Source organism: Bradyrhizobium sp. USDA 241 (assembly GCF_049739505.1).
GTDB lineage: Bacteria > Pseudomonadota > Alphaproteobacteria > Rhizobiales > Xanthobacteraceae > Bradyrhizobium > Bradyrhizobium liaoningense.
Genome location: NZ_JBMGPZ010000005.1, coordinates 401520 through 513036, shown reverse-complemented (window position 1 = coordinate 513036; position 111517 = coordinate 401520). Strand labels below are relative to the sequence as shown.

Genomic DNA, 111517 nt, shown 5'->3' with positions numbered 1-111517 from the left:
CCCTTGGCATCGCCCACAACGCCCACGTCGGCCACGCGGAGCGGGTCGGCGGCGAAGGCGTACCGTTTGTACCAATTCTCGGTGAAGCCGCCCTGCCCCTTCTTACGCTCGCGGAGGCGGCGTCGCAGGTCGTCGAGGGACTCGCCAACTGCCTGCGTCATGTTCCAATCGGACGCCTGCGCGATCAGGTCCGCGCCCTGCCCAAAGTCGAGCAGCGTCGCGCGGAACGTGTCGTTGAGCGACGTGACATAGAGCAGATCGCCATAGGCGGCATGGCGGCAGAAGTTGTTGATCGGGTCCGACCGCAGCATGTACGTGTCCCAATCGAGACCGCCAGTCTCAAGCAGGCCGCGCATCTGCGTCAGGCGGGCGTCAAACAGTGCCTGGAACGCGGGTTCGCGCTCGATGACAGGCAGCGGCAGGTTCGGGAGCGGCGCGTCCATTAGACGTCGCTCCCGACGACCATGTTGTCAGAAAGGATCACGCGGCCCCGCGCGTCTCGGGCTTCCGAGTAGTCGCCGAGATGGCCGCGCGGGTAATAGATGCCCTCGATATCGAATTGGGCATGGCCCTGATCGGTCATGTCGGAAAGCTCCATCTGAATGATGCGGAAGCGGGGCTCTTCAGCCATCAAGGACTCGGGGCTCTTCCGATTGATCGCCTCCGGCACGGCCGCGTAGAAATCGATCAGCGTGACGGGCGACACGGCATGGTCAACAAGGCGCGGCATCTTCGAGCCGAAATCGCGGGCCATAACGAGCGACTTCAGCGAAGTGCTCAGAATGGTCGCAATCGACTGCCAGACATCGTCGATGCCTTCGAGAGGCTTGCCGGTGTTGAGGTCAATGGTCGCCATAAGGCGCACCGTGCCCCGTCGGCACGGTCGCTTACAGCCTGATCGGGTCGCTCTTATTAGCCGACCTTCGCGAAGGTCTGCTTCGCGGGGCCTGCTTCGGTGACGACCTTGTCCTGCGGCTTGTCGTCAGCGCTATCAACGCCCAGGTACGTCTCAGCCACGGTCACGAAGGCTTCTGCTTCGTGGACCGACTCGGAGCCCGCCGTGGACTTGAAGTCTTCGCCCGCCTCGATCTCGACGTTCTCTTCCATCTCGATCTTCAGGTTCTTCGCCGTCATCGTGATCGTGCCGTCCTTCATGACGATCTTGCAGCCCGATCCTTCGAGCGTAATCGAGCCCTTGTCTTTGATGCCCTTGATCAGCCAATCGCCCGTATTGCGGTCGTAACTGATCTCGCCGAGAATTTGATCTTCCTCGCCGCCTTCGCCGTCCTCGCCGCCGTCTTCGCCTCCTTCGCCGCCGCCTTCATCGCCCTCGCCGCCTTCGCCGTCCTGACCGCCCTTGCTCTTGGGCTTCGCGAAGATTTTGCGCCAGACGCCAGCCTTGTCGGTCGTTTCCTTCTCGTCTTCATTCTCGGGCGTGTACGTGCCCGCCGGATAGACCTGCGCAGTCGCAAGCTCGCCGCCTTCGGCAAGCAGCACGACTTTCTCGTCCTTCTCAAGGAAATGCGTCTCGCGGTCGCCCTTCGCGCGCATGCCGCCCGCCGGGAGCCAATCCGTGATGTTGTGATTGTCTTCGTCGTTCTCGTCACCGATCAGGACGCGATACGCCGGGGGCTGGCGCTTGTAGTCCACTTCCTTGATCTTGCCGAACTTGACGACATCCTGCGCGCGCCGATCGATGTCGGTAGCTTCCGGGTCGGACACGCCGCCGGTGCTCGCGGGATCGCGCAGAAACTTCACCATGACTATCGCCCCGCCAGGAAGTCCGCCATTGAGGCGTCGATGTTGTCAGCCGTGGCGCGCGGACGCCAAGCGGTGCGATAGATGACCTGCCAAACGAGGCCGATAGCGCCAATGGGGCGCTTGACCTGCTCGGTGATCACGTCGATGTCGGACTCGAGCAGCCGCATGCGCGCGGACTCGAAACCGGGGATCACGAAGCCTTCGAAGGCCGCTTCCATCTGTTCGACCATGTCGTCGAGCTTGTCGTCAACGGTCTCGCCGCCGGTCAGCATAGCCTCCGTGACAAGCGTCAACTCTCGTTCGATGTAGGTTGCGTCGCCCTCGACCCCGTAGTCCTTCTCGGGGTTGTACTTCTCCATGCGCGAATAGACGAGAATGGCCGGGCCATCCTCTTTCAACTCTTCCTCGTTCACGGGAGCCATGCGGCTCGCGTACACGCGAAACTGCGCGTCCGTGCGGTACTCGCCATCAACGTTTTCGGCGAGCCGGGCTCGGAATGCTTCGCGGATTCGCTTACGAGGATGCGCCATGTCAGTCGTTCGCCATGAGCAAGAGCAAGGACAGGCCGGTGCCGTCCGGTCGCTTGTCCTCGATCCGATATTCTTGTCCCTTGATCGTCAGCTTCTCGCCCTTGCGACCGCCCTTGTTCAGATCGGACGTGCGGCAGAGAAACGTCGGGCCGGATGAAGTGACGCTCGCGCCCATCTGCATTTGGAATTGCGTCCCGTTCCAACGGTTCGGATTCCAATTGCTTCCTTCGTCGTCGAACTGGCCGGGGATGTCCTTCGGCTCAACGGCTGGGGCGCGGCTTTCATAACGCGCCTCAACCCCGAACTCGCCGGGGTTGAGGAAGATCAGAAGATCGTTGTCGGTCTCGACCGGCATCAGACGCCCGAAGCGCGCAATGCCAGAGCAGCGTCGATCTCTTCGTCGGTGATGTCGAACCCGACGATCTCTTCAATCGGCTTCTGCTTCGGCTTGCCCTGACGATGGCCGGACTTGAAGAAGTCCTTCTTTTCGTCGAGCAGGTCGATTGCGGACGCGATGTCCACGACGCGAGTGCTCGCGCCGTCCGTCTGATGCGAGGCGGGAGGGACTTCATCAGCGGACGGCGCGTCGCCGGGGGCATCACCGGCGGACTCGATGCCAGCAAGCGTGCTGGCGGAATCCAGAGCAATCTCGGCCACGGCCGAAACCGGGTTCTGATCGAGAACGACGCGAGCAGGCCCGAGGGCTTTCGCTTCGTTCTCGGTCATTTCGACCGGCGTGCCGGGCGGAATGTACCGCCCGTCACGCTTGATCGTTACGAGGCCGCGATACAACGGCATCTTACTTCACCTTCGCGCCCAGGGTGCCGTTCACGCGGTAGGGCGCGATCAGCGAGGCGGACTGGCCGAGGATGTACCGCACGGACGGGTCCTCTTCCTCCCAGGACTTCACGAAGAAGTCGCGGGGCTGAATACCGGCCTTGAGGTCCATGATCGCGCCGAAGTGGCGGACGCCTTCGATCTCGCGCGAAGCCATGACGACTTCACCGGCCGGGAGCACGTCCTTCTCGACGCCGTCGGGCGGATCGACGTATTTGTCGGCGTGGACCCACAGACGGTAGTCGCCGAACACCGCAACCAGACGAATGCCGGGGGTGATCAGGATCAGGCCGAGCGAGGCGCGAGCCGATTCCAGAGTCGCAGCGGTCGTGTCGATCTGAAGACGCATCGACTTGGCGACCGCATCGGTGTCGGGACCGGCAATCTTGGCGCGGATCGTCTTCCACACGTCGCTCGCCATGATCACGTCACGGCAGGTCAGCGACGAATGATCGAAGATCATCTGACCCCAATCCTCGATGTCGTCGAGCGGGTTGGTGGCCGCGTTGTCCCACTTGTCGGTGCCGGTCAGAACGATGCTCAGTTGAGCGTCGCGACCGAAGTCAACAAGCTGCTCGGGATAGTCGTCGCCCTTCAGGACGAGCTTGCCGGTACGCAGGACTTCCGCCGACATGACTTCCAGGCGGCGCGTCCACATATCCAACTGCTCGCTCAGAGCGAAGCCGATGGACGCGGCAAGGCGCTGCTCGGGCGACAGGCTGCCGCCGATTTTCTCGTCTGCGCGACGCTTGAACTGACCGTGCGGCTTGAAGACGCGCTTGTCCTTCAGATACGCCGGGGACAGCGACTGCGTCTTGTAGCCCTGCTCGCGGATCACCTTGCCCGCGACGATGGGCGAGACGAGCGGCGAGATCAGGCGACGGCCCTTGACCGAGTCGAACTTGATGTCTTCGGTCTCGGAGGTCTCGGTGGTGGTGAAGAAGGTGTTGAGGAAGAACGCCGGGTTGAGCGGCAGTTCCTCGACAACACGGTTCAGGGCGGTGGTCGAAAAGAGGTCCATAGTTAGGGCTTCCCGTTGCTTTCTTCGAGGTTGTCTCGGTTAGCCCATCGGCTTAACGAGCCAGATCGACTTCGTGCGGAAGACCGCATCCACCGACCCGAGGGTGTGACCGGCGCCGAGGATCAGCTTGTCCTGATCGACTTCGCCAGCGATGTAGACGATGGCCTCCACGTCAGCGGCGGTCGCATCGACATCCGCACTGAGGATCGCGTCGGGCACTTGCGAGCCGTCGTTCGCCGCCAAGATCGACTTGAGGTACTTCTTGTCGGCCGTGACCTGACCGAGCACGGTGCCCTTCAAGAGGACGCCAGCGCCCGACTTGATCGTCACCTTGCGCGCGCGATGATGACCGAGCATGAGCATGCTCGGGACGTATGCGCCTTCGTTCTCAAACTTCGCCACGTTGCGGCTCCTTAGTTGCCGGACGCGAGCTTCATCGCGCCGAGAATTGCGTTTGCAGCGGCCTCGTCACCCTGCGCCTTTTCCTGACCGTTCGACGGAGCGACGCCAGCGTTGGCTTCGGTGTCCGACTTGATGTCAGCGGCGCGCTCGGTGCGCTTGGCCTTTTCAGCGGCTACGATCATGGCCGAGAACTCATGAGCGGAAGAGCCCATTTCGATAGCCTTTGCGGCGTGGTCTTCATAACCCGACAGGGTCAGGCTCATGATGTCGGTGACGCGCTTGCGCTCGGCCGTGCGAGCTTCAGCGGCGAGATCGACGGTCTGCTCGGTCGTGGCCTCGACGGTCGTCGTGGTCACGGTTGCAGTCTCTTCCGGCTTGTCGTTAGCGGCCGTTGCGCCAGTTTGGTCCTTCATTTCATCCTCAACATTGGCTTGGCCGTCAGCGGCCGGATTGAACCCAAAATTTGCCTTCGGGCTTTCGCCGCGAGCCAAGCTCGCGAGAACCTGTTCGAACGTCGCAACGCCATCGGCCATCGCGGCATCGACAGCCGCTTGGCCGATCAGAACATCGCCCTGCCCGAAACGTTCGAGTGCGTGTTCGACGCTCACGCCGCGATACTTCGCGACCGTCTCGACGAACACGGCGGCCATTGCGTCAACGCGCGCTTGCACGCGGTCGCGGCCTTCCTGGGTGTTGATGTCCACGCGCTTGTAGGGCGACTGCGAAGACACGAACTCGATGGTCTTGATGCCGCGCGCCGCGTCCTGCGCAGACGTGTCTCGATAGCCCGCCACGACGCCCATGGAGCCGAGCGCGGCGGTCGGCCCGATAATGAACTCGTCCGACGCGGTGCCCAACCAGAACGCAGCGGAGGCCGCCTGATCGCCTGCATACGTGACGATGGGCTTCTTGCCGCGCACTTCGTTGATCGCCGTGGCAAGCTCCGCAACGCCAGCGGCCTCGCCCCCAGGCGAATGAATGTTGAGCAGGATCGAGCGAATGGACGCATTGTCCATCGCGGCCTGAAGGTCGCGGCGCACGGTCTCGTAAGCAGTCGCGCCGCAGAACGTGGTCATGAGATTGGCGCGCTTGAACAAGGGGCCAGCCACGTCGATCACTGCGACGTTGCCGCGCCGCGTCGCGCGCTCGGACCGCTCAAGCTCTTGGCCGCGATAGGCTTCGAGCATCTGCGGCGTGATCTGACTCTCGCGCGCGGCGATCTCCATGACCTGACGCAGAGCCCCCTCTTCCATGGCCCAATTGGCCGTGAGAGCGGCGTCGAAGATCAGCGGGTTGCGGACGTTGATGGTCATTGCTTCTTCTCGGCCTTCTTAGGCTTGGGCTTGTCGGTGCCGTCGCCCTTCTGTTCGATGTCTTCGTTGACGCGAGACCCCATGCCGGACGGCGCGAGAACTTCGGGTTCGAGCTTCGCCGCCGCGCGAGCGGTGTGCTCGCGTGCGCGCTGCGCCGTGGTCTGCTCGAAGTCGTCGCCACCGCGCTCGATGATGACCTGCTCGATGGTGCGAGCGCCCAGGTTGACGGCTTCGGTCTCGGCCTTCCATTCCTTGAGCGGGTCGAGGATGATCCGCGCGGGGCCGATCCACTGAGCGCCGAGCCACGCCGCGCGCTTGACGGGATCATTGAAGAAGCCGGGCGCGTCGATCAGACCAGCGTTGATCGCATCCGTCAGGAACCACTCGTAAACGGGCGCGCAGAAGTTGCGGACGAGCCAAGTGCGGCGGTCGCGGAAGAACTGCGCGGCCATTTCCAGAGATGCCCTCGACGCGCTGTAGCTCGCCGTGAAGTGCATCATGAGCAGTTCGAACGGGATGGACAGAGCGACGCCGATCTGCCTCACGACCGATTGAAAGAACGGGTCGAAGTTCGCAGTGTTCGCGGGCTGCGCAGTCTGAATCTCTTCGTCGGTGCCGATATCGACGATGGTGCCCGGCCCCATGGTCACGTCGTTCGCGCCCATCCCAGGAAGGCCAGGCGTGGCGCCAGCAAAGCCGTCGTCGCCCGAGGTCTTCAGGAAGACGGTGAAGAACGAAGACACGACGGCCTTCATCAACTCGGCTTCGCTGTAGCGGTCGAGTTGCTTCAGGATTTCGATGACCGGAGCGAGCGCAGGAATGCCACGGTTCAGGCCGGGGCGCATGCGCTCGAAGATATGGAGCACCATCTGCTCGCCCGACTTCTTGCCGAAGGCCGGGATTTCGGTGAAGCCGTTGACCGTATAGGTCTGGCGCTCGCCGGGGTGTTCGTTCAGGACGATGTAAGCGACCGGAGCGCCGTCTTCGTCGATCCTGACGCCGTCACGGATCAGGTACTCGCCTTCCAACTCGCTCGGGGTGGCGACGCGGTCGGCCTCGATCACGTTGAGCGCGAGCGGCACGACGGCGTTGGGGCGCTTCGGCGTCCGGCGCAACACGAAGGTGTCACCGGATTCGAAGACGGCACTGAAAACGAGGCCCTGAAGCTCATAGAAGTTCTGCGTGAGCGTGATGTCGCAGAGCTTCGACTGCGCCCAAAGGTCAAACAGCGTCTCGGACTTGCGCTCCCACAACTCGGCGGCTTCCGGCGACATGCCGAGCAGCTTCGGGTTCAGCTTCGAGCGCACGCGCAGGCCGGAGCCAACAACGTTGCTCTTCGAGGTCTGCCTTGCGCCGGTGGCGATGGGATTGTTGCGGCCGAGATCGCGCGAGCGGCTGCGCAGCGCGGGAAGATCGCCCAAAGTGTCGGAGTCGGCCGAGCCGGGATGGGTCCTCCACGCCTTCAGGGCGGCGCGGTTCGAGCGCGCACCGGCGTATTGGCCCATGTAGTTGAGCGAGAGGCGCGCATGGTAGCGGCGCGTCGCGAAGTTCGGTGCGACGCCCGCCAGGAAGCGGTCCATAAGGGTCGGTGCGACGGGCTTAATCACAGCGGGATCACCCGCTGGGTACGAATGCCGCCGCGCTTGGCCCGAGCGGCCTGCTTTTCGAGGCGTTGAGCGCGCTGATCGAGTTGGCGCAGATCGGCGCGCCAAAGCTCACGATCCTTGATCGTGTAACGCTGACCGTTCTGCTCGACCGTGTTGATCGAGTTTAGGGTCTCTTCAAGCTGCTCTTCGACGGTCTTTGCCATGCCCCGAAGCTACGGGACATGGATCGTTCGAGAGAGATCGTTCCGATCTCCCTTAGCGCGCTCGCTTTGGAGCGTCCTTGAAGATCACGACATCGTCAGGCGGCACTCCACCGGCGAGATAGATGCGCAAAAGCATCTCGATAGTGCCGGAAACGGCCGACTTGCCCTTCTCCATGTTGTAGACGTGGTCGGTGCCGTGGTCTTCGGAGAGCCCCAGGGCGCGCACGAGCTCTTGGGCCGTCAGCGGGGCACCGCCGGGCTTCCACATCTTGCCCAGGGCGGTACGGGCGGCGCGGACATCGTCCTTGGTCATCATGCTCTTCATCTAGCCGCTCAATCCTTAACTTTCAACGCCACGGCTGCGGACGCGACGCCTCCCAGGAACGGCTTGGGGAGCCGCAGGGGTCGGTTCTTCGCGCACGACGGGCATTTGCGGAGCAGCATTCAGCGCGTTCGCCGCTGCCGCTCGCAGAGCCATCAAACGACGCTCCATGTTGATGCCGAGCGAGAGCCGCGCCGCGATATTGTAGACGCGGAGATCGAGCGGTTCGTTGCGCTGATGGACCTTGTGCCATTCCTTCGTCACGAAGCCGCGCCTATCGGTCTTCAGCACCGCTTTTTCGGCGGTCAGGCCCTCGAAGAACTTCTTGTCATAGTTTTCGAGCAGCGGGTAATGGCAGTAGCCGGGACCGGGCTCCTTCAGTTCGAGCCGCTTGTAGTGCATGTCCTTCGCCTGATCGACACCGAGCACGAAGATCGTGACGTTCTTCGCCTTGTTGACGGTGCCCTTCACCGGCCAGATCGGGCGGCCGGGTCCGCCGATGCCCTTAATAGCGTAGACGCGGCGAGCGATGCGCGGCCGAACGAAGTTGTAGACGTGCTGCGTGAAGTGACCGCCAGAGTCGATGCAGGCCGCCTCCACGCGCATCTCGACGCCGGACGGATGCTTGAACGTTCGCATCAAGGCGTTGTCGATGACCTCCCAAAAGCCGGGGGTGTTCGGCGCGCCATAGTGAACCTTGTAGTCGAGCGACCACGATTCATCGTCCTGGCCCCAACCGCACCACTCGACTTCGGCGCGGTCGTCCTGAATATCGACGGAGCCGGTGATGCAGCCGACGCCGCTCGGCAAGATGATCGCGGCGTCATACTCTTCACGGCGCGCAAAGATCGAGTCGGGGTTGGCTCGCTCGCCGCGCTCTTCCCACGTCTCCGCAAGGCGCGTGTTCACCCAGGTCTTCAGACGCTCGGGGTGCTTCTTCACCAACACGAAGTCGCGCGCCATCTCGCCGAGAGCGCGCCACGGCGACGCGATGCGGTTCAAGTGGAAGCCCGCGTGACCCTTCACTTCGGGCCGCGTCGCGATCCACACGCCGCGCTGGATCGCCTTCAGCCGCTCGGCCTCGCTCCATCCGTGGTCGCACAGTTCGCCGGTGTCGGGGTCGCTGTATTCGCAGTGATAGCGTGCCGCCAACGGATCATTATCGGGCCAACGGACCTGCGCCCATCGCAGATGCTGCATGTGCGCGCACTTCGGGCACGGCACGAAGAACCGGCGCTGATCGCTTTCCTCATAGGAGGACTCGATGCGCGACGCGCCCTTGATGGTCGGCGTCGAGACGAGTGCGATCTTGCGATTCCAGAACGTCGTGGTTCGCTCGATTGCGAGCGAGACGGGATCGCCTTCCTTACCGGCGCTCGCCTCATAGCGATCAACTTCGTCGCAGAGCAGAATGCGGATCGGACGCGACGCGAGCGACGCAGGCGAGTTTGCCCCCGCCATAGTGATGTGGCCGCCCGCATACTTCTTGTGAAGGATCGTGTCTTCAGAATCGCGCGCGCTGTTGCCGAGCTTCGCCGAGAGCGGAGGCGTGTCGCGGATCATCGGCGCGAGACGATCCTTCGAGTACGCTTCGGCCATCTGCAACGTCGGTTGCAGGATGAGCATCGGGCAAGGATCGAGATGGACGTGGAAGCCAGCCACGTTGTTGATGACTTCGGTCTTCACCGTCTGCGCCGCGACCATACAGGTGATGATCTCGATCTCGGGATCGGCGAAGGCATCCATGATGCCGCGCGACGGCTCGACGCGCGCAGTAGACCACTTGCCGGGCTCGGAAGATGCTTCCGGCGAGAGCACGCGGTATTCGTCCGCCCATTCGGAGACGGTCAGCTTCGGCGGCGGGCTGAAGCTCTGCGCGATGATCTCGCGAACCTGCGCGCGAAGCCGAGCTTCATACGCGGCATCGTCACTGTATTCATCGACTACGGCGGCGGCGGCGGTCATGCTCAATCCGGCTTGCGCTGATACTCAGGGCAGCGCTGACGTGCGTCGGTCGGCTGCTCGAAGTTGATCGAGGCCGTGCGCCCCGTGGGTCGGTCAAAATCCCCCGGGTATGGTCACTTGAAACTCCCCCACCTGATGATCGCCGTCAGCGCCGCTGAACAGCAGTAGCCGGTCAGGCAGGACGTTTATGTTCGACCCCTTTAGCCAGCAAGGGGCCGGGGAGTTGAACGTCTTGAAGCGACATCTGCAAAGCACCGTACTTACATTACTTGATCGCAACACCAGCCAGCGCGAGATTCACCGGCTGACGGGTGTCGATCGCAAGACGATCCGGCGTTATCAGGCGCTGCGGGCCGGTGCGGAGGCAAATTCCCCCGGGGAAGTGACCACCGGCTCGGTGAGCGCGGACGGCCAAATTCCTCCACCCCGACCACCGGCTTTTGGGACATCGGAAGCGACGGTCACCAGCAGCCTGGCCCGTTCGGCTTGCGAAGCGCATCGGACGTGGATCGAAGAACAGGTCCGGCTGAAGCGGAACGCGCAGGCGATTTACCAGGACCTGGTTGATCAATTTGGCTTTCCGTCCAGCTACCAGAGTGTCAAGCGGTTTGTGCGCCGGTTGCGGCACGCTGATCCTGAGCAGTTTGATCGTCTTGAGTTCCTCCCCGGCGAGGAAGCTCAGGTCGACTATGGCGAGGGCGCGCCGACGGTTGATCCGAAGAGCGGGCGGTACCGTCGTCCCCGCCTGTTCGTGATGACGCTACGCTACTCGCGGCGCAGCTTCCGGCGGGTAGTCTGGAAGTCCAGCCAACAAGTCTGGGCGCAGCTCCACGAAGAGGCGTTCCGGTATTTTGGCGGGGTCCCCAGCTATGTCGTGCTCGACAACCTGAAGGAAGGCGTCCTCAAGCCGGATTTGTACGAGCCCCAGCTCAACCCGATTTACAGCGCGATGCTGGCTCATTACGCCGTGGTCGCCGATCCCGCGCGCGTGGCCGATCCAAATCGGAAAGGATGCGTCGAGAATGCGATTCAACATACCCAGGGCACTGCGCTGGCCGGACGGCGCTTCGAGACGCTGGAGGCGCAAAACGAGTTCTTGAGGCACTGGGAGGAGAACTGGGCTTCCAAACGCATCCACGGCAGCACGCGCCGTCAGGTCGAGGCGATGTTCCAGGAAGAGAAGCCGCACCTGCGGCCGCTGCCTGTCGCTCCCTTCCGCATCTTCACCGAAGTCGTCCGGACTGTCTGCGACGACACCACCGTACGCGTCGACAACAGCTATTACGCCGCGCGGCCCGCGCCGATCGGCAGCCAGGTCGTCGTGCGCATCTACACCACCACGATCGAGATCCGTGATCGCCACACCCGTGCGCTGCTGCGTGTTCATTCCCGGATGGCGCACCCCGGTTCTGTCGTCCTGCCGACCAGCGAACGGCCGTTCAACCCGTCGCGGCAAACCGCCGTGCTGCTGGCGAGCGCCGAGCGCATCGGACCGCAGACCAGGGCCTTGTGCCAGCAGGTGTTCGACACCGAAGGGCGCCCCGGACAGCGCGCGATGTGGGGCATTGTCGGGCTGGGCCGGAAGTATCCGGCGCGGCTGGTCGAGCAGGCCTGCGCGCACGCCATCGACAACCGCATCTACCGCTACAAGCACGTGCGTGCGACCGTCGAGCGGTTGTTCGAACAGGCGATCGAGCAGGTTGGAGTGACGCCACAGCCGGCATCGCCGCTCACCCAGGATCATCCGCTGATCCGTACCCCCGCGGAATACGGCGACCTCTTCAGCCGCGCTGTGCGGCGCGACGCCGACGACAATGGTCGGCAGGCCGAGGCTCACGACGATCACGCCACGGCAATCCGCGCTCGTGTCGCCTGCGCAACCCCGGCCAACTCCGGCGCCACGAGCGCTCCCGCTGCACCTTCTCACCTTAAACTGGAGACCTAGCCACATGATGACCATGCCGGAAATTGAGCGTTGCCTACGACAGCTGCGCCTGTCGGGTGTCCGCGACACGCTGCAGACGCGCGTGCTCCAGGCGCAGGGCGCCAACCAGCCCTTCCTCGAGACCTTCTCCCTTATCCTGCAGGATGAACTGGACCGTCGTCAGTCCCGTCTTATCGAGCGGCGATACCAGCAATCCGGGCTCGACGAAAAGCTGACGCTCGCCGAGTTCGACTGGTCCTTCAATCCCAAACTGCCACGTCAGACCTGCTTCCAGCTCCACACCCTGGCGTTCATTGCCGCTGGCGAGAACGCTCTGCTTGTTGGCAAACCTGGCACCGGGAAGTCGCACATCGCCAAGGCGATTGCCTATCAGGCGATCCTGCAAAGCCACAAGGTCCAGTATCTTGAGACCGACGACTTCTTCCACCGCTACGCCCTGAACTCTCCGGCACAACGCGAGGTCCGGCTGCGAACCATCATCGACTGCGATCTCCTCGTGCTGGACGATCTATTCCTCGCACGCGCCATCCCCGACGACGCCGGCAAGCGCATGGGGATCGAGGCGGTCTATCGTCGCCCGAACACGAGCAAGCCGGCTCCGGGTCACAAGATCTACCCGTACCTGTTGCGCGGATTGAAGATCGAGCGGCCCGACCATGCGTGGGCAATGGACATCACCTACATTCCGATGCGGCGTGGCTTCGTCTATCTCGCGGCGGTCGTCGATGTGTTCAGCCGACGGGTCCTGGCCCATCGCGTCTCGATCACAATGGAGGCGGCCTTCTGCGTCGAAGCGGTCCAGGAGGCGTTGGCGAAGCACGGCAGGCCCGAGATTTTCAACACGGATCAGGGCAGCCAGTTCACCAGCCTCGAGTTCACCGATGTGCTGCTGGACGCGAAGATCGCCATCAGCATGGACGGCAAGGGCGCCTGGCGCGACAACGTGTTTGTCGAGCGGCTCTGGCGCACGGTCAAATACGAAGAAGTATATCTCCGCGCCTACGACAGCGTGTCCGAGGCGCGAGCGTCAATTGCCAAGTATCTGGCCTTCTACAATCAGGGACGCCCTCACTCGAGCCTTGACGGGCGCACGCCCGACGAGGCTTACTTCGGCACGCAAGCTATGGTGATGGCCGCATGACCGTCGCCGACGGTTTTGTCGTCGCTCTGGTCGGGCTACGCCCTCCCGACGCAACGACAAAACCGTAAAGCCCCGCGTTCAGCATAACCCGGCAGGAATCCACTTAAATCCAGCGGGGCGCTGTCCAAACAACCGGGGCCAGCTCTATGCCGTCGGCGGTCTCCGTCGCTTCAGAGGAGCTTCAGCGACTGGAAACACAGTTGCAAGACGAGCGTCACGGAGTAGGAGGCAATCATCCTGCTCAGTCGTTTCCCATCGATTCGGAAGAGTTTACTTTTGATCTCGACCAGTTCCCTCCAGGGGGGCTTCGGCGACTGCTTGATGACGAACCCGCAGAGGAGCTTCAGGAATGGCGAGATGATCACTCCGCCCCGTCGGCTTTCATTCAAGCGCAAGCCGCATTCCATTCAGAGCAACTCCCGCAAGGGGAGCTTGAGCGACTGGAGAAGCAGTTGCATGACGAGCTTCAGGGACGACGGGACAATCATCCTGCGCTGTCGTTTTCCATCGATCCGGAAGACCTTACTTTGGATCGCGAGCTGTTCTCTCCAGAGGAGCTCCTGCGACCGCTTGATGACGAGCCAGCAGAGGAGCTTCAGGAAAGGCGAGATGATCACTCCGCCCCGTCGGCTTTCATTCAAGCGCAAGCCGCATTCCATTCAGAGCAACTCCCGCAAGGGGAGCTTGAGCGACTGGAAAAGCAGTTGCATGACGAGCTTCAGGGACGACGGGACAATCATCCTGCTCTGTCGTTTTCCATCGATCCGGAAGACCTTACTTTGGATCGCGAGCTGTTCTCTCCAGAGGAGCTCCTGCGACCGCTTGATGACGAGCCAGCAGAGGAGCTTCAGGGAGCTATGGCTGATTTTGGGTGACGCGGCCTGATCAGGCGGCGTGGCTTTCAGTGTTCGGAATGACTTCGATTCCGTCGATGAACTTTACACCGGCGATGACTTTCGGCAACTGGTTCGTGCTCTTCAATCGCCGCCAGGTCTTCGATGCGGCGTCGATGAGCTTGAACACCATCAGCTTCGCGGTTTGTTGCGACAGCGATCCCTTGGTCCGCACCGTTCGGTGGCGCACCGTGGCGAAGACGCTCTCGATCGGGTTCGAGCTGCGTAGGTGGATCCAGTGCTCAGCAGGGAAGTCGAAGAAGGCGAGCAGCGCATGGCGATCCTTGATCAGGCACTCCACCGCACGTCCGTATTTGACGTGGTATTTCTCGACGAAGACGTCGATCGCGGTTTCAGCTTCGGCCCGGTGTGGGGCCAGATAGATGTTCCGCAGGTCGTTCTTCATGAGGCCCTGCACGGATTTGGCGACCTTGTCGAGTACGTTGCTCACTTTATGGCACCAGCATCGTTGGTGCCGCGTGCCGGGAAAGGCCTCGTCCAGTGCCTTCCAGAAGCCGAGGGCGCCGTCGCCGATGGCGAGTTGCGGGGCAATCCGTAACCCGCGTTGCCGCAGGTCGATCAGGAGTTCGCGCCAGCTCTGCGCGCTCTCGCGCACGCCGACCTGGAAGCCGATCAGCTCCTTCTTGCCTTCCGGCGTGGTGCCAATCAGCACCAGCATGCATTCGCTGTGATCTTCCATGCGGGCCTGCAGGTACACGCCATCGGCCCAGATGTAGACATAGCGACGCGCCGACAGATCGCGTCTCTGCCAGCGTTCGTACTCGACCTGCCAATCGGCCTTCAGGCCGGCGATCACCGAAGGCGACAGGTTCGGCGCATCCTTGCCGAGCAGCGCCGAGAGCGCCTCCTGGAAGTCGCCGGTCGAGATGCCGCGCAAATAGAGGACCGGGATCAAGGCATCCAGGCTCTTCGTCCGCCGCGCCCATAGCGGCAGGATTGCCGAACTGAAGCGGAGGCGGTCGCCTGGCCCGCTCGCTCCGCGGTCGCGGACCTTGGGACGAGCGACCTCCACCGGACCGATGCCGGTCGCAATCTCGCGCACCGGACCGTGCCCATGTCGGACCAGGCGCGCTCGACCGTCGGGCAGCGTCAGATTGGCCGTGCTGGCCAGAAACGCGCCAACCTCGATCTCGATCGCCCTGGCAAGCAGGTCCCGCGCGCCGGCACGAACGATATCGGTCAGTGGATCATCAACCGCGGACGGCTGACGGAAAGCAAGAACATTGGTAGTCTCGGTCATGGCGTATCGCTCTCCTCGAGAGGTTCTGGCAGGCTCGTCACCCGCCTCGATACGCCGCCTTCCTCACACCGTCATCACCCAGATTCCGCCATAGCTCAGCTTCAGGAAAGGCGAGATGATCACCCCGCCCCGTCGGCTTTCATTCAGGCGCAAGCCGCATTCCATTCAGAGCAACTCCCGCAAGGGGAGCTTGAGCGACTGGAAAAGCAGTTGCATGACGAGCTTCAGGGACGACGGGACAATCATCCTGCTCTGTCGTTTTCCATCGATCCGGAAGACCTTACTTTGGATCGCGAGCTGTTCTCTCCAGAGGAGCTCCTGCGACCGCTTGATGACGAACCAGCAGAGGGGGTTCAGAAATGGCGAGGTGATCATCCACCCGTATAGGGCATGATCTGCGCGACATTGCCGCACACGATCGCCTACGTCCGAGGGGGGTGGGAGTCATTTAGCTCATGAACCTTCCCGCTCGAAGGGGGTGGATTCGATTCGCTCGTTGACCCTCTATTGAGTCGCTGCATTGACAACCGCCCGATAGAAGTGCTGCGGGAAGCGCGCCTGGACGACGCCGGACACGGTCCCAAGGAAATCCCAACGCTCGTTGATCGTCGCGCTCCCTTGCAGCACGGCGAGCGTTTGCAGCGGGTAACGCTTCTTCGTGCGACGACGCACAATGAGCACCTTTTCGCCCACCACGATCTGGAACGTCTTCCGCTTCTGCGTGTCCACGCGCTTCAACTGGCGACGCACCACGGTATGAACCGGGGCGCTGCCAATGGAGCCGTATGGTTTGATCAGGATGCCGCCCGTCGCGAGGCGGCCGTTGCTGTTGCGCTTCGAGCGGATCGAGAGCGCGTTGTCGGGATGCTTCTCCTTGCCCGCACCGATGACATGGCGCTCCATGTACTTGTCGATGGAGCCGACGACGGCCATCAGGTTGCCGCCGTTCGCCGGACGAATGCGGATGCCGCTGACCACCCACGGGCGACGCAGCACGAAGATGCCTGGGATTTGCACTCGCAACGCTTGCTGCGCGTCCTTCGCGGTGAAGGTCAGCGCCTTGGCCGTCGCGGTGTTGATGCTGCGATCACGAAGCTGATCGAGCCGGTCGAGCATTCCCTTCGTGAGCGTGAGCGTGATCTGCATCAGGGCAGCCGATTGCGCACGTCGATCTCAATGAGATCGGCCATCTCTTCCGGGGTCTTCGCCTTGACCGTGATAACGTCGAAGCCCAGGGCGATCAGCTTCGCGTGCCGATCCTTCTGATCCTTCGAGCGTGAGCCCTTGGGCGTCTTCAGTTCGAAACTGAGCAGAACCCCGCCGGTGATGTAAACGCGAACGTCGGGCTCGCCCGCCGTAAGGCCCGTGACCTTGGCTTCCATGCGCTCGCGTCGCGAACGCTTGGCTCGGTTCATATCACCGGCGCAGGTAAGCGGAAGCCCGGCGTCTTCGAGCGCGTGAAGGCGAGCAATGACTTCCGCCTGATAGCGCCACTCGGGGATGTTATCGACGATCCGGGTTTCCATACGCGAATGCTCGCGCAGATCGCCGCATCGTGAGAGACCAGTTCGGCAACCGTTCGCTTACGTCAGCCGTAGAATATTGCCTTGAAGGCAAGCTCAAGCGCTGGCCGCTCAAATAGCGCAATATGCAGAATGGGAAACAAAAACATGATCGCAACTATCGGTCTGACAAGACCAAAAATCTGCCGCGCGACCGTCTTGATCACGCGAATTTGCGCTGCGAGCCGCTGCAAGGTTTTCGTTGTGCCGCAAGCGAGATGGATCATCCTTCTCAGGAATGCTCGGTTGCCCAGCGATGAGTACTGAACGGAAAAAAGGAATGCCAGCCCGACGATTGCGACGTAGCAAAAAATTACCGCCACAAAGATCAGCCCTTGGATGACTTCAGGGTTTCCTATGGAGTACTGTATGCCGTTGAACGTCGCCTTGTCGGCCTTAAGCTTGATGAGTCCGACGCCGACGCCGATCAGCCACAATAGATATATCCGAGCCATGATCTTATCGACGCGCTCATTGGCGAGCTTCATTGCGTCAACACTGTAAGGCGCTCGCAGTCCCATCGCTTCCGTCCCCCGCCGCGTCGACCGAATCGCCCGACAATCCTAGATTACACCATCGTCACCAATCGCCCGCCTTCAGCGATCAGGGGCTCGCCGTGACGCCGGGCGAAGTACCGCATTCCGGTACGTCCTCGATCCGACGTGCGGACAACTGCCGAGTGGATCGCGCCCATGTTCTTGAACATCTCGCCGATCTGCATGACGCGGTCGCGGGCGATCTTCCCCTTGTTCACGATCTCATAGACGGCGATGCCAGATGCGCCGGCGGCGTCAATGTAGGACATCATGCGCTCTTCGTCGGTCAGGGCCTTCGAGAGCCGGGTCTTCGTCTTCGGTTGCTCGCCGAACTGCTCTGAGCCAGCCATGGCGAGGTCCGGCTGCGTCTCCGCGACCACGGGCATCGTGTGCGGCCTATCGAGCCAAAGCGCGTCCCTGATCGCCGCAACGGGAATGGCGGGGTGTTCCTTGGCGAACGTCCGGCAGAGCGTCATCAGCTTCGTCGCCTCGACCGCCAGGGCGAACTTGATCTCGGCCTTGACCGCCTGGTTCTCGTTCCATGCACCGCCGGGATCGCTGCCGAGCAACAGCCTGATCTTCAGGAAGGTCGGATGCGCCTGGGTGAGGAAGCTAGCCAGTCTCGGGTCGATCAACGGCGGCTGCTCGACTCCCCTCGCCTTCGGCCGACCTCGACCGGGACGCATCGCCGCCGGGAAGACCCTGCCGTGCCCAGCGCGCATCGAGAGCCAGATCATCCGCTTCCGGTGCAGATACCGAGCGATGGCCTCTGCCTCGCTAGGATGGCACGGCAAGGCGTTGGCGAAGCCAACGAAGGACCATCCATCGTCCGGTACGTTGAGGAACGCCGCCTTGGCGTCCCACTGCGACATGACCTTCCTGCGCATCGGATAACATCAACTCCATCCGTCGTCGACATGACGGACCCATCCGTCATCGGGCAAAACATCAACTGCCGGTTAGAGGGGTTTCGCCCCTATATATAGTAGTAACCACCTACAGACATATCTTCTACAGAATATATTACAAGTATATATTACTACTATATATATAGGAGAAACCCTTCAATGGTCGGCCAGAGCCTAACGAAAATGAGGGGTTTAGTTTTGCGACGGTATTCCTCGAAAACCCAAACCCCCCTCAAAAGATAATATGGAGTTGGTGATTTCCATGCGCGAGATCGGCTTGCTCTCAACCGCTGGCTAACCATCGGCCTGCGGCCATCCGTCAACATCCCTATCGAAACCCTTGCGCGACGGATCCTCCATCGTGTATCCGTTGATTCCAGCGGACCCGGCCTGATTCAGGCCGGACGGGACGGGAAATCCACACCGCACATCTCCGATCTGAAAACCGCCCTTCGGGGCGAACGGGAGAGCTTTGTCTATGTCTCAGAACTATCCGAACACGCCGGGATCGAAGGGCGGTGGCGCTTCGAAGGACGCCGCCGAGAAGGTCGTCAGCCGGGCAGCGATGCTCCGCATCGCGATCATCGAACTGATGCTCAACGGCTACCGCCTGACGGCGGACGAGATCGCCAAGCAACTGAAGGAAAGCGTCCTCGCGATCCGTCCCCGCGTCTCGGAACTCGTCAAGCTCGGCACGCTCGTCAAGCTGACCGACCGCAGGACGAACATCAGCGGCATGTCGGCTCACGTCCTGCGCCACAAGGACAGCCTGACCGCCGTCGATCTCCCCCAGGCGATCCACGCAAAGCCGCGTCGCTCCGCGCCGCGGGCAATGTACTCCGACCAGAACGCCTTGTTCGGTTGAGCGGGAGCGCCATGAACGCCATCGGCTACGAAGAGGGAATGTTGGTCCGCCGGGCGCTCGGCCTCGAACGCTCGCGCGCCGTCTGCCGCAACCGCGTCGCCGTCCACTCCAACGGCAGCGACATCAAGCTCGCGCAGAGCCTCGCCGACAAGGGCGTGATGATCCGCACCCCGCGCGCCGACTACGGCTCGATGAAGGTCTTCAGCGTCACGCCGGAAGGCGCACGCGCGGTCGGCAAGAAGCTGCCGCCCGACCACACGCCCCTCGCCCACTGACCCCCTCCAACCTGCAAGCGATCCTTGCAGGTTCACCCTCCCATGAAAGCCATCACCATGCTTCGTCTCTTCGCTGTGCTCATCACCGGCGGCTTCGGCCTCGCGCTCGCGCTCGACGCGACTCTCAACGGCTACGCGCCAACCGCCTGCATCTTCACCACCGCCGCCATGATCCTCATGCTCTTCGGTTGGTTCGACCTGCGCGCCTCCATCTCGTCCAAGGCGCACAACGACATCCTTCGCGGCAACATCGACACGCTGATCAAGCTGAACGCCAAGCGCGCGGCCGAAGCGGCGTCGTTCCTTCACGCGCTGATCAACATCCGCGACGGGCTCCGCGAGGGGATGGGGCGCGAGGGGATGATCGAGGTCATCGAAGACGCGCTCGCCGAGCATCACGATCCGGCCACCGCCGCGCAGTTCTGCATCGAGTGGCTGAAGGCTTTGGGCGTTCCGCCGATGGTCTCCGTCGCCGCCCGCGACGGAAAGGCGGTCTGAGTCATGAGCCAGATTCAACCCGGCCTACTCGCGCTCACCCAGGCGTTCGTTGACTGCACCTATGTGCAGCAAGCCGATGCCCGCCAGAAGTCCATGGGCCTCGCCTACGTCTCGGCAGAGCGCACCGACCTCGCTCGCGAGATCGCCGCGTTCACCGAGCGCGCGCAGAACGCACGGATCGCCGAACTCGAAGCGAAGCTGGCCGAGAGCGAGAAGCGCATCAACGCCCTGCGCTCGGCCGTGCGAGCGGAGGGCTACGCATGAGGACGCTCGTCCGACTCCCGATCTCCCAGGCGGCGTTCGCCGAGATCGCCGCCAAGCTGCGTGCCGCTGACTACGGCCACTGCTTTCTGACCACCGGCGAGATCGCGATGGATGGCATCGCGGTCGAGCCCGATCCGAACGCCTTCATGCCGCCGCGCGTCGTCGAGGTTGATCCGAGGCACATCAGCCGCGACCGCTTCCGCGAAATCTATGGACTCGACAACTTGGGGAACGACAACAGTGAAACTCGCTAACTTCAACGCCGTCGCCGAGCTGATCAAGGAACGCGACTACCTGCAAGGATTGCTCGTCCGCATTGGCGCGGAACTGAAGATCACCCTGAAGTCGCCGATGCTCAGCACGCAGGATGTCCGTCCCGATCTGGTCGCGCGCATGCTGCCCGAGATGAAGGCTATCGTCGATCAGGGCATCGCCGTCGTTGACGAGAAGCTGGCCGTGCTCGGCGTCTACAGCGACAAGGAAGCCGCGTGATGGCGCGCAACCTGACCAGCGTGGACGTGAAGATCGTCAACCGCACTCGAGCGAACGGCGATCCGTTCGCCGAGTTGCTGCATACCTGGGTCGAAGGCGGCCGGCCCCGCAAGGCTCTGTCTCGCGTGCCGTGGCCCGTCGATGACACGCCCCACAACCGCGCCTTCCACATTGCAGCGCTCAAGACGCGGCAGGCGCGCGCTTAGGGCGATCAAAATGAGCACGCGCAGAGACCGGATTCGCGACAAAGTTATGGCTCGCGTCGAGATCGTCGAAGGGCCTCTCGATACGCCGTGCCACTTGTGGACCGGACCAACGTCGGGTAGCAAAGGCAGGGGGAAGGACTACGCGCGCATGTCTCTCGATGACGGCACCATGGCCGTCCATATCGTGATGTACGTGCTTGAACACGGTCCCATCCCTCCACGCAAGCAACTCGATCATCGCTGCCGGACACGCCGCTGCGTGAATCCGGATCATCTGGAAATGGTAACGCACAAAGAGAATATGCGTCGCCGAGACAAGGCCAATCGCTTCGAGTGTGAAGCCGTAGCGGCCTTTTAGGAGAACGACAACATGAAGTGCCTTCTGAGCGCGGCAGCAATCGCGGCCGTGATGGAAACCTCTTTGCCTGCGCTCGGCTCCGACCTCCGCTCAATCATCGACGCCGCCGCAGACGCCCAGGGCATCCCTCGCGCCCTCGCCCATGCCGTGGTCAAGGTCGAAAGCAACTACAACTGCCATCTTCTCGGAAGCGCAGGCGAGCGCGGGATCATGCAGGTCAAGCCTGTCACTGCCCGCGAGGTCGGTGTTACCGGAGACCTGTTCGACTGCGCCACCGGTGCGCGCGCTGGCATGGCCTACCTTCGCATCGCGATCTCGCGCGGCGGTTCCGGCTGCGATGGCGTGAGTCTCTATCAGCGTGGCGTCTACGCTAAACCGCGTTGCACTGCCTACGGTCGGAAGGTGATGGCAGCGATGCATTAGCGCACCGGCCCGCTGCACTTTCTGCACATCCGTTTCAATACGGAGACATTTTGTCTATGAATTAACCGCGTGTTTCATTGACGGATCATCCGATGAAACATTAAGACATCCAAGCCACGGCGGAAATCGCCGTGACTTGGTCATCACACCAAGAAAAAAGAGTCGGGGGCTGCCCGACAGAAAAGGACCGTTAATCGTGAATAACCGGGGCAACGTGCTCGCGCTTGCATCAGCGTTGAGCGCAGGGGAAGAGGTGACTCTTGGGCCGACCGACATGGCAATGTGCGTCGCAGCGCTCAAGTTCTATGCGAACGAGCACCGCAAGGCGGGTGCCTTGAGGATGATGAAGATTCCGGCGCTAATCGCCGCTGGATTGATCGGGACGATGGCGGTCGGTGGATCATCAATCGGCAACACCGATGTTTCAATGATGGAACTCCCGGCTCCCCACTTCGAGCATTTCGTCCGCCGCACGATCAAACCCCTTCCGCACATCTCGCCTGAGTCGCTTGCGGCTCAACGCATGGCCGCAGCTTTCCCCAATGACGGCTAGTCGTCCACACCCCTTCGAAAAGATCATAGCCCGCTGCGAAGCGAGCTTTTTTATGCGCTCGATCCGAGGTTGTGTTAGCTTCCGGCCCCGGAACTGGAGCATCCTAGATGACCAAGAAGACGACTGAATTGGACAATGTGAAGAAGGCCACCGCCATCATGTTCGCGGCGCTAGCCCGTCCTATTCGTGAGAGTGCGGCTTTTGGGCCCGATTGATGCGGCCGCACATCTTGTCTGACGAGGCGCACAGGATTGCCTTCGGCTTTTCGCCGCCTGACGACCGGTACTTTGCAACGCGCTTGAGGGATGGGTTGGGCGAACGGGGGCGGACGCCCCGCCGGTCAAGGACCGAGCGGCAGCAGCGCGCCGGGCAAGCCGCAGATCAGGTCGGCTTCGGGACATGCCGCGGCAAACGCAAGGCGAATGCGGCTCGTGGTCTCGACGACACGGGCGGCGATTTTCAAGAGCCGAAGACGCAGCGTCGCGAACTCGGCAGCGGCCAATTCCCGGACTTTGGGAATGGCGTCGCGCACGGTCAGCATCAGCCAATAAGCGGCCGTATGGAGCACGAGACGGACCTGGTTGGCGAGCGCCGAACGGCAGCTGGTGCGGTCGGAGGCGAGCTGCGTCTTATGCAGCTTGATCAGATTCTCGGCTTGGCCGCGCGCGCAATACAGGCTGTCGTAGATCCACTCGGCCGAGCCGACATCGAGGCTGGTGACGACGAAACGGATGTCGAGGCCGAGCATCGTCGCCTCAATACGGGCGACGGTGCGCCGTTCGCGATCCCAGGACTTTGCCTTGTGGCGCGTCTCGGTATAGCCACGCAGAACCGGCAGGTTCTCGATGGCGCGTCGGGTGCGGATGTCGTCGGCGACCTCGTCGACTTTTCTGGCGAGAGGCTTGGTGCCGGACAGACCGAAGATGTAGTCGATGCCGTTGGTCTCGCACCACGCCATGGCCTCCGGCCGGGCATAGTGCCCGTCGCCACGGAACGTAATTCGCGTGTTGTGCCACCGCGTGCGGATATGCCGTACCAGGCGGCGCAGAAGGGCACGCACCTCGACGCCGCCCGGCGTCTTGCCGGGCCTCAGCACGACCGCCACGGGACGGCTCTTCTCCGTGTCGTAGACGTGGATCGGCAGGAAGCAGCGTTCGTCATAATGAGCGTTGAACAGCGAGAGCTGCTGATGGCCGTGGACGACATCGCAGGTATCATCGATGTCGAGCGTGACGGATGCCGGCTCGCGCGGGTAGCTATCCATCCATGCGTCGACCAAAATGTAGGTCAGTCGGATCACGTCGCGCAGGCGCGGAGCATTCTCCAGCCGCGACAGCGTCGGTTGGGAACACAGATCGCGGCCCGTGTCCGGCAGCCGTCCGCAGGCCAGCTTGAATGCGGGATCGGACCGCAGATGATCGAGGTCGTCGGCGTCCTCGTAGCCGCAGCAGATCGCGAACATGCGCGCGCGGAACATATCGACAAGGCTGTGCACGACCCGCGTCGGATCGCGCCGATCCGGGAACACCCGGGCCAGATTGTCGGCCAAGCCGAGACGCCGCTCGGCCATCGCCAGAAGCATCACGCCCCCGTTCGAGGTCAGGCGACCGCCATCGAAGGCAGCTGTGACTTTCTTGGCGTGAACGGCTGGAAACGAGAAGGGCGGAATCGTATCGTCGGTCATGGCGGGCGTGGCGTTCGCGGTTGAAGGTGATGGGGTGGCTTCGCAACCGAATCCTACGCCGCATCAGCGCTTTACACCACGCTCGCCAGCCCTCAGGCGCACTCTTACGAATAAGACGGGCTAGTGAAGTCGTTGGAGGATACGGCTCCAGGCCTGAAGGAAGGATTCGTCGCCAACCTCGATACCGCTTACACGAAGATTCGTGAGGACAGCGACGATCTGAACGCACTCGAAACGATCTCATGGACCCGCTCTATGATCACCGGATTCGACATAGTATCCGGCCAAACGAAGCCGTTCTTTGACTAGCCGGATATTGAGGGGCGCATGGGCAATTTGCTTTATCTGATACTGATCGTAGGCTGCGTGATTGCGGGTTGAGGCGGCCTCGAACTTTGGACGATCCCGCTCTAGGCGCGGCAGCGACAGTCCTTTTTTTCTTGGTCAATCCACGCGCTGCGGGCGTTGGCCTTAAAGAGCGCGGCGTGATCTCTCTGGTCATCATGGTGGTCGGCAGTAGCGTACCGTGCGCGATATTGTACGGCTTAGGCGCTTTGGCTCGCCGTGTTTTTGCGGGAGCGACTTGAAGAGCGAGTTCGGCCGCTACAACTTCGGCCTGAGAGCTGGCCCCGGTTGTTTGGACAGCGCCCCGCTGGATTTAAGTGGATTCCTGCCGGGTTATGCTGAACGCGGGGCTTTACGGTTTTGTCGTTGCGTCGGGAGGGCGTAGCCCGACCAGAGCGACGACAAAACCGTCGGCGACGGTCATGCGGCCATCACCATAGCTTGCGTGCCGAAGTAAGCCTCGTCGGGCGTGCGCCCGTCAAGGCTCGAGTGAGGGCGTCCCTGATTGTAGAAGGCCAGATACTTGGCAATTGACGCTCGCGCCTCGGACACGCTGTCGTAGGCGCGGAGATATACTTCTTCGTATTTGACCGTGCGCCAGAGCCGCTCGACAAACACGTTGTCGCGCCAGGCGCCCTTGCCGTCCATGCTGATGGCGATCTTCGCGTCCAGCAGCACATCGGTGAACTCGAGGCTGGTGAACTGGCTGCCCTGATCCGTGTTGAAAATCTCGGGCCTGCCGTGCTTCGCCAACGCCTCCTGGACCGCTTCGACGCAGAAGGCCGCCTCCATTGTGATCGAGACGCGATGGGCCAGGACCCGTCGGCTGAACACATCGACGACCGCCGCGAGATAGACGAAGCCACGCCGCATCGGAATGTAGGTGATGTCCATTGCCCACGCATGGTCGGGCCGCTCGATCTTCAATCCGCGCAACAGGTACGGGTAGATCTTGTGACCCGGAGCCGGCTTGCTCGTGTTCGGGCGACGATAGACCGCCTCGATCCCCATGCGCTTCATCAGCGTCGCGATGTGGCGGCGACCGGCGTATACGCCCTCCCGCCGCAGCAACGATCGCAGCATACGCGCTCCCGCGAAGGGATAATCGAGATGCAGCTCATCGAGCCAACGCATCAAGGCAAGGTCCTCGGCCGAAACTGGCCGAGGTTCATAGTAGACCGTGCTGCGAGCCAGCTTCAGGACCTTCGCCTGGCGCACGATAGAAAGATCATGATCGCGGTCGATCATCGCTTTGCGCTCAGCAGGCCCGCCTTGGTGAGCGCGCCGGACAAAAAATCGTTTTCCAACGCCAGCTCGCCGATCTTGGCATGTAACGCCTTCAAATCGACCGGCGTCTCGGCCGATGTCTTGTCATGCCCAAACACGCCGGCGGCGCCTTCCAGGAGCTGGTTTTTCCAGATCGTGATCTGGTTCGGATGAACATCAAACAGTTGCGCCAGCTCCGCCAGTGTCTTGTCGCCTTTGACCGCAGCCAAAGCAACCTTCGCCTTGAATGCCGGAGAATGCGTCCGGCGGCTCTTCTTCGTCATCTTCGCTCCTGATTCGCAGCAAGAATCCTCGCCGCTGTCAGGCAGAAAATCCACTCAAGCTACTGTCCGAATTTGCGGGGCCAGCTCTGCGTTCAAGCGGCGAGGGGAGGCGTGTTCGCCCGACCTGGCTGCTTTGTGGACCCGCACCATGGAAGTCGCCCTGCGCATCGCCCATATCGTCGCCATCGGCGTCGATCCTATCCGGCCCGTGCTAACGCGCGATCTGGTCGATTGGGCGGCGAAGCTGATGGAGCTTTCGACCCGGCACTGCATCGTCGAGGTCAGCGACCGGCTGGCCCTCAACGATAAGCAGGCCGAGTACCTGAAGGTCCGCCGCTGGATCAAGGAAGCCGGATCGGACGGCGTGACTAGCTCGACGCTGAAGAAGATGGTCAACGGCGAGTTCGACCTGCGCCGCCTGAACGACATCACCCAACAGCTTCTCGAGTCCAAGCAGATCGAGCAGCGGTTCGCCTCGACCAAGACCGGCGGTCGCCCCTCGCATCGGTGGTTCGCACTGTGATGGAGCGGAGTGCCTTTTTACTCTACTTTCTGAATAGGATAGGCAGGCGAATGGGGCGCACGCTGCTAACGTACGCCCCCCTCGTTTAGCGCTAGGACCTTCGCGGCGCCGCGTCCATTCACGAAACAGCCGCTATTTCCTGCAAAGGTCTCTCTTTATTGCGGCTGTTCTACTCCATGCGCATTCGTTCGAGGTACTGCGCCAAGAGGGATGACGGATCACCACCTGAAGAGGTCGTTTCGGCACTTTCGACACTTGCTTCAGAAGCGGTGTCACTAGAAGCGGTGTCACTATCCTTGACCTTAGTAAGATACTTAGTAGGTTTGTCTACTCGCTGCCACTCGTTGCTCTCGTTCTTCGTCCACACTTCGGGATGCTGGTTAGGATCAAGCACCCAATTATTATCACCCATGTGGACAAAACCCATTTTGGTCAGGCGGGGTTCCATGCCCTCCATGCCAGGACGTGACAAGACCAAGGGATGGTCGCCGTCCTGTCGCAGTTGATGCTCCAGCAGAATATCGCCCGCGTTCTCGACCAACGGATGAGTAACCCGAAGCTCAACCACGGACGTGAACTGCTCGGTCGGCCCACCTGCTTTTAAAAGCCCGACAGTTTCGTCACCTAACTGATAGCTGTAGAATCGTCCTGGCTTGTTTGAATATTCGGGAGTGTTGAGGTAGGCTCCAGCAACCGCTACTGTGCGCCAAGCCTTCTCGGACACGTGAGCCGAGTACTCTTGTGGGTTACCGGCGATGTGCGTGATGTCGTCGCCGTCCAAAAATCTCGTCAGTCCGTTTTCGAAGGAGTGTTGATTGATCGCTATGATCGGCGGCTTGGAAGCCAGAGAGTATGGCGTCGTTGTCACCGACGACGACGTACCGGGCTCCATACCCGCAACTGTGTCCGCAAATCGGGGGCTCTCTCCCTCATCTCCAGATTCATCAACATGGCTGGCTCCTCCAGGCTGGCTGGACGATCCGATGATTCTACCATACATCAGATTCGCTCTCCTCTCGGCACAATTGCACGCTGGAGCTCGTGCCGCGCAAGCTCCGCGCGGAGGAGGATATACAGCTTGGCTGACCACAACCTGACGCATAGGCGGCCAATTTAGGCTCATTCCCAATCCTCAAGGGAGCAGTGCAAACAAATAAATAAAGAGTCCTCCGTGAAGAACGCGGACGAGCGATGATTTAAGCGATCTTTTGAGCCGGGACAGTTTCGGCGAAGGCCCGGATGATGGCACGTAAGAGTTCTGCGAGCCATCGCAGGAGCAGAGAGCTGGCCCCGCAAATTCGGACAGTAGCTTGAGTGGATTTTCTGCCTGACAGCGGCGAGGATTCTTGCTGCGAATCAGGAGCGAAGATGACGAAGAAGAGCCGCCGGACGCATTCTCCGGCATTCAAGGCGAAGGTTGCTTTGGCTGCGGTCAAAGGCGACAAGACACTGGCGGAGCTGGCGCAACTGTTTGATGTTCATCCGAACCAGATCACGATCTGGAAAAACCAGCTCCTGGAAGGCGCCGCCGGCGTGTTTGGGCATGACAAGACATCGGCCGAGACGCCGGTCGATTTGAAGGCGTTACATGCCAAGATCGGCGAGCTGGCGTTGGAAAACGATTTTTTGTCCGGCGCGCTCACCAAGGCGGGCCTGCTGAGCGCAAAGCGATGATCGACCGCGATCATGATCTTTCTATCGTGCGCCAGGCGAAGGTCCTGAAGCTGGCTCGCAGCACGGTCTACTATGAACCTCGGCCAGTTTCGGCCGAGGACCTTGCCTTGATGCGTTGGCTCGATGAGCTGCATCTCGATTATCCCTTCGCGGGAGCGCGTATGCTGCGATCGTTGCTGCGGCGGGAGGGCGTATACGCCGGTCGCCGCCACATCGCGACGCTGATGAAGCGCATGGGGATCGAGGCGGTCTATCGTCGCCCGAACACGAGCAAGCCGGCTCCGGGTCACAAGATCTACCCGTACCTGTTGCGCGGATTGAAGATCGAGCGGCCCGACCATGCGTGGGCAATGGACATCACCTACATTCCGATGCGGCGTGGCTTCGTCTATCTCGCGGCGGTCGTCGATGTGTTCAGCCGACGGGTCCTGGCCCATCGCGTCTCGATCACAATGGAGGCGGCCTTCTGCGTCGAAGCGGTCCAGGAGGCGTTGGCGAAGCACGGCAGGCCCGAGATTTTCAACACGGATCAGGGCAGCCAGTTCACCAGCCTCGAGTTCACCGATGTGCTGCTGGACGCGAAGATCGCCATCAGCATGGACGGCAAGGGCGCCTGGCGCGACAACGTGTTTGTCGAGCGGCTCTGGCGCACGGTCAAATACGAAGAAGTATATCTCCGCGCCTACGACAGCGTGTCCGAGGCGCGAGCGTCAATTGCCAAGTATCTGGCCTTCTACAATCAGGGACGCCCTCACTCGAGCCTTGACGGGCGCACGCCCGACGAGGCTTACTTCGGCACGCAAGCTATGGTGATGGCCGCATGACCGTCGCCGACGGTTTTGTCGTCGCTCTGGTCGGGCTACGCCCTCCCGACGCAACGACAAAACCGTAAAGCCCCGCGTTCAGCATAACCCGGCAGGAATCCACTTAAATCCAGCGGGGCGCTGTCCAAACAACCGGGGCCAGCTCTCCCGCAAGCGGGAGAGGGAGCGCACTTTCCTCGGGGCGACGATCATGCGCCAAAAAAGCGATCAGCCGTTGAACGCGGCCTGCGCTTCCGGCAGCTCCCAGATCTTGCCGATCGCGGCGGTGCCGGCCGAGATGATCGCCGCCTCATCCGAGCCGAGATAGCGGCCGGCATCGATCAGCACACGACCGTCGACCATGACCTGATCGATATTGGCACGGTTGGCTAGCGCGATCAGCGCGCGGCGGGGATCGAACAGCGGCTGAAGATGCGGATGGGTGAGATCGACAACGGTGAGATCGGCGGTGGCGCCCGGCTCGATGCGCCCGAGGTCCGGGCGCTTGATGACATCCGCGGCGACAGCCGTGTTCGCTTCGATCAGCTCCGGCGAGTTCGCGACGTCGGGACGCGCCGAAGTGATCTTTGAGATCAGTGAGGCGGCATTGAGTTCGCCGAGCAGGTCCATGTTGTAGCCATCGGTACCGACCACGGTGCGCACGCCGTGCTCGGCGAAGCGGCTGAAGGCAGCGGTGATGCCGGCGCGCGCGAAGACGCGCGGGCAGTTCAGCACGGTCATGCCACGCGTGGCCATCAGCTTGAGGTCGTCATCGCTGCTGAACATGCAATGTGCCGCCATGAGGTCGGGCCCCAGCAGGCCGAGCCAGTCCAGATATTGCGCCGGCGTGCGGCCGCCATAGCGCTTGCCGATGGTCTCGACCTCGGCGCGGCTCTGCGCCATGTGCGTCGTGATGGGGACGCCGAGCTCGCGCGCCCGCGCGGCGCAGGCTTTCAGCAGATCGGGACCGCAGGTGTCGGTCGCATGCGGGCTCATCGCGAGGCTGATGCGGCCGTCGCCGCGGTTGTTCCAGCGCTGATAGAGCGCATCCCAGGTCGCCATGTCCGTGGCGCCGTCATCGCCGGAATAGCGCACCACGCCGTCCGGGCCTGCCTTGGCGTCGGATGTGGAGAACAGATAGGGCGCGCCGTAGAAGCGGATGCCCATCTCCTCCGCCGCGTCGAACATTTCCGGAATCGAATTGCGGAACGGCTCCATCACCGTGGTGGCGCCGCCCTTCAGGAGTTGGAGGATGCCGAGCCGCGCCACCGCGAGCCGCTCTTCCGCCGACAAGATCTCGGCGCCGCGTTTGGTCAGCGGCAGCAGCACCGTATAGACGATGCTCTGGTTGTTCTTGCGGCCATTGCCGTCTTCGGTGTGGCTGCGCGCGACCGCCTCGGAGAAGCAGTGATTGTGCAGGTTCAGGAGGCCCGGCAGCACGAACCGGCCGGGACGATCGTAGACCTGGTCAGCGCTGGGCCTGTCGCGCGTGACGGCCCCGATCCTCTTGCCCTCGACCAGGACCCAATGGTCGCGCAGCACATCCTGCGCGCCGTCCTTCCGTGACAGCACATAGCTGCCGAAAATTGCTGTGGTGCTCATGCGGGGCGTACGTTCCAGAAGACGGCGGTGCCGTCGAGAATGCCGGTGATGGCCTTGCGATAGGCCGTCGGCTGCTTGTACAGGCCGATCGGAATATAGGGGATTTCCTCGAACGCGACCGCCTGGATCTCGCGGCAGATGCGCTGCTGCTCGGCGAGCTCGGAGGCCGCCAGCCACTGGCTGCGCAACGGTCCCATCTTCTCGCTCGCGTACCAGCCGGCGACCTTGCCTTCGCCCCGGATGTTGGTGTTGCCGGCCGGGTTGAGCCAGTCGATGCCCTGCCAGTTGCCGACCGCCGCGCTCCAGCCGCCCTGCCCGATCGGATCCTTCTTGAGCTGACGCTGCAGCACCACCGCAAAATCGAGCCCGGCATATTCGACGTTCATGCCGGCCTTGCGCAAGCTGTCCACCGCGATCTCGCCAAGCGGCTTCTGCGCCAGCGAGTTGGTGGGAACCAGCACCACGATCTTCTCGCCGTTGTAACCGGCGGCTTTCAAATCTGCCTTGACCTTGGCGTAGTCACGCGGGCCACGGAACGCATCGAGGCCAACGTCGCTCGCCATCGGCGTGCCGGGCGCGAAGAAGCCGATCGGCGAGACCTGAAAGGCCGGATCGGTGCCGGCGACCGCGGTCATGAACGCGGACTGGTCGATCGCACCCAGCAGGGCGCGCCGGATGGCGGGATTGTCGAACGGCGGCTGCAGGTGATTGATGCGCAGCATGCAGGCGTAGCCGCGGGGATCGAGGATGCGCGTCTCGATGTCGCCGGCAGCCTTGATCACCGGCAACAGATCATGCGGCGTGGTCTCCTGCCAATCCTGCTCACCGGTCTGGAGCGCGGCGACGCCGGTGCCGGCATCGGGCGTTGTGGTCCAGACCACGCGGTCGTAGTGCACGATCTTCGGACCCGCGGTCCAATCCGGCTTGCCGTCGGTGCGCGGCTGGTAGCTCTCGAATTTGGCATAGGCGTTGCGGGCGCCCTGCACGCGCTCGTCGGCGAGATAGCGGAACGGGCCACTGCCGATCACTTCGGTCAGCGGCTTGAACGGATCCTGGCTCGCCAGCCGCTCCGGCATCATGAAGCAGGCATTGATCGCGGCCTTGCCGAGCGCCTGCGGCAGCAGCGGGAACGGGCGCTTGAGGCGAAAACGGATGGTGCGGTCGTCGGCAGCCAGCAGTTCGGCCGTCGCCTCCAACAACTCGCCGCCAAAGCCGTCGCGCGCCGCCCAGCGGCGGATGCTGGCGACGCAGTCGCGCGCGAGCACGCGCTCGCCGTCGTGCCAGAACAGGCCGTCGCGCAATGTGAGATCCCATTGCAGCCCGTCAGCGGAGACGACATGGCCCGACAGCATCTGCGGCGAGACCTGGAGCGAGGAGCTCATGCCATAGAGCGTGTCGTAAACCATGAAGCCGTGGTTTCGTGACACCTGCGCGGTAGAATAGATGGGATCGACGAAAGCAAGATCGATGACGGGGATGAAGCGCAGCGTGGACTGGGATTCAGCGCGGACGATAGCCGGCAGCGAGAGCGCCGGCACGGCTGCGGCGGCCTTAAGGAGCGAACGGCGGGAGATGGGCATTACAAGAGGCTCCTAGGGTCCAGACTCAATTGAGCCAATATGCGACGAGAGCGGCGAGATGAACAGCGGCCAAAAAATTACGGGCGAGCTTGTCATATCGCGTGGCGATGCGCCGGAAGTCCTTGAGCCTGCAAAAGCAGCGTTCGATGACATTTCGTCCTTTGTAGGCGCGTTTGTTGAAGCGATGGATGACGACACGGTTAGATTTATTGGGGATTACGGGCTTGGCGCCACGACGAATGATTTCGCCGCGAAGCTTGTCGCCATCATACCCTTTGTCGGCGAGGAGCACGCTCATGGGTGGCGCGAGCGCCAGGACATCGGGAGCCGCAGCGATATCGGCATCCTGGCCTGGAGTCAGATGCAGGACGACCGGCCGGCAGAGCGGATCGCTCAGCGCATGGATTTTTGTCGTGCGGCCTCCGCGCGAGCGGCCGATTGCTTGATTGTGCTCCCCCCTTTTCCGCCGGAGGCACACCGGTGAGCTTTAATCGAGGTCGAGTCGAGCGACAGTACGACGCCGTCTTCGCCAGGCTTGGCCAGCGCTTCGAAGATTGCGCACCATCGTCCTCGCTTGGCCCAGCGATTGAAGCGATTGTAGATCGTCGTGTAAGGGCCGTATTCACGTGGACAATCACGCCATCGTGCACCCGATTGCAGCATGTGAATGATGCCGCTGACGATGCGTCGGTCGTCGTCCCGATCCGGCCCCGTCAGTCCCCTCGGCAGATGCGGTTCGATACGCGCCCATTGCCTGTCGTTCAGCCAAAACAAACCAGCGCGCATTCTCTCGCCCCCGAATCAACACGTAGGCAAGAGAATCACGTGGCGCTATTTAGGTACAGACCCTAAGGGATGAGATATGCAGCCGCAGCGTCGCTGCACTCCCTCCCCCGCTTGCGGGGGAGGGTTGGGGAGAGGGTGCATCCGCGACGGGACAGTCCCCAAGAGGAGAGAGCCCCCACCCGCGCCTTCGGCGCGACCTCTCCCGCAAGCGGGAGAGGTTGCAGCGGGTGCCTGGCCAGAGCGATGCCAGAAAGCGAGGGCGGTATCATTTCCGTTTCACGCATTGAGCAAGACCGCACCGATCGCGGCGGCCACCGCCTGCTGCGCCGGCTCGATCACGGGCACGCCGATCGCTTCCGCAATCGCCGCACGGTGCGAGGCCATGCCGGCGCAGCCCATCACCACCACATCGGCGCGGCATTGCGTGACCAGGGCGCGGCCGGCCTCGATCAGGCGACCACGGATATCCGCACCCGCCGTCTCCGCCGCGCTCGCGCCGACCGACCAGCTCCCGGCATAGCGGCCGTCAACGCCCATGAGCCGCACCATGCGTTGCTGGCGGCGGATGCTCGACGGCGACAGCGCGATGACGCCAAAACGTTCGCCCAGCATCAACGCGCGAAAGATGCCGCATTCGGCGATACCCAGCACCGGGCGCCCGCCGGCCGCCTCGCGCACCGCATGCAGGCCGGGATCGCTGAAGCAGGCGAGCACGAAGGCATTGGCATCGTCGCGCGTGACGCGGTTCACCAGCGGCGTGACGACGCTGTCGGCATCGCGCTGCGAGCTGATGCCCGGCGGCCCCTCGGCAAGGCCGACAACCTCGATCTCAGGTCCGCCGGCTATACGCAGCGGCGCGACCGCGTCGTCGATCGCCGCCGTCACCGATGCGGAGGAGTTCGGATTGATGACGAGAATGCGGGTCAACGGTTGCCGGCCTCATGGCGCAGGAAGTTTTCCGCGATCTTCTCGCCGGTCGTGATCCAGACGTCCGGGCACGACTTTGCGTAGGTCAGGAACTCGCGCAGCAGCCGCAGCCGCATCGGACGGCCGCTGCATTGCGGATGCAGCACCGTCGTCACCATCGCGCCCCAGTCGCGGACTTCGTCGAGTTCGTCCTTCCATATCGAGAGCACATGCTCTTTCGGGAAGATCGAACGCGGGCTGAAACGCGCGGACAGGCCGTGCATCCAATCGTCATAGCTCGCCGTCACCGGCAGCTCGATCGTGCCGGGCTTGCCGTCGGCGAGACGATGGCGATAGGGCCTGACGTCGTCGCGGAACGAGGACGTGTAGACGATGCCGTGGCGCACCAATGCGACGCGCAGCTCCTCGGTGAACTCGCCGTAGGGCGCGCGATAGCCGGTCGGCCTGACGCCGAGCCGGCGCTTCAGCACCTCGAAGCCGCGCTCCAGCTCCTCCTCGATCCAGGGATCGCCGGGGTCCGGCAGAAGATGATGATAACCGTGATGGCCGATCTCGTGACCGGCCTTCAAAATCGATTCGGCCATCGCCGGATGCGCGTCGACCGACCAGCCCGTGACGAAGAACGTCGCCTTGAGATCGAGCTGGTCGACCAGCTCCAGCAGTTTCGGCGTGCCGACGCGCGCCTCAAAGCCGCCATAGCTCATGGTGATGAGCCGCTGCGCATGCATCGCGTCCTTGCTGGTCCAGGCGCTCTCCGCGTCCACGTCGAACGACAGGAACATCGCGGATGTGTACGGCTCGGGCCAGGGATATTCCGGCGCGGAATCCGCAGTGTTGGCCGGAACGAGCGGGATGCTCTGGAGTGCCTTACTGTCCAGCATTGATGGTCGCCTTTTCGAGTGCGTTGTCAGTCAGTTTCCATTTGGCGAGCAGCGTCTTGTAGGTGCCGTCAGCGATCAGCGCGTCGACCGCTTCGAGCATGGCCTGCTGCAATGCCTTCTCCTTTGCCGGCAGGGCAATGCCGGTGAATTGCTGCGCGATGGGCTCGCCCACCGTCGCGTAGGTGCCGGGCTCGAGGTCCATGATGTAGGGCAGCGTCTCGTTGCCCTGGGCGGCGGCATCGATGCGGCCCTGCCTGAGCTGGGTGCGCGCATCGGCCGAGCCGTCCGTGCCGACGAACTGGATCGGATTGCCGCCGCAATTCTTCTCGCTCCAGGCCGCGATCTGCGCCGGGAACATGGTGCGGCGGCTGGCGCCGACCTTCTTGCCGCAGAGCGCCACCGCATCCTTGAATTCGGCCTTGCGCGACGCTTGCACGAAGAACTGCGGACCGCTTCGCAAGTAATCGACGAAGGACGCGACCTCGTGCCGGCTGGCATAGTCCGTGAAGCCGGACAGGATAGCGTCCACCCGCCCGGTCGAGATCGACGGCATGAACTCGGCAAAGCTCGTCTCCTGCCATTCGATCTTGACGCCGAGCTTGCGGCCGATGGCTTCGCCGAGATCGATGTCGAAGCCGGACAGGGCGTTGGTGGCGGGATCGCGGAACTCCATCGGCGGATAGTTCGGAACCAGCGCGACCTTGAGGCTGCCGCGCTTGGCGATCTCCGCCGGCAATTCAGCCGCCATCGCCGACGCATGCATGGCGCCCAGGAACGCCGTCGCAACCAAAAGTCTCTTCATCACCAAGCCCCCATGTTCAGATCACAGCCGAAAGAAATGCCCTGGTGCGCTCCTCGCGCGGTGCGCCCAATACGTCGGACGCACGCCCCTGCTCGACGATCGCGCCCTGGTCCATGTAGACGACGCGGTCGGCGACCTCGCGCGCGAAGCCGAGCTCGTGCGTGACCACCATCATGGTCATGCCGCTCTTCGCCAGTTCCTTCATCACCGCGAGCACCTCGCCGACGAGTTCGGGATCGAGCGCGCTGGTCGGCTCGTCGAACAGCATCAGCATCGGCTTCATGGCGAGCGCCCGCGCGATCGCGACGCGCTGCTGCTGGCCGCCGGAGAGTTGTGCCGGATAGGAGCCCGTCTTGGCCGCAAGCCCAACGCGACGGAGCAGCTCGATCGCTTCCGCGCGCACCTCTTCGGCTTTACGCCCCTGAACCTGGATCGGGCCTTCGGTGATGTTCTCCAGCGCAGTCTTGTGCGGAAACAGATTGAAGCGCTGGAACACCATGCCGGTCTTCAGCCGCTGCCGGCCGATCTCGCGCTCGGTGAGTCGACGCAGCCGTCCGCCCTGCTCGCGCACGCCCAGCAGCTCGCCCTCGAGCCAGATGCCGCCGGCATCGATCGTGGCGAGCTGGTTGATGCAGCGCAGCAGCGTGGTCTTGCCGGAGCCGGAGGCGCCGATCAGGCACATCACCTCGCCGGGCCAGACGTCGAGCGAGACGTTCTTGAGAGCCTGGAACTCCCCGAAATTCTTGCTGACGGAGCGGATCGCGACGAGGGGTCTTGTCATCGCGCAAGCCGCAATGTGCCGCGCGCAAAGCGGCGTTCGAGCAGCATCTGGAGCGGGGTCAGGATCGAGACCACGAGCAGGTACCAGAGCCCGGCGACGATCAGGAGCTCGATGACGCGGGAATTTGCGTAGTAGATGTTCTCGGCGTTGTGCAGCAGTTCGGGATACTGGATCACGCTCGCGAGCGAGGTCGCCTTCACCATTCCGATGAACTCGTTGCCGAGCGGCGGAATCACCATGCGCATCGCCTGCGGCAGCACGATGCGGCGCAGCGCGCGCAGCCGCCCCATGCCGATCGCCTGCGCCGCCTCATATTGCCCGATGTCGACCGACAGCATGCCGGCGCGCATCACTTCGGAGGTGTAGGCGCCCTGGTTGATGCCGAGCCCAAGCAAGGCGGCGAGGAATGGCGTCATGACGTCGACGGCGCGTGCGGACCACAGGCCGGGGATGCCGATGGTCGGAAACACCAGCGCGAGATTGAACCACAGCAGCAATTGCAGGATCAGCGGGGTGCCGCGAAACAGCCAAGTGTAGCCGGCCGCCACCGTCTTCAGCACCGGATTGGGCGACAGCCGCATGATCGCGACGACGATGCCGAGCACGATGCCGAGCGCCATCGCCAGCACCGCCATCACCATGGTGTTGACGATGCCTTCGAGAATGACCTTTGCTGTCAGAAAGCGGCCGACATAGGACCATTCGATCTGGCCGGCCGCGAACGCGCGCGCAATCGCCGCCAGCACGAGGACGATCAGGGCCGCGCTCAGCCAGCGAAACCAGTGCGGCTCGCGCGCGATCTGCATTCCCGACAGGTCGGGAAATCCGTCCGCGAGTGCCGGAGCCGGCTTCATTGCGGCGCCGCGTTCAGCATGGGCTGGGCGACCGCGTTGGCACCTAAGCCCCATTTGTCGAGAATGGCCTTGTAGGTACCGTCGGCGATCATCGCCGCGAGCTTCTCCGTCACGACCTCGCGCAGGGCCGTATCGTCCTTGCGGAACATGATGCCCTGGTAGCCCTTGGCGAAGGGCTCGCCGACCACGCGGTATTTCCCGGGCTCCTGCGTCTGCGCGTAGGGCAGCGTCTCGCTGCCCTGCACGGCGGCGTCGATGCGGCCCTGCTTGAGCTGGTTGCGGACGTCGATCGAGTTCTCGCCCGGAACATATTGGATCGCCGGCTTGCCGGCCGGCTCGCAATTCTGCTTGCTCCACTTCTCGATCTCGACCGGGAAGCTGGTGCTGCGGGTGGTGCCGACCTTCTTGCCGCAGAGATCGGTCGCATCCTTGGCCCCGCTCTCCGCCATCACGAAGAACTGCGGACCGGTTGCGAGGTAGTCGACGAAATCGGCAGTCTCGCGCCGCGAGGCGCGATCGGAGATACCGGAGATGATGAAATCGGCACGCTTGGTCTGGAGCGAGGGGATCAGCTCGGCGAACGGCGTCTCGCTCCAGACGATCTTGAGCCCGCCGAGCCGCTTGGCGAGCTCTTTAGCGAGATCGATATCGAGCCCGACCAGCTCGCTGGTCGCGGGATCGCGATATTCCATCGGCGCGTAGGTGGAATTGACCGTGAGCTTCAGCGTGCCGGCCTGCTTGATCTCCGCCGGAAGCTCGGTCGCCTGCGCCGACGTCACGGCAGCCAACGCTGCGAAGGCAAGCAAATGCGAGAGGCGTGTCATGTCAGCTCCTTTGCCAACGCCGCGATCGGCCGTGTGAAATCAATCCGCGTCGAGAACGGCCGGCTCGATGACGCCGGCGCGCTCGGTGATCACCCTGTACTGCTCGGGCCGCCGGTGGGCGGCGAAATTGAACATCTTGTCCTTGCCCTGGCGGCAGAGGTCGAGGTCGATGTCGGCGACGATCACCTCGTCCGCGAGCGTCTGGGCCTGGGCCACGATGCGGCCGTTGGGATCGACGATGCAGGAGCCGCCGATCAGCCCGGAGCCGTCCTCCTCGCCCGCCTTGGCCACCGAGATCGCCCAGGTCGCGTTCATGTAGGCGTTGGCCTGCGTCACCAGCGTCGAGTGGAAGGTACGCAACGCGCCGTCTTCGGTGGCGCCACCGTTTGGATCATAGGCCGCCGAATTGTAGCCGATGCAGACGAGCTCGACGCCTTGCAGGCCGAGCACGCGCCAGGATTCCGGCCAGCGCCGATCGTTGCAGATCATCATGCCCATGATGGCGTGGGCCCAGGACGAGCCGGCGCGGAAGGCGGGAAAGCCGAGATCGCCATACTCGAAATAGCGCTTCTCGAGCTGCTGGTAGCGCGCGCCCGGACGCGGCTCGACCGACCCGGGAAGATGCACCTTGCGGTAGCGGCCGAGGATCTCACCGTCGCGATCGACCAGGATGGAGCAGTTGTAGCGCCGGCCATCCGGCGTCTTCTCGGCATAGCCGACATAGAAGCCGACGCGGAGCGCACGCGCCCGATCGAACAGCCTTGCCACCGCCGGGTTCGGCATGCTGCGCTCGAAATACTGGTCGAGAGCCTCGCCTTCGAGCAGCCAGCGCGGGAAGAAGGTGGTGAAGGCAAGCTCGGGAAACACCACGAGGCTCGCACCTCGGCCGGCCGCCTCCTCCAGCATGTCGAGCATCCGCGACAGCGTATGCTCGCGCGTATCGGCTTTTTGCGTCGGCCCCATCTGAGCGGCGGCGGCGCGAAGGACACGAACCAAGTTTGCCTCCAATCTGTGCGCGGTGCTGCCTCAATGGGCGAATGAACCCTTTGATACGACGCGCAAATCCGCTGCCATTACGGGCGAGCGGGGCTGCAAAATCAATTCGCTTTGCTATGATGTTTTGGCCCTGAGTATAATCGGCAGTGATATGAACCTGCGTCAGCTCGAGATTCTGCGTGCGGTCATCCGCCACCGCACCACGGTTGCGGCAGCGGACGAACTGGCGCTGTCGCAGCCAGCGGTGAGCAACGCGCTGAAGACGATGGAGGCGCAGGCCGGTTTCGCGCTGTTCGAGCGCGTCAACAACCGGCTGTTTCCGACCGCCGAAGCAATGGCGCTCTACAAGGAGAGCGAAGCGATCTTCGCCTTGCACGCAAAGCTCGAGAACCGCGTGCGCGATCTGCGCGAGAACCGCTCCGGGCATCTCGCCATCGTGGCGACCCCGCCACTCGCCTACAGCATCATCCCCTCCGCGCTGTCAGGCTTCCTGCGCCGTCGCCCGGAGACGCGCGTGTTCTTCGACGTGCGTCGCTACGAGGGTATCATCGAAGGCGTGCTCAGCCGCGTCGCCGAGCTCGGCTTCGCCCTCGGGCTGACGCATCATCCCGGCATCGCGCATGAGGTGGTGCATACCGGCGAGATGGTGTGCGTGGTGCCGCCGCAGCATCCGCTCGCCGACAGGCCGGTGATATCCGCTTCCGATCTTTCCGGCCTGCCCTTCATCGGGCTCGAGCGCGGCACGCGGCTTGGCGAAGCCGTGCGCGACAGCTTTGCCCGCGCCGGTGCGCCGTTCCGTCCGACTGTCGAGGTGCGCTACTGCAACACGGCCTGCGTGCTCGCGGCCGCCGGCGTCGGCGCCGCGGTGGTCGATCCGTTCTCGCCGCGGCAGAACGGCGGCAGCGGCCTCGTCGTCCGTCCGTTCACGCCGACGACGCAGGCGGTCGCCTATATGCTGTGGTCGGAAGCCGAGCCGCTGTCGCGCCTGGCAAAGGCCTTTCTCAACGAGGTCCGCAAGGAGAGCGCTCTGCTCGAGCGCACAGCGCCACACCAGCAACATGGGGCAGAAAGCAAATGAGCTTGCGATCACACGCGCAACCTTCTATCCGAGGTGCACATGGCACACATCACGATCATCGAGACCGGGCTCGTTCCTCAAGAGCATCGCGAACGCCACGGCTCGTTTCCGGACATATTCGCGCGCATGATCCGTGCCGAGGACCCCACAGCCACGGTCGACGTGGTCAGCATCCCGAATGGCGATGCGCTCCCCGACCCACGCAAGGTCGAGGCCATCCTGATCACCGGCGCGGCCGCCGGCGTCTATGACGAGCTGGACTGGATGGCGCCGCTGGAGGATTTCGTGCGCAAAGCTTACGTCAACCGGACACCGATGGTCGGCGTCTGCTTCGGCCACCAGCTGATCGCGCAGGCGCTCGGCGGCACCGTGCGCAAATCGGACAAGGGCTGGGGCATCGGCCGCCACGTCTATCACGTGCTGCCGGAGAACGGCGTGGTCGACGGCGAAACAATCGCTATTCCCTGCTCGCATCAGGACCAGGTGATCGAGGCCCCGAGCGATGCACTGACGATCCTCTCGTCCGACTTCACACCGCATGCTGGCCTGCTCTACGCCAACGGCACGACGCTGACCGTGCAGCCGCATCCGGAATTCGATGTGGCGTTCGCGGAAGTTTGCTGCGAGTTGCGCGACGGCAAGGCGCCGGAGGATGTCGTTGCCACGGCGAGGGCGTCGCTGGCGGAGCCGATGGATAATGCGAAGCTCGGCGGGGCGATCACAAGGTTCCTGGCGAGGCGCACCGTTTGATTGCAGTGCCCGCGTCGGCCGACTCTTCCCTTCTCCCCTTGCGGGAGAAGGTGGCGCGAAGCGCCGGATGAGGGGTTCTATCCACTCGCTGGACTGTTCGTGAGGATAGAGACCGCTCACCCGCCGAACTTCGCTCGGCACCCTTTCCCACAAGGGAAGAGGGTGAAGCAGCGCCACCGGCAGAATTCAGAACGGATCCGTCCCCAGCCCCGCCACGTCAGCAGGCCTTGGCCCCGGCGCCGGCCAGTGAAACCGGCGATCCTTCTCCGCGATCGCGACGTCGTTGATCGAGGCCTCGCGCCGCTTCATCAGGCCGTGCTCATCGAACTCCCACTGCTCGTTGCCGTAGGAGCGATACCACTGGCCGCCGGCATCGTGCCATTCGTACTGGAAGCGCACCGCGATCCGGTTGCCGTCGAACGCCCAGAGGTCCTTGATCAGCCGGTAGTCCAGCTCCTTCTCCCATTTGCGGGTGAGGAACGCGACGATGGCCTCGCGGCCCTGGAAGACCTCGGAACGATTGCGCCAGCGGCTGTCCTCGGTATAGGCGAGCGACACGCGGACCGGATCGCGTGAATTCCAGGCGTCCTCGGCCATGCGGGCCTTTTGCGCAGCGGTCTCGCGGGTGAAGGGTGGAAGCGGCGGGCGCGACATGATGGCCTCATCGGTTGATCGGGCCGTGAATTTATCGCCCCGATTGGCGGAGTCGATAGGCCAGCACAAATCAGGCGATCACTTATCGGGCGATCACGAAATCAGATCGGCCTTCATCAGCGTGCGTATCGACTTTGGAATCGGCTGGGCGCGACCGCCGCTGATGAAGGCAACGCGGACCTCGGCCTTCACCAGCACATCGTGGCCGCGCCGCACCTCCTGCGCCAGCATGATGGACGCACCCTTCACCGCGACCGGCCAGGTCACGACGTCGAGCACGTCGTCCATTCGCGCAGGCCTGAGAAAATCCAGATGCATCGAGCGGACGACGAAGGCAAAGCCTGCGCCCTCCGTCTCGACCTGTTCGAACAGCGCCTGCTGCTCGGCGCCCATCAGCCTCAGATGATTGGTGCGTCCGCGCTCCATGTAGCGCAGATAGTTGGCGTGATAGACGATCCCCGAGAACTCTGACTTGACGATATCGCAACAGAAGGCGAACGCATTGCTTTCATTGGGTCGCTGGAGCGTTAAAGCGTGAACGAAAGGCAGATTTATCTGTGCTCTTCCATAGCAAGCCTCAGAGCCTTTGGGATGCGCTGCGCTTTTCCGCCTGAGATAAACGCGACCCGTACACGCGCCGAGACCAAGAGATCACCCCCGCGCCTGCACTCCTGCAGCAAGGCAATTGACGCGCCTCTCACCTCTTGCGGGACCGTGACAATGTCAAGCAGGTCGTCCAAGATTGCCGGTTTTAGAAAATCGATTGTCATCGAACGGACAACGAAGGCGAAGCCCGGCGCATCGTTCCGCGTTTCCTCGAGCAGCGCTTGCTGATTGGTTCCGAGCAGGCGCAAGTAATTCGTTCTGCCACGTTCCATGAAACGCAAAAAATTCGCGTGATAAACAATCTGGCCGGAATCGGTATCCTCGAAATAGACGCGGACCTGCATGTAATGCCGTCCGTCTCGAATTTCGCCGTCAAGAGAGACTGTCACAGCGCGGTTTCCTCTTATTGCGCGTACAGGGACCCATTGTCTTGCACAGAGGCGGTTTTCTGAGCAATCGCTAAGATCTTGAGCTTGGCTCCTGCTGCCGGAAGCTGAGGCAACCGCCTGAATGCGGCAGGCTGCCATCGGCTTCGGATGAATATGTCGGAGATCTATCCTCAAAGCGTACCCGGCTTGAGGACGACGTTCATGAATGCGCCTCCGGCTCATGAACCTAGGCGAGCCCAGTCTTTCGCCGCAATCGCTGAACGAAAAATTGCCGAGGCCGGCGAGGCCGTGGATGGCGTTGCCCTTGGCGATGGCCTCGTGCTCGCTGCTGGCGAGCACGAGGGTTGCTGCCTCGCAAATAGCCTCCGCATCCGCAGCGTCGGATTCCCGCGCTGCATACGGCTTGACATATTGCGGCGGGATCATTGCCACTTCATGTCCGGGTGATTGCAGCTCCCGCGCCCAATAGTGCGATGCCCCGCAAGCCTCCAGAGCCACAAGCCCGGGCGGCAAACGCCTGAAGAACTCCAAAACCTGCCCGCGCCTCAATTTACGCCGCAAAACCGGCTGCTCTGTCCCATCAACGCCATGCAACTGAAATACACTCTTTGACGTATCCAAACCGATGCGAACAATCGTTTCCACGGGCGGCTCCTTCGTGTGAGGTCAGCGACGACCTCATCTTGTCACGCAGTGTGGCGGAAGGGAGCCGTCCACCCCAACACGAGAGCCCTGTGCGGCACTTGCCGCACGCGCCAAACGAAAAGCCAGGAAGACAAAGCTCAGGGACTGGGTGTCTGCGGGTCAAAGATTCGAACCAAACCTTAAACTCCCGCCGTTGCGAATCCCAGCCATGTGTTATCGGCCGGAACGAATGACGGACAAAACGATTCGCCGTTTAGGAGCCATTTCCAAGCTGATGACAAGTGAACGAAGGCCGGTGATACGGACACTGCGCGGATGGGCGATCCACGTACTCCAGGAAACGGGCGCCATCCGCGAGTGCGAGGAGCACGGTTGGATGCAGGACCGCGCCGATCCGCATGCACGAGAGCGCGCCTTCGATATCGCCCGTCAGGACCCGCCAGCAGACGTCTCCCCTCACGCAGCGGAGGCCGCGGTTCGCGACGTGCTTAACTCGATTGGTGACACCTGCCCAGAATGCCGTCCTGACGAGGAGGACCGGCGCTAAACATCGACGACAATCCGTCTCCGGCTCGCCAAACGCGTCCTAGGCTACCTTGTCGACGAACGCCGGATCGTGACCGAATGTCGCGATCTGACCGTTGTGCAGATCCGGGAAGTATTCCTGAGTTAGGGGCAATCGGGCGACGCGGCTGGCATCGGCATGGAAAGCCTTGCTTTGGCCCAGAGCCACAGCTCGCTGTTCGTTGGCTAGCAGATGCTGGCGAGGCCGCCGCTCGCCTTCGAAGGACACTCTGGTCGTAGTGTAGGCCACCACGGCGAAGTCTTCATCTTGGATACGACCGACCGCCAGGCAGAGCACGATGTGAGGCGAAGGTCCCGGACCCGCGATTTCCCGGAAGGGGAAATTGCAGCGGACGTAATCACCGGCCTTCATACGCTAGGGAAAGAGCATGCGCAGAGTGGAGGAGCGCATTTCGTAGTGCTCGTCACTTTCGCCTTCCTCGCGCGTCATCATGAATTGGGAGCCTGGCCCAGCTGCATCGTAGGCTAGAATGTTTCGTTCGCCGGGGTCCCGCTCCATATCGCGAAGCAGCACTTGCATGACGTAGTCTTCGATCGTGAGACCTTGTTTGGCGCGGTCGGTCGCGGCCGTGACAATGTCGCGATCAATGCTGATGGTCGCTTGTCCGCTCATGCCTGCTCCTCGCTCTGAATATAGACAACGAAGAGGTGAATAGCGAGACGAGGGAACCAAGTGGCCGAGTGGGCCGCAATCCCCGCGGGTCACTTCAAATTCCTCCGGGTGTGGTCAGTCAAATTCCTCCACCCGCGAGGCAGGACAAGGGACTGTTAGTTTGAGTTTGTTTCCCGGGCAAGAGCTTCAGCGGCTTCTTTGAGCCGATAGCTGCGTCCGTCGAACTCAAGCAGATGGCAATGATGCATGTCAATCGGCGTTTGACTGGGACCCCCTATCGGCCTCCAAAAGGGACCCCTTTGATCGGCGTGCTCTGCTGGTAGCGCTCGGGTCGTCGGAGCTGGTCGGGGTTGCGGAGACGGCGCGAGCGCGGGTTGTTTGAACATCGTCGCGGCTTTTGAATCGCCAGCTGTCGTTGCCGGTCTCGACGATGTCGCAGTGATGGGTCAATCGGTCGAGTAGCGCGGTGGTCATTTTGGCATCGCCGAACACGCTCGGCCATTCGCCGAACGCAAGATTTGTGGTGACAATGACTGAGGTGCGCTCGTAGAGCCGACTGATGAGATGGAACAAGAGCTGACCGCCGGATTGCGCGAACGGCAGATAGCCCAGCTCGTCGAGGACGATGAAGTCCATGCGGGTCAGATGCTCGGCGAGCCGTCCCTGCCGACCGTTGCGGGTTTCGGTCTCGAGCCGGTTGACGAGGTCGACGACGTTGTAGAAGCGTCCTCTAGCGCCATTGCGGATGCAACTTCTGGCGACGGCAATGGCCAGGTGTGTTTTGCCTGTACCGGTGCCGCCAACCAGCACGACGTTGCGTTGTTGGGCGATGAAGCCGCCGTCAGCGAGATCATTGACGAGAGTCTGATTGATCGGCGTGCCGTCGAACTGGAAGTCGGCGATGTCCTTGGCGAGCGGCAGCTTGGCAATGGTGAGCTGGTATTTGATCGACCTGGCTTGCTTCTCGTTGATCTCGGCGTTGAGCAGGTCGCCGACAATGCGCTGAGGTTCGTGCTGGCGCTTAACGGCAGTTGCCATGATCTCGTCGAAGGCAGCCTTCATGCCGTAGAGCTTGAGTTCGCCCATGAGGTCGAAGATTTGGGTTCGTTCCATCAGATGGTCCTCCGGAGGTTGTCGTAGCGGGCACAATCGGCGATCGGTGCATGACGGAGCGTCAGTGCGGCCGGCGTCATGATGTTGGCCGGTGGGGCGGGTTCACCTGACGGGCCAGGATATTGAGAACGACATCGGCGGAATGAACGCCATGAGCGACCGCCTCGGCGCAGGCGGCTTCCACCGCGGGCAATCCGTCTGTCAGCACCGCATTGAGGATGTCGACCATCTGTCGATTGCCATCGTCGGCACCGGCGAGTTTGCGCCGTACACGCTCAATCGCTGCGGGCAGCACCCAGTCCTTGAAGGGAGCGCCATTACGCAAGGCACCGGGCTTGCGCACCAGCGACGGGCACATAGTGCCAAGGGTCGTAGACCGTCTCGCCGCGACCGAATGATCGCGGGTGCTCGGCAACGATACGTCCATCCTGACGGATCACGATGCGATCGGCATAGGCTTGAACCTCGACCGGTCGTCCGACTGCGCTGGCTGCGACCGAGTACTTGTTGTTGTCGAAGCGCACCAGGCAGGTCTTCGAGACCGATGCCGTCACCGCATGGAAGCCGTCGAAGCGGCCGGCATAGGGAACGAGTTTGGGGCGTTCGGCTTCGAACACGTCCCAGATCGTCTGATCGGTCAGCTCCGGATGGCGATGAGCCTTGGCGTAGGCGATGCATTTGTCGAGCAGCCAGGCGTTTAACTCGTCGAGGGTTTTGAACCGCAGCCGCGGCGTGAAGAAGCGTTCCCGGACCAGCCCGACCTGGTTCTCGACTTGCCCCTTCTCCCAGCCCGACGCTGGCGTACAGGCGACCGGATCGACCAGATAGTGGCTGCACATCTGCAGGAAGCGGCGATTGTAGAGACGGCCTTTACGAGGGTGTCAGTAACTCGGTGTAAGATGGTTTCTGTGAGTTTACCTTTGACAGGAGACTCACATGGCTACGGATTTTTCACCTGAGATTTTGGACCAGCTTCTTGCCGGGGGCAGCCTCAAGCCAGAAGACTTAGCCGGCGAAGACGGGCTTTTCAGACGACTGAAGAAGGCGCTTCTGGAGCGCGCACTGGGTGCGGAGCTGACCCACCACCTTGGCTATGAGAAGGGCGACCCGGCGGGCCGCGGGTCGGGCAACAGCCGCAACGGCACAAGCAGCAAAGCGCTGTTGACGGACGACGGCGAGATCGAGATCGAGGTGCCGCGCGACCGCGCCGGCACGTTCGAACCGGTGATCGTCGCGAAGGGCCAGACCCGCTTCGACGGCTTCGACGAGAAGATCATCAGTCTCTACGGGCGGGGCATGACGGTACGGGAGATCCAGGGCCATCTGGCCGAGCTCTACGGCACCGAGGTGTCCCCCGATCTGATCAGCAAGGTCACCGACGCGATTCTCGACGAGGTCCGCGAATGGCAGAGCCGGCCGCTGGAAGCGATCTATCCGGTGGTCTTCTTCGACGCGCTCAGGGTCAAGATTCGCGATGAGGGGATGGTCAAGAACAAGGCAGTCTACGTCGTGCTGGGCATCACTGCATCGGGCGAGAAAGACGTGCTCGGGCTTTGGATCGAGCAAACCGAAGGCGCCAAATTCTGGCTCAAGGTCATGAACGATCTGAGGAACCGCGGCGTCGCCGACATCCTGATCGCCGTCGTCGACGGTCTGAAGGGCTTTCCCGAGGCGATCAACAGCGTCTTTCCCAAGGCGATGGTCCAGACCTGCATCGTGCATTTGATCCGCAACAGCCTATCCTTCGTGTCCTGGAAGGATCGCAAGGCGATCCTTCCCTCGATCAAGGCGATCTATCATGCCGAGAATGCCGACGCCGCTCTGCTCAGGCTCGAGGACTTCGAAGCCGAGTGGGGCAAGCGCTATCCCGCGATCGGGGCGGCCTGGCGCCGGGCGTGGGAGCACGTCATTCCGTTCTTCGCCTTCGCGCCGGAGATACGCAAAATGATCTATACCACCAACACGGTCGAGGCGCTGAACCGTTCGCTGCGCAAGATCATCAAAACACGCGGCAGCTTCCCCAACGACGAGGCGGCGATGAAGCTGCTTTACCTCGCCATCAGAAATGCCGGCATCCATTGGCGACGACCGGTTGCATGGACGGCCGCAATGGGCCAGTTTGCCATCCAGTTCGGCGAGCGCTTTGCAGGCTCAGCGGACTGACCCTATGGGGTCAGTCCGCTGACCCCGCAAACCCCTCACAGAGACGCTCTTACACAAAACTTCTGACACTCCCGCCTTTACCGACAAAGATCGTCTCCACCGCGGTCTTCATGTTGTCGTAGATGCCGCGGGTGCAGGTGCCTTTGAACAAGGCGAATGCCCGGTCGTGGGCGTCGAACACCATCTCCTGCGTCTCCCGCGGATAGGCCCGCACGAACAGCATGCGGCTGTGACAGAGCCGGACATGAGCAGCCTTCACCATCACCGTGGTGCCGCTCAGCAGGACGACCTCGTGGCTCCAGTCGAACTGGTAAGCTTCGCCGGGTGCAAAGCTCAGCGGCACATAAGCCGACGCTGTCGAGGTGCCGCGTTCCTTGCTCCACCGTCGTGCGTATCGACGAACCGCATCATAGCCGCCGGCATAACCCAGGCCGCGAAGCTCCTCGAATAGCCGGATCAGCGTCAGCCGTTCCCGCGCCGCCTTGCTCTCATTCCCTGCCAGCAACCGATCAAGCTCGGCACTCCAGGCACCCATCTTCGGGAGCGGCTGCGTCTCGCGCTCGTACCGGAACTCCGTCGCTTGAGAACGAATGACCTTGCGAACCACCTTCCGCGATACGCCAAGTTCTCGGCAGATCGCCTTGATCGGACGACCATCAACAAAGTAGGCGCGACGGATCTTACCAATCGTCTCCACCACCAGCATCCCAACCTCGGCTTCCATGACTCGATGGAAGCCACTGTGGACCCTTATCCCGGGGTCCCGATTGGATGCCGATCACCCCGAAAACGGGGTCCTTATTCCATGCCGAAACACAGCATTCTCCGGCATTCAAGGCGAAGGTTGCTTTGGCTGCGGTCAAAGGCGACAAGACACTGGCGGAGCTGGCGCAACTGTTTGATGTTCATCCGAACCAGATCACGATCTGGAAAAACCAGCTCCTGGAAGGCGCCGCCGGCGTGTTTGGGCATGACAAGACATCGGCCGAGACGCCGGTCGATTTGAAGGCGTTACATGCCAAGATCGGCGAGCTGGCGTTGGAAAACGATTTTTTGTCCGGCGCGCTCACCAAGGCGGGCCTGCTGAGCGCAAAGCGATGATCGACCGCGATCATGATCTTTCTATCGTGCGCCAGGCGAAGGTCCTGAAGCTGGCTCGCAGCACGGTCTACTATGAACCTCGGCCAGTTTCGGCCGAGGACCTTGCCTTGATGCGTCGGCTCGATGAGCTGCATCTCGATTATCCCTTCGCGGGAGCGCGTATGCTGCGATCGTTGCTGCGGCGGGAGGGCGTATACGCCGGTCGCCGCCACATCGCGACGCTGATGAAGCGCATGGGGATCGAGGCGGTCTATCGTCGCCCGAACACGAGCAAGCCGGCTCCGGGTCACAAGATCTACCCGTACCTGTTGCGCGGATTGAAGATCGAGCGGCCCGACCATGCGTGGGCAATGGACATCACCTACATTCCGATGCGGCGTGGCTTCGTCTATCTCGCGGCGGTCGTCGATGTGTTCAGCCGACGGGTCCTGGCCCATCGCGTCTCGATCACAATGGAGGCGGCCTTCTGCGTCGAAGCGGTCCAGGAGGCGTTGGCGAAGCACGGCAGGCCCGAGATTTTCAACACGGATCAGGGCAGCCAGTTCACCAGCCTCGAGTTCACCGATGTGCTGCTGGACGCGAAGATCGCCATCAGCATGGACGGCAAGGGCGCCTGGCGCGACAACGTGTTTGTCGAGCGGCTCTGGCGCACGGTCAAATACGAAGAAGTATATCTCCGCGCCTACGACAGCGTGTCCGAGGCGCGAGCGTCAATTGCCAAGTATCTGGCCTTCTACAATCAGGGACGCCCTCACTCGAGCCTTGACGGGCGCACGCCCGACGAGGCTTACTTCGGCACGCAAGCTATGGTGATGGCCGCATGACCGTCGCCGACGGTTTTGTCGTCGCTCTGGTCGGGCTACGCCCTCCCGACGCAACGACAAAACCGTAAAGCCCCGCGTTCAGCATAACCCGGCAGGAATCCACTTAAATCCAGCGGGGCGCTGTCCAAACAACCGGGGCCAGCTCTGTGATGTGATTCTAAAACTGCCGAGCAATAAGTTTCCCGGTCTTGTCGAAAACGAATACACCTCTTTGCAACTTGCTCGCTTGGCTGGTGTGAACGTTTCCGATGCTCGGCTCGTCGACATGAAGACGATCCAAGGTGTTCCGGAGAAATTTCGCGAACTCGGCGGGTACGCACTTTCTCTAAGCCGCTTTGACCGAGCCGCCGGCAATGTTCGCATCCATACCGAGGATTTCGCTCAAATCGCCGGAGCCATCGCGGACGACAAATACTTCAGGTGGAACCAAGAGACCCTTCTGCGCTCGATAAAGCGCTTTTCTAACGATCCGATCGGCGACGTGTTGGAAGGGTTGAGGCGGCTTGTTGTCGACGTCATGTTAGGCAATAGCGATGGACATCTGAAAAACTGGTCGTTCATTTACCCCGATGGACGCCATGCGCGACTAACGCCGGCCTACGATATCGTCTCAACCCTGACTTACCTCCACGATACCATGGCACTTAGGTTCAATGGCACCAAGGACCCGAAAATCGTGGACACTGCGCGCCTCCGCCGCATCGCTCCCTTCATCGAGGTGGACCTAAGGGTGTTGGAGCGTGAAATGCGGCAGACCGCAACACGCGCTCTAGATACCTGGCCAAAAGAATTGAAGGGTCTGCCTGCGTCGGATGCCACGCAAGATGCAATCCTGTCCCGGTTCGGTTCGCTGGCACTCGTGCGAGAGGTTAGGCCATCGATGGTGCGCGGCCACGACGCGAGCACAGCGCCTGCGGAAAAATCCAGCACCGCAAAGGTAGGCGAAACGGATTTGCCGGAATAGCAAGCTCTCAGGTGCCAATGCGGTCGATCCACTTGCGAAGCAAGGGCACCGGGAAACCTTCTCCATAGCCTTCGGCGACCGTCTTCTTTTCGTGTTGGTCTGAGCCCCGCAAACTCCTCCAAGAATGGGTAGAGTCCGTCACCTCTGAGGAGATGGACCATGAAGCCAAGTCGGTTCACGGAAGAGCAGATCATCGGGATTTTGCGGGAGCAGGAGGCGGGTGTGGCGACGGCTGATGTCTGCCGCAAACACGGGATCTCGAGCGCAACATTCTACAAATGGAAGGCCAAGTACGGTGGCCTGGAGGTATCCGATGCCAAGCGGCTGAAGGCATTGGAGGACGAGAACGCCAAGCTGAAGAAGCTCCTGGCCGAGGCAATGCTCGACAACGCCATGCTCAAGGACGTTGCGTCAAAAAAATGGTGACGCCCGCCGCGAGGCGAGAGGCCGTCGCTCATCTGCGGACCAACTTCGAAGTGAGCGAACGGCGGGCGTGCAAAGCCTTGGGGGCAGATCGCGCATCGGTGCGCTATCGCAACGGGCGAGCCGATGATGCGGCCGTACGCGCCCGCCTGCGCGAGCTGGCGGCCATCCGCCGCCGGTTCGGCTACCGTCGTCTGCTGGTGCTGATGCGCCGCGAGGGGCTGGTCATGAACCACAAGAAGTTTCGACGTCTGTATCGCGAGGAACGGCTGCAAGTCCGCCGGCGTGGCGGCCGTAAACGGGCGCTCGGCAGCAGGGCGCCAATGGCGATCCCGCAAGGCGCCAACCAGCGCTGGAGTCTCGACTTTCTGTCGGATGCGTTCGCCGATGGCCGACGGTTCCGGATTCTGGCTGTGGTCGACGACTTCACTCGCGAATGCCTGGCGCTCGTCGCCGATACTTCGCTGTCGGGCCTGCGGGTCACACGCGAGCTCGATGTCATCATTGCCTGGCGCGGCCGGCCGGCGATGTGCCTGTCCGACAACGGCACTGAGCTGACCGGAATGGCCGTGCTGCGCTTCAGCCAAGAGAGGCAGATCGAGTGGCACTACATCGCGCCCGGCAAACCGACCCAGAATGCCTTCATCGAGAGCTTTAACGCCCGCCTGCGCGATGAACTTCTCAATGAGACGCTGTTCACTTCGCTCGCACAGGCGCGAGCCGTGCTGGCGGCCTGGAAAGACGACTACAACAACGCCCGGCCGCACAGCGCCCTGGGCAACCTCACGCCGACCGAATACGCCAAACGCAACGCTCTTGGGCCGCAACGGGACGGGACGCTGCGCTATGCCGAGGGCTCCGCGCCCCGCCCCGTTGCTTCACCGAGCCCCTTGGGCTCATATTCAACCGGGACTCTTTCCATTGCTGGATGAAGCGAGGGGCTCAGACCAGTGTCCAAGCAGCGCCCACCGATAGTCTTGCGGGCAGCCAGCGGCGCGCAGGTGATCCTGAGCTCGGTGTCGTAGAGAATGGTCTCTCCGACCGCGAGGTGTTCAAGCGAACGCACGCACTATCCGGTGCGGCTGACGTGCGCCGTGCTCGGGGTCTCGGCGGCCGGCTATTACGCCTGGCGCGAGCGCCCGGTGAGCGCCCGTGCGACGTCCAATTCCGCGCTACTGGCTGCGGTCCGGCAAGTCCATCAAGACAGTGGCGGACGCTATGGCAGCCCACGGGTCCATGCCGCTCTGCGGGTACAGGGACGTGGCGCCAGCCGTGGCCGGATCGAACGCTTGATGCATCGGCACGGCATCCGCGCCATCATGGCATCACCGCGTCGCGTTCGGACCACCGACAGCCGCCACGGCCTGCCGATCGCGCCGAACCTCATCGAACGTCGTTTTGCAGCCGCGGCCCCAAACCGGATCTGGCTCGCCGATATTACCTACATTCCGACTGCAGAGGGCTGGCTCTACCTGGCGGCCATCATGGACGAGCTATGCGGGAAACTGGGTGATGACGGAATGAGATAGGCGGCGTATCGAGGCGGGTGTCGAGCCTGCCAGAACCTCAAGGAGAGCGATACGCCATGAACGAGCATAGCAACATTGTCCCACTGCGTCAGCCCGATGAGATCGACGATCCACTGACGAATATTTTGCGATCTGGAGCTCGGCAGCTGCTTGCGCAGGCTGTCGAGATGGAAGCCGAGGCGTTTCTCGCCGCGATGAAGGGCTTGAAGCTTCCCGATGGCCGCGACCGCCTCGTGCGACACGGCCATGGTCCAGTGCGGACGATCCAGACGGGGATCGGCGCCGTCGAAGTCGCCCGGGTAAAGATTCGCGATCGCGCGGTGACCAGCGATGGCGAGCGGATCCGCTTCACCTCGGCGATCCTGCCGTTGTGGGTGCGCGTTTCGCGGGATCGTGAGCGCGGATTTCAGGGGATCGTGAGCAGAGATTTCAGACGATCGTGAGCAACGATTTCGCGGGATCGTGAGCAAGGCTTTCGCCCCGCGGGTCACTTCAAATTCCTCCGGGTGTGGTCAGTCAAATTCCTCCACCCGCGAGGCAGGACAAGGGACTGTTAGTTTGAGTTTGTTTCCCGGGCAAGAGCTTCAGCGGCTTCTTTGAGCCGATAGCTGCGTCCGTCGAACTCAAGCAGATGGCAATGATGCATAAGGCGATCGAGGATCGTCGTGCTCATAGTGTTGTCCCCAAGGTATGCCCCCCAATCCTGCACGACGCGATTGGAGGTGACGATGACGCTGCGGCGCAGTTTGTAACGCTGATGGATCAGGGTCTGCAGCAAAGTGCCGGCGTCGTCGGGGATGGCGCGTGCGAGGAATAGATCGTCCAGCACGAGGAGATCGCAGTCGATGATGGTTCGCAGCCGGACCTCGCGTTGTGCCGGAGAGTTCAGGGCGTAGCGGTGGAAGAAGTCGTCGGTCTCAAGATACTGGACCTTGTGGCTTTGCAGGATCGCCTGATAGGCAATCGCCTTGGCGATGTGCGACTTCCCGGTGCCAGGTTTGCCAACAAGCAGAGCGTTCTCGCCAGCGGCAATGAACGCCAGGGTGTGGAGCTGGAAGCAGGTCTGACGTGGCAGTTTGGGATTGAAGGACCAGTCGAACTCGGCGAGCGTCAGCTTTTCGTCGAGCCCGGATTGCTGGTATCGCCGCTCGATAAGACGGGACTGACGACGGTCCAGTTCATCCTGCAGGATAAGGGAGAAGGTCTCGAGGAAGGGCTGGTTGGCGCCCTGCGCCTGGAGCACGCGCGTCTGCAGCGTGTCGCGGACACCCGACAGGCGCAGCTGTCGTAGGCAACGCTCAATTTCCGGCATGGTCATCATGTGGCTAGGTCTCCAGTTTAAGGTGAGAAGGTGCAGCGGGAGCGCTCGTGGCGCCGGAGTTGGCCGGGGTTGCGCAGGCGACACGAGCGCGGATTGCCGTGGCGTGATCGTCGTGAGCCTCGGCCTGCCGACCATTGTCGTCGGCGTCGCGCCGCACAGCGCGGCTGAAGAGGTCGCCGTATTCCGCGGGGGTACGGATCAGCGGATGATCCTGGGTGAGCGGCGATGCCGGCTGTGGCGTCACTCCAACCTGCTCGATCGCCTGTTCGAACAACCGCTCGACGGTCGCACGCACGTGCTTGTAGCGGTAGATGCGGTTGTCGATGGCGTGCGCGCAGGCCTGCTCGACCAGCCGCGCCGGATACTTCCGGCCCAGCCCGACAATGCCCCACATCGCGCGCTGTCCGGGGCGCCCTTCGGTGTCGAACACCTGCTGGCACAAGGCCCTGGTCTGCGGTCCGATGCGCTCGGCGCTCGCCAGCAGCACGGCGGTTTGCCGCGACGGGTTGAACGGCCGTTCGCTGGTCGGCAGGACGACAGAACCGGGGTGCGCCATCCGGGAATGAACACGCAGCAGCGCACGGGTGTGGCGATCACGGATCTCGATCGTGGTGGTGTAGATGCGCACGACGACCTGGCTGCCGATCGGCGCGGGCCGCGCGGCGTAATAGCTGTTGTCGACGCGTACGGTGGTGTCGTCGCAGACAGTCCGGACGACTTCGGTGAAGATGCGGAAGGGAGCGACAGGCAGCGGCCGCAGGTGCGGCTTCTCTTCCTGGAACATCGCCTCGACCTGACGGCGCGTGCTGCCGTGGATGCGTTTGGAAGCCCAGTTCTCCTCCCAGTGCCTCAAGAACTCGTTTTGCGCCTCCAGCGTCTCGAAGCGCCGTCCGGCCAGCGCAGTGCCCTGGGTATGTTGAATCGCATTCTCGACGCATCCTTTCCGATTTGGATCGGCCACGCGCGCGGGATCGGCGACCACGGCGTAATGAGCCAGCATCGCGCTGTAAATCGGGTTGAGCTGGGGCTCGTACAAATCCGGCTTGAGGACGCCTTCCTTCAGGTTGTCGAGCACGACATAGCTGGGGACCCCGCCAAAATACCGGAACGCCTCTTCGTGGAGCTGCGCCCAGACTTGTTGGCTGGACTTCCAGACTACCCGCCGGAAGCTGCGCCGCGAGTAGCGTAGCGTCATCACGAACAGGCGGGGACGACGGTACCGCCCGCTCTTCGGATCAACCGTCGGCGCGCCCTCGCCATAGTCGACCTGAGCTTCCTCGCCGGGGAGGAACTCAAGACGATCAAACTGCTCAGGATCAGCGTGCCGCAACCGGCGCACAAACCGCTTGACACTCTGGTAGCTGGACGGAAAGCCAAATTGATCAACCAGGTCCTGGTAAATCGCCTGCGCGTTCCGCTTCAGCCGGACCTGTTCTTCGATCCACGTCCGATGCGCTTCGCAAGCCGAACGGGCCAGGCTGCTGGTGACCGTCGCTTCCGATGTCCCAAAAGCCGGTGGTCGGGGTGGAGGAATTTGGCCGTCCGCGCTCACCGAGCCGGTGGTCACTTCCCCGGGGGAATTTGCCTCCGCACCGGCCCGCAGCGCCTGATAACGCCGGATCGTCTTGCGATCGACACCCGTCAGCCGGTGAATCTCGCGCTGGCTGGTGTTGCGATCAAGTAATGTAAGTACGGTGCTTTGCAGATGTCGCTTCAAGACGTTCAACTCCCCGGCCCCTTGCTGGCTAAAGGGGTCGAACATAAACGTCCTGCCTGACCGGCTACTGCTGTTCAGCGGCGCTGACGGCGATCATCAGGTGGGGGAGTTTCAAGTGACCATACCCGGGGGATTTTGACCGACCCACGGGGGCTTTCGGAGCCTTGCAGCGCTTCGGCCGACAACTCAACCGGCTTAGGGATGACCTCGTGGTTAACGAGGAAGTCCAATGCCTACCCAGAGATTGTCGATGCGCCGGATCAAGGAAGTCCTTCGGTTAAAACATTTTCAAGGCCTGCCAGAGCGGGCCATCGCGCGGAGCGTGGGCGTCAGCAACGGCGTTGTGCACAGCTACCTGAGCCGCGCCCGCTCTGCTGGGTTGAGCTGGCCGCTTCCGGAGGGAATGACCGATGAAGACCTGGAGCTTTTGCTTTTCCCGGCCCCACGACCAGCGTCTCAGAGCCCGCAGCGGCCGGTGCCCGACTGGAGCTACATCGATAAAGAGCTCCGCCGGCGCAACGTAACCCGTCGCCTGCTCTGGGAGGAGTATCGCGCCGTTAATCCCGACGGTTTCGGGTACACGTGGTTCTGCACTACCTACGAGGCCTGGAAGGGGCGGGTCCGACCTTCGATGCGGCAGATTCATCTGGGCGGCGAGAAGGTGTTCGTGGATTTCGCCGGCGACACCATCGACATCGTCGATCCCCTGACCGGGGAAGTGCAGCCGATGAAGCTGTTCGTCGCGGCGATGGGCGCTTCGAACTACACCTACGCCGAGGCCTGCCCCAGCGAGAGCTTGGCCGACTGGATCCGGGCCCACGTCAACTTGTTCACGTTTTTGAGCGGAACGCCGACGTTCGTGGTCTGCGACAACCTCAAAGCCGCCGTCAGCAACCCCGACCGCTACGATCCCGGCCTCAATCGCACTTATGCCGAGATGGCGAGCCATTACGGCACGGCCATTCTCGCCGCACGGCCGCGGCGCCCAAAAGACAAGGCGAAGGTCGAGGTCGCGGTGCAAATCGCCCAGCGCTGGATTCTGGCCCGGCTGCGCAATCAGCGCTTCTTTTCCCGGGCCGAGCTCAACGCCGCCATCAAGACACTCGTCGACGAACTCAATGCTCGTCAAATGCGTGGCTTCGGCTCAAGCCGCGCCGAACTGTTTGCCGAACTCGACAAACCCAAGCTAACCCCGCTGCCAGATCAGCCTTATGCCTTCGCACGCTGGAAGCGCTGCCGCCTCGCTCCCGATTATCATGTCGAGGTCGACGGCCATTGGTACTCCGCGCCGTATCGTCTGATTGGCGAGCTGGTCGATGCCCGTATCGACGATCGGACGGTCGAGATCTTCCACAAGGGCCAGCGGATCGCCAGCCATGCCCGCGCGCCCAACCGACGCGGACACACCACCATCGCCGACCACATGCCCAGCGCCCATCGCCGCTACGGCAAATGGACCCCCGCCGCGGTGATCGCCGCCGGCGAGCGGATCGGTCCTTCGACAGCAGCGTTTTTCCAGGCCGTGATCGACGCCCGCCCCCATCCAGAACAAGGCTTTCGAACCTGCCTTGGCATTCTGGCGCTCGTCAAAAGCTACGGCGCCGAACGCCTCGACGCAGCCTGCCGGAGGGGCATCCTCATCAAGGCGCGCTCCGTCGCCTCGATTAGATCGATCCTCCAGAACGGCCTCGATCGCACGTTCTTCGACGAATCTTTCGAGCACCAGCCCCTGCGCCACGGCAACATCCGCGGACGCGACTACTTCCACTGAAGCAAGGAGAGACCCGGCATGCTTAACCACCCAACCCACGAACGGCTGATCGAGCTTGGCCTGACCGGAATGGCCAAGGCCTTCGAGGAGCAGCGCCGATCGCCCGATCTCGAAGCCCTGCCGTTCGAAGATCGCATCGGCCTGTTGGTCGACCGCGAAGCCGCCGAACGCGACACCAGGCGGCTCACCACGCGCCTCAAGATCGCCGCACTGCGCCAGACTGCTTGCGTCGAGGACGTCGATCTGCGCACCCCGCGGGGCATCGACCGCGCCGTTTTCGCCAAACTCGTCGAAGGTCGCTGGATCGATCGCCACGAGAATTTGCTCGTCACCGGGGCAACCGGCCTGGGCAAAAGTTGGTTAGCCTGCGCGCTCGGCCACAAGGCCTGCCGCGACAACCGATCAGTCCTCTATCATCGCGTTCCAAGGCTGTTCGAGGCGCTCGCGCTCGCGCGCGGAGACGGACGTTACGCCCGGCTCCTCAAAAGCCTCGGCCGCGCTCAGCTTCTGATTTTGGATGATTGGGGACTATCGGTGCTCACCGCCGCGGAACGCCGCGATCTGCTCGAAATCCTCGAGGACCGCCATGGCCGCGCATCCACCATCGTCACAAGTCAGCTCCCCGTGGACACCTGGCATGGAGCCATTGGGGACCCCACGGTCGCCGACGCCATTCTCGATCGCCTCGTCCACAACGCCCACCGCCTCCAGCTCACCGGAGAAAGCATGCGAAAACGCAGCGCCAAAACCATCACCCTTGACGGCCAACCAGAACACTGACTCTATCTCCCATCGGCCGTAGCGGGCTGCTCACGATCGTCTGAATTCAGTGCTCACGATCGCGCGAAATCGATGCTCACGATCCGTGAAATCCGCATTGTGGGCACGGCGCACGAAGAGCTTGGATGCACTTTTGCCGGTTCTGTACCTGCGAGGCATCTCGACGGGCGACTTCCAGGAGGCGCTGGCGGCGCTCTTGGGCAAGGATGCGCCGAATCTTTCTCCGGCGGTGGTTTCCAGACTGACGACGGAGTGGCAGCTCGAGTACGAGCGTTGGCAGAAGCGCGATCTGTCGGCGCGCCGGTACGTATACGTGTGGGCGGACGGCGTCTTCCTGCAGGCTCGCATGGAAGACCACAGCGAATGCATGCTGGTGCTGATCGGCGCGACGCCGGAAGGCAAGAAGGAACTCATCGGCTTCCAGGTCGGCGTGCGCGAGAGCACGCAGAGCTGGCACGAACTGCTCGTCGAGGCGAAAACCCGAGGGCTGAAGATCGCCCCGGAAATCGCCGTCGGTGACGGCGCGCTCGGCTTCTGGAAGGCGCTCGACGAGGTCTTTCCCGCCACGCGACATCAGCGGTGCTGGGTGCACAAAACCGCGAATATCTTGAACAAAGTCGCAGTGTCGGTACAGGCCAGCATGAAGAAGGATCTGCGCGAGGTCTATTTGGCGTCCAACCGAGCTTCGGCCGAAGTGGCGATCGATGTCTTTGCCGAGAAATACGGAGCGAAGTACGACAAGGCGGTCGAGTGCCTGACGAAAGATCGCGACGCAATGCTTGCGTTCTACGAATTCCCCGCCGAGCATTGGGACCACTTGCGGACGACGAATCCCATCGAAAGCGTGTTCGCGACGGTCCGGCACAGAACGGTGCGCACGAAAGGTTCGTTATCGTCAACGACTGCCAAGTTGATGGTGTTCAAGCTGCTCTGCGCCGCATCAAAGACCTGGCGGCGGCTGAAAGGCACAAATCAGTTGCCGAAGGTCAGCGCAGGTGTCAGATTCGAAAACGGCATCGAGGTCATCCAAGTGCCGGAAAACCACGCCGCCTGATCGCCTCGTCACCCAAAATCCCGCATAGCTCATCATGGACCTCTTCAGCCGCAAGATCGTCGGTTGGGCGATGCGGGATCACATGCAGGTCGAACTCGCCTCGTCCGCCTTGAAGATGGCAATCAGCAGCAGCAGCCGGAAGGCGGATTGATCCATCACTCCGATCGCGGCGTGCAGTACGCCTCACAGGACTATCGCGCGATCCTGTCGGCCGCCGGCATCAAGGCATCAATGAGCCGCAAAGCCGACTGCTACGACAATGCCCCGATGGAGAGCTTCTTCCATACCCTGAAGACCGAGCTCGTTCATCATCGCCAATATGAGACCCGGGCCGAAGCCCAGCGCGATATCTTCGCCTTCATCGAGGGCTTCTACAATCTCCAGTGCCCCCACTCATCGCTGAAATACCTGACCCCCGCGGCCTATGCCGCCCACCTCACCGCAACGGACGATCGGCTGCGCAACCCCGACCAGCTCCGCCGTTCGTCCGTTGCTCCACCCGCGCCACTTGGCGTACAAAACTCCGAGACTCTAACTGCCGCTGGATGAAAATTCAGTGGCAGGTCACTTCGTCCACAGCCCCGGTCGCCGGCCAATCAGCCGGTGTGATATCTCTCGTCATGGCGTTGCTCTCCTTTGTGGAAGAGCTGGCCCCGGTTGTTTGGACAGCGCCCCGCTGGATTTAAGTGGATTCCTGCCGGGTTATGCTGAACGCGGGGCTTTACGGTTTTGTCGTTGCGTCGGGAGGGCGTAGCCCGACCAGAGCGACGACAAAACCGTCGGCGACGGTCATGCGGCCATCACCATAGCTTGCGTGCCGAAGTAAGCCTCGTCGGGCGTGCGCCCGTCAAGGCTCGAGTGAGGGCGTCCCTGATTGTAGAAGGCCAGATACTTGGCAATTGACGCTCGCGCCTCGGACACGCTGTCGTAGGCGCGGAGATATACTTCTTCGTATTTGACCGTGCGCCAGAGCCGCTCGACAAACACGTTGTCGCGCCAGGCGCCCTTGCCGTCCATGCTGATGGCGATCTTCGCGTCCAGCAGCACATCGGTGAACTCGAGGCTGGTGAACTGGCTGCCCTGATCCGTGTTGAAAATCTCGGGCCTGCCGTGCTTCGCCAACGCCTCCTGGACCGCTTCGACGCAGAAGGCCGCCTCCATTGTGATCGAGACGCGATGGGCCAGGACCCGTCGGCTGAACACATCGACGACCGCCGCGAGATAGACGAAGCCACGCCGCATCGGAATGTAGGTGATGTCCATTGCCCACGCATGGTCGGGCCGCTCGATCTTCAATCCGCGCAACAGGTACGGGTAGATCTTGTGACCCGGAGCCGGCTTGCTCGTGTTCGGGCGACGATAGACCGCCTCGATCCCCATGCGCTTCATCAGCGTCGCGATGTGGCGGCGACCGGCGTATACGCCCTCCCGCCGCAGCAACGATCGCAGCATACGCGCTCCCGCGAAGGGATAATCGAGATGCAGCTCATCGAGCCGACGCATCAAGGCAAGGTCCTCGGCCGAAACTGGCCGAGGTTCATAGTAGACCGTGCTGCGAGCCAGCTTCAGGACCTTCGCCTGGCGCACGATAGAAAGATCATGATCGCGGTCGATCATCGCTTTGCGCTCAGCAGGCCCGCCTTGGTGAGCGCGCCGGACACAAAATCGTTTTCCAACGCCAGCTCGCCGATCTTGGCATGTAACGCCTTCAAATCGACCGGCGTCTCGGCCGATGTCTTGTCATGCCCAAACACGCCGGCGGCGCCTTCCAGGAGCTGGTTTTTCCAGATCGTGATCTGGTTCGGATGAACATCAAACAGTTGCGCCAGCTCCGCCAGTGTCTTGTCGCCTTTGACCGCAGCCAAAGCAACCTTCGCCTTGAATGCCGGAGAATGCGTCCGGCGGCTCTTCTTCGTCATCTTCGCTCCTGATTCGCAGCAAGAATCCTCGCCGCTGTCAGGCAGAAAATCCACTCAAGCTACTGTCCGAATTTGCGGGGCCAGCTCTGATCGCTACAACAAAGCGTATGGCGCTGGCCTGTTCACGGTCGAGCAGCTGAGAGAATACACGACCCCGCTACGGGAGAAACTTACGTCGTTGAAAAACACAATCGCGAGTGCGCAACAACAAACGAACGCTAGTTATGTCACCGAGATGCCGAGCGCCGACGAGATCAAACAATTCTCTGATGCAGCGCAGACAGCGCTCCAGTAAAAGATCATGTCGAGTTCAAAACTAGCAATAGGCATGGTCTGAACGCGGGCCGACTTCCTCAGGTCTCCCGAACGCACACCGGAGAGAATATCGCGCCATCAGCCTATTTCAAGCTTGGCGATTTCTTAACTTACCGAAGACCGTTGGCTCTGCTTGAGACGATCCAACATCTTCGAGCCCTCGCCGAACAATTTCGACCAGGATTGCTCCGCATAATCCAGGTTGCACTTCAGTAGCTCAGAGGGAGTTTTGGAGTCCGCAAGAGTCTTCATAAAAGTGGCCTGATCATGCAGAGAGGAAGCAGTCAGCTTTAGCGCGTCGCGGAGCGCCGCGGCGAACAGGTTTCTTGTCGCCTCGATTGATTTTTGCCATTCCGGAACCGTGAATGAAATGCGCGATGCAGCTGAGGTCTTTTCTCCAACATGATCCGTGGTGCCACCTGCTCCAGGGGGCGATGCCTCGGCCAGTTCGGGTCCTCCACGTGCTCGCCGTTCGCGTTTTCCGTCTTCGCCTACGATCTCAGGCATTCCATATCTCCCGGAAAGGATTGCTACGGGCTGAGTGGCTCGCTGGAGCTTTCGATGACCAAGAGGGTACCAGAACCTTTAAAACGTCATACCTGCCTTATCTGGTAGCGGTTGGTTGCAAAGAAGAAGCAGGACATCCGTTAAGGCCGCCGTCCTCACAGAATAACAGCTTGAGGCCGGTTTTCCGGATGGCGGATCGGGCAACCGCACGTGAACTGCCACAACGGTCCGCTCGAAGGTCAAATTGGTACGGCCAAGGCGGACCGGTGTTCCTTCCAGTCTTTCGCGGCAAGCCCGATCTTCAAAACGATCGCGCCTACGCCTCTGGACGATTGCGAACGGACTTTCTCTGGTCAATACCGTTCAGCTCGCAGTGATCGTCGGCCAATGGCGCGCTGGCCACCTTCCCGTGCTGCGATTGCGTTGAACAAGGCCAAGAGGCCTGCCTCGGTCGCTCGATGGTGTTTCGAGGGTCGACTACGGGTTTGCCTTTAAGGACGGCATGCGTACCGCCCGGCTGTCGGTTCGACTTCATATGAACCGGAAGCAGCGTCTGTCCGTCGACCAGAGACTGCCGAACAGGATCGACGGGATCGACCTCGATGTCCTGGAGATCGGCTACAGCCCTCACACCGGAACTCCGTGCGCGCCCCGACGTCTTGTCCAGCCGGGTCTCAGCGTGGGCAATCTCAAGCAGCGGATCACGGGCACACTGGGACCTACCGTTCGCGACCTCACGACGCAAGAACGCTATCTCTTGAGCAATTGGCATGTGCTTTGCGGCGGGCCCGAAGAATCGGTCGGGGATGCGATTAGCCAGCCGGGGCCGACGGACTTAGGCAGCAGCCCCCTGATGAGGCGGCGAAATTGGAGCGATGGCTCCGCTTGTGGGAGCAGTTCAATGCTGCCCTCGGACGGCTCACTGATGACCTAGGGTCCAGACTCAATTGAGCCAATATGCGACGAGAGCGGCGAGATGAACAGCGGCCAAAAAATTACGGGCGAGCTTGTCATATCGCGTGGCGATGCGCCGGAAGTCCTTGAGCCTGCAAAAGCAGCGTTCGATGACATTTCGTCCTTTGTAGGCGCGTTTGTTGAAGCGATGGATGACGACACGGTTAGATTTATTGGGGATTACGGGCTTGGCGCCACGACGAATGATTGCGCCGCGAAGCTTGTCGCCATCATACCCTTTGTCGGCGAGGAGCACGCTCATGGGTGGCGCGAGCGCCAGGACATCGGGAGCCGCAGCGATATCGGCATCCTGGCCTGGAGTCAGATGCAGGACGACCGGCCGGCAGAGCGGATCGCTCAGCGCATGGATTTTTGTCGTGCGGCCTCCGCGCGAGCGGCCGATTGCTTGATTGTGCTCCCCCCTTTTCCGCCGGAGGCACACCGGTGAGCTTTAATCGAGGTCGAGTCGAGCGACAGTACGACGCCGTCTTCGCCAGGCTTGGCCAGCGCTTCGAAGATTGCGCACCATCGTCCTCGCTTGGCCCAGCGATTGAAGCGATTGTAGATCGTCGTGTAAGGGCCGTATTCACGTGGACAATCACGCCATCGTGCACCCGATTGCAGCATGTGAATGATGCCGCTGACGATGCGTCGGTCGTCGTCCCGATCCGGCCCCGTCAGTCCCCTCGGCAGATGCGGTTCGATACGCGCCCATTGCCTGTCGTTCAGCCAAAACAAACCAGCGCGCATTCTCTCGCCCCCGAATCAACACGTAGGCAAGAGAATCACGTGGCGCTATTTAGGTACAGACCCTAGGCAGACGCGCCGCGCGCGGCGCTCGCTCGTGGAGCCTACCGCGCCGGGGAGCCGAGCCGTTGACGATGGCCTGTTTGTGTTGTGCGTCGGGATTGCTGCTCTAAATCTGTGATCGGAGCACACAGGCGAGAATACGACTGATCGCACGATCCTTGCAAGACAAGCGACGGCTCCGACTCCTGTTGCGTGCTCGGACTGCGGCGGCGGCGCGCAAGGACGAACTCCTGGATTCCGACCTACCCGGTTATGCCAGTCAGCGCGTTCTCGAAGCCGCCCTCCACGAGGTCGGACAATTCGAGCCGCAGCATCTCGTCGTCCGAATCGCTGGCGTCTGTCAGCCGATTGTTGGCGATGACATAGGCGCACTTCTGCTGATCGCTCCAACCGCACGCGACGACGATTGGCACCTCGGCGAGGCCGAGCTGTTTGCCCGCGGCGAGCCGCCTGTGACCTGCGAGAGCCATGCCGTCATCCGCCGCAAGGATCGGCATCGTCCAGCCCCACTGGCGATGCCGCGATCTGCTGGATTTCCTCGGGCGAATGGCGCCGGAATTGCGTTCACAGAGGCCTATATGGGGCAACGGCCATGTTTCCACGGTCGGCTTGCTCGCCAGTGCATCCATGGTCTACCCCGGATGACAGGCTCTCGCGCCCGGTTCTCTGCGCGCGCGATCGTATGTATCAACGCTAACTATGATAGACGGCCCTGCATCTCCAGCTTGTTTTCTGCCTTCATTTTTGCAATGTCCTTCGGGTCGGCTCGAATGCTTCCGGGTCTTTTGGGACTGCAAGCTCAAACCAAGAGCCGGGCGAAGACGTGGCGAAAAGCTTGGCGAACACGGATTGCGGTTCCCAATCTTGCCGTTTGGGCCTCTCGAAAATGATGGCTCCGTCGCCAAGTCCTTGAACATTGCAGCCGACCGAAAGCTCGACGTGCCACAGGTCGTCCTCGGCGGCTTGCTGATCGTCTGCCTTTGGCGAGTAGTGCACTCCAACCGGTTCGCCGATAGTGCAGCGGCCGCGCCGCAGAAGATCGCCCAACTTGCCTTGTGCGGTCGTCACGAAGTTGAAGTTAGCGGGATCATGCAGAAAGCGGCGGTTCACGCCTCTTTCGTTATTGGCTACCTCGTCAACAACAAGAGACAGTGCGAACGCTTGCCAGCCTAGAGCGGTTGATTGAATCGGGAGGGATTGAACGAAGCCGCTGCCGCGGCGTGAGGGGCAAGGTGGCGTAGATCGCCTCCTGGCTGAGAGGATGTGGGTGTTGGAGCCCACCCCCTCAGACAGGAGTATGAGATGGCCGATTTGAGCCCTCTTCGCCGCCGCATGATCGAAGACATGACCGTCCGCAATCTGTCGCCGGCGACGCAACGATCCTACATCAGCGCGGTTTCGAAGTTCAGCCGCTATTTTGGCCGATCGCCTGACCGGTTAGAGCTGGAAGACGTCCGCGCCTTCCAGGTGCATCTGGTCTCGACCGGCATCTCATGGCCGGCGCTGAACCAGATCGTCTGTGCGCTACGGTTTTTCTACGGCGTCACGCTCGGCGAGGCACTGATCCCGGAGCGCATTCCCTATGCGCGAGAACCGCGCAAGCTGCCGGTCGTGCTCAGCGCCGACGAAGTGGTTCAGTTCCTCGAGGCCGTGTCCAGCCTGAAGAGCCGCGCCGCGCTCACCACGGCCTATGCGGCCGGACTCAGGGCCTCCGAAGTCGCGGGACTGCGGATCGAAGACATCGACAGCGCCCGCGGCGTCATCCAGGTGCGCCACGGCAAGGGGGCGAAGGACCGCAACGTGATGCTGTCGCCCCAGCTGCTGGGTATCCTGCGCACGTACTGGCGGCTCGCCCGGCCGCGGCTTTATCTGTTCCCTGGTCGTGACGAAGATCATCCGATCGATCAGACCGTGTTGCACGCCGCCTGTCGGTCGGCGGTGAAGGCTGCGGGCCTGACCAAGCGCGTCACGCTCCACACGCTGCGCCACAGCTTCGCGACGCATCTTCTCGAGAACGGAACCGATATCCGGATCATCCAGGTCTTGCTCGGGCACAATAATTTGTCGTCGACAGCGCGCTACACGCAGGTCGCCACCGATACGATCCGGGCGACGCAGAGCCCGCTCGATCGCCTGTCGCTGGCCGCGGCGGGATGCGGGTGATGATCCGCCCCGACAGCCGCTGCAACAGGCCCGCCATCGAGATCGCCGATATTCTGCGCCGGCATGGCGACACCTATCGCCGTGTACATGCCGGTCATCTCGGTCGGGTCGAGCGGCGCGTGATGAGCGCGATCGTGGCGTGCCGGACCGAGGCGCTCGGCGGCCACATGGAGGCTTGCGACGACTGCGGCATGACGCGGATCGCCTATAATTCCTGTCGCAACCGGCACTGTCCGAAGTGTCAGGGGCCAGCCCGAGCCGCGTGGCTCGCCGCGCGAGAAGCCGACCTGCTGCCGGTTCCCTATTTCCACATCGTCTTCACACTGCCGGCTCCGATCGCCGCGATCGCCTTTCAGAACAAGGCCATCGTTTATGCGATCCTGTTCAAAGCCGCCGCCGAGGCAATGTCGACGCTCGCCGCCAATCCACGCCGGCTCGGCGCCGGGATCGGCGTCGTCGCCGTCCTCCACACCTGGGGGCAGGCGCTGACGCACCATCCCCACGTCCACTGCGTCGTGCCGGGCGGCGGCCTCTCGCCCGATAGCGCGCACTGGATCGCCAGCCGACCAAACTTCTTCCTGGCCGTCAAACCGCTCGCCCGGCTGTTCAGACGCCTGTTCCTCGAACGTCTGACCGCCGCCTTCGACGCCGGCACCCTGAACTTCTTCGGCGATCTCGCATCCCTGGCCGAGCCTGCCGCCTTCGCAGCTCACCTCGTCGCTATGCGGCGCATCAGCTGGGTCGTCTACGCCAAACGGCCGTTCGGCGGCCCCGCGCAGGTGCTGGCCTATCTCGGCCGCTATACCCATCGCGTTGCAATCGCCAACAGCCGGCTCGTCGCCCTCGACGAGGATCACGTCGCCTTTACCTGGAAGGACTACCGCCAGAATGGCGCGACAAAGATCATGAAGCTCAAGCCCGACGAGTTCATCCGCCGCTTCCTTCTTCACACGCTGCCCGATGGCTTCCATCGCATCCGCCACTTCGGCTTCATGGCCAACGGCCATCGCGCTGCCAAACTTGCTCTTTGCCGCAAACTTCTCGATCGTGAGCGGACACCGCCAAACGATGGCGAGCCGTCGCCTGTGGATTCGGACGCTCTGACGTGGGCCAAGGCTCCCGCCTGCCCTGATTGTGGTGGCGTCATGCGCATCATCGAGCGCTTTCGACACAGCTTCAGCTGTTCCGGCGCTCCCACCCAATCGTACCGGTGCGACACATCGTGAGCCAACTTATACCGTGCACGAAGATCGTCATTCGTCATTATGATCCCATCGTCTCGATCATCGCAGACGCTGCCGAATCCGTGCGGCCAAACAGCGCGATGGAAATTGTTCGATGCAGCGGGCCATCGATCGCTACAGCCGGTAAAATGCTCTCTGTCTCAAGTTGCCGCCATTGCGCAACCAAAACGTCGCCGCGTCAGCTCCGCAGTCTGCCGATAGCAACCCGCGATCTCAAACTATCCCCATAGCCGCACCACCGTGCATATTCTCCCGCGGCTTCGTTCAATCCGGCTTCAATGAGGTCGCGTTACAAGCGCTTGCCGCGCCCTCGCGTGAGCGCGACCTCACAGAACCCTCCAGATTCCCGATTTCGGACGAATATGATTCAAGATGCTGGCTGGGCTGGAGGCCAGCATCCGATGGTCCGACCGATATCCAATGATCTGCGTAAACGGGCGGTTGCGGCGGTTGCAAAGGGCGAGAGCTGCCGTTCGGTGGCATCGCGGTTTGGCGTTGCGGTGTCGTCAGTTGTGAAGTGGTCGCAACGTTATCGAGCGACCGGCTCAGTGGCCCCTGGCAAGATGGGCGGCCATCGCAAGCCCGTTCTTGAGCCGCATCGCGCCTTCATCAAGGAGAGGATCAGTCAGACGCCGCATTTGACGCTGCACGCCCTCAAGGACGAACTCGCCGCGCGCGGGGTCAAGGTCTCCCACAATGCGGTTTGGACGTTCCTGCGCCGCGAAGGGCTGCGGTTCAAAAAAAAACGCTGCTCGCGCTCGAGCGGGCTCGCTCCGACATCGCACGTAGACGCCAGCGCTGGCGCTCATGGCAGGCCAATCTCGACCCTCGACGCCTGGTCTTTATCGACGAGACCTGGATCAAGACCAACATGGCTCCATTACGCGGATGGGGGCCAAAAGGCGAGCGGGTGCGGAGCTTCACGCCACATGGTCATTGGCGGACGCTGACATTCCTTGGCGCCTTGCGCTGTGACCGTCTCACTGCCCCTTGCCTGTTCGACGGCCCAATCAACGGCGAATGCTTCCGCGCCTATGTTCAGCAGGTTCTCGTCCCGCAGCTTCAGCCGGGCGACATCGTCATCATGGACAATCTCGGCAGCCACAAGTCTGTTGCCCTGCGCAGCCTGATCAAAGCGGCCGGCGCCAGGCTCTGGTATCTGCCGCCATACTCCCCCGACCTCAATCCGATCGAACAGACCTTCGCCAAGATCAAGCACTGGATGCGTTCCGCCCAGAAACGCACGGTTGACGACATTTGCCGCCATATCGGCGACCTCATCACAACCATCCAACCCAACGAATGCAGCAACTACTTCGAAAACGCTGGATACGCTTCTATCAAAACATGAAATGCTCTAGTTCCATCGGTTTCGCATATAGAGTCACAAGTTTCGCCGTGCCATCGGGGGCCACCTCCCACATGACCATATTTTCGTCCGTCGTTTTGTCAGACCTGTGTTTGGCCCATGAAAAGACAACGCGCTCGCCAGTGTCGGTCTTTCGGCCAACCTCCCATCCTCTGGGAACGAAGTGGGCTACCGTCGCGACCTTGGCAAAGATTTCCTCCGCCGTCTCACCATCCTCCGCTCGCCAAGTTGATCTAACCTTGTCGATCAGAGGGTTGTCATCCGCACGGACGCCGTCGCCCTTACCGGCCAGCCCGCCGCGCAAAACCAGCCACAGAATAAGGCCGACACAGAGCCCGAGCCCGAGAGCGAACCAAAGCACGCGCCTATTAGTCATCTAGTCTCTTACCCTACGCAGCCGCCCCTTACGCGTCACATCGTATCTCCGAAGAGACCCAAGACGCACCTATCAGGGTTGGTCGGTCACAATGCCATCGGCGTCTGGAGTGACGGTCCCGGCGGCGGGCCAATCACGGCTCGGGAAGCCACTTTTTGCGAGAAACCAAAGGTCAAAAGGCCACCGCGAAGCATGCGCCCGGTCCGGACGATGCGCGTCGCTTTACCAGTCCCGGGGGAATACTAAATTCACGTTCTAGCATTGCTTCTCTCGGTGAACTCCGTTCGGGGGAAGCGTTTATGGTTCGTCTCAGTCGGAGGGAGACGTGCCGAACCCCAGGTTGAGACATGTGAATTATTCACCGAATGGTTCGAGACGCCGCGATGGAGCCCGAAATGGTCAACCGCATCAGGGCGGCTTACAAGCAAGCGCTCTATACCGTTTGCGTGAAGGATGGTGACGATCCGCTAACTGAAATGATCGCGAAGAAGGTCATCTCGCGACGGCGAGGTTGAGCGCGCGTTGCGTGCAGTCAAGTTGATCGAGCAGCGCGCCAATGGAAGGGCCGCTGGTCATGTGGGCGAAGCCGCGCGTCTCGACTGCCTCGCCGATTCCATTGAGGATATCACGACTGGCGAGCAGCCTCGATCACGTTGAGCGCGAGCGGCACAACGGCATTCGGGCGTTTCGGGGGCCGCCGCAGCACGAACGTGTCGCCGGACTCAAACACCGCGTTGAAAACGAGCCCCTGAAGCTCATAGAAATTCTGCGTGAGCGTGATGTCGCAGAGCTTTGACTGCGCCCAAAGATCGAACAGCGTCTCGGTGTTGCGCTCTCACAACTCGGCGGTTTCCGGAGAGAGGCCGACAAGCTTCGGGTTCAGCTTCGAGCGCACGCGCAGGCCGGAGCCAACGACGTTGTTTTTGGAGGTTTGCTTGGCACCGGCGGCGATGGGGTTGTTGCGGCCGAGATCGCGCGAGCGGCTGCGCAGCGTGGGAAGATCGCCAAGCGAGTCGGAATCGGCCGAGCCGGGATGCGTTTTCCACGCCTTGAGCGCCGCCCGGTTCGAGCGCGCACCGGCGTACTGGCCCATGTAGTTGAGAGAGAGGCGCGCGTGGTAGGAGCTATGCGGGAAACTGGGTGATGACGGAATGAGATAGGCGGCGTATCGAGGCGGGTGTCGAGCCTGCCAGAACCTCAAGGAGAGCGATACGCCATGAACGAGCATAGCAACATTGTCCCACTGCGTCAGCCCGATGGAGGGTGTCAGTAACTCGGTGTAAGATGGTTTCTGTGAGTTTACCTTTGACAGGAGACTCACATGGCTACGGATTTTTCACCTGAGATTTTGGACCAGCTTCTTGCCGGGGGCAGCCTCAAGCCAGAAGACTTAGCCGGCGAAGACGGGCTTTTCAGACGACTGAAGAAGGCGCTTCTGGAGCGCGCACTGGGTGCGGAGCTGACCCACCACCTTGGCTATGAGAAGGGCGACCCGGCGGGCCGCGGGTCGGGCAACAGCCGCAACGGCACAAGCAGCAAAGCGCTGTTGACGGACGACGGCGAGATCGAGATCGAGGTGCCGCGCGACCGCGCCGGCACGTTCGAACCGGTGATCGTCGCGAAGGGCCAGACCCGCTTCGACGGCTTCGACGAGAAGATCATCAGTCTCTACGGGCGGGGCATGACGGTACGGGAGATCCAGGGCCATCTGGCCGAGCTCTACGGCACCGAGGTGTCCCCCGATCTGATCAGCAAGGTCACCGACGCGATTCTCGACGAGGTCCGCGAATGGCAGAGCCGGCCGCTGGAAGCGATCTATCCGGTGGTCTTCTTCGACGCGCTCAGGGTCAAGATTCGCGATGAGGGGATGGTCAAGAACAAGGCAGTCTACGTCGTGCTGGGCATCACTGCATCGGGCGAGAAAGACGTGCTCGGGCTTTGGATCGAGCAAACCGAAGGCGCCAAATTCTGGCTCAAGGTCATGAACGATCTGAGGAACCGCGGCGTCGCCGACATCCTGATCGCCGTCGTCGACGGTCTGAAGGGCTTTCCCGAGGCGATCAACAGCGTCTTTCCCAAGGCGATGGTCCAGACCTGCATCGTGCATTTGATCCGCAACAGCCTATCCTTCGTGTCCTGGAAGGATCGCAAGGCGATCCTTCCCTCGATCAAGGCGATCTATCATGCCGAGAATGCCGACGCCGCTCTGCTCAGGCTCGAGGACTTCGAAGCCGAGTGGGGCAAGCGCTATCCCGCGATCGGGGCGGCCTGGCGCCGGGCGTGGGAGCACGTCATTCCGTTCTTCGCCTTCGCGCCGGAGATACGCAAAATGATCTATACCACCAACACGGTCGAGGCGCTGAACCGTTCGCTGCGCAAGATCATCAAAACACGCGGCAGCTTCCCCAACGACGAGGCGGCGATGAAGCTGCTTTACCTCGCCATCAGAAATGCCGGCATCCATTGGCGACGACCGGTTGCATGGACGGCCGCAATGGGCCAGTTTGCCATCCAGTTCGGCGAGCGCTTTGCAGGCTCAGCGGACTGACCCTATGGGGTCAGTCCGCTGACCCCGCAAACCCCTCACAGAGACGCTCTTACACAAAACTTCTGACACTCCCGCCCGATGAGATCGACGATCCACTGACGAATATTTTGCGATCTGGAGCTCGGCAGCTGCTTGCGCAGGCTGTCGAGATGGAAGCCGAGGCGTTTCTCGCCGCGATGAAGGGCTTGAAGCTTCCCGATGGCCGCGACCGCCTCGTGCGACACGGCCATGGTCCAGTGCGGACGATCCAGACGGGGATCGGCGCCGTCGAAGTCGCCCGGGTAAAGATTCGCGATCGCGCGGTGACCAGCGATGGCGAGCGGATCCGCTTCACCTCGGCGATCCTGCCGTTGTGGGCACGGCGCACGAAGAGCTTGGATGCACTTTTGCCGGTTCTGTACCTGCGAGGCATCTCGACGGGCGACTTCCAGGAGGCGCTGGCGGCGCTCTTGGGCAAGGATGCGCCGAATCTTTCTCCGGCGGTGGTTTCCAGACTGACGACGGAGTGGCAGCTCGAGTACGAGCGTTGGCAGAAGCGCGATCTGTCGGCGCGCCGGTACGTATACGTGTGGGCGGACGGCGTCTTCCTGCAGGCTCGCATGGAAGACCACAGCGAATGCATGCTGGTGCTGATCGGCGCGACGCCGGAAGGCAAGAAGGAACTCATCGGCTTCCAGGTCGGCGTGCGCGAGAGCACGCAGAGCTGGCACGAACTGCTCGTCGAGGCGAAAACCCGAGGGCTGAAGATCGCCCCGGAAATCGCCGTCGGTGACGGCGCGCTCGGCTTCTGGAAGGCGCTCGACGAGGTCTTTCCCGCCACGCGACATCAGCGGTGCTGGGTGCACAAAACCGCGAATATCTTGAACAAAGTCGCAGTGTCGGTACAGGCCAGCATGAAGAAGGATCTGCGCGAGGTCTATTTGGCGTCCAACCGAGCTTCGGCCGAAGTGGCGATCGATGTCTTTGCCGAGAAATACGGAGCGAAGTACGACAAGGCGGTCGAGTGCCTGACGAAAGATCGCGACGCAATGCTTGCGTTCTACGAATTCCCCGCCGAGCATTGGGACCACTTGCGGACGACGAATCCCATCGAAAGCGTGTTCGCGACGGTCCGGCACAGAACGGTGCGCACGAAAGGTTCGTTATCGTCAACGACTGCCAAGTTGATGGTGTTCAAGCTGCTCTGCGCCGCATCAAAGACCTGGCGGCGGCTGAAAGGCACAAATCAGTTGCCGAAGGTCAGCGCAGGTGTCAGATTCGAAAACGGCATCGAGGTCATCCAAGTGCCGGAAAACCACGCCGCCTGATCGCCTCGTCACCCAAAATCCCGCATAGCTCGCGTGGTAGCGGCGCGTCGCGAAGTTTGGCGCGACGCCCGCCAGGAAGCGGTCCATAAGGGTCGGAGCGACGGGCTTAATCACAGCGGGATCACCCGCTGGGTACGAATGCCGCCGCGCTTCGCACGCGCTGCCCGCTTTTCCAAGTGTTGGGCGCGCTGATCGAGTTGGCGCAAATCGGCGCACCAAAGCTCACGATCCTTGATCGTGTAACGCTGACCGCTCGTTCCGATCTCCCTTAGCACGACCTCAACTCGTGCAGACTTCCGCTTACCGGGGCTGACCGGAAATGTTAAGCTTATCCAAAGTCTTGCCGCTTTTGCCCCGAACCGACCTCGGCGGTGCCATCCGGACCACATCGACTGGAACCGGCAAAACCCCGAACTCACATCGAGCGCATTGTGAGACTTTGCCCAATTCAGGTAGTTTGACGCGGCACGAGGCAGGATTCTAAATCTCTCCACCGGAAATTGGGAGTCCTGCGATTTCCAGCGGAAGCATCGGCTCACGCAGCGCGCCAATGGCGAGTGAAGCGCCTCCAAAGCCTATGAGCCCGTCGGAGCGGCTCGACGCGATTGACGTGCTGCGGGGCTTGGCCCTGTTCGGCGTGCTCGCCATGAACATCGTGACCATATTTCGGGTCTCCTTCTACGCGCCGTTCTTGCCGAACGCGGAGCCGGCGGGGCCGCTCGACCGGGTGGTGGCGGCTGTGCTGACGGTCGCCGTCGACTGGAAGGCGCTTGCGCTGTTCTCGCTGCTGTTCGGCGTCGGCCTCGTCATCCAATTCGAGCGGCTTGCCGGCGATGCACGGCGCATGATCTTGCTCGGGCGCAGGCTGGTGGTGTTGCTGGCGATTGGCCTGGTGCATCTCTATTTGATCTGGAACGGCGACATTCTCGTCGAATATGCGCTGGCGGGCTTCGTGGTGCTGCCCTTCCTCGGCTGCGCGCGGTGGCTCATGGCGGGTGCAGCCCTGCTGCTCCTGGGGCTCTACGTGACCATGCCGGTGCTACCGCCGATCGTGCCGCTGCCGGGAACAGCCGGGATGGCCGCTCTTGCCGCGGACGCGATGCGTGCCTACGGCACGGGCGGATTTTTCGATGTGCTCGCGTTCCGGATCCGCGAGGTGCCGGCGATTTTTCCGGCGCACGTCGTGGTCTTTCCGCGCACTGTCGCGCTGTTCCTCGTTGGCGCCCTCGCGTGGCGCAGCGGGGTTTTGCGTCGGGCCTCGGCGAACCGGCGCCTGCTGTTCGTCGTCGCAACCTTTGGCATTCTTCTCGGCGGCGGATTGAGTCTCGCGGCAGCAGGACAAGAGCTCTTCGATGGGCCGTCGCTCGGGCGCGCGCATTTTCCGGTGGAACAGCTGGGGGCGGTCGTGTTGGCCGTGGGTTATGCGGCCGCGGTCATCGCCGCTGTGAACCTCTCGGGCGAGCGGAGGATGCTGGGCTGGGCCGCGCCGCTTGGCCGCATGGCGCTAACCAACTATCTGGCGCAATCTGTGATCTGCGGCTGGATCTTCTACGGCTATGGTCTAGGCCAATTTGGCCGCCTCGGCGTGGCCGCGACACTGGCGATCGGCATTTTCGTGTATGTCGCGCAGGTGGGGTTCAGCGCGTGGTGGCTGCGCCACTATCGGTTCGGTCCTGTCGAGTGGCTCTGGCGCTCATGCATGTATGGGGTACCGCAGCCGATGCGGGCAACGGTCAATTTACCATCATGCGCGCGACGATAGCAGATTGATGCGGGCCCCAGATACCCAAGCTGCGTTCTGCTTCAAGCGGAAGCCGCCCAAGCGGGTGCGGCTGGTTTTGGCCCATCTCGGACAACCCCGTCTATGCCGACGACCGTCCGCTTACAGAGCACAGCCGGAAGTTAGCTGCCAGAAGACTACCTAGCGCGCTCGCTTTGGCGTGGCCTTGAAGATCACGGCATCGTCGGGCGGCACTCCACCGGCGAGAGATGCGCAGAAGCATCTCGATAGTGCCCGACACGGCGGATTCGCTCTTCTCCACGTTGTAAACGTGGTCGGTGCCGTGGTCAGACAGCGCCAAGGGCGGGCACAAGCTCTTGCGCGGTCAGCGCGCCGCCGCCGGGCTTCCACATTTGGCCCAGCTTCGCACGGGCGGCTCGAACATTATCTCCGGTCATCATTCTCTTCATCTAACTGCTCAATTCCTAACTTTCAACGCCACGGCTGCGGATGCGCCGCCGCGCAGGAACGGCCTCAGGAGCCGCCGGGACGGGTTCTTCGCGCGCGGCGGTCGGCTGCGGAGCGGCATTCAGCGCGTTCGCCGCTGCGGCGCGCAAGGTCATCAAACGGCGCTCGATATTGATCCCGAGCGAGAGCCGCGCCGCGATGTTGTGGACGCGGAGGTCGAGCGGTTCGTTGCGCTGATGGACCTTGTGCCATTCCTTCGTAAGCGCGAAGCCGCTACCCTGGCTTCAGAGTTAGAATGAATGTGCGAAGAAGCCTCCGACTTGGAACGGAGGTTTGGATGGGATTGGACAGCAAAAAGGACGTCCATTTGGCCGGCTCACCGGTAGGGCCGGTGAGCCGGCTGGAGGTCCTCGAAGGACCCTCGGGGCGCCGTGTGCGTTCGGAGGCTGAGAGAGCCCGGATCGTCGCCGAGAGCCTGCTACCTGGTGCCCAGGTGTCCGAGGTGGCGCGCAAGCACGGAGAGAGCTGGCCCCGGTTGTTTGGACAGCGCCCCGCTGGATTTAAGTGGATTCCTGCCGGGTTATGCTGAACGCGGGGCTTTACGGTTTTGTCGTTGCGTCGGGAGGGCGTAGCCCGACCAGAGCGACGACAAAACCGTCGGCGACGGTCATGCGGCCATCACCATAGCTTGCGTGCCGAAGTAAGCCTCGTCGGGCGTGCGCCCGTCAAGGCTCGAGTGAGGGCGTCCCTGATTGTAGAAGGCCAGATACTTGGCAATTGACGCTCGCGCCTCGGACACGCTGTCGTAGGCGCGGAGATATACTTCTTCGTATTTGACCGTGCGCCAGAGCCGCTCGACAAACACGTTGTCGCGCCAGGCGCCCTTGCCGTCCATGCTGATGGCGATCTTCGCGTCCAGCAGCACATCGGTGAACTCGAGGCTGGTGAACTGGCTGCCCTGATCCGTGTTGAAAATCTCGGGCCTGCCGTGCTTCGCCAACGCCTCCTGGACCGCTTCGACGCAGAAGGCCGCCTCCATTGTGATCGAGACGCGATGGGCCAGGACCCGTCGGCTGAACACATCGACGACCGCCGCGAGATAGACGAAGCCACGCCGCATCGGAATGTAGGTGATGTCCATTGCCCACGCATGGTCGGGCCGCTCGATCTTCAATCCGCGCAACAGGTACGGGTAGATCTTGTGACCCGGAGCCGGCTTGCTCGTGTTCGGGCGACGATAGACCGCCTCGATCCCCATGCGCTTCATCAGCGTCGCGATGTGGCGGCGACCGGCGTATACGCCCTCCCGCCGCAGCAACGATCGCAGCATACGCGCTCCCGCGAAGGGATAATCGAGATGCAGCTCATCGAGCCGACGCATCAAGGCAAGGTCCTCGGCCGAAACTGGCCGAGGTTCATAGTAGACCGTGCTGCGAGCCAGCTTCAGGACCTTCGCCTGGCGCACGATAGAAAGATCATGATCGCGGTCGATCATCGCTTTGCGCTCAGCAGGCCCGCCTTGGTGAGCGCGCCGGACAAAAAATCGTTTTCCAACGCCAGCTCGCCGATCTTGGCATGTAACGCCTTCAAATCGACCGGCGTCTCGGCCGATGTCTTGTCATGCCCAAACACGCCGGCGGCGCCTTCCAGGAGCTGGTTTTTCCAGATCGTGATCTGGTTCGGATGAACATCAAACAGTTGCGCCAGCTCCGCCAGTGTCTTGTCGCCTTTGACCGCAGCCAAAGCAACCTTCGCCTTGAATGCCGGAGAATGCGTCCGGCGGCTCTTCTTCGTCATCTTCGCTCCTGATTCGCAGCAAGAATCCTCGCCGCTGTCAGGCAGAAAATCCACTCAAGCTACTGTCCGAATTTGCGGGGCCAGCTCTGAGCCTCGACGGGGGCTCTTGAGCAGACGTTGGATATCAGGGTGGGCTTAAGAGGGCCGGAGCCGATTATCCGCACCCGTCCTTGGTCTTGGACACACTCGCTCGCGATCCGAAGCCGCCTTTCAAAGATACTCCGCAGTGAAACGCATCTTTTAAGCGCGACTTGTCGCCTTCGCGCAGCAGAACACTCGTATGGCACTCAATCCATGATCGCTTCGTTCGCTCCGACGCGCGTTGCGGGGCCCCCCTCGACCGGAGGACAACACATTGCGTCACCTCAACTGCTGCGCGCGCACTGCGTCACAATGACACGACTTCTCCTCTTCATGGCCGCTTGTTACAATGACATCCATAGATTGCGCCGGATCAATTCGCGAGGCTCCCCTTCGTATATTCTGGTTCAGGAGTGTCGGACCATGTTCGTGAGCATCACCACAGACCATAGATCCCTAATCAATTCGCTCAGTGAGCTCGGCATATCGAGCGGCTCGAATCCGATCGTCAGCTTGAGTGAATTCACTTACAAGAAAGGTAAAACCATCTACATCGAGAGTGAGCCAGCCGAGTACGTCTACCAGGTCAGGAAAGGCGCGGTACGGACCTGCAAATTACTCTCCGATGGGCGGCGCCAGATTGGCGCATTTCATTTGCCGGGTGATATTTTTGGACTCGAGAACGGCGGAGTCCACCGATTTACGGCGGAAGCGATCATCCAAACCGCTGTTCGCCTGATCAGGCGGCAACACCTTGAGACGGTCGCCGAGAATGACGCGGTTGTCTGGCGCACCTTGCTCAGCTTGACGACGAATAACTTGCAACACGCCGAAGACCATATGCTGCTGCTCGGACGTAAAACTGCTCTGGAGCGCGTTGCCGCGTTCTTGCACGAGATGGATGAACGACTCACGGCTGCTGACGTGATCTCGCTCCCAATGTCTCGGCGCGACATCGCCGATTACCTTGGTTTGACCGTCGAAACCGTTTCGCGTGCAGTGTCGCAATTGCACACTGATGGTGTCCTCGATTTCATCGGCAATACCCAACGCGAGATCGTGATTCTGGACCGGCAGCGGCTCGCGAGCCTTGACCTGCAAAGCTAACATGCGGACGGCGTGAAAAGCTTCGGTCGCGGTTAGGATCGCCCGCAGCAACTACCGCACTTTCAGGAAAATTGATCTCACCTCCGAGGCGCAACCAATCAGCTATCGAGTGCTATTTCCCGAACGCTGCGATGTACCTTCGGGCGGTGCCGGTAAACACCGCCGGATCATACAGGCCCTTGAGCCAACGCCGGTGACGACGGCAAACCATTGCAATAGACTCGACCGCCGTTTCGATCTCGAATGGAATGCATTCGGGTTTCACGCGCGCCGCAACGTCTCAAAGGCGAAATCACCCAGAAGGTCGGCACGCCTGTTCATTTGTACAGCATAAACGCCGGTACGTTTTCGTGTCCGAAGCTCATTCGAAACAACACGACGAACGTCTAAGCATGCGCTTTTGGCCGGACGGGCCGTGCCCAATTAATCCTCCATCAAGGCCACTTCCGCCCCGCGGGTCACTTCAAATTCCTCCGGGTGTGGTCAGTCAAATTCCTCCACCCGCGAGGCAGGACAAGGGACTGTTAGTTTGAGTTTGTTTCCCGGGCAAGAGCTTCAGCGGCTTCTTTGAGCCGATAGCTGCGTCCGTCGAACTCAAGCAGATGGCAATGATGCATAAGGCGATCGAGGATCGTCGTGCTCATAGTGTTGTCCCCAAGGTAAGAGCTGGCCCCGGTTGTTTGGACAGCGCCCCGCTGGATTTAAGTGGATTCCTGCCGGGTTATGCTGAACGCGGGGCTTTACGGTTTTGTCGTTGCGTCGGGAGGGCGTAGCCCGACCAGAGCGACGACAAAACCGTCGGCGACGGTCATGCGGCCATCACCATAGCTTGCGTGCCGAAGTAAGCCTCGTCGGGCGTGCGCCCGTCAAGGCTCGAGTGAGGGCGTCCCTGATTGTAGAAGGCCAGATACTTGGCAATTGACGCTCGCGCCTCGGACACGCTGTCGTAGGCGCGGAGATATACTTCTTCGTATTTGACCGTGCGCCAGAGCCGCTCGACAAACACGTTGTCGCGCCAGGCGCCCTTGCCGTCCATGCTGATGGCGATCTTCGCGTCCAGCAGCACATCGGTGAACTCGAGGCTGGTGAACTGGCTGCCCTGATCCGTGTTGAAAATCTCGGGCCTGCCGTGCTTCGCCAACGCCTCCTGGACCGCTTCGACGCAGAAGGCCGCCTCCATTGTGATCGAGACGCGATGGGCCAGGACCCGTCGGCTGAACACATCGACGACCGCCGCGAGATAGACGAAGCCACGCCGCATCGGAATGTAGGTGATGTCCATTGCCCACGCATGGTCGGGCCGCTCGATCTTCAATCCGCGCAACAGGTACGGGTAGATCTTGTGACCCGGAGCCGGCTTGCTCGTGTTCGGGCGACGATAGACCGCCTCGATCCCCATGCGCTTCATCAGCGTCGCGATGTGGCGGCGACCGGCGTATACGCCCTCCCGCCGCAGCAACGATCGCAGCATACGCGCTCCCGCGAAGGGATAATCGAGATGCAGCTCATCGAGCCGACGCATCAAGGCAAGGTCCTCGGCCGAAACTGGCCGAGGTTCATAGTAGACCGTGCTGCGAGCCAGCTTCAGGACCTTCGCCTGGCGCACGATAGAAAGATCATGATCGCGGTCGATCATCGCTTTGCGCTCAGCAGGCCCGCCTTGGTGAGCGCGCCGGACAAAAAATCGTTTTCCAACGCCAGCTCGCCGATCTTGGCATGTAACGCCTTCAAATCGACCGGCGTCTCGGCCGATGTCTTGTCATGCCCAAACACGCCGGCGGCGCCTTCCAGGAGCTGGTTTTTCCAGATCGTGATCTGGTTCGGATGAACATCAAACAGTTGCGCCAGCTCCGCCAGTGTCTTGTCGCCTTTGACCGCAGCCAAAGCAACCTTCGCCTTGAATGCCGGAGAATGCGTCCGGCGGCTCTTCTTCGTCATCTTCGCTCCTGATTCGCAGCAAGAATCCTCGCCGCTGTCAGGCAGAAAATCCACTCAAGCTACTGTCCGAATTTGCGGGGCCAGCTCTGAGAACGAGCATCGCCATCTCTTTCGTGACGGTGTCGTTCGCGAGCAATGACAGGAACAGGTCGGGTTCCTTGGGGGGGCAACCGCCAGTTGGCGGGCAGAGCGGCGGATGCGCGCATAGAGTTGCGCAGTTCGGCGAACCTCCGTTCGAGCGCCCCGACGCGCGCGACCAGCGCTTCCTTCGTTTCGTTAACCAATTCCATCCGTCGATACCGCTTGACATCCGTCACCTATCCGGCTTTAAGCCGAATCGGCTGGCAAACTTTCCGTGAAGCCGCTGAACCGTCAGTAACGGACGGAATCGAGGATGTCAACGGATTGCAACGGATCATGAACAAAACTCATCGGACGATCCGTCGCCGGACATAGGTAACAGGGCATTTGTCTTCGAGTAGCGATCCCGAGACAGCTAGTTTAGAGAAGAAGGGGCTATCGAAATGGTGATCAGCAGAGTGCGTGGGGGCTGGGAATGAAGTCGCGAGCAGATGAGAAGCGCACCAAAGCGCATCCGGCGCTCGAAACCATCAAGGCGAGGATTGCGGAACGTCTGGAGGCCGCCGGACTATCGGGAAGAGAGGCTTCGGTTCGAGCGAAGCTAGGACTCACATACGCGAACGACATTCTTTCAGGACGTTCGCTAAATCCAACGCGCGAAACACTTGCTAAGCTTGGAACTGTTTTGGACACCGACGCCGACTATTTCTTCGGTACTCAGAGCACCCCCCGAAACCTTCCACCCTCCAAACTGCTGCCAATGCGCGAAACCGTCGCGGCTGAAGCTCCCCTCCCCGCCGCAGCGATTCCATTGTTCCAGATCGGCTTGACCGATCCTGACGGCTTCTTCGCTCTGAGAGCAGATCGTCGGACCGCATGGACCTCGTCGATAATTTCGAACGGCGATGCCTACGCCATCACTGTTCCCGACGACTGCATGGCCCCGCGCTACCGGATCGGTGAAGTTGTCGTCGTGAGCCCGAGCAAGCCCGTGGTGCATGGCGGCTTCGCGCTAGTGCGACAAACTGACGACCGCGTTGCGATTCGGCAGATCGTCACGATCTCCACCGACAAGATCGCAGTGCGGTGCCTCAATGGGGAAGCCGACATCGACATCCCCCGTTCCCAGGTTAAGGCGCTCGAACGCATCATCGGTTCTTGTGAATTAGTTTGAATTAGTTCGTTTGTTTTATCCGTCGTCGTCCGTCGTCATCCGTTGACTTAACGGATGGGAGCCCATATGGTCCGTTGCTACTCGGGAGAGGCAACGGACCATGCAAAGCATCAAATTGGTAGTTTTGGAGTCGCCCTACGCTGGGGCGGTTGACGACAATGTCGCCTATGCGCGGCGTTGTCTGAAGGATTGCGCACTGCGCGGCGAGAGCGCCCAGGCGTCGCACCTTCTGCTCACTCAAGTTCTCGACGACACGAAGCCGGACGAGCGCGCGCTGGAGATCGCGCTCGGTCTCGCTTGGCGATCCGTCGCCGCATACTCGGTCTTCTACACGGATCGCGGATGGTCGAACGGCATGAGAGCAGCGCTCGATAGCGCCATCCTCGATAACCGCCCCTTCAAGCTGCGCGCCTTTGGTCGCGTGCAGTTCCCGAGCCGCTACTTTCTGCCGCTCAACATCTATGAGGCGATTGATCAGACGAAGGCTCCCGCCAATGCGTGAGCCCTGCCCCAACTGTAGCGGCGACTGCGGCTCCGCGAATCCGCCCGTGCTCAACTGCCCGATGGACGGCGGCACCGTAAAGCCGAGCGGGTCCTATCACGACTATCTCGCGCTTCTGCGTGCAAAGGCCGCGTTGAGCGAAGGCGACACGATGGTCGCTCTCCGCCATCTCGCGACGCTCGAACGAGTCGGCATCCGAGACGAGATCGACGCGGTGATCCGCTCCGGTCTGTACGACGACGCGATCCATCGCATGCGTCTCTTCACCCACCCGAAATATCCGAACGATGACGCCTGTGCGGCGCACGTCGGCAACGACCACCACTTTCGACCGGCCAAACAAGGGAGCCTTCTGTGAAGTTCAAGATCAATCGTGACGCACTTGCTGACATCGTATCGCGCGGCGTATCCAGCGCCCCCAAGAACTCGCCTGCCGTAATCGCAAACAACGCGCGAATCGTTGTGCAAGACGGCGCGATCTCCATCGCCACCACCGACTTCGAGATGATGGTCGAGGCGACCGGCGCATGCGAAGTCGAAGTCAACGGCGCGACGACCGTCGATGCGATGAAGCTGAAGTCCGTCGTGGATCGTCTGCCGAAGGGCGTCGATGTCACCTTCACCATGGACACCGCGAAGTACGAACTGATCGCGAAGGCCGGTCGCTCGCGCACCACCTTCCCGACCCTCGCTGCCGAAGACTGGCCTGCTCGCGACTACGCCATGGACGGCGCTCAGTTCGCCATCGAAGGCGCTGACCTCGTTCGGCTGTTCGGCCACACCGCCCAGGCGCTTTCGACCGTGCCCAACTCGCCGATGCAAGGCGTCTTCCTTCACGTTGCGGACGACGGCAAGCGCCTCGCCGCCGTGGGCACCACGGGCACGATCCTGTTCAAGGCGACCGTCCCCGCGCCGGATGGCGCTGAAGACATGCCGATGAACGACAACCGTCCCGGCGTCGTCCTTTCGGCCGAGACGGTCAACTCGGTGCTGCGTCTCTTCGGCAAGGCCGACGTGGTGAACGCCGTCGTCAACGCCAACTCGGTCTTCTTCTACACCGATACGACTCGCTTCTGCTCTTCGCTGTTGGTCGGCACCTATCCGAACTATCTGCCGCTCGTTTCGGCCCCGGCTGCCGAGAGCATCGTTGTCAGCCGTGAAGCGTGCGCCAGCACGGTCGCGCTGCTCGAAACGTTCGCCTCGAAGGAATTGGGCCATCGCTTGCAGTGCGCCGGTTCGGAAGACGGCTTCGTGGTCGCGGTCGGTAGCCAGACCGGCGGCAGCGTTGACGTGGTCGAGGCGCAGATCAACGGCGAGATCGCGGCGTTCGACATCAACGGCATGTTCATGAAGACGATGCTCAACTCGTTCCGCGCGAGCAGCATCGCGCTCCATCCCGACCATCGCAATCGTCGCATCATGTTCCAAGCGGATGACGAACATCTGACCGGCGTCATCGCCATGATGAACATTGCGACCGACCTCGCATCGGGTCCGAAGCATGAGTAGGACCCGCGACCGCGCCAACCGGCGCACGGTGACGATGCCGGACCGCGTCGGCCCTCATGTGAAGCTCGTCTTCGCAGAGATGGCGCGGCTCCGCGTCACTTATGACGAGACCGAGGAAGGTTCTGGCGTTCGTCGCGCTTCGATCAAGGCGTGGCGGCGCAAGAACAAGCCGGGGCTCGAGTCTCTCGAAGCGGTGCTCGGCTTCCTGGGGTGGGACTTCGTCGCGGTGCCCCGCGCGAAGGTTCTGCCCGAGGAAGTCCGCGCAGAGCTTCAGCCCATCGCCGACAAGCTCGGCCTGACCATGCCGCAGACGGTGACGGCTCTGATCGAGATCGTCACCGGCATCCACGAACGCTTCCCCTTCCTGCGCGACCCGACCGCGATCCGGCCGGTCCGCTTCAAGGGCAAGCGGAAGGAACGCCCGACGATCCACCCCGACCAACACTCGCTCTTGCAGGAAGCCCCGACCCATGTCGCTCATTGACGACAAGACCACCAAGCAGATGATCGACGCTGCCATGGCGCGAGGCGCGAAGCCGGAGATCGAGTCCGTTTCCTTCGCGTTGCTCGATGCTCGCTTCCGCGCGTTCGAGATCAGCATGCGGCTCGACTCGGTGATCGCTGGCGTGCGCGCCGTTCGGGCCACCGTCACGATCCCCGTCTTGGACGTGGCCTAGCTCAAAAACGGCCCGGAAAACTTAGCATTTCCGGGGCTTTATCACCCCCTTGAAAGCTCAAATTTACCGGCTTAAAACCGGATTGTCCGTCGCCCATCCGTGGAAGTCTGAATGACGCCCGCTACACGCATTTCCCCATTAGCCCCGTGCGACGTGAAGCCCAAGATCGCCTTCCGCGATGAACTTCGGCGGCGCGCCGTTGCCCCCGAGTTTGCCGAAGAGCGCCGCGCGATCCTCGCCGAGAAGCAGGCCAAGCGCATGCGCGGCGTCACCGTCGAGATCAAGAGGAAGCGGTCGTGATGAAGGCGGCGAACGATAACGTGCCGCTTGGCACCATCTCGACCACCGTCGAAGTGATGGAGCGGCTGCGCGTCTCGCGCAAGACGCTCTATCGGTTGGTGGCACTTCATCTTCCCGGCGCGGCTCGCGTCGGTCGCGACTACCGCTTCGAAGAAGCGGACATCATGGCTATCTGGCGTGGAATGAGATCAGCATCATGCGACTATATTTGTGGCAACGAACCCCAGGCAAATCGAACTGGATCATCCGGGGCACGGACGACAAAGGGCAAGAGGTCCACGAGTCTACAAAAACGACTGACAAGAAAACGGCCGAAGCTCTCCGCATAAAGCGCGAAGGCAAGCTGCTATTGGAAGTCGTCCACGGCAAGCAGGCCGTGGTGACCCTCCGGTTGCCCGAGATATCCACTGAATGAAGTCGGCGATTTCACCAGAACCTCGCCGACCGTGCCCTGCCTGACATCGCCCCCTTGCTGATCAGCGATACGGATTTGCACCAGTGGTACGGCGACTCCGCAAGATGCAAGCCGTTCCGGCCGCGCAATCTCATGGTCCTCCGGCCGCAAGACCGTGACGATCCAGGTCTCGGTCGTTCCGTAGTGTTGGACGAGGCTGCAACCAATCGTAAACGGTACGAGAGGCCCACGGAGCCACGGACTTGGTGCGGACGGCCTACGCACCGCGCTTGAAGCGTATAGGCATCCAGAACTGCCGGAGGGCCTCGACGGTTGCTGGAATGTTGCGCCAGGCGTTTTGGATGATGGGCTGCGTTCCCAGCGTGCGCCGGGCCGGGGGTAGCAAGGGTCGACCGGCGTCGTCGATGCAATGGACCAAGATCGGCCGCAGCATAAGGTGTTCGGTTCCATTCGGGGGGAGAAGCCGCGACCAGACGAGAAGCCGAAGCTTCATGACGGCGTAGAAGCCCATGCACCAGGGCTGCGGGTCGACTTCGCCGTCCGGTGATCGCACGAACAGCGGCTCGAAGCTCTCCGGTCTCGTCGACAGCGTCTCGCTGATAGCGTTGTGGCGCATCAGCGTGGCGGCGATTGCCGAGAACTCCTCGGTGTCGTGATTGAAGGCGTCGGGATCTACGCCGAGGAGCGGGCACACCCATTCCTCGGACGCCATCGAGACCGGCCCGGCGACGACCGCGGCCACCGCGCCATCGAGCATGGAGAGCGACGTCGCCCGCGGATGCCGAAGCGTCGGCGACCTGGCGCGCTTGCTGATCCATTGCCCGAGCCGTTCGAACGACATGGCATAGTCCGCCATCGTCGTCTTGCGTGCTTTTCGCGTTCCCCGCCCTTGCTTCGGCTTCGTCATGCCACGGCCCGCTTTTCGGCTTCGCGTGCGGCCTTCCAGTTCCAGGCCAGAAGTTCGTGAAGCTGGTTGGTCTTCGTGGCGCCGCTCACCATGCGATCGAGAACGTCGACGAGATACGCCTCGGGGTCGAGGCCATTCAATTTCGCTGTGTTAAGAAGCGAAGCGAGTATCGCCCAGGTCTCGCCCCCGCCTTCGTCACCACTGAACAACGAGTTCTTTTTTCCGATCGCAATTGGCCTGATCGATCGTTCGACCGTGTTGGTGTCCGGCTCGAGCCGCCCGTCATCCAGGAACGTCGTCAGGCCCTGCCAGCGTTCGAGCATGTAGTCGATCGCCTTGATGAGCGTCGAGCGGCGGGAGATCCCGTCCTTCACCGCGATCAGACGGGCCCTCAACGCCTCCATCAGCGGCTTCGTCTCGGCCTGTCGCGTCGCGCGGCGTTCCCCAGCATCGAGACCGCGGATCCTCTCCTCGATCGCGTAGACGGCCGCAATGCGCTCGATGACCTCCGCGGCGAAGGGTGAGTTCGTCGTCTTGTGCACCCTCACGAAGTTGCGGCGCGCGTGAACGAGACAATACGCCAGCTGGATCTGGCCCGACATCATCGCATCGCCCGCCAGCGAGGCGTAGGCGGCATAGCCGTCGACTTGCAGCACGCCTTCGAAGCCGGCTAACTGCGCCACGATCTCCTTTTTGCCGCGACCACCTGCGAACACGTAGGCGACCGCCGGCGGCGCCGGCCCCTTCCACGCCCGATCGTCCGTCGCGTGCGCCCAGAACTGGCAGATCCTCGTGCGGCCGCGTCCCGGATCGAGCACTGGCATCGGCGTCTCGTCGCAGAACAGCCGCTCGAAGCCGTGCATAGTCTTCAGTTGCAGATCGTAGAGGCCCCTGACCAGCCACGCCGCGCTCCCCATCCAGCGCGCCAGCGTCTGACGGTCGACGACGACACCCTGACCCGCCAGGATCTGCGTCTGGCGATAGAGCGTCGATTGCCAGGCATATTTGGCCGCGGCGATATGCGCGATCAGCGCCGTCGTTGCCATGCCGCCCTCGACGAGCCGCGCCGGTGCCGGGGCCTGGACAATCGGGCCCTCACAGGAGCGGCAGGCGTATTTTGGACGGATCGTGCGGAGCACGCGCAGCCACGCGGGAACCCGATCGAGCGCTTCGCTGCTCTCCTCGCCGATCCGATGCATCTGACCCGTGCAGCACGGGCACAGCGTGGACGCCGGCTCGATCACCCGCTCGACCCGAGGCAGATGCGCCGGCAGCGCGCCGATGTTGCGCTTCGCTTTGCGCCGCTCCGGCCGCGGCGCGTCCGGTTTGTCGTCATTGGCCGGGAGCTGTGAGCCGGCGGTCCGTTCCAGATCAAACGCGATCTGTTCGGCGCAGACGATCGCCGCGCGCTCCGATCGTGCGCCGAAGATCAGGCTCTTCAACGTGGCGATCTCTGCGCGCAGATCATCGTTCTCGCCTTCGAAAGCCAGCACCATCTCGGCAAGAGCCGCAGGGTCAGAGGGGAGATCTTCGGGGCGAAGCGCCATATCGCAGAGCTACACGAACGCACTCGCAATCGCCAGCAAAACAAGACGCTTCAGGCAACCTTCGTCGGCCGCTTCGTCACCTTCGGGACCACACGCGACCACTCCGCAAGACCTTCAATCAGCATCGCCAGTTGCGCCCCCGTCACCGGCATCGTACCCTCGCGAACAGGTGGCCAGGCAAAGCCCCCATTCTCCAGCCACTTCGTCGCTAGAACCATTCCCGAGCCGTCAAAAACCAGTAGCTTCAAACGATCCGATCGCTTCGATCGGAAGACATAAACGTCACCGCTGTAGGGCTTGCCGCCTAATCCCTCCGCTACCAGCGCGACAAGGCCATGAACGCCTTTACGAAAGTCAATCGGCTGCGTCGCGACGAACACACGGACCATTGGACCGAAAGAGATCATCGCGTCGATCTCACCGCCGCCAGCACGCGCTCCAGCGTCGCGGCGTCGACGCCGACGGGCACGCGCACCGTCGCGCCCGCGATCATCACCTCGATCCGCTCGGCCGGATCCGTCAGAACATGCGCCTTATCGATCGCGTTCGGCTGCGCCTCGACGGCGGCCTGGAGCCTGACTTGCACGAACTGCGGCGCTTCGCTCGACGCGAGCCGCGCCTGGCGCCGCCACACACTGAGCAGTCCCCGGTTCACCCCGTTGCGTCGAGCCACCTCGGAAATGCTCGTCTCCGGATCGGCACTCTCGGCCACGATCCGCGCCTTCTCCGCATCGCTCCAACTGCGCCGTCGCCTCTCCCCTGTGATCACCTCGATCCGCTGATAGGAGGCGGCATCATGCCCGTCTTGATGTCTGTCTTGATGCATGGAACGAGCGTCCCTCGCGTTGTCAAATCCACGCGCGAGTCTCGCTCATCCCGTCCACCTAAACGAGGTGGGGTCGTCGTACCGCTATCAACCAATCTGCTCCCGTGCCCGGCGCACCGTCTCCGCGCCGATGGCTGAACCGAAATACACAATGGTCCGGAGCGAAGTCAGGTCCGTGGAGCGGATCGCCGGATGATCGAGGATCATCTGCAGGGCCGTCGGCACCAGCGGCAGGATCGTCACGCGGTCGCGCGCGATGGCGTCAAGGACAGAGGCGGCATCGAAGCTCGGAACAATGGACAACCGGCCGCCATTGTACAGCGCCTGCATCGCCACGCAGCTTCCACCCAAATGGAAGTTGGGCATACCGAGAGAAGGATGGTGTCCTCGGCGGTCCAGCACATCGCCGGCTCCAGCGCTGCGCTCCTGAAGGAATGCCTGATCGCGTCGTGGGACAGGACGACGCCTTTCGGCCGGCCCGTCGTTCCCGAGGTGTAGGCGAGCAGGCAAGGAGTGGAAATGTCGCAGGCAAGGTTCGGATCGTCACTTCGCGCGTCCTCTGCCCATCCCTGCAGGCTTCCGTCGTTCAATGCGCGATCGAAGTGCACGATCTCGCACTTTATCGAGGCGCGGGCCTGGGCATCCTGCATCCAGGCGCCAGTTGAACGGAGCAAAGGCGCATCCGATCTTGCCGGCGGCGAACCAGGCATCAAAGAAGCCCGCGCTGTTCATGCCGAGGTAGCCGACGTGATCACCGGGCCTGAGTCCGGCAGCGAGCATGCGGCTGGCTGCCTGATTGGAACGTCGGTCCAGCTCCCCATAGCTGGTCGATCCGCTCCTGCCGACCAAGGCGATGCGGTCGGGCGATCGCGCTGCCCATGAGCGCACGATGTCGGGAACGGTCGTTATCTCGTGAGAGTGCGGCATGCCATCTCCTGCTCGTGTGCGCCTGGAACTAAAGCGAGTTGGCAGTCGCCCCGGCGCGCCCTTTATCCGTCTTGTCCAGGAACTGCTGCGAGCGGTCCATGACGCTGGGATTGCCGCCGCAAAGCGCGTATCCCCACATCGCCTCGATCCGCAATTGGTCGTAGAAGGGACGCCCAACGACTTCGAGGATGGTCGCCTTGGCGGACTCGATGGCCATCTGGTCGTTGCGCAGGATGCGCGCCACAACGGCTTCGGCTTCCTCCATCAGCTTCTCATGTGGCACGACGCGCGAAACCATATTGGCGGTGTAGGCACGCTCGGCGCTGAACGGCTCTCCGGTCAGCAGCATCTCCAACGCAAAGCCGACCCCGCATGTGTTGACCAGGCGCACGATGCCGCCATCCGCGGGATGCATCCCGCGACGAATTTCAAGTGTGCCGAATTGCGCACGCGCCGAGGCAATGCGGATGTCACACGCCATCGCAAGCTCGACGCCGTGCCCGACGCACCATCCGTTGATCGCAGCCACGATCGGCTTGTAGAAGCGCGCGAGCGGCCCCCGGGTGATGCCGCAAAGCCCAGCGTCTATCCTGTCGCGGCCGACCATTGGGCCGACCGTCTGCCATTCCGGCGCGTGCGTTTTCAGATCGGCTCCGGCCGTGAAGGCGTCTCCTGCTCCGGTAACGATAGCGATCCGCATCGCAGGATCGTCTCGGAAATCCGTCCAGATTTCGCACAGACGCTCGTGCATCTCCACGTCGATCGCGTTCTTGACCTCCGGCCGGTTCAGCGTGACATACGCAATGGGGCCGCTCTTTTCGTAGAGGACTTTCGATGTCGGCATTGATGGTCCCTCCCGGGAACGAGCAGGTTGTCCTCGCGCAATGGCCGTCTGACACGCAGGACATCGGTGCAGGGCATCGGTGACGGGATGTCTTGGAAAGAAACGACGCTTGCGAAGCTCAGCGCGCTGTCCTGCACGACCTCCCGCCAAGCCCGGGAGTACGGCGCGAGCAGACGATAGACGCTTGTCACTCCACCGGGGTCCTCCGCCTGATCCGAGCGAAGCTCCACAATAGGATAATTCAGCTACCGAACGATTTCGGCTCGCAGCAAGAGTGTTGCGATTGCAATATTTGTAGTTGGTCCGAAACGAGATGCGCGATCGAGCCGAACGGCCGTCAGGGCCGTTCATCAAAAGAAGCGAAAACAACCCCATGCACAGTAGACCGCACCAGTCGGATCAATGGGTTACGAATTTTCCGAATTCGAATTTGACTTGTCGGGCAAAACAGGGGCAGAATGGCATGATCAGGGGAGAGGGGCACCGGGCAGTCGATCGGACCTGAACGGGTCACTCGCCATATACAAAGCTTAGCGGGCCAATTGCGTCGCCCTGCATCAACGCTCGCGGAAAGCCCGCGCGACCTGATCTAAGAGGGGCTTGGTGAAATACGACAGGATGCTGCGATCGTAGGTCTTGGCAAAGACTTCCGCCGGCATGCCGGGCACGAGCTTGACGTTGCCGAGACGCGCCAGCTCCTCCGGCAATATCGAGACACGGACGGTGTAGAAATTCTGACCGGTGCGTTGATCCGGCGTCACGTCGGCGGAGATACGGCTGACCTTCCCCTCGATCTCCGGCGTCGTGCGCTGGTTGAAGGCGGAGAACCGCAGGCTTGCCGATTGACCGACGTAGAGCTGGTCGATGTCGGCCGGAGCAACCTTGGCTTCCACCATCAACAGGTCGGCTTCCGGCACGATCAGCATGACGGGGTCGGCCGGGCTTACCACGCCGCCGACCGTATGGACGTTGAGTTGATGAACCACGCCGGCTTGCGGAGCACGTATGTCTACCCGCTTCAGTTGATCTTCGGCCGTCACCTTGCGCTCGACGAATTCGCCGATCTTGCCGTCGATCTCGCGCAATTCCTTGGCGACTTCGCTGCTGAGATCCTGGTCGATCTGCAGGATCTGCAGCTCGATTTCGGTGACCTTGCCCCGGACCTGGGCCGTGGAGGCGATCGACTGCGCCAGCTCGCCCTTGAGACGCGCAGCTTCGCGCTCCAGGAGGGTGAGACGGTTTATCTGGACGAGATTCTTCTCCCAGAGGCCGCGCACTCCGGTCAGCTCGCGCTGAATCAATTCGATCTCTTCCGCCTTGGCCTGCTGCAAGGCGGCATAGCCGCGGATTTCATCCTCGAGCTGCGCGATTCGCTGGCGAAGCTGGGATTTCTGGCCGCGACGCGCGGTGGCGCGCAACTCGAACAGCTTGCGTTCGCTGCCGAGCGCAACAGCGAATTCCGCAGAAGTGTTATCGAGCAGCTCCTGCGGAACGACGAGACGGTCGGCACCGTCTCGCTCGCTGGCAAGACGAGCCTTGCGGGCGCGCATCTCGTCCAATCCCTTCGTATAGATGGCGAGGCCGGCACGCAGGGCGGTTTCGTCGAGCCGCACCAATGTCTCGCCGGCACGGACATGGTCGCCTTCGCGAACCATCAGCTCTCCGACGATACCGCCGGTGAGATGCTGGACTTTCTTGACATTGGAATCGACCACCACCGATCCAGCGGCGGTGACCGCTCCGGACAGCTCTGTTGTCGCGGCCCAGCCGCCGATCCCGCCGGTCAACCCTGCCGCCAGAATGATTCCGGCAAGCAGATGATGGCGCATGCTGCGATCTTCGCCGTGTATCGCGGCGGTCATGTGGATGCGGCCGGTTGAGGGACGACGACCTTGAACGGCGCGGCAGGCGGCCCGGCTTCCCGCCTCGCCAGCAGCGACTGCACGTCTTCCTTGGGCCCGAAGGCCTGCTGCCGGCCATGGAACATCGTCATCACGAAGTCCACGGCAACCAGCGCGCTGGAGCGATGTACGACGATAACGACGACACCGCCTCGGGCCCGAACGGCGAGAATTGCGCGAGTCAGCGCCTCTTCGCCCTCGATATCCAGGTTGGAGTTGGGTTCGTCGAGCACGACCAGGAAGGGATCCATACAGCGCCCGCGCGAGCGCCACGCGCTGTCTCTGGCCCGCCGACAATAGTGCGCCGTGTTCGCCGATCTGGGTGTTGTATCCATCGGGCAGGCTGACGATGAGCTGGTGGATGCCGGCGGCATTGGCAGCGGCAAGGATCTGCTCCATCGAAGCATCAGGCGCAAACCGTGCAATGTTCTCGGCAATGGTACCCTCGAACAATTCGACGTCCTGAGGCAGGTATCCGATATGATTTCCCAGTGCGTCAGGCGACCATTGCTCGAGCGATGCGCCGTCGAGCCGGATAACGCCGCGTGACGGCCGCCATGCGCCAACCAGGGCGCGCACCAACGAGGATTTTCCCGAGCCGCTGGCGCCGACGATGCCGAGCGCGCTGCCTGCCTTCAGATGAAAGCTGACATCGGCGACAAGGAGCTTTTCCGATCCAGGAGCCGTGACGGACAACTTGTCCACGACGAGGAGCCGTTCCGGCGGCCGCAAAGGCAGCTTGTCGGCTGACGCCGGCAACGCCGACATGAGCCCGGTCAGGCGCTGCCAGCTTTGGGCAGCTGCGATGAAGTTCTTCCAGTTTCCGATCGTGACGTCCACGGGCGCAAGTGCGCGACCCGTCAGGATAGAACTGGCAATGATGATCCCGCCGGATGCTTCCTGTCGTATGACGAGATAGGCCCCGACTCCGAGCACGGCCGATTGCAGCATCATGCGCAGTATCCGTCCCGTGACGCCGAAACCTCCCGAGATATCGTTGGCGATCCTTTGCTGCCTGCGATGCGCATCGCCCAGCTTGCGCCATCGCTCCAGAAACCGGGACGACATCGACATTGCGATCAAGACTTCCGCGTTGCGACGACTGGCTTCCGCAAGGCGATTGCGTGCAGCGGCATAGCTCGACGCCCTTCGGACGGATTGCCGCGACAGTCGATCGGTGACCAGCGTCAGCACCACCAGAACGAGTGCACCGCCGAGCGCTGTCATGCCGATCAGCGGATGGAAGGCAAAGCAGATGGCGAGGTAGAACGGCAGCCAAGGCAGATCGAACAGCGCAGGCAGACCGGAGCCCGACATCACCGATCGAACGGTGTCGACGTCGCGAACCGGCTGCAGTCCGTCTCCACCGCCGCGTGTCCGAAGCGGAAGGCGAACCACCAGATCGTAGATGCGGTCACTGATGCGCCAGTCGATCTGGTTCCCGATGCGAACCAGCATACGGCCGCGAACCACTTCCAATGTGCCCTGAAAGAAGAACAGCAAGGCCGCAATGATCGTCAGGCCCGCCAGCGTGGATACGCTGCGGCCAGGCAGCACGCGATCATAGACCTCCAGCATGTAGAGGGAGCCGGTCAGGCTAAGAATATTGATCAATCCGCTGAACGCTGCAATGCCCACAAGGGCCGTGCGGCACGATCGAACGGCGGCACGCAGTTCCGATCCTGCATCCGTGGAAGGGCCTGCTTGCGTAGCCAACATCACACGCAATTACTCCGCGGCTTACGATGAGGTGATTGTCCGAACCGACCGCCCTTCACCGAAGAAGCGATGAAAACCGCTCCTAACTGTCGATGATTCATGACAGCCGTTTGACAACAACAGAGGTGCCGGCCGGGGAGCCGACACCTCCGCATTGAGCAATATCCTCGTCGGGCGACTGGCGTCAGACGAGATATTGGTGGATCAGTTGCAGCTGGCCGCCTTCGACGAGCTCCCCTCCCACATTGAGGTGAGACTGGGTGTCGATCAGGTAGACGTTTTCGCCGGCGTTCCCGAGGATATGCGAGACGTCGATGACGCCCGAAGCCTCTTCGTCCTGGGTCAGGAAGTTTGCACCTCCCGTCACGAAGCGGCTCGCATCGTGCTGGGCAAGCTGTGTGAGCGAGTCGGTTGCAGGATCGTATTGCCAGACCTTACCGAGGTGGGCGTTGTTGCCGACGTCCTCGGACAGAATGAGCTTGCCGTGCGAATCGACGGTAATATTGTCGAGCATCTGCTGACCTTCGCTGCCGTTGAGGAGCAGCTTGATGGTGCCGCCGAGCTCGGGGTGCGACGCGTCGGTGAAGTCGAGCGCCCAGAGCTGGCTCGGTGCGTTGAACGCATTCGTCGACACGAAGTAGAAGCGGTTCGGGTTGAGCGTATCCCACGCGCCGTCCTCCGGCCGCAGAAAGCTCGTCACGCCCGCAGTTTCGCTGTCCGCGTCGATTTGCGCGCCGGTCTTGCCGCTGACGTCGCCGAGATCAATCATGGTGAAGGCGGACTTCTCGTCGGTACCAAGCGCACTGGTGCTGCTCGGCGCATTGTTCGCGGAACCTTCGAACTCGCTGACGTGAATTCCGAGCAGATGGCCTCCGGTCAGGCCGGCCTTTTCGACGACATTTCCGGTCGCCTGCTTGGTGCCGGAATAGAAGTAGACCTGGCCGTTCTGGCCGTCATCCATCATGGCGACGACGGTCTTGTCTCCGGTATGCGCATTGGCGACCACGTTCTCGTAGGCCATGTTGCCGAGCCAGGCCAGCTCGTAGCTGTTACCGTCCTGGGGGCCGCCGACGACATGAGCGAAGGCCCGTCCCTCGACGCCTCCCTCTTCACCGGTGAGATACAGCCTGCCGTCGAAGCCAAGCCCCGTCTGCGCATTGTAGAACGCGCCCGAATCGGCAAGGTCTGCCGAACAGAACCGGTTGAACGTCACCGGGCTGTTGCCGGCGTTGTGGTCGACATAGGTGCCGCCCTCGTACATCCAGACGTCATGGATAAGGTCCTTGCCCGAGACGACCTGCAGCGTGGTCTTGTCAATGACCCACTCCAACACGAACGAGCCGGTGCCGCCATGCGCCCGGGCAATTCCGGCCGTTCCGGGCAGCTCATGGTTCATCAGGACGGTGAAGGTGCCGTCGCCGTTGTCGAACGCGCCGAGACCGTCGGGAATGCCGGCCATCTTGTAGCCGTTCACGCTGTCGCCGGTCGTCAGCAGCGACTCGGTGTAGACGTGCGAATTGCTGCTGAGCAGGTGGGGCGTCTGTGAGCTCGAGGTGCCCGTCACCTCGTTGGAAAGAATGAACTGCTCGGCGTGAAGATCGGAAATGCGGGCATGCTCGATGATCAGCGTATCGCCATGGCCGAGATTGATCTGCACGTGATGACCGACCTGGCGGGCGGAATCGATGAGCGTCTGAAACGATAGAATGTTGAAGTCGCGGACGTCAATGCGGTCGCCCGCATCAAGCCGCTCGATCGTGTCCACGCCCATGCCCTTGCGGAGCAGGAACTTGTCGTTGCCCTCATCGCCGCTGAGATGATCCCTGCCTGCGTCGCCAAGGAGCAGATCCCGGCCGCGGCCACCATGCAGATCGTCATTGCCATTGCCGCCGATCAGGGCGTCATTGCCGCTTTCGCCGAACAGCGTATCGTTTCCCTTGCCTCCGTCGATCCAGTCATTGCCGCGGCCGCCGAGAACGATGTCATTGCCGAGACCGGCGACGATGGTATCATTGCCGCCGAAGCCGAGGATGATGTCGCTGTGGTTCGACCCTGGAATGGCGTCGTCTCCGTTGGTTCCGAACTTGATCTTTTTGAACGGACCGACGTGGCGATGATCGTCGTGGTGATGGTGCGACATGCTTGCTCCCTGGCTGTTTGGCTTGGTACTGGCACGAACGCTCCGTTAACCAACGGCTGTGACGTTGACGCGACATCGATATGAATGGGCCATGCCTGCGTTTGGCTCGAGTGGTATTCGGCGAAACGTCAGGGCACGGGTTCGCCCGGGACGATCCCGAGGCCGAAACCGATGCACTCGGCTCTATGACCTGCCCGCACGCGATCGTCGGCACGGCACACCCTGCAAGGACTGGATTGCGTCGCTTCCGCCGTCGCTCTTCGCGCTATCGCGGACAGGCCGCTTGCAATGTCGGAGCAAGCCTCAAGCAGCCCGCTCCGCCCGCCAGGCCGCGTAGAGACCGACGAGAGTGCCGATGGCGACCAGCGCTGCCGCCAGCAGCAGCTGCAATTGTCCATCATCGGTGGCGCCTACGGACGACACAAGTCTGGTCACGATGACGAACAGCACGCCCACGGAGGCCGCCGCGCCCAGGCAAAGGTGGGCGAGCTCTCGCGTCAGGTTGCCGCCGAGAAGTCCGAGTGCCGTGAAATACATCGCGCAGGCGTTGGGATGAACGAACAAGGCAATGCGCGCGTAAGGACCGTAGGCGTGGAGGAGGGACTCACATCGACCCAGGGCCGTTTTTGAGGCAACCCGCTGCAAGAACGGTCTGAAAAAACGAGCCTGCCCGTAACTCAGGACGGCGCCGACGATGATCGCGAGCCACGCCATGACGAAGACGAAGGCATCCGCGGGCTTCGGATTGAGCGCCACGGACATCAGGATGAGGGCCGTTCCGGGAAAATAGCCGAAATACGGGAAGACCGACTCCATGAGCACGCAGGCGAACATGAAGACCAGAAACCATGACGAACCGGTCGCACCCTGGACGATGGCGTTCAAGTCGAAGAGGTTCGTCCTGTACAGGACGAGGTACATGCATATGGCCAGTCCAGCCAGCGCGTAAAACGGCAACGCTCCCGCCAGAAAACGTCTCATCCAACCAACGCGCCCTGTTTGGCGGGCACAGCGGAGACCATCGGCATCAACAGCAGACAACCGAAACGTCTCGCAGGCCGAATTCCGGCACGGCTGCCGGGGCTCTGCTTCCTTCGGGCTTCAGGTATCATGGTCTCCGTTCCGGACAGCTCTGGCGCGATGGACATCAGGTGGATCGACTTCGCGCCTCAGCTTCCTGTTGGCGCACGATATTTCCGGAGAACCGCTTCGCGCTTTGCGCCAACGGGGACCTTCGGGTCCTGCTTTAGGCGAATGAGATTGCTCCTGTCGAGTGCCGTTTGCTCATGCGATCCTCGCCTCACCCCTGAGCGCGCCTACGCAATCGACAGGATCTCGATCTCCTGGCTGCCTGAACCCACGACGTCTCCGACCGCCTTTCCCATCAGCGACCTCGCGACCGGCGAGACGAACGAGATCGAGCCGGCTTTCGGATCGGCTTCGTCCTCGCCGACGATGCGGTAGGTCTGCACGCGGCCATCGGTACGGCTGAACGTTACCGTGCTACCGAAGGCGACGACGTCGGTTGCGACAGGATCGGGCATGACCTGCGCGGTGCGTAAGCGTTCGGTGAGATAACGGACGTCGCGCAGGGGCACGGCCGACTGCCGGCGCTTCTCGTTGACGTCATCGATGCGTTGCGCGGCTTCATAGGCCTCGCGTGCTTCGGCGAGCTGCGTCTGCAACGCCTTGTAGCCTGCTTCGGTCACGAGGTTTGGATGCGGCGAGATCGGACGATCCGGCAACAGCGTCTCGGACGCGGTTTCGGCGCTCTCTTCCTTGGTAAAGGCGACGCTCAATTGAAGATCCTGTCGAGCTGTTTGGGATGGCGGCGCTGCGCGCCGCCGATTGCACTGAACTATATCTCAAGTTCGACGAAACGGCGCAGCTTGAAGACAAGGTCCGGCATGGCCTGGCGGAACCGCGTTGCATTCTGAAAACTGGTCGAAAACGGGGCGAAGGTGAGCATGGCGTTCCAGTTCCGGTAGCCATAGACCGTGACCGAGACGCCAGAGCTCGGGAAACCCTCCAGCTTGCGCAGCTCGCCGAGCACGAGATCAGCGATCGCCTCGGCCGGCAGCAGGCGCTTGCCGTCCCGCGTGGTTGCGATTTGCGCGGGCGGCTCGACCGGCGTCGTGGCAGCCGGCGCGTCATCGGACGCGTTCCCGGCCGTGGCCGGTGCCGGATCGGAGCTGGACGTCTCGCCCGGCTCCAATCCATCCGCCGGCACAGTCGGCGGACCATCGGCGAGCGGTGCAAAACTGTCTGCGCGCCTGTTGCCTCCCAGGATGCCGCTGATCATCGCCACAAGGCCAGCGTCCTTCACCTCGTCATTCATTACTCCCCCCCCCCGGGACTTCGGTCTACTCTAGCACTGCTCTCGCAGGCCGCCACCGGCGATGGCACCGGCGGCACGACGTTCGTCGCGTCACGCCGCTGTGCGATCCGCTACCGCTTGTCGAACGGAATATACTGCTGGTACTGCTTCGGCACTGAGCTGCGATAGCGCGCCGGCACGGTGCCGGTGTCGATCGAATGATCGATCTCCTGTTGCCGGGTCATCTTCTTCTTCGATGCGCTCTTCCTGGCGTCGGTCGGCTGGCTGGAGCTGTCGGTGGTTGCGCTTGGCGCCGTCGTTGTCGCGGCCGGCGCAGCGGTTGTCGCGTGAGGCGTAGCGGTTCCGCCGGCGGCCGGGGCATTCTGCGCCAGCGCAAGCGGCGTCTGCATCACCAGCAGCAGCGCGGCCGTCGCAGCCAGCAAATATGAATTCTGCATCAGAACCTCCAAAATGCCTGATCCGAATGAAGGCAAGCCTAGTCCCGCGGGATCGAGGCGTGCAAGTTCGTCGAATAGCTCGGAACCCGCGCGCGAACTGTGGTGGAGATCACATTGCCCGCCACCGGCTGCGATCACGATGATCTCACCTCGAACGCATCCGGCGTCGCGGACACCAATATAGGCATGACCGTGCATCAGACAGTCCAGCGGGAACGCCAGCACGGCCGTTCCAACCTCGAAGGAGATTGAAATGCGTCGCACCATCCTCACCCTTGCATCGTTCGCGACCTTGATCGCCGCTTCAGTGTCGGCGGTCCCGGCCCAGGCCGCAAACGACAGGTACTGCCTGCAAGGCCGCCACTGGGGTTACCCCGGCAACTGCCAGTTCGCCAGCTATCAGCAATGTGCCGCCACGGCTTCCGGAACGTCGGCCTATTGCGGCATCAACCCGCGCTACGCCTACTCGCAGTCCTATCATTACTGACGAGTTGGCGGCGCGCACACCACGCGCGCGCCGCCACAGCCCCGTCCAGAACAGACTGAACGAAACCAGGCTTGTGTTACCCATGTCTCCGGGTCGAGCTATCGGGCAGACAGGCGCCGGCAAGGATACGGTCGTAAGACAGACACGCGAATAGGAGCGTCTAACGATCCGCCGTCGGCGCGAGAGCAAGCACCAATGTTCGCGACGGTCCCATTCTGTGCATTGCACACTTCTAGCCCGCAGCCAGGAACCTTTTGGAGGCGAAGCGGTTGGCGTGCGATGGCGTGACCGGAGTACGGCCGCCACTCACGAAGACCGCATGGACGAGTGCCCTGAGCGGCTGTCCTCTGCAGTGTCGTCCTGCGCCCTTGCAGCTGAAATCGGTGCACGCTCAGCGGACGATGGGACAGGGACAGCAAATGAGGCCTGTAGCGCGACAGCCCTTCAAACCACGCACCACCGAAGAACTGATGGCGCTGCTCAGCGCAGTAGCGACTGCAATTCTGACCGTCATCATCATCTCGATGCTCTATTTCGGCCGGGATATCTTCGTGCCCGTTGCGCTGGCTATTCTCCTCAGCTTCGTGCTGGCGCCGCTGGTCGGGATACTGCAGCGCATCCGTGTCCCGCGGGGATTGTCCGTCGTGAGCGTGGTTGTCGTTGCGTTCATGCTGATCTTCGCGATAGGAAGCCTTCTCGCCGCCCAACTGACGCAACTCGCTGGTGACCTGCCCCGGTATCAATCGACGATCAGCGAAAAGATCCAGGCGTTTCGGGATACCAAGGCCGGCAGGGGCACGCTGGAGCGCGCTTCCGACATGCTGAAAGACCTCAGCAAGGAACTTGATAAGCCGAAAGACGCCCCATCCGCGCGTAGCCCCGGCATTATCGCGGGCTCGAATACCTCCGCGCCACCGGTACCGGTCGAAGTGCGCCAGCCCGATCCCGGCGCGTTGGAAAGTCTGCGAACCTTGATTTCTCCGCTCATTCATCCGCTCGCGACCACCGGCATCATCATCATTTTCGTCGTATTCATTCTAATTCAACGCGAGGATCTTCGTAACCGCTTCATTCGGCTGGCGGGCTCGTCGGATCTGCAACGAACGACGGCCGCGCTGGACGATGCAGCGAGCCGCCTCAGCAAGCTGTTTCTGACCCAGCTCATCCTGAACGGCGCATTCGGTGTGGTGATCGGCACCGGCCTTTGGCTCATCGGAATTCCAAGCGCGATTCTCTGGGGCATCCTCGCGGCTGCGCTTCGCTTCGTCCCCTATGTCGGCGCGGTCATCGCGGCCGCATTCCCGGTGGCGCTGGCGGTAGCCATCGATCCCGGCTGGTCGATGCTGCTTTGGACTCTCGCTCTGTTTCTCGTCGTTGAACCGATCGTGGGCCATGTCGTCGAGCCGATGGTTTACGGCCGCAGCACGGGGCTTTCTCCCGTTGCCGTGGTCGCTTCGGCAACGTTCTGGACAGCGCTTTGGGGACCGATCGGGCTCGTCCTCGCGACCCCCCTCACGATTTGCCTGGTGGTGCTCGGGCGGCATGTGGAGCGATTGGAATTTCTCGACGTGATGTTCGGAGACCGACCGGCGCTTTCTCCTCCGGAAATATTCTATCAGCGGATGCTGGCGGGGGATCCCACGGAAGCGGCCGAAAAGGCCGAAGAGTTCTTGAAGGAGCGTTCGCTGGCCTCGTATTATGATGAGGTCGCCCTGAAGGGTTTGCAGCTGGCGCAAGCCGACGCCGATCGCCATGCGCTCGACCAGGAACGTCTTACGAAGATTCGCGACGCCGTCAGCGAATTCGGCGCCGATCTTGCCGATCAGGACGACCGGCCGCCGGCGAGGAGCAGTTCAACCACCGATGCTGAAGCATCGTCCGCGGTGGAAGGCGTCGCAGAGAATGCCGCCAATGAACATTTGCCTTACCTCCGCAGAGAAACTCTTCCGCCGGATTGGCAGGGTGAACACCCCGTCCTGTGCGTGGCCGGACGCACCCTGATCGACGAGGCGGCCGCGATCATGCTGGCTCAGATCTCGACTGAGCACGGGCTCGCTGCGCGGGTCGAAGGGGCGGCATCGCTGTCCACGACGAACGTCTTTCGTCTGGATACGACGGGCGTGGCGATCGTTTGCCTGGTCTATCTCGATGCCCGCGCCGCGGCACACATGCGGTACTCCGTCCGGCGTCTGAGGCGGAAATTGCCGAAGGCAACCATCATCCTAGGTTGCTGGGTCAAGGACATTGACCCGGCGGCCCTGGAATTGCTGCGGGAGGGCGCTAAGGCTGACCTCGTTGCAACGAGCATCGGCGAGGCCGTCAGGCTGTGCATCGAAGCGACGGGGGCAAGGGAACAGGGGCAAGAAACAGAGAAGGATAAATCCACAACGGCTGCAGCGTGAGGCTGCCATCGATGCCGGCCTCGAAAGCTGCCCTTATGTGAGTACGCCTGCTACTGCGCGACCGAGCCGAGGTCGACCTCGCGCCCCAGCGCGAGAGCGCTGATCAGCGAGACCGCTGACATACACCTCCGACGCCGTGACGTTGCACCTGTCCAGCAGTACGCCGCCCATCGCGCGGCTATATCGTCACCGGCCTCTCGCGTGTGGTGCAAAGTTGTTACGATAGGCCGAGAACCCGCGGCGCGGGCGCGATTTCGGATTGCTCCGTTCGCAGCAAATCACCACAATCCGCCTCAAAGTTTCACTCCGATTCGCAGGATATCCATACAAGCAGGCTGAGGACGTCGTGCACAAGGCAGCATTCATCGCATCCGGCCTCTTCACGCTGGTCGCTCCGGCAGTCGCCGCCGATTTGCCGATCAAGGCTGTCAGGGCTCCCGAGCCACTCAATCTTTGGCAGGTCGAGGTCGGCGCACGGTTCTGGTACAGCATCGGCCGCACCGCCTACGACTTGCACACCAGCGGCTCGCGATCTTCGCCCGTCATCTCACGGCTCGACTATCACAACATGAGCACGCATTCGGGAGAGGTTTTCTTCCGGATCGACAGCCCCATGAAGTTCTTCGTAAAGGGCTACGGGGGATATGGAGGTATGACCGGCGGCACCATGAACGACGAGGATTTTCCGCCGTTCTTCAATGGGCCGTACACAAAGACGGAGAGCCAGACCCGCGGCATTCTTGGCTACGCCAGCCTCGATATCGGCTATTCCTTTTACGAGTCCCACCCGGTCAATGCGGAGCCGCGCCTTCGTCTGGGTGCCTTCGTCGGTTACCATTACCGCGGCGAACTGGCCGATGCATGGGGCTGCCGACAGACCGTGTCTGGCGGTCAGATCTGCGAAGGTGCCGGCGTCCTCGCCGGCAACGTCAAAGTCATCACCGAGCGAGACATCCTGCACAGCGTACGCGCCGGCGCCGTTGCCGATCTCTGGTTTACACCGGCGCTCAAGCTGACCGTCGATGCCGCCTACACTTATTCCGACGTGAGAGCTTTCGACACGCACTACTTCACCTTCGGCACCGAGCCCTCTCGCGGCTACGGCCATGGCTTCCAGCTCGAGACGGTCCTGTCTTACGCTGTTACGCCCAACGCAAATGTGGGAATTGGCGCCCGGTACTGGCACACCGGAATCAACGACTTCACCGAGCCTGCGAGCGGAGCAGCGGGGCAGGCGCAGACCTATCAGGTCGACCGATACGGCACCTTCATCCAGAGCAGCTTCAAGTTCTGAGCGAGGAAATTCGGGCCCGGGCCCAACAGGGTCCTCAAGGCTGCGTTCTGTCCGCCGGCGCCCTCACGAGGTCCCGGCAAGACCGGCGTCATTCAGCCGCTTGGCGAACCACACCGCCAATGCCCGGTCGGGCCCGCCGCCGAAATAGACGTCCGACAACATGACGCCGGATCTATCCAGCACCAGCAGCACGCCGATCGTGTAGGCGAACCAGACATTCGGATCGGTGAGCGCCCGCAGCTTGTGCTCGTCATGCTCCAGCGGCGTATGATTGTTCGCCTTCCGGATCTCGACCGCGAGCAGATTGTTCGGGATCTCGCGCTGATGCACGACGACATCGGGGTAGATCGACTTGCCGAGATGGTCGTCGGTCGAGATGATGGTGCCGTGCGGCAGGTGCAGCGTGCGCTCGCCGAGCCGGTCGTAGTTGCAATCGACTGACCAGCCCGAAAACTGCTTTTCCAGATACACGGCGAAGCGGTGCGTGACCGCCCGCTCGCCGATGTCCTTCTCGAACAGGAAATCCTCGTGGGCGTAGAAGTCCTGGAGCGCCGCGATCACCTTGTTGAGCTATGGCGGAATCTGGGTGATGACGGTGTGAGGAAGGCCGCGTATCGAGGCGGGTGACGAGCCTGCCAGAACCTCTCGAGGAGAGCGATACGCCATGACCGAGACTACCAATGTTCTTGCTTTCCGTCAGCCGTCCGCGGTTGATGATCCACTGACCGATATCGTTCGTGCCGGCGCGCGGGACCTGCTTGCCAGGGCGATCGAGATCGAGGTTGGCGCGTTTCTGGCCAGCACGGCCAATCTGACGCTGCCCGACGGTCGAGCGCGCCTGGTCCGACATGGGCACGGTCCGGTGCGCGAGATTGCGACCGGCATCGGTCCGGTGGAGGTCGCTCGTCCCAAGGTCCGCGACCGCGGAGCGAGCGGGCCAGACGACCGCCTCCGCTTCAGTTCGGCAATCCTGCCGCTATGGGCGCGGCGGACGAAGAGCCTGGATGCCTTGATCCCGGTCCTCTATTTGCGCGGCATCTCGACCGGCGACTTCCAGGAGGCGCTCTCGGCGCTGCTCGGCAAGGATGCGCCGAACCTGTCGCCTTCGGTGATCGCCGGCCTGAAGGCCGATTGGCAGGTCGAGTACGAACGCTGGCAGAGACGCGATCTGTCGGCGCGTCGCTATGTCTACATCTGGGCCGATGGCGTGTACCTGCAGGCCCGCATGGAAGATCACAGCGAATGCATGCTGGTGCTGATTGGCACCACGCCGGAAGGCAAGAAGGAGCTGATCGGCTTCCAGGTCGGCGTGCGCGAGAGCGCGCAGAGCTGGCGCGAACTCCTGATCGACCTGCGGCAACGCGGGTTACGGATTGCCCCGCAACTCGCCATCGGCGACGGCGCCCTCGGCTTCTGGAAGGCACTGGACGAGGCCTTTCCCGGAACGCGGCACCAACGATGCTGGTGCCATAAAGTGAGCAACGTACTCGACAAGGTCGCCAAATCCGTGCAGGGCCCCATGAAGAACGACCTGCGGAACATCTATCTGGCCCCACACCGGGCCGAAGCTGAAACCGCGATCGACGTCTTCGTCGAGAAATACCACGTCAAATACGGACGTGCGGTGGAGTGCCTGATCAAGGATCGCCATGCGCTGCTCGCCTTCTTCGACTTCCCTGCTGAGCACTGGATCCACCTACGCAGCTCGAACCCGATCGAGAGCGTCTTCGCCACGGTGCGCCACCGAACGGTGCGGACCAAGGGATCGCTGTCGCAACAAACTGCGAAGCTGATGGTGTTCAAGCTCATCGACGCCGCATCGAAGACCTGGCGGCGATTGAAGAGCACGAACCAGTTGCCGAAAGTCATCGCCGGTGTAAAGTTCATCGACGGAATCGAAGTCATTCCGAACACTGAAAGCCACGCCGCCTGATCAGGCCGCGTCACCCAAAATCAGCCATAGCTCCACCTTGTTCAGCTCGGTCTGCATCGTGCCTCCCGACCAACGCGCGTGCACGCCACATTCTCGGTGTCGTCCCGGCGAACGCCGGGACCCATACCGCGAGGTCTATCGAGTGCGCGCGGTGCGCGTACCGGACCCCGAGTCTTCGCCAAATCTCTCCCTGGGGTTATGGGTCCCGGCGTTCGCCGGGACGACGTGGGGAGAGAGCCTGGCCAACCAACGCTCCTACATCTGGACTTCGATCAGCCGCGGCCCAGGCTCGGCGACCGCTTCGGCCAGCGCCTTGTTGAACTCGTCGGCATTGGCGACAGCGCGGCCTGGCACGCCCATGCCCTTGGCCAGCGCGACGAAATCGAGCGTCGGACGGTCGAGCCTGAGCATGTCGTTGGCGCGCTGGCCGGGCTCGCCCGCGCCGACATTGTCGAACTCGCCGCGCAGGATCTGGTAGATGCGGTTGGCGAACACGATGGTGACGATGCCGAGGTTCTCGCGCGCCTGCGTCCACAGCGACTGGATCGTGTACATCGCGCTGCCGTCGCCGACCATGGTGATCACCTTGCGATCCGGACAGGCGATCGCAGCGCCGATCGACAGCGGCGTGGAGAAGCCGATCGAGCCGCCCATGTTCTGGAGCCAGTCGTGCGGGGCGGCCGCCGCCGTCGGCGGGAAGAAGCCGCGGCCGGTGGTCAGGGATTCGTCGACCATGATCGCGTTCTCGGGGATCGCACAGGCGATCGCCTGCGCGATCGAGGCGAAGGTGAGCGCGCCGGTCGGCTTGACCAGTTCGGCCAAAGCCTGCGGCTTGACGTCCCTGGCGCCGGCCTTCACCGCGCCGGCGAGCGCCTCCAGCGCCGCGACCGAGTTCTCGCCCCAGGAGGTCATGCGATGGACCTCGCAGCCTTGCGGCTTGAGCATGCTCGGCTTGTTCGGATAGGCGAAGAAGGCCACGGGATCGTCGGACTCGACCAGCACGATGTGACGGAACTTGGCCAGCATCGGCAGGGCCTGATCGATGACATAGTGGATGCGATCGATCGAGAAACGGCCGCGGCCGCGCGCCATCTTGGGGCGGAAGGTCGGGCCCATCACCGTGCAGCCGGTCTTGCCGGCGATGCGCTCGGCAAGCGCCAGGCCGTGCTCGCTCAGGGCGCTCCCGGTCATCAGGAGCAGCGTGCCCTCGCCGTCGCCATGCAGGATTCTTGCGGCCCGCTCGACCGCCTGCGGCGAATAGCTCGCGCGTTGCTGCTCGGCCGGAACCTCGGCGATGCCGTCGGCCTCGTTCCAGGCGGTGTCGGCGGGCAGGATCAGGGTCGCGATCTGCGGCGGCGCGCTTTTGGCGGCGGCAATCGCCGCGGCACCGTCGGCGGCGACCGATTTGGCGTCCGGCGAGGTGCGGACCCAGGACGACATCGGCCGGGCCAGGCCCTCGATGTCGGAGGTCAGAGGCGCGTTGTAGCCGATATGGTAGACGGCGTGCTGGCCGACGATGTTGACGATGCCGGAGTTCGCCTTCTTGGCATTGTGCAGATTGGCAAGCCCGTTGGCGAGGCCGGGGCCGAGATGCAGCAGCGTCGAGGCCGGCGTTCCCTTCATGCGGAAATAGCCGTCGGCAGCGCCCGTCACCACGCCCTCGAACAGGCCGAGCACGCAACGCATGCCCGGCACGCGGTCGAGCGCTGCGACAAAATGCATCTCGGAGGTACCGGGGTTGGTGAAGCAGACGTCCACCCCACCCTTAACCATCGTCCGCACCAGGCTTTCCGCACCGTTCATCCAAAGCTCCCGTAGCCGGCCATGTCCAGATATCCGTCCGATCAATCATTGTTCGCGCGTCCCGTCAAAGCAATAGCCGGCATCGCCGCCCTGCCCCGCGCGACGATGCGCCGGTTTGGCTAATGGTTTTCGGCAAATTGTGGTTGCCGATTTGGTAACGCCGATGGTCAAGCATGGCATCCCTCACGGGCCCGTGGCTTGCGGAATGCCCGCAAATATGGCCTGTGGCATTCATTGAATCGATTTCTTTCTGGGGGAGACAATGATCCGGTTTTTTGCCGCGCCGATTGCCGCCATCGCACTGCTGTCGGCCATGGCGGGTGGCGCGCTCGCCGAAGAGTTCGACACGCGCGACATCATGGGCGGCGGCCCGAACTTCTTCCGTTCCGGCGCCAATCCCGTTCCCCGCACCACCGTCATGTACAATGGCAACTACGCCCCCGGCACGATCGTGGTGAACACCAGCGAGCGCCGGCTCTATCTGGTGCTCCAGAACGGCCAGGCCCTGCGCTACGGCATCGGCGTCGGCCGCGACGGCTTCCGCTGGGGCGGGGTGCACAAGATCACCGCCAAGAGGGAATGGCCGGACTGGACGCCGCCGTCGCAGATGCTGGCCCGCCGGCCCGACCTGCCGCGCCACATGAAGGGCGGCGTCGACAATCCGCTCGGCGCCCGCGCGATGTATCTTGGCTCGACGCTGTACCGCATCCACGGCTCCAACGAGCCGGAGACGATCGGCCAGGCGGTCTCCTCGGGCTGCTTCCGCATGACCAATGACGACGTCACCGATCTCTACAGCCGTGTCGCGGTCGGCACCACTGTTGTGGTGCTGAACAACTGAAGCAAGACCGGAGCCTTTGAACGCGGCGGAACCGCAGGGCGCGTGAATTTGCGGACTTGTGCGCGCGGGGCGAATGCGGCAGCGTCGGGCAACGATGAGTGCATTGACTCCGTCCTCGCCCGCCCTTCGCTTCGCCCTATTGGCGCTTGCCGCGTTCATATTGGTGCCTGACACCGCCTCCATGGCCGCCGCGGGCGAATTGCCCGCGGTGTCCTCGCGCCAGCGCGCCGAGAAGAAGAGCTTCACCGACGGCGAGATCGTCGACGGCTTCCTGAAGACGGCATTCGGTGCCGAATATCATCTCGCCGGCCGTGTCGACCGCATCCGCAAGTTCGACGGGCCGGTGCGCGTGTTCGCCGAGAGCGACCGCGCCGACCGCAAGACGCAGCTCGCAAAAGTCGTGGCCGATATCGGCAGGCGCGTGCAGCATCTCGACATCGCCATGATCGACACCAACGAAGCGGCGAATGTGCGGGTGAAGCTGGTGCGCGACCGCGACCTCTACCGCACCATCTCGAGCTTCTACGGAGCCGAGAAGGCGCGCGAGATTCGCACCTCGCTCGACCCGCAATGCCTGTCCGGCTTTCGCAAGAACGACGATTTCGAGATCGAGCATTCCGACGTCATCCTCACCGTCGACAACGGCGATTTCGTCTTCCTCGACTGCGCCTATGAGGAGCTCCTGCAATCGCTCGGGCCCATCAACGACACCGCGAGCGTGCCGTGGACCATGTTCAACGACAACGTCTCGATGGGCTATTTCGACGTCTACGACCAGTACATCCTCAACCTGCTCTACGATCCCCGCATCAAGGCGGGCATGACCGTGGCCGAGGTCAAGGCGGTGCTGCCCGCCGTGCTCAAGGATGTGCGGGCGTGGGTGAAGCGGGTGAATGACCTGAAGGAGTGAGGTCGTGCTTACCCTCCCCTTGAGGGGGAGGGTCGGCTCGCATTGAGCGCAGCGAAATGTGAGACGGGGTGGGGTGATCTATCCTCACGGGGACTGCCCGAGTGGAGAGATCACCCCACCCCGCTCGCGCTGCGCGCGATCGACCCTCCCCCTCCAGGGGAGGGTGAGCTCGGCGCCCGCTCGGACCTATTGCACCAGATCAGCCACAGTCGTCGCGGCCTTCAGCCCGGTGCCGGTGAGGACCGCGACCGTGGTCTCCGTCGCCTTGATCGCACCAGCGGCTGCGAGCTTGTCCAGTGCCGCCGCCGCGCTGGCGCTGGTCGGCTCGGCGAACAGGCCCTGGAGCGCGAGACGGCGCAGCGCGGCGACGACGTCCTCGGTAAGGGCAATCGTGCGACCACCGCTCTCGCGCAAGGCGCCGATGATCTCGCGCAGGCGCAGGGGATTCTTGATCGCGGTGCCTTCGGCGATGGTCTTGTGCACCTCGCGCACGACAGGCGTATCGACGCCGGCCTTGAAGCTCGCATCGATCGGCGAGCAATTCAGCGGCTGCGCCGCGAACAGGCGCGGCAGCTTCGATATCTGCCCGGCCTTCAAGAGCTCGCGGAAGCCGAAGGCGCAGCCGAGCAGGCTGCTGCCGGCGCCGACGGGAACGATGACGTTGTCGGGTGCGCGAAAGCCGAGATCCTCCCAGATCTCGTAGGCGAGCGATTTGGTGCCTTCGAGGAAGAACGGCTGCCAATTGTGGCTGGCGTAGAAGGTCTGGCTCGACTGGCGGATGGCCTCGGCTTCCGACTCCTCGCGTGGCCCTTCGACGAGTTGCACCTCGGCGCCATACGCCCTCACCTGCGCGATCTTGGCCGGCGACGTGGACGCGGGCGCGAGGATCTTCACGCGCATGCCGCCGGCGGCGCCCAGCCCTGCCATCGACGAGCCGCCATTGCCCGACGAGTCCTCCAGAATGGCGTCGACACCGATCTGTCGCAGGAAAGACAACATCACGGAAGAGCCGCGGTCCTTGAAGCTAGAGCTGGCCCCGGTTGTTTGGACAGCGCCCCGCTGGATTTAAGTGGATTCCTGCCGGGTTATGCTGAACGCGGGGCTTTACGGTTTTGTCGTTGCGTCGGGAGGGCGTAGCCCGACCAGAGCGACGACAAAACCGTCGGCGACGGTCATGCGGCCATCACCATAGCTTGCGTGCCGAAGTAAGCCTCGTCGGGCGTGCGCCCGTCAAGGCTCGAGTGAGGGCGTCCCTGATTGTAGAAGGCCAGATACTTGGCAATTGACGCTCGCGCCTCGGACACGCTGTCGTAGGCGCGGAGATATACTTCTTCGTATTTGACCGTGCGCCAGAGCCGCTCGACAAACACGTTGTCGCGCCAGGCGCCCTTGCCGTCCATGCTGATGGCGATCTTCGCGTCCAGCAGCACATCGGTGAACTCGAGGCTGGTGAACTGGCTGCCCTGATCCGTGTTGAAAATCTCGGGCCTGCCGTGCTTCGCCAACGCCTCCTGGACCGCTTCGACGCAGAAGGCCGCCTCCATTGTGATCGAGACGCGATGGGCCAGGACCCGTCGGCTGAACACATCGACGACCGCCGCGAGATAGACGAAGCCACGCCGCATCGGAATGTAGGTGATGTCCATTGCCCACGCATGGTCGGGCCGCTCGATCTTCAATCCGCGCAACAGGTACGGGTAGATCTTGTGACCCGGAGCCGGCTTGCTCGTGTTCGGGCGACGATAGACCGCCTCGATCCCCATGCGCTTCATCAGCGTCGCGATGTGGCGGCGACCGGCGTATACGCCCTCCCGCCGCAGCAACGATCGCAGCATACGCGCTCCCGCGAAGGGATAATCGAGATGCAGCTCATCGAGCCGACGCATCAAGGCAAGGTCCTCGGCCGAAACTGGCCGAGGTTCATAGTAGACCGTGCTGCGAGCCAGCTTCAGGACCTTCGCCTGGCGCACGATAGAAAGATCATGACCGCGGTCGATCATCGCTTTGCGCTCAGCAGGCCCGCCTTGGTGAGCGCGCCGGACAAAAAATCGTTTTCCAACGCCAGCTCGCCGATCTTGGCATGTAACGCCTTCAAATCGACCGGCGTCTCGGCCGATGTCTTGTCATGCCCAAACACGCCGGCGGCGCCTTCCAGGAGCTGGTTTTTCCAGATCGTGATCTGGTTCGGATGAACATCAAACAGTTGCGCCAGCTCCGCCAGTGTCTTGTCGCCTTTGACCGCAGCCAAAGCAACCTTCGCCTTGAATGCCGGAGAATGCGTCCGGCGGCTCTTCTTCGTCATCTTCGCTCCTGATTCGCAGCAAGAATCCTCGCCGCTGTCAGGCAGAAAATCCACTCAAGCTACTGTCCGAATTTGCGGGGCCAGCTCTGCTGCCGGTCGGATTGAACCATTCGAGCTTGAAGAAGGGCCGCAGGTCCCCCCAACCTTGCGGGATCAGCAGCGTGCAGCCCTCGCCGAGCGAGATCGGATTGGCGATCTCGACCGGCAATGCCGCGCGGTAGCGCCACAGCGACCGCGTCCGGCCATCGATGTCCGCGCGCGAGATGCCGGCACCCGGCGTCACCAGCAGCGGCGTGCGCTCGTCCGAGCACCAGCGCGGCTGGTCGAGCGGATAGAGCTGTCCGTTGCGGGGGTCGATGTAGCTGGCGGCGGGCATTGGGGGTCTCCAAGTCAAGGACGATCTTCGATCGGACGGATGACACGTTTAGTCCGGGATTCGACGCTGGCCGAGCGAAACGACACACACACCCTTGAAAACATGAAAAGTATAAATACTTCAATTCCTTAGCTGATCTCGCCGCAAAGCGGCGCGCTTGGCCCGCGCGAGGACCCGGCGCTGAAGGCGACCCCTGCAAGCCCGCCAATGACGGGAATTTGGTCGCAAACCGCCCTGCTCGCCCGGCACGATTAACTTGTCTGTCGTCGCCGGCCGCTACAATATGTTGGATTGAGCTTGCGCCGCCGCTGTTCCTGTCAGGCAACGCAAGCGAGCCAGGCCCGTCCCAGCGGCGGGCCGTTGGCTTTTTGGGAGCCTGGACATGAGCCGTGCCAACCGTACCGACCACATCCGCCTCACCTCCCATCCGGAGCCGGGCAGGAAGGCCGCCTTTCCGATCCATTGGGGCGCCACTGACGCGCGCGCCCGCGGGCCGATCATCGGCACGGTGTCGCGCACCGGGGATCGCAACGTGATCGGCAGCCATGGCGGGTCCTACGCGATGTACCGCGCGCTCGCCGTCTCCGCCGGCGCGCTCGATCCCATCCGGCGCCCCGACCTCACCAACACCTTTCCCGCCGCGACCATCGGGCCGTTCCCGCAATGGAGCGATCCCACCAAGATCGTCGCGCTCGATCCCTGGGGGCATCTCGTCGCCGAGAACTTCCGCCAGGAGATCGCCGAAGGCGCCGACATCCGCCCGAGCATCGCGGTGACGCGGGCGCGGCTGGACCTGCCGGAAATCCGCGAGGCGCTGGCCGCAAAGCGGCTCCGTGCCGACGGCGAGGTCGTGCATGCCAATGGCAGCGTCTCCGTGGTGAAGATCGCGATCGATCCGGTCTGGTACCTGCCGGGGCTTGCCGCGCGCTTCGGCACCGGCGAGACCGAGCTGCGGCGTACGCTGTTCGAGCAGACCGCCGGCATGTTCCCGGAGCTGGTGACGCGGCCGGACATGAAAGTGTTCCTGCCGCCGATCGGTGGCACCACGGTCTATCTGTTCGGCGACGTCACCAAGCTGCCGGACCATCGCACCAGGATCACCTGCCGCGTGCATGACGAGTGCAACGGCTCCGACGTGTTCGGCTCCGACATCTGCACCTGCCGGCCCTACCTGATCCACGGCATCGAGGAATCCGCGCGCGGCGCCCAGGAGGGCGGGCTCGGGCTCGTCGTCTACAACCGCAAGGAGGGCCGCGCACTCGGCGAGGTCACGAAATTCCTGGTCTACAACGCCCGCAAGCGCCAGGAGGATGGCGATGCGGCCGCCGCCTATTTCGAGCGCACCGAATGCGTCGCCGGCGTCCAGGACGCACGCTTCCAGCAATTGATGCCGGATACCATACACTGGCTGGGCCTCAAGCGCATCGACCGTTTCCTGTCGATGAGCGACATGAAACACGACGCGCTGA

111 protein-coding genes and 15 pseudogenes (2 of these 126 only partly in view) are annotated in these 111517 nt (G+C 62.3%); 53 read left to right on the top strand and 73 right to left on the bottom strand.

All coding sequences use genetic code 11. From position 1 onward, the window contains the following. The 13 genes in view from ABIF91_RS24215 to ABIF91_RS24155 are tightly spaced (at most 56 nt apart) and all read right to left on the bottom strand, a layout consistent with a single transcriptional unit that may run on beyond the window. Nucleotides 1-443 carry the 5' portion of a baseplate assembly protein gene (locus ABIF91_RS24215; protein WP_424579442.1) on the bottom strand. 415 nt of this gene lie to the left of the window's left edge, so the window shows 443 of its 858 coding nt (coding positions 1-443); its start codon is at nt 441-443; the stop codon falls past the left edge of the window. Beyond that, nucleotides 443-856: a GPW/gp25 family protein gene (locus tag ABIF91_RS24210; RefSeq protein ID WP_028181381.1), complete on the bottom strand. Its 414-nt coding sequence runs from the start codon at nt 854-856 to the stop codon at nt 443-445. Before ABIF91_RS24210 ends, ABIF91_RS24215 begins: the two co-directional genes overlap by 1 nt. 56 nt (nt 857-912) lie before the next feature. Beyond that, nucleotides 913-1761: a phage baseplate assembly protein V gene (locus ABIF91_RS24205; protein ID WP_028181382.1), complete on the bottom strand. Its 849-nt coding sequence runs from the start codon at nt 1759-1761 to the stop codon at nt 913-915. Nucleotides 1762-1763: 2 nt separating this feature from the next. Beyond that, nucleotides 1764-2291 (bottom strand): hypothetical protein, encoded by a 528-nt coding sequence (locus ABIF91_RS24200; RefSeq protein ID WP_028181383.1) that lies wholly within the window; start codon nt 2289-2291, stop codon nt 1764-1766. Nucleotide 2292: 1 nt separating this feature from the next. After that, nucleotides 2293-2646, bottom strand: coding sequence for a head-tail joining protein (locus ABIF91_RS24195; RefSeq protein ID WP_028181384.1), 354 nt, complete (start codon nt 2644-2646; stop codon nt 2293-2295). Then, nucleotides 2646-3089, bottom strand: coding sequence for a hypothetical protein (locus ABIF91_RS24190; RefSeq protein ID WP_028181385.1), 444 nt, complete (start codon nt 3087-3089; stop codon nt 2646-2648). The genes ABIF91_RS24195 and ABIF91_RS24190 overlap by 1 nt, the downstream gene beginning before the upstream one ends. Nucleotide 3090: 1 nt before the next feature. Further along, a complete protein-coding gene (locus ABIF91_RS24185) occupies nt 3091-4149 on the bottom strand; it encodes a major capsid protein (protein WP_424579441.1) in 1059 nt (352 codons plus the stop codon). 39 nt (nt 4150-4188) lie between these two features. Further along, nucleotides 4189-4506 carry a head decoration protein gene (locus ABIF91_RS24180; RefSeq protein ID WP_424579440.1) on the bottom strand — a complete coding sequence of 106 codons (318 nt, stop codon included), beginning with the start codon at nt 4504-4506 and terminating at the stop codon, nt 4189-4191. Nucleotides 4507-4562: 56 nt separating this feature from the next. Further along, the gene (locus ABIF91_RS24175) at nt 4563-5864 is read right to left on the bottom strand and encodes a S49 family peptidase (RefSeq protein ID WP_028181388.1); all 1302 of its coding nucleotides are present in this window, start codon (nt 5862-5864) and stop codon (nt 4563-4565) included. Next, a complete protein-coding gene (locus ABIF91_RS24170) occupies nt 5861-7471 on the bottom strand; it encodes a phage portal protein (RefSeq protein WP_245285533.1) in 1611 nt (536 codons plus the stop codon). Before ABIF91_RS24170 ends, ABIF91_RS24175 begins: the two co-directional genes overlap by 4 nt. After that, the gene (locus tag ABIF91_RS24165) at nt 7468-7674 is read right to left on the bottom strand and encodes a hypothetical protein (RefSeq protein ID WP_028181390.1); all 207 of its coding nucleotides are present in this window, start codon (nt 7672-7674) and stop codon (nt 7468-7470) included. The genes ABIF91_RS24170 and ABIF91_RS24165 overlap by 4 nt, the downstream gene beginning before the upstream one ends. Before the next feature lie 52 nt (nt 7675-7726). Further along, nucleotides 7727-7987, bottom strand: coding sequence for a hypothetical protein (locus ABIF91_RS24160; RefSeq protein ID WP_424579439.1), 261 nt, complete (start codon nt 7985-7987; stop codon nt 7727-7729). Nucleotides 7988-8014: 27 nt separating this feature from the next. Then, entirely contained in the window at nt 8015-9961 is a 1947-nt protein-coding gene (locus tag ABIF91_RS24155; RefSeq protein WP_028181392.1) for a phage terminase large subunit family protein, read from the bottom strand. A 187-nt stretch (nt 9962-10148) separates the two neighbouring features. On the opposite strand from ABIF91_RS24155, the gene istA (ABIF91_RS24150) reads away from it, so the two are divergent. The 4 genes and pseudogenes from istA (ABIF91_RS24150) to ABIF91_RS24135 all read left to right on the top strand — a co-directional run bounded on the left by istA (ABIF91_RS24150) (nt 10149) and on the right by ABIF91_RS24135 (nt 13922). Next, nucleotides 10149-11906: an IS21-like element IS1631 family transposase gene (istA, locus tag ABIF91_RS24150; protein ID WP_100214066.1), complete on the top strand. Its 1758-nt coding sequence runs from the start codon at nt 10149-10151 to the stop codon at nt 11904-11906. A gap of 4 nt (nt 11907-11910) precedes the next feature. Further along, nucleotides 11911-12450: pseudogene (gene istB, locus ABIF91_RS24145) on the top strand (IS21-like element IS1631 family helper ATPase IstB); the annotation flags it as partial. Next, nucleotides 12451-13047 (top strand): annotated as a pseudogene (locus tag ABIF91_RS24140) (IS3-like element ISRj2 family transposase); the annotation flags it as partial. It lies immediately after the preceding pseudogene. Between the two features lie 146 nt (nt 13048-13193). Then, nucleotides 13194-13922 carry a hypothetical protein gene (locus tag ABIF91_RS24135; RefSeq protein ID WP_424579438.1) on the top strand — a complete coding sequence of 243 codons (729 nt, stop codon included), beginning with the start codon at nt 13194-13196 and terminating at the stop codon, nt 13920-13922. Nucleotides 13923-13932: 10 nt separating this feature from the next. Here the strand turns inward: ABIF91_RS24135 and ABIF91_RS24130 are convergent, their stop codons facing one another. The 5 genes from ABIF91_RS24130 to ABIF91_RS24110 all read right to left on the bottom strand — a co-directional run bounded on the left by ABIF91_RS24130 (nt 13933) and on the right by ABIF91_RS24110 (nt 18186). Further along, nucleotides 13933-15201, bottom strand: coding sequence for an IS256 family transposase (locus ABIF91_RS24130; protein WP_038379337.1), 1269 nt, complete (start codon nt 15199-15201; stop codon nt 13933-13935). Nucleotides 15202-15705: 504 nt separating this feature from the next. Further along, entirely contained in the window at nt 15706-16347 is a 642-nt protein-coding gene (locus ABIF91_RS24125) for a hypothetical protein (protein ID WP_028181953.1), read from the bottom strand. Beyond that, the gene (locus ABIF91_RS24120; protein ID WP_049808140.1) at nt 16347-16727 is read right to left on the bottom strand and encodes a VRR-NUC domain-containing protein; all 381 of its coding nucleotides are present in this window, start codon (nt 16725-16727) and stop codon (nt 16347-16349) included. Before ABIF91_RS24120 ends, ABIF91_RS24125 begins: the two co-directional genes overlap by 1 nt. A 62-nt stretch (nt 16728-16789) precedes the next feature. Continuing rightward, a complete protein-coding gene (locus ABIF91_RS24115; protein ID WP_424579437.1) occupies nt 16790-17284 on the bottom strand; it encodes a hypothetical protein in 495 nt (164 codons plus the stop codon). Nucleotides 17285-17331: 47 nt separating this feature from the next. Next, the gene (locus ABIF91_RS24110) at nt 17332-18186 is read right to left on the bottom strand and encodes a hypothetical protein (protein ID WP_028153902.1); all 855 of its coding nucleotides are present in this window, start codon (nt 18184-18186) and stop codon (nt 17332-17334) included. A 499-nt stretch (nt 18187-18685) separates the two neighbouring features. Here ABIF91_RS24110 and ABIF91_RS24105 point away from each other — a divergent pair, with 499 nt between their 5' ends. From ABIF91_RS24105 to ABIF91_RS24060, 10 genes are all read left to right on the top strand, one after another. Next, nucleotides 18686-19072: a hypothetical protein gene (locus ABIF91_RS24105; RefSeq protein WP_028153903.1), complete on the top strand. Its 387-nt coding sequence runs from the start codon at nt 18686-18688 to the stop codon at nt 19070-19072. An 11-nt stretch (nt 19073-19083) separates the two neighbouring features. After that, entirely contained in the window at nt 19084-19347 is a 264-nt protein-coding gene (locus tag ABIF91_RS24100; protein WP_028153904.1) for a hypothetical protein, read from the top strand. A 42-nt stretch (nt 19348-19389) separates the two neighbouring features. Then, nucleotides 19390-19845, top strand: coding sequence for a hypothetical protein (locus tag ABIF91_RS24095; RefSeq protein WP_028153905.1), 456 nt, complete (start codon nt 19390-19392; stop codon nt 19843-19845). Nucleotides 19846-19848: 3 nt separating this feature from the next. Then, nucleotides 19849-20109, top strand: a complete 261-nt coding sequence (locus tag ABIF91_RS24090; RefSeq protein WP_028153906.1) for a hypothetical protein — start codon at nt 19849-19851, stop codon at nt 20107-20109. Then, on the top strand, nt 20106-20363 hold the full coding sequence (locus ABIF91_RS24085; RefSeq protein ID WP_424579436.1) for a hypothetical protein: 258 nt from the start codon (nt 20106-20108) through the stop codon (nt 20361-20363). The genes ABIF91_RS24090 and ABIF91_RS24085 overlap by 4 nt, the downstream gene beginning before the upstream one ends. Next, nucleotides 20350-20601, top strand: coding sequence for a hypothetical protein (locus ABIF91_RS24080; RefSeq protein ID WP_028181951.1), 252 nt, complete (start codon nt 20350-20352; stop codon nt 20599-20601). Before ABIF91_RS24085 ends, ABIF91_RS24080 begins: the two co-directional genes overlap by 14 nt. Continuing rightward, the gene (locus ABIF91_RS24075) at nt 20601-20807 is read left to right on the top strand and encodes a hypothetical protein (protein WP_035680474.1); all 207 of its coding nucleotides are present in this window, start codon (nt 20601-20603) and stop codon (nt 20805-20807) included. The genes ABIF91_RS24080 and ABIF91_RS24075 overlap by 1 nt, the downstream gene beginning before the upstream one ends. Before the next feature lie 10 nt (nt 20808-20817). Continuing rightward, nucleotides 20818-21165: an HNH endonuclease signature motif containing protein gene (locus ABIF91_RS24070; RefSeq protein WP_424579435.1), complete on the top strand. Its 348-nt coding sequence runs from the start codon at nt 20818-20820 to the stop codon at nt 21163-21165. Nucleotides 21166-21177: 12 nt separating this feature from the next. Then, nucleotides 21178-21588 carry a lytic transglycosylase domain-containing protein gene (locus ABIF91_RS24065; RefSeq protein WP_049832012.1) on the top strand — a complete coding sequence of 137 codons (411 nt, stop codon included), beginning with the start codon at nt 21178-21180 and terminating at the stop codon, nt 21586-21588. Nucleotides 21589-21724: 136 nt separating this feature from the next. Continuing rightward, a complete protein-coding gene (locus tag ABIF91_RS24060) occupies nt 21725-22141 on the top strand; it encodes a hypothetical protein (RefSeq protein WP_028153911.1) in 417 nt (138 codons plus the stop codon). A 340-nt stretch (nt 22142-22481) separates the two neighbouring features. Here the strand turns inward: ABIF91_RS24060 and ABIF91_RS24055 are convergent, their stop codons facing one another. Beyond that, a complete protein-coding gene (locus ABIF91_RS24055) occupies nt 22482-23825 on the bottom strand; it encodes an IS1380-like element ISBdi2 family transposase (RefSeq protein WP_424578699.1) in 1344 nt (447 codons plus the stop codon). Nucleotides 23826-24590: 765 nt separating this feature from the next. After that, nucleotides 24591-25720, bottom strand: a protein-coding gene (locus ABIF91_RS24050; RefSeq protein WP_424579816.1) for an IS3-like element ISRj2 family transposase whose coding sequence is annotated in 2 segments (ribosomal slippage) — nt 24591-25468 and nt 25468-25720 — 1131 coding nt in all. Because the reading frame shifts where the segments join, the coding sequence is not laid out codon by codon here. Between the two features lie 148 nt (nt 25721-25868). On the opposite strand from ABIF91_RS24050, the gene ABIF91_RS24045 reads away from it, so the two are divergent. Continuing rightward, the gene (locus tag ABIF91_RS24045) at nt 25869-26243 is read left to right on the top strand and encodes a hypothetical protein (protein WP_028182412.1); all 375 of its coding nucleotides are present in this window, start codon (nt 25869-25871) and stop codon (nt 26241-26243) included. Between the two features lie 169 nt (nt 26244-26412). On the opposite strand, the gene ABIF91_RS24040 is transcribed toward ABIF91_RS24045, so the two are convergent. Then, entirely contained in the window at nt 26413-27243 is an 831-nt protein-coding gene (locus ABIF91_RS24040) for a host specificity protein (protein ID WP_424579434.1), read from the bottom strand. Nucleotides 27244-27611: 368 nt separating this feature from the next. On the opposite strand from ABIF91_RS24040, the gene ABIF91_RS24035 reads away from it, so the two are divergent. Next, nucleotides 27612-28741, top strand: a protein-coding gene (locus ABIF91_RS24035; RefSeq protein ID WP_424579816.1) for an IS3-like element ISRj2 family transposase whose coding sequence is annotated in 2 segments (ribosomal slippage) — nt 27612-27864 and nt 27864-28741 — 1131 coding nt in all. Because the reading frame shifts where the segments join, the coding sequence is not laid out codon by codon here. A gap of 207 nt (nt 28742-28948) precedes the next feature. On the opposite strand, the gene ABIF91_RS24030 is transcribed toward ABIF91_RS24035, so the two are convergent. The 10 genes from ABIF91_RS24030 to ABIF91_RS23985 form a co-directional block, all read right to left on the bottom strand. Next, nucleotides 28949-30322 carry an amidohydrolase family protein gene (locus ABIF91_RS24030; protein WP_028182300.1) on the bottom strand — a complete coding sequence of 458 codons (1374 nt, stop codon included), beginning with the start codon at nt 30320-30322 and terminating at the stop codon, nt 28949-28951. Continuing rightward, a complete protein-coding gene (locus ABIF91_RS24025) occupies nt 30319-31902 on the bottom strand; it encodes an ABC transporter substrate-binding protein (RefSeq protein ID WP_028182299.1) in 1584 nt (527 codons plus the stop codon). Before ABIF91_RS24025 ends, ABIF91_RS24030 begins: the two co-directional genes overlap by 4 nt. A gap of 25 nt (nt 31903-31927) precedes the next feature. After that, nucleotides 31928-32688 (bottom strand): IS5 family transposase gene (locus tag ABIF91_RS24020; protein ID WP_110115998.1). Its coding sequence is split into 2 segments (ribosomal slippage): nt 31928-32349 and nt 32349-32688, totalling 762 coding nucleotides; the frame shifts between segments, so codons are not numbered across the junction. A 276-nt stretch (nt 32689-32964) separates the two neighbouring features. Beyond that, nucleotides 32965-33615, bottom strand: coding sequence for an aspartate/glutamate racemase family protein (locus ABIF91_RS24015; protein WP_028181217.1), 651 nt, complete (start codon nt 33613-33615; stop codon nt 32965-32967). Next, nucleotides 33612-34496: a polysaccharide deacetylase family protein gene (locus ABIF91_RS24010; protein ID WP_424579433.1), complete on the bottom strand. Its 885-nt coding sequence runs from the start codon at nt 34494-34496 to the stop codon at nt 33612-33614. Before ABIF91_RS24010 ends, ABIF91_RS24015 begins: the two co-directional genes overlap by 4 nt. Beyond that, nucleotides 34483-35298, bottom strand: a complete 816-nt coding sequence (locus tag ABIF91_RS24005; protein WP_035679567.1) for an ABC transporter substrate-binding protein — start codon at nt 35296-35298, stop codon at nt 34483-34485. Before ABIF91_RS24005 ends, ABIF91_RS24010 begins: the two co-directional genes overlap by 14 nt. Nucleotides 35299-35314: 16 nt before the next feature. Then, on the bottom strand, nt 35315-36079 hold the full coding sequence (locus ABIF91_RS24000) for an amino acid ABC transporter ATP-binding protein (RefSeq protein ID WP_028181220.1): 765 nt from the start codon (nt 36077-36079) through the stop codon (nt 35315-35317). Further along, complete coding sequence (locus tag ABIF91_RS23995) at nt 36076-36933, bottom strand: amino acid ABC transporter permease (protein ID WP_028181221.1); 858 nt, start codon at nt 36931-36933, stop codon at nt 36076-36078. Before ABIF91_RS23995 ends, ABIF91_RS24000 begins: the two co-directional genes overlap by 4 nt. Then, the gene (locus ABIF91_RS23990; protein ID WP_028181222.1) at nt 36930-37757 is read right to left on the bottom strand and encodes an ABC transporter substrate-binding protein; all 828 of its coding nucleotides are present in this window, start codon (nt 37755-37757) and stop codon (nt 36930-36932) included. Before ABIF91_RS23990 ends, ABIF91_RS23995 begins: the two co-directional genes overlap by 4 nt. 39 nt (nt 37758-37796) lie before the next feature. Next, entirely contained in the window at nt 37797-38753 is a 957-nt protein-coding gene (locus ABIF91_RS23985) for an N-carbamoyl-D-amino-acid hydrolase (RefSeq protein ID WP_080660016.1), read from the bottom strand. 151 nt (nt 38754-38904) lie between these two features. Between ABIF91_RS23985 and ABIF91_RS23980 the strand changes: the two genes are divergently transcribed. After that, a complete protein-coding gene (locus tag ABIF91_RS23980) occupies nt 38905-39831 on the top strand; it encodes a LysR family transcriptional regulator (RefSeq protein WP_028181224.1) in 927 nt (308 codons plus the stop codon). A gap of 39 nt (nt 39832-39870) precedes the next feature. Beyond that, the gene (locus ABIF91_RS23975; RefSeq protein ID WP_028181225.1) at nt 39871-40581 is read left to right on the top strand and encodes a type 1 glutamine amidotransferase; all 711 of its coding nucleotides are present in this window, start codon (nt 39871-39873) and stop codon (nt 40579-40581) included. A 186-nt stretch (nt 40582-40767) separates the two neighbouring features. Here ABIF91_RS23975 and ABIF91_RS23970 read toward each other — a convergent pair whose 3' ends face one another. From ABIF91_RS23970 to ABIF91_RS23955, 4 genes and pseudogenes are all read right to left on the bottom strand, one after another. After that, nucleotides 40768-41235, bottom strand: coding sequence for a DUF1348 family protein (locus ABIF91_RS23970; RefSeq protein ID WP_028181226.1), 468 nt, complete (start codon nt 41233-41235; stop codon nt 40768-40770). Between the two features lie 93 nt (nt 41236-41328). Continuing rightward, entirely contained in the window at nt 41329-41715 is a 387-nt protein-coding gene (locus tag ABIF91_RS23965) for a YbgC/FadM family acyl-CoA thioesterase (protein WP_028181227.1), read from the bottom strand. Nucleotides 41716-41786: 71 nt separating this feature from the next. After that, on the bottom strand, nt 41787-42230 hold the full coding sequence (locus tag ABIF91_RS23960) for a YbgC/FadM family acyl-CoA thioesterase (protein ID WP_028181228.1): 444 nt from the start codon (nt 42228-42230) through the stop codon (nt 41787-41789). Nucleotides 42231-42572: 342 nt separating this feature from the next. Continuing rightward, nucleotides 42573-42875: pseudogene (locus tag ABIF91_RS23955) on the bottom strand (IS110 family transposase); the annotation flags it as partial. A 229-nt stretch (nt 42876-43104) separates the two neighbouring features. On the opposite strand from ABIF91_RS23955, the gene ABIF91_RS23950 reads away from it, so the two are divergent. Beyond that, on the top strand, nt 43105-43422 hold the full coding sequence (locus ABIF91_RS23950; protein ID WP_051393980.1) for a hypothetical protein: 318 nt from the start codon (nt 43105-43107) through the stop codon (nt 43420-43422). Nucleotides 43423-43461: 39 nt separating this feature from the next. On the opposite strand, the gene ABIF91_RS23945 is transcribed toward ABIF91_RS23950, so the two are convergent. The 5 genes and pseudogenes from ABIF91_RS23945 to ABIF91_RS23925 form a co-directional block, all read right to left on the bottom strand. Then, on the bottom strand, nt 43462-43812 hold the full coding sequence (locus tag ABIF91_RS23945) for a hypothetical protein (protein WP_028181231.1): 351 nt from the start codon (nt 43810-43812) through the stop codon (nt 43462-43464). Between the two features lie 3 nt (nt 43813-43815). Continuing rightward, nucleotides 43816-44073, bottom strand: a complete 258-nt coding sequence (locus ABIF91_RS23940; RefSeq protein ID WP_208084590.1) for a hypothetical protein — start codon at nt 44071-44073, stop codon at nt 43816-43818. A 155-nt stretch (nt 44074-44228) separates the two neighbouring features. Then, nucleotides 44229-44321, bottom strand: a pseudogene (locus ABIF91_RS23935) (ATP-binding protein); the annotation flags it as partial. Between the two features lies 1 nt (nt 44322). Beyond that, nucleotides 44323-45186, bottom strand: a complete 864-nt coding sequence (gene istB / locus ABIF91_RS23930) for an IS21-like element helper ATPase IstB (protein ID WP_038952122.1) — start codon at nt 45184-45186, stop codon at nt 44323-44325. After that, nucleotides 45095-46052 (bottom strand): annotated as a pseudogene (locus ABIF91_RS23925) (Mu transposase domain-containing protein); the annotation flags it as partial. The pseudogene ABIF91_RS23925 and the gene istB (ABIF91_RS23930), both read right to left, overlap by 92 nt. Nucleotides 46053-46122: 70 nt before the next feature. On the opposite strand from ABIF91_RS23925, the gene ABIF91_RS23920 reads away from it, so the two are divergent. Beyond that, nucleotides 46123-47349 carry an IS256 family transposase gene (locus ABIF91_RS23920; protein ID WP_424578759.1) on the top strand — a complete coding sequence of 409 codons (1227 nt, stop codon included), beginning with the start codon at nt 46123-46125 and terminating at the stop codon, nt 47347-47349. A gap of 76 nt (nt 47350-47425) precedes the next feature. Here the strand turns inward: ABIF91_RS23920 and istA (ABIF91_RS23915) are convergent. Continuing rightward, nucleotides 47426-48055, bottom strand: a pseudogene (istA, locus tag ABIF91_RS23915) (IS21 family transposase); the annotation flags it as partial. A 65-nt stretch (nt 48056-48120) separates the two neighbouring features. Here istA (ABIF91_RS23915) and ABIF91_RS23910 point away from each other — a divergent pair. From ABIF91_RS23910 to ABIF91_RS23890, 5 genes and pseudogenes are all read left to right on the top strand, one after another. Next, nucleotides 48121-49274 (top strand): IS3-like element ISRj2 family transposase gene (locus ABIF91_RS23910; protein ID WP_424579432.1). Its coding sequence is split into 2 segments (ribosomal slippage): nt 48121-48397 and nt 48397-49274, totalling 1155 coding nucleotides; the frame shifts between segments, so codons are not numbered across the junction. A 151-nt stretch (nt 49275-49425) separates the two neighbouring features. Next, on the top strand, nt 49426-50238 hold the full coding sequence (locus ABIF91_RS23905) for a type II toxin-antitoxin system HipA family toxin (protein ID WP_424579431.1): 813 nt from the start codon (nt 49426-49428) through the stop codon (nt 50236-50238). Between the two features lie 159 nt (nt 50239-50397). Continuing rightward, nucleotides 50398-51593 (top strand): IS3 family transposase gene (locus tag ABIF91_RS23900; protein ID WP_424578816.1). Its coding sequence is split into 2 segments (ribosomal slippage): nt 50398-50646 and nt 50649-51593, totalling 1194 coding nucleotides; the frame shifts between segments, so codons are not numbered across the junction. Nucleotides 51594-51731: 138 nt separating this feature from the next. Continuing rightward, nucleotides 51732-52187, top strand: a pseudogene (locus ABIF91_RS23895) (IS3 family transposase); the annotation flags it as partial. A gap of 59 nt (nt 52188-52246) precedes the next feature. Then, a pseudogene (locus tag ABIF91_RS23890) lies at nt 52247-52624 on the top strand (IS256 family transposase); the annotation flags it as partial. Between the two features lie 119 nt (nt 52625-52743). On the opposite strand, the gene istB (ABIF91_RS23885) reads toward ABIF91_RS23890, so the two are convergent. Further along, the gene (gene istB, locus ABIF91_RS23885; RefSeq protein ID WP_038952109.1) at nt 52744-53511 is read right to left on the bottom strand and encodes an IS21-like element IS1631 family helper ATPase IstB; all 768 of its coding nucleotides are present in this window, start codon (nt 53509-53511) and stop codon (nt 52744-52746) included. Nucleotides 53512-53515: 4 nt separating this feature from the next. Beyond that, nucleotides 53516-55273, bottom strand: a complete 1758-nt coding sequence (gene istA, locus ABIF91_RS23880) for an IS21-like element IS1631 family transposase (protein ID WP_100214066.1) — start codon at nt 55271-55273, stop codon at nt 53516-53518. A 184-nt stretch (nt 55274-55457) separates the two neighbouring features. Between istA (ABIF91_RS23880) and istA (ABIF91_RS23875) the strand changes: the two genes are divergently transcribed. The 4 genes and pseudogenes from istA (ABIF91_RS23875) to ABIF91_RS23860 all read left to right on the top strand — a co-directional run. Further along, nucleotides 55458-56999, top strand: a complete 1542-nt coding sequence (gene istA / locus ABIF91_RS23875) for an IS21-like element ISFK1 family transposase (RefSeq protein ID WP_060907903.1) — start codon at nt 55458-55460, stop codon at nt 56997-56999. Between the two features lie 18 nt (nt 57000-57017). Continuing rightward, nucleotides 57018-57779 (top strand): IS21-like element ISFK1 family helper ATPase IstB, encoded by a 762-nt coding sequence (istB, locus tag ABIF91_RS23870; protein WP_011090937.1) that lies wholly within the window; start codon nt 57018-57020, stop codon nt 57777-57779. A 40-nt stretch (nt 57780-57819) separates the two neighbouring features. After that, entirely contained in the window at nt 57820-58833 is a 1014-nt protein-coding gene (locus ABIF91_RS23865; RefSeq protein WP_424579815.1) for an IS256 family transposase, read from the top strand. Between the two features lie 31 nt (nt 58834-58864). Further along, a pseudogene (locus tag ABIF91_RS23860) lies at nt 58865-59382 on the top strand (IS3 family transposase); the annotation flags it as partial. A 240-nt stretch (nt 59383-59622) separates the two neighbouring features. Here the strand turns inward: ABIF91_RS23860 and ABIF91_RS23855 are convergent. The 5 genes from ABIF91_RS23855 to ABIF91_RS23835 form a co-directional block, all read right to left on the bottom strand. Then, nucleotides 59623-60752 (bottom strand): IS3-like element ISRj2 family transposase gene (locus tag ABIF91_RS23855; RefSeq protein ID WP_424578686.1). Its coding sequence is split into 2 segments (ribosomal slippage): nt 59623-60494 and nt 60494-60752, totalling 1131 coding nucleotides; the frame shifts between segments, so codons are not numbered across the junction. A 420-nt stretch (nt 60753-61172) separates the two neighbouring features. After that, entirely contained in the window at nt 61173-61574 is a 402-nt protein-coding gene (locus tag ABIF91_RS23850; RefSeq protein ID WP_035694221.1) for a phasin family protein, read from the bottom strand. A 943-nt stretch (nt 61575-62517) separates the two neighbouring features. Then, a protein-coding gene (locus ABIF91_RS23845; protein WP_110115815.1) for an IS5-like element ISBj2 family transposase occupies nt 62518-63278 on the bottom strand; the annotation gives its coding sequence in 2 pieces (ribosomal slippage) (nt 62518-62939 and nt 62939-63278; 762 coding nt in all). Between the two features lie 302 nt (nt 63279-63580). After that, nucleotides 63581-63967 carry a hypothetical protein gene (locus ABIF91_RS23840; RefSeq protein ID WP_155252123.1) on the bottom strand — a complete coding sequence of 129 codons (387 nt, stop codon included), beginning with the start codon at nt 63965-63967 and terminating at the stop codon, nt 63581-63583. A 109-nt stretch (nt 63968-64076) separates the two neighbouring features. Beyond that, nucleotides 64077-64448 (bottom strand): hypothetical protein, encoded by a 372-nt coding sequence (locus ABIF91_RS23835; protein ID WP_424579430.1) that lies wholly within the window; start codon nt 64446-64448, stop codon nt 64077-64079. Nucleotides 64449-64640: 192 nt separating this feature from the next. Between ABIF91_RS23835 and ABIF91_RS23830 the strand changes: the two genes are divergently transcribed. From ABIF91_RS23830 to ABIF91_RS23820, 3 genes are all read left to right on the top strand, one after another. Beyond that, entirely contained in the window at nt 64641-65501 is an 861-nt protein-coding gene (locus tag ABIF91_RS23830; RefSeq protein ID WP_035695117.1) for a tyrosine-type recombinase/integrase, read from the top strand. Then, entirely contained in the window at nt 65501-66727 is a 1227-nt protein-coding gene (locus ABIF91_RS23825) for an IS91 family transposase (protein WP_424579164.1), read from the top strand. The genes ABIF91_RS23830 and ABIF91_RS23825 overlap by 1 nt, the downstream gene beginning before the upstream one ends. A 419-nt stretch (nt 66728-67146) precedes the next feature. After that, nucleotides 67147-68096 (top strand): IS630 family transposase gene (locus tag ABIF91_RS23820; protein ID WP_424579208.1). Its coding sequence is split into 2 segments (ribosomal slippage): nt 67147-67482 and nt 67485-68096, totalling 948 coding nucleotides; the frame shifts between segments, so codons are not numbered across the junction. Here ABIF91_RS23820 and ABIF91_RS23815 read toward each other — a convergent pair. Both ABIF91_RS23815 and ABIF91_RS23810 read right to left on the bottom strand, forming a co-directional pair. Next, nucleotides 68086-68475, bottom strand: a complete 390-nt coding sequence (locus tag ABIF91_RS23815; RefSeq protein ID WP_424579429.1) for a hypothetical protein — start codon at nt 68473-68475, stop codon at nt 68086-68088. The genes ABIF91_RS23820 and ABIF91_RS23815 overlap by 11 nt on opposite strands. Before the next feature lie 640 nt (nt 68476-69115). Beyond that, a pseudogene (locus ABIF91_RS23810) lies at nt 69116-69583 on the bottom strand (phage portal protein). A 228-nt stretch (nt 69584-69811) separates the two neighbouring features. Here ABIF91_RS23810 and ABIF91_RS23805 point away from each other — a divergent pair. The 5 genes from ABIF91_RS23805 (at nt 69812) to ABIF91_RS23785 (ending at nt 75122) form a co-directional block, all read left to right on the top strand. Next, on the top strand, nt 69812-71038 hold the full coding sequence (locus tag ABIF91_RS23805; RefSeq protein ID WP_424578759.1) for an IS256 family transposase: 1227 nt from the start codon (nt 69812-69814) through the stop codon (nt 71036-71038). Between the two features lie 62 nt (nt 71039-71100). Continuing rightward, entirely contained in the window at nt 71101-72345 is a 1245-nt protein-coding gene (locus ABIF91_RS23800) for an IS256 family transposase (RefSeq protein ID WP_424579814.1), read from the top strand. A gap of 550 nt (nt 72346-72895) precedes the next feature. Further along, on the top strand, nt 72896-74107 hold the full coding sequence (locus ABIF91_RS23795) for a DUF418 domain-containing protein (protein ID WP_028182035.1): 1212 nt from the start codon (nt 72896-72898) through the stop codon (nt 74105-74107). Between the two features lie 296 nt (nt 74108-74403). Next, the gene (locus ABIF91_RS23790) at nt 74404-74832 is read left to right on the top strand and encodes a hypothetical protein (RefSeq protein ID WP_028182036.1); all 429 of its coding nucleotides are present in this window, start codon (nt 74404-74406) and stop codon (nt 74830-74832) included. Next, nucleotides 74829-75122, top strand: coding sequence for a transposase (locus ABIF91_RS23785; RefSeq protein ID WP_424579428.1), 294 nt, complete (start codon nt 74829-74831; stop codon nt 75120-75122). Before ABIF91_RS23790 ends, ABIF91_RS23785 begins: the two co-directional genes overlap by 4 nt. A 78-nt stretch (nt 75123-75200) precedes the next feature. Here ABIF91_RS23785 and ABIF91_RS23780 read toward each other — a convergent pair. Further along, nucleotides 75201-76330, bottom strand: a protein-coding gene (locus tag ABIF91_RS23780) for an IS3-like element ISRj2 family transposase (RefSeq protein ID WP_129557670.1) whose coding sequence is annotated in 2 segments (ribosomal slippage) — nt 75201-76078 and nt 76078-76330 — 1131 coding nt in all. Because the reading frame shifts where the segments join, the coding sequence is not laid out codon by codon here. A 504-nt stretch (nt 76331-76834) separates the two neighbouring features. On the opposite strand from ABIF91_RS23780, the gene ABIF91_RS23775 reads away from it, so the two are divergent. Continuing rightward, nucleotides 76835-77518, top strand: a complete 684-nt coding sequence (locus ABIF91_RS23775) for a helix-turn-helix domain-containing protein (protein WP_014497754.1) — start codon at nt 76835-76837, stop codon at nt 77516-77518. Between the two features lie 524 nt (nt 77519-78042). Here the strand turns inward: ABIF91_RS23775 and ABIF91_RS23770 are convergent. After that, nucleotides 78043-78204 (bottom strand): annotated as a pseudogene (locus ABIF91_RS23770) (ATP-binding protein); the annotation flags it as partial. 122 nt (nt 78205-78326) lie between these two features. Then, a protein-coding gene (locus ABIF91_RS23765; RefSeq protein ID WP_129557670.1) for an IS3-like element ISRj2 family transposase occupies nt 78327-79456 on the bottom strand; the annotation gives its coding sequence in 2 pieces (ribosomal slippage) (nt 78327-79204 and nt 79204-79456; 1131 coding nt in all). A 556-nt stretch (nt 79457-80012) separates the two neighbouring features. Between ABIF91_RS23765 and ABIF91_RS23760 the strand changes: the two genes are divergently transcribed. The 8 genes from ABIF91_RS23760 to ABIF91_RS23725 all read left to right on the top strand — a co-directional run bounded on the left by ABIF91_RS23760 (nt 80013) and on the right by ABIF91_RS23725 (nt 84028). Continuing rightward, nucleotides 80013-80711, top strand: coding sequence for an XRE family transcriptional regulator (locus ABIF91_RS23760; protein WP_284280759.1), 699 nt, complete (start codon nt 80013-80015; stop codon nt 80709-80711). A 100-nt stretch (nt 80712-80811) separates the two neighbouring features. Next, nucleotides 80812-81213 (top strand): hypothetical protein, encoded by a 402-nt coding sequence (locus ABIF91_RS23755; protein ID WP_028153235.1) that lies wholly within the window; start codon nt 80812-80814, stop codon nt 81211-81213. Then, entirely contained in the window at nt 81206-81571 is a 366-nt protein-coding gene (locus ABIF91_RS23750; RefSeq protein ID WP_424579427.1) for a hypothetical protein, read from the top strand. Before ABIF91_RS23755 ends, ABIF91_RS23750 begins: the two co-directional genes overlap by 8 nt. Further along, complete coding sequence (locus tag ABIF91_RS23745; RefSeq protein ID WP_028182127.1) at nt 81568-82722, top strand: DNA-directed DNA polymerase; 1155 nt, start codon at nt 81568-81570, stop codon at nt 82720-82722. The genes ABIF91_RS23750 and ABIF91_RS23745 overlap by 4 nt, the downstream gene beginning before the upstream one ends. Continuing rightward, nucleotides 82715-83206 (top strand): hypothetical protein, encoded by a 492-nt coding sequence (locus tag ABIF91_RS23740; RefSeq protein ID WP_028182128.1) that lies wholly within the window; start codon nt 82715-82717, stop codon nt 83204-83206. The genes ABIF91_RS23745 and ABIF91_RS23740 overlap by 8 nt, the downstream gene beginning before the upstream one ends. Then, complete coding sequence (locus ABIF91_RS23735; RefSeq protein ID WP_028182129.1) at nt 83193-83399, top strand: hypothetical protein; 207 nt, start codon at nt 83193-83195, stop codon at nt 83397-83399. The genes ABIF91_RS23740 and ABIF91_RS23735 overlap by 14 nt, the downstream gene beginning before the upstream one ends. 111 nt (nt 83400-83510) lie before the next feature. Beyond that, nucleotides 83511-83699 (top strand): hypothetical protein, encoded by a 189-nt coding sequence (locus ABIF91_RS23730; protein WP_155252136.1) that lies wholly within the window; start codon nt 83511-83513, stop codon nt 83697-83699. Beyond that, complete coding sequence (locus ABIF91_RS23725) at nt 83699-84028, top strand: helix-turn-helix domain-containing protein (protein WP_080660108.1); 330 nt, start codon at nt 83699-83701, stop codon at nt 84026-84028. The genes ABIF91_RS23730 and ABIF91_RS23725 overlap by 1 nt, the downstream gene beginning before the upstream one ends. Nucleotides 84029-84045: 17 nt before the next feature. On the opposite strand, the gene ABIF91_RS23720 is transcribed toward ABIF91_RS23725, so the two are convergent. The 15 genes and pseudogenes from ABIF91_RS23720 to ABIF91_RS23650 form a co-directional block, all read right to left on the bottom strand. Next, on the bottom strand, nt 84046-84378 hold the full coding sequence (locus ABIF91_RS23720; RefSeq protein WP_080660109.1) for an AMP-binding protein: 333 nt from the start codon (nt 84376-84378) through the stop codon (nt 84046-84048). Beyond that, entirely contained in the window at nt 84371-85021 is a 651-nt protein-coding gene (locus ABIF91_RS23715) for a UPF0149 family protein (protein ID WP_063712394.1), read from the bottom strand. The genes ABIF91_RS23720 and ABIF91_RS23715 overlap by 8 nt, the downstream gene beginning before the upstream one ends. Beyond that, complete coding sequence (tnpC, locus tag ABIF91_RS23710; protein ID WP_035681142.1) at nt 85018-86568, bottom strand: IS66 family transposase; 1551 nt, start codon at nt 86566-86568, stop codon at nt 85018-85020. Before tnpC ends, ABIF91_RS23715 begins: the two co-directional genes overlap by 4 nt. Nucleotides 86569-86618: 50 nt before the next feature. Next, nucleotides 86619-86975 (bottom strand): IS66 family insertion sequence element accessory protein TnpB, encoded by a 357-nt coding sequence (gene tnpB, locus ABIF91_RS23705; protein WP_018273742.1) that lies wholly within the window; start codon nt 86973-86975, stop codon nt 86619-86621. Next, nucleotides 86972-87394: an IS66-like element accessory protein TnpA gene (gene tnpA / locus ABIF91_RS23700; protein WP_424578819.1), complete on the bottom strand. Its 423-nt coding sequence runs from the start codon at nt 87392-87394 to the stop codon at nt 86972-86974. The genes tnpB and tnpA overlap by 4 nt, the downstream gene beginning before the upstream one ends. Before the next feature lie 87 nt (nt 87395-87481). Then, nucleotides 87482-88044, bottom strand: a pseudogene (locus ABIF91_RS23695) (AMP-binding protein). Next, nucleotides 87938-88321 carry an AMP-binding protein gene (locus ABIF91_RS23690; RefSeq protein WP_080660131.1) on the bottom strand — a complete coding sequence of 128 codons (384 nt, stop codon included), beginning with the start codon at nt 88319-88321 and terminating at the stop codon, nt 87938-87940. The pseudogene ABIF91_RS23695 and the gene ABIF91_RS23690 overlap by 107 nt, the downstream one beginning before the upstream one ends. Nucleotides 88322-88349: 28 nt before the next feature. Continuing rightward, nucleotides 88350-89165 (bottom strand): enoyl-CoA hydratase/isomerase family protein, encoded by an 816-nt coding sequence (locus tag ABIF91_RS23685; RefSeq protein ID WP_063709761.1) that lies wholly within the window; start codon nt 89163-89165, stop codon nt 88350-88352. A 557-nt stretch (nt 89166-89722) separates the two neighbouring features. Beyond that, complete coding sequence (locus ABIF91_RS23680; protein ID WP_244430097.1) at nt 89723-90994, bottom strand: HlyD family type I secretion periplasmic adaptor subunit; 1272 nt, start codon at nt 90992-90994, stop codon at nt 89723-89725. 29 nt (nt 90995-91023) lie between these two features. Beyond that, a pseudogene (locus ABIF91_RS23675) lies at nt 91024-92785 on the bottom strand (type I secretion system permease/ATPase). A 184-nt stretch (nt 92786-92969) separates the two neighbouring features. Next, nucleotides 92970-94925, bottom strand: a complete 1956-nt coding sequence (locus ABIF91_RS23670) for an alkaline phosphatase PhoX (protein WP_028181767.1) — start codon at nt 94923-94925, stop codon at nt 92970-92972. A gap of 303 nt (nt 94926-95228) precedes the next feature. Next, on the bottom strand, nt 95229-95906 hold the full coding sequence (locus tag ABIF91_RS23665; RefSeq protein ID WP_028181768.1) for a hypothetical protein: 678 nt from the start codon (nt 95904-95906) through the stop codon (nt 95229-95231). A gap of 335 nt (nt 95907-96241) precedes the next feature. Then, nucleotides 96242-96724 (bottom strand): transcription elongation factor GreA, encoded by a 483-nt coding sequence (greA, locus tag ABIF91_RS23660; protein WP_028181769.1) that lies wholly within the window; start codon nt 96722-96724, stop codon nt 96242-96244. A gap of 59 nt (nt 96725-96783) precedes the next feature. After that, nucleotides 96784-97263 (bottom strand): hypothetical protein, encoded by a 480-nt coding sequence (locus tag ABIF91_RS23655; RefSeq protein ID WP_028181770.1) that lies wholly within the window; start codon nt 97261-97263, stop codon nt 96784-96786. A gap of 110 nt (nt 97264-97373) precedes the next feature. Continuing rightward, a complete protein-coding gene (locus ABIF91_RS23650; protein ID WP_028181771.1) occupies nt 97374-97700 on the bottom strand; it encodes a hypothetical protein in 327 nt (108 codons plus the stop codon). A 253-nt stretch (nt 97701-97953) separates the two neighbouring features. On the opposite strand from ABIF91_RS23650, the gene ABIF91_RS23645 reads away from it, so the two are divergent. The 3 genes from ABIF91_RS23645 to ABIF91_RS23635 all read left to right on the top strand — a co-directional run bounded on the left by ABIF91_RS23645 (nt 97954) and on the right by ABIF91_RS23635 (nt 101883). Further along, on the top strand, nt 97954-98187 hold the full coding sequence (locus ABIF91_RS23645; protein WP_028182143.1) for a DUF3551 domain-containing protein: 234 nt from the start codon (nt 97954-97956) through the stop codon (nt 98185-98187). Nucleotides 98188-98657: 470 nt separating this feature from the next. Next, complete coding sequence (locus tag ABIF91_RS23640; protein WP_028182142.1) at nt 98658-100589, top strand: AI-2E family transporter; 1932 nt, start codon at nt 98658-98660, stop codon at nt 100587-100589. Between the two features lie 346 nt (nt 100590-100935). After that, complete coding sequence (locus ABIF91_RS23635; protein ID WP_155252137.1) at nt 100936-101883, top strand: hypothetical protein; 948 nt, start codon at nt 100936-100938, stop codon at nt 101881-101883. Between the two features lie 63 nt (nt 101884-101946). On the opposite strand, the gene ABIF91_RS23630 is transcribed toward ABIF91_RS23635, so the two are convergent. Beyond that, nucleotides 101947-102444 carry a hypothetical protein gene (locus ABIF91_RS23630; RefSeq protein ID WP_028182140.1) on the bottom strand — a complete coding sequence of 166 codons (498 nt, stop codon included), beginning with the start codon at nt 102442-102444 and terminating at the stop codon, nt 101947-101949. A 103-nt stretch (nt 102445-102547) separates the two neighbouring features. Here ABIF91_RS23630 and ABIF91_RS23625 point away from each other — a divergent pair, with 103 nt between their 5' ends. Beyond that, complete coding sequence (locus tag ABIF91_RS23625) at nt 102548-103816, top strand: IS256 family transposase (RefSeq protein ID WP_424579426.1); 1269 nt, start codon at nt 102548-102550, stop codon at nt 103814-103816. A 255-nt stretch (nt 103817-104071) separates the two neighbouring features. On the opposite strand, the gene ABIF91_RS23620 is transcribed toward ABIF91_RS23625, so the two are convergent. Beyond that, on the bottom strand, nt 104072-105619 hold the full coding sequence (locus ABIF91_RS23620) for an acetolactate synthase large subunit (protein ID WP_028179171.1): 1548 nt from the start codon (nt 105617-105619) through the stop codon (nt 104072-104074). A 262-nt stretch (nt 105620-105881) separates the two neighbouring features. Between ABIF91_RS23620 and ABIF91_RS23615 the strand changes: the two genes are divergently transcribed. Together ABIF91_RS23615 and ABIF91_RS23610 are read left to right on the top strand one after the other, a co-directional pair. Then, nucleotides 105882-106460: a L,D-transpeptidase gene (locus tag ABIF91_RS23615; RefSeq protein WP_028179170.1), complete on the top strand. Its 579-nt coding sequence runs from the start codon at nt 105882-105884 to the stop codon at nt 106458-106460. Between the two features lie 94 nt (nt 106461-106554). Next, the gene (locus ABIF91_RS23610) at nt 106555-107370 is read left to right on the top strand and encodes a DUF2927 domain-containing protein (protein WP_028179169.1); all 816 of its coding nucleotides are present in this window, start codon (nt 106555-106557) and stop codon (nt 107368-107370) included. Between the two features lie 186 nt (nt 107371-107556). Here ABIF91_RS23610 and ABIF91_RS23605 read toward each other — a convergent pair. The 3 genes and pseudogenes from ABIF91_RS23605 to ABIF91_RS23595 form a co-directional block, all read right to left on the bottom strand. Further along, nucleotides 107557-108402: pseudogene (locus ABIF91_RS23605) on the bottom strand (threonine synthase); the annotation flags it as partial. A gap of 140 nt (nt 108403-108542) precedes the next feature. After that, nucleotides 108543-109672, bottom strand: a protein-coding gene (locus tag ABIF91_RS23600) for an IS3-like element ISRj2 family transposase (RefSeq protein WP_086023025.1) whose coding sequence is annotated in 2 segments (ribosomal slippage) — nt 108543-109420 and nt 109420-109672 — 1131 coding nt in all. Because the reading frame shifts where the segments join, the coding sequence is not laid out codon by codon here. An 88-nt stretch (nt 109673-109760) separates the two neighbouring features. Then, nucleotides 109761-110048, bottom strand: a pseudogene (locus ABIF91_RS23595) (pyridoxal-5'-phosphate-dependent protein subunit beta); the annotation flags it as partial. A 382-nt stretch (nt 110049-110430) separates the two neighbouring features. Between ABIF91_RS23595 and ABIF91_RS23590 the strand changes: the two are divergent. After that, nucleotides 110431-111517, top strand: the 5' portion of a protein-coding gene (locus ABIF91_RS23590) for a GTP cyclohydrolase II (protein ID WP_271527709.1). Its footprint extends 170 nt past the window's final position; only the first 1087 of its 1257 coding nucleotides appear in the window; it begins with the start codon at nt 110431-110433; its stop codon lies beyond the right edge, outside the window.

Excerpts from the sequence above, each read along its gene's own strand:
- ABIF91_RS24085 (WP_424579436.1), top strand. The coding sequence starts at position 20,106 with ATGAGGACGCTCGTCCGACTCCCGATCTCCCAGGCGGCGTTCGCCGAG.
- ABIF91_RS24135 (WP_424579438.1), top strand. The coding sequence starts at position 13,194 with ATGCCGTCGGCGGTCTCCGTCGCTTCAGAGGAGCTTCAGCGACTGGAA.
- ABIF91_RS23850 (WP_035694221.1), bottom strand. The coding sequence starts at position 61,574 with ATGCCTGAGATCGTAGGCGAAGACGGAAAACGCGAACGGCGAGCACGT.
- ABIF91_RS24180 (WP_424579440.1), bottom strand. The coding sequence starts at position 4,506 with ATGCTCGGTCATCATCGCGCGCGCAAGGTGACGATCAAGTCGGGCGCT.
- ABIF91_RS23970 (WP_028181226.1), bottom strand. The coding sequence starts at position 41,235 with ATGTCGCGCCCGCCGCTTCCACCCTTCACCCGCGAGACCGCTGCGCAA.
- ABIF91_RS23750 (WP_424579427.1), top strand. The coding sequence starts at position 81,206 with ATGCGTGAGCCCTGCCCCAACTGTAGCGGCGACTGCGGCTCCGCGAAT.
- ABIF91_RS24100 (WP_028153904.1), top strand. The coding sequence starts at position 19,084 with ATGAACGCCATCGGCTACGAAGAGGGAATGTTGGTCCGCCGGGCGCTC.
- ABIF91_RS23725 (WP_080660108.1), top strand. The coding sequence starts at position 83,699 with ATGAAGGCGGCGAACGATAACGTGCCGCTTGGCACCATCTCGACCACC.
- ABIF91_RS23690 (WP_080660131.1), bottom strand. The coding sequence starts at position 88,321 with ATGCCGCACTCTCACGAGATAACGACCGTTCCCGACATCGTGCGCTCA.
- ABIF91_RS24205 (WP_028181382.1), bottom strand. The coding sequence starts at position 1,761 with ATGGTGAAGTTTCTGCGCGATCCCGCGAGCACCGGCGGCGTGTCCGAC.
- ABIF91_RS23975 (WP_028181225.1), top strand. The coding sequence starts at position 39,871 with ATGGCACACATCACGATCATCGAGACCGGGCTCGTTCCTCAAGAGCAT.
- ABIF91_RS24130 (WP_038379337.1), bottom strand. The coding sequence starts at position 15,201 with ATGACCGAGACTACCAATGTTCTTGCTTTCCGTCAGCCGTCCGCGGTT.
- ABIF91_RS24125 (WP_028181953.1), bottom strand. The coding sequence starts at position 16,347 with ATGCAGATCACGCTCACGCTCACGAAGGGAATGCTCGACCGGCTCGAT.
- ABIF91_RS24070 (WP_424579435.1), top strand. The coding sequence starts at position 20,818 with ATGAGCACGCGCAGAGACCGGATTCGCGACAAAGTTATGGCTCGCGTC.
- ABIF91_RS24005 (WP_035679567.1), bottom strand. The coding sequence starts at position 35,298 with ATGAAGAGACTTTTGGTTGCGACGGCGTTCCTGGGCGCCATGCATGCG.
- tnpC (WP_035681142.1), bottom strand. The coding sequence starts at position 86,568 with ATGGCGCTTCGCCCCGAAGATCTCCCCTCTGACCCTGCGGCTCTTGCC.
- ABIF91_RS23940 (WP_208084590.1), bottom strand. The coding sequence starts at position 44,073 with ATGAGCGGACAAGCGACCATCAGCATTGATCGCGACATTGTCACGGCC.
- ABIF91_RS23640 (WP_028182142.1), top strand. The coding sequence starts at position 98,658 with ATGGCGCTGCTCAGCGCAGTAGCGACTGCAATTCTGACCGTCATCATC.
- ABIF91_RS24120 (WP_049808140.1), bottom strand. The coding sequence starts at position 16,727 with ATGGAAACCCGGATCGTCGATAACATCCCCGAGTGGCGCTATCAGGCG.
- ABIF91_RS24155 (WP_028181392.1), bottom strand. The coding sequence starts at position 9,961 with ATGACCGCCGCCGCCGCCGTAGTCGATGAATACAGTGACGATGCCGCG.
- ABIF91_RS24110 (WP_028153902.1), bottom strand. The coding sequence starts at position 18,186 with ATGCGCAGGAAGGTCATGTCGCAGTGGGACGCCAAGGCGGCGTTCCTC.
- ABIF91_RS24010 (WP_424579433.1), bottom strand. The coding sequence starts at position 34,496 with ATGCTGGACAGTAAGGCACTCCAGAGCATCCCGCTCGTTCCGGCCAAC.
- ABIF91_RS24025 (WP_028182299.1), bottom strand. The coding sequence starts at position 31,902 with ATGCCCATCTCCCGCCGTTCGCTCCTTAAGGCCGCCGCAGCCGTGCCG.
- ABIF91_RS23840 (WP_155252123.1), bottom strand. The coding sequence starts at position 63,967 with ATGGATGCACTGGCGAGCAAGCCGACCGTGGAAACATGGCCGTTGCCC.
- istA (WP_100214066.1), top strand. The coding sequence starts at position 10,149 with ATGTTCGACCCCTTTAGCCAGCAAGGGGCCGGGGAGTTGAACGTCTTG.
- ABIF91_RS23830 (WP_035695117.1), top strand. The coding sequence starts at position 64,641 with ATGGCCGATTTGAGCCCTCTTCGCCGCCGCATGATCGAAGACATGACC.
- istB (WP_038952109.1), bottom strand. The coding sequence starts at position 53,511 with ATGATGACCATGCCGGAAATTGAGCGTTGCCTACGACAGCTGCGCCTG.
- istA (WP_100214066.1), bottom strand. The coding sequence starts at position 55,273 with ATGTTCGACCCCTTTAGCCAGCAAGGGGCCGGGGAGTTGAACGTCTTG.
- ABIF91_RS23990 (WP_028181222.1), bottom strand. The coding sequence starts at position 37,757 with ATGACACGCCTCTCGCATTTGCTTGCCTTCGCAGCGTTGGCTGCCGTG.
- ABIF91_RS24105 (WP_028153903.1), top strand. The coding sequence starts at position 18,686 with ATGTCTCAGAACTATCCGAACACGCCGGGATCGAAGGGCGGTGGCGCT.
- tnpA (WP_424578819.1), bottom strand. The coding sequence starts at position 87,394 with ATGCATCAAGACAGACATCAAGACGGGCATGATGCCGCCTCCTATCAG.
- ABIF91_RS23730 (WP_155252136.1), top strand. The coding sequence starts at position 83,511 with ATGACGCCCGCTACACGCATTTCCCCATTAGCCCCGTGCGACGTGAAG.
- ABIF91_RS23615 (WP_028179170.1), top strand. The coding sequence starts at position 105,882 with ATGATCCGGTTTTTTGCCGCGCCGATTGCCGCCATCGCACTGCTGTCG.
- ABIF91_RS24200 (WP_028181383.1), bottom strand. The coding sequence starts at position 2,291 with ATGGCGCATCCTCGTAAGCGAATCCGCGAAGCATTCCGAGCCCGGCTC.
- ABIF91_RS23670 (WP_028181767.1), bottom strand. The coding sequence starts at position 94,925 with ATGTCGCACCATCACCACGACGATCATCGCCACGTCGGTCCGTTCAAA.
- ABIF91_RS23620 (WP_028179171.1), bottom strand. The coding sequence starts at position 105,619 with ATGAACGGTGCGGAAAGCCTGGTGCGGACGATGGTTAAGGGTGGGGTG.
- ABIF91_RS23645 (WP_028182143.1), top strand. The coding sequence starts at position 97,954 with ATGCGTCGCACCATCCTCACCCTTGCATCGTTCGCGACCTTGATCGCC.
- ABIF91_RS24065 (WP_049832012.1), top strand. The coding sequence starts at position 21,178 with ATGAAGTGCCTTCTGAGCGCGGCAGCAATCGCGGCCGTGATGGAAACC.
- ABIF91_RS23825 (WP_424579164.1), top strand. The coding sequence starts at position 65,501 with ATGATCCGCCCCGACAGCCGCTGCAACAGGCCCGCCATCGAGATCGCC.
- ABIF91_RS23685 (WP_063709761.1), bottom strand. The coding sequence starts at position 89,165 with ATGCCGACATCGAAAGTCCTCTACGAAAAGAGCGGCCCCATTGCGTAT.
- ABIF91_RS23805 (WP_424578759.1), top strand. The coding sequence starts at position 69,812 with ATGGCTACGGATTTTTCACCTGAGATTTTGGACCAGCTTCTTGCCGGG.
- ABIF91_RS24195 (WP_028181384.1), bottom strand. The coding sequence starts at position 2,646 with ATGCCGGTCGAGACCGACAACGATCTTCTGATCTTCCTCAACCCCGGC.
- ABIF91_RS23760 (WP_284280759.1), top strand. The coding sequence starts at position 80,013 with ATGAAGTCGCGAGCAGATGAGAAGCGCACCAAAGCGCATCCGGCGCTC.
- ABIF91_RS23995 (WP_028181221.1), bottom strand. The coding sequence starts at position 36,933 with ATGAAGCCGGCTCCGGCACTCGCGGACGGATTTCCCGACCTGTCGGGA.
- ABIF91_RS23665 (WP_028181768.1), bottom strand. The coding sequence starts at position 95,906 with ATGAGACGTTTTCTGGCGGGAGCGTTGCCGTTTTACGCGCTGGCTGGA.
- ABIF91_RS23650 (WP_028181771.1), bottom strand. The coding sequence starts at position 97,700 with ATGCAGAATTCATATTTGCTGGCTGCGACGGCCGCGCTGCTGCTGGTG.
- ABIF91_RS24075 (WP_035680474.1), top strand. The coding sequence starts at position 20,601 with ATGGCGCGCAACCTGACCAGCGTGGACGTGAAGATCGTCAACCGCACT.
- ABIF91_RS24210 (WP_028181381.1), bottom strand. The coding sequence starts at position 856 with ATGGCGACCATTGACCTCAACACCGGCAAGCCTCTCGAAGGCATCGAC.
- ABIF91_RS23945 (WP_028181231.1), bottom strand. The coding sequence starts at position 43,812 with ATGAAGGCCGGTGATTACGTCCGCTGCAATTTCCCCTTCCGGGAAATC.
- istB (WP_038952122.1), bottom strand. The coding sequence starts at position 45,186 with ATGGAACGAACCCAAATCTTCGACCTCATGGGCGAACTCAAGCTCTAC.
- ABIF91_RS23775 (WP_014497754.1), top strand. The coding sequence starts at position 76,835 with ATGTTCGTGAGCATCACCACAGACCATAGATCCCTAATCAATTCGCTC.
- ABIF91_RS23735 (WP_028182129.1), top strand. The coding sequence starts at position 83,193 with ATGTCGCTCATTGACGACAAGACCACCAAGCAGATGATCGACGCTGCC.
- ABIF91_RS23920 (WP_424578759.1), top strand. The coding sequence starts at position 46,123 with ATGGCTACGGATTTTTCACCTGAGATTTTGGACCAGCTTCTTGCCGGG.
- ABIF91_RS24190 (WP_028181385.1), bottom strand. The coding sequence starts at position 3,089 with ATGCCGTTGTATCGCGGCCTCGTAACGATCAAGCGTGACGGGCGGTAC.
- ABIF91_RS24000 (WP_028181220.1), bottom strand. The coding sequence starts at position 36,079 with ATGACAAGACCCCTCGTCGCGATCCGCTCCGTCAGCAAGAATTTCGGG.
- ABIF91_RS23980 (WP_028181224.1), top strand. The coding sequence starts at position 38,905 with ATGAACCTGCGTCAGCTCGAGATTCTGCGTGCGGTCATCCGCCACCGC.
- ABIF91_RS24095 (WP_028153905.1), top strand. The coding sequence starts at position 19,390 with ATGAAAGCCATCACCATGCTTCGTCTCTTCGCTGTGCTCATCACCGGC.
- ABIF91_RS24115 (WP_424579437.1), bottom strand. The coding sequence starts at position 17,284 with ATGGGACTGCGAGCGCCTTACAGTGTTGACGCAATGAAGCTCGCCAAT.
- ABIF91_RS24045 (WP_028182412.1), top strand. The coding sequence starts at position 25,869 with ATGGAAGTCGCCCTGCGCATCGCCCATATCGTCGCCATCGGCGTCGAT.
- ABIF91_RS23795 (WP_028182035.1), top strand. The coding sequence starts at position 72,896 with ATGGCGAGTGAAGCGCCTCCAAAGCCTATGAGCCCGTCGGAGCGGCTC.
- ABIF91_RS24090 (WP_028153906.1), top strand. The coding sequence starts at position 19,849 with ATGAGCCAGATTCAACCCGGCCTACTCGCGCTCACCCAGGCGTTCGTT.
- ABIF91_RS24165 (WP_028181390.1), bottom strand. The coding sequence starts at position 7,674 with ATGGCAAAGACCGTCGAAGAGCAGCTTGAAGAGACCCTAAACTCGATC.
- ABIF91_RS23950 (WP_051393980.1), top strand. The coding sequence starts at position 43,105 with ATGACGGACAAAACGATTCGCCGTTTAGGAGCCATTTCCAAGCTGATG.
- ABIF91_RS23740 (WP_028182128.1), top strand. The coding sequence starts at position 82,715 with ATGAGTAGGACCCGCGACCGCGCCAACCGGCGCACGGTGACGATGCCG.
- istA (WP_060907903.1), top strand. The coding sequence starts at position 55,458 with ATGCCTACCCAGAGATTGTCGATGCGCCGGATCAAGGAAGTCCTTCGG.
- ABIF91_RS23680 (WP_244430097.1), bottom strand. The coding sequence starts at position 90,994 with ATGCGCCATCATCTGCTTGCCGGAATCATTCTGGCGGCAGGGTTGACC.
- ABIF91_RS24175 (WP_028181388.1), bottom strand. The coding sequence starts at position 5,864 with ATGACCATCAACGTCCGCAACCCGCTGATCTTCGACGCCGCTCTCACG.
- ABIF91_RS23655 (WP_028181770.1), bottom strand. The coding sequence starts at position 97,263 with ATGAATGACGAGGTGAAGGACGCTGGCCTTGTGGCGATGATCAGCGGC.
- ABIF91_RS24160 (WP_424579439.1), bottom strand. The coding sequence starts at position 7,987 with ATGACCAAGGACGATGTCCGCGCCGCCCGTACCGCCCTGGGCAAGATG.
- tnpB (WP_018273742.1), bottom strand. The coding sequence starts at position 86,975 with ATGATCTCTTTCGGTCCAATGGTCCGTGTGTTCGTCGCGACGCAGCCG.
- ABIF91_RS24040 (WP_424579434.1), bottom strand. The coding sequence starts at position 27,243 with ATGTATGGTAGAATCATCGGATCGTCCAGCCAGCCTGGAGGAGCCAGC.
- istB (WP_011090937.1), top strand. The coding sequence starts at position 57,018 with ATGCTTAACCACCCAACCCACGAACGGCTGATCGAGCTTGGCCTGACC.
- ABIF91_RS23785 (WP_424579428.1), top strand. The coding sequence starts at position 74,829 with ATGAATGTGCGAAGAAGCCTCCGACTTGGAACGGAGGTTTGGATGGGA.
- ABIF91_RS24030 (WP_028182300.1), bottom strand. The coding sequence starts at position 30,322 with ATGAGCACCACAGCAATTTTCGGCAGCTATGTGCTGTCACGGAAGGAC.
- ABIF91_RS23755 (WP_028153235.1), top strand. The coding sequence starts at position 80,812 with ATGCAAAGCATCAAATTGGTAGTTTTGGAGTCGCCCTACGCTGGGGCG.
- ABIF91_RS24185 (WP_424579441.1), bottom strand. The coding sequence starts at position 4,149 with ATGGACCTCTTTTCGACCACCGCCCTGAACCGTGTTGTCGAGGAACTG.
- ABIF91_RS24055 (WP_424578699.1), bottom strand. The coding sequence starts at position 23,825 with ATGACCGACGATACGATTCCGCCCTTCTCGTTTCCAGCCGTTCACGCC.
- ABIF91_RS23625 (WP_424579426.1), top strand. The coding sequence starts at position 102,548 with ATGACCGAGACTACCAATGTTCTTGCTTTCCGTCAGCCGTCCGCGGTT.
- ABIF91_RS23610 (WP_028179169.1), top strand. The coding sequence starts at position 106,555 with ATGAGTGCATTGACTCCGTCCTCGCCCGCCCTTCGCTTCGCCCTATTG.
- ABIF91_RS23715 (WP_063712394.1), bottom strand. The coding sequence starts at position 85,021 with ATGACGAAGCCGAAGCAAGGGCGGGGAACGCGAAAAGCACGCAAGACG.